This is a genomic window from Pseudomonas sp. 18175 (assembly GCF_050432925.1).
Lineage (GTDB): Bacteria > Pseudomonadota > Gammaproteobacteria > Pseudomonadales > Pseudomonadaceae > Aquipseudomonas.
This window is the reverse complement of the sequence record NZ_JBKFTO010000003.1, coordinates 166792-280876: the sequence shown is the minus strand read 5'-3', so window position 1 is coordinate 280876 and position 114085 is coordinate 166792. Positions and strand designations below refer to the sequence as shown.

The 114085-nt window shown below is 59.2% G+C and carries 104 protein-coding genes and 1 pseudogene (2 of these 105 running past the window's edge); 56 read left to right on the top strand and 49 right to left on the bottom strand.

Features of this window, described 5'->3' with window-relative positions; all coding sequences use genetic code 11:
* From ACLD1Y_RS06300 to ACLD1Y_RS06285, 4 genes are all read left to right on the top strand, one after another.
* A protein-coding gene (locus tag ACLD1Y_RS06300) for an ATP-binding protein (protein ID WP_429476414.1) crosses the window boundary here: on the top strand, positions 1-763 show its final stretch. 2054 nt of this gene lie to the left of the window's left edge; the window shows 763 of its 2817 coding nt (coding positions 2055-2817); its start codon lies off the left edge, out of view; it ends in the stop codon at positions 761-763.
* Positions 760-1959: an EAL domain-containing response regulator gene (locus tag ACLD1Y_RS06295; protein ID WP_429476412.1), complete on the top strand. Its 1200-nt coding sequence runs from the start codon at positions 760-762 to the stop codon at positions 1957-1959. Before ACLD1Y_RS06300 ends, ACLD1Y_RS06295 begins: the two co-directional genes overlap by 4 nt.
* Positions 1960-2083: 124 nt before the next feature.
* Entirely contained in the window at positions 2084-4993 is a 2910-nt protein-coding gene (locus tag ACLD1Y_RS06290; protein ID WP_429476410.1) for an ATP-binding protein, read from the top strand.
* Positions 4993-5640: a response regulator gene (locus ACLD1Y_RS06285; protein WP_429476577.1), complete on the top strand. Its 648-nt coding sequence runs from the start codon at positions 4993-4995 to the stop codon at positions 5638-5640. Before ACLD1Y_RS06290 ends, ACLD1Y_RS06285 begins: the two co-directional genes overlap by 1 nt.
* Here the strand turns inward: ACLD1Y_RS06285 and ACLD1Y_RS06280 are convergent, their stop codons facing one another.
* Genes ACLD1Y_RS06280 through ACLD1Y_RS06255 form a run of 6 tightly spaced genes read right to left on the bottom strand, consistent with a single transcriptional unit; the run spans position 5641 to position 11450 of the window.
* Positions 5641-6129 carry a fimbrial protein gene (locus tag ACLD1Y_RS06280; protein ID WP_429476408.1) on the bottom strand — a complete coding sequence of 163 codons (489 nt, stop codon included), beginning with the start codon at positions 6127-6129 and terminating at the stop codon, positions 5641-5643.
* Positions 6126-6596, bottom strand: a complete 471-nt coding sequence (locus tag ACLD1Y_RS06275; RefSeq protein WP_429476406.1) for a fimbrial protein — start codon at positions 6594-6596, stop codon at positions 6126-6128. The genes ACLD1Y_RS06280 and ACLD1Y_RS06275 overlap by 4 nt, the downstream gene beginning before the upstream one ends.
* 10 nt (positions 6597-6606) lie before the next feature.
* A complete protein-coding gene (locus tag ACLD1Y_RS06270) occupies positions 6607-7515 on the bottom strand; it encodes a fimbrial protein (protein WP_429476404.1) in 909 nt (302 codons plus the stop codon).
* 2 nt (positions 7516-7517) lie between these two features.
* Complete coding sequence (locus ACLD1Y_RS06265) at positions 7518-10094, bottom strand: fimbria/pilus outer membrane usher protein (RefSeq protein ID WP_429476402.1); 2577 nt, start codon at positions 10092-10094, stop codon at positions 7518-7520.
* 29 nt (positions 10095-10123) lie between these two features.
* Positions 10124-10819 carry a fimbrial biogenesis chaperone gene (locus ACLD1Y_RS06260; protein WP_429476400.1) on the bottom strand — a complete coding sequence of 232 codons (696 nt, stop codon included), beginning with the start codon at positions 10817-10819 and terminating at the stop codon, positions 10124-10126.
* A gap of 55 nt (positions 10820-10874) precedes the next feature.
* Positions 10875-11450 carry a fimbrial protein gene (locus ACLD1Y_RS06255; protein WP_429476398.1) on the bottom strand — a complete coding sequence of 192 codons (576 nt, stop codon included), beginning with the start codon at positions 11448-11450 and terminating at the stop codon, positions 10875-10877.
* Positions 11451-11886: 436 nt separating this feature from the next.
* Here ACLD1Y_RS06255 and mqo point away from each other — a divergent pair, with 436 nt between their 5' ends.
* Positions 11887-13533: a malate dehydrogenase (quinone) gene (gene mqo / locus ACLD1Y_RS06250; RefSeq protein ID WP_429476396.1), complete on the top strand. Its 1647-nt coding sequence runs from the start codon at positions 11887-11889 to the stop codon at positions 13531-13533.
* A 160-nt stretch (positions 13534-13693) separates the two neighbouring features.
* On the opposite strand, the gene ACLD1Y_RS06245 is transcribed toward mqo, so the two are convergent.
* From ACLD1Y_RS06245 to ACLD1Y_RS06225, 5 genes are all read right to left on the bottom strand, one after another.
* Positions 13694-14038, bottom strand: a complete 345-nt coding sequence (locus tag ACLD1Y_RS06245; protein ID WP_429476394.1) for a hypothetical protein — start codon at positions 14036-14038, stop codon at positions 13694-13696.
* Positions 14039-14138: 100 nt separating this feature from the next.
* Positions 14139-14534: a PIN domain-containing protein gene (locus ACLD1Y_RS06240; protein WP_429476392.1), complete on the bottom strand. Its 396-nt coding sequence runs from the start codon at positions 14532-14534 to the stop codon at positions 14139-14141.
* Positions 14531-14788, bottom strand: a complete 258-nt coding sequence (locus tag ACLD1Y_RS06235) for an AbrB/MazE/SpoVT family DNA-binding domain-containing protein (protein WP_429476390.1) — start codon at positions 14786-14788, stop codon at positions 14531-14533. Before ACLD1Y_RS06235 ends, ACLD1Y_RS06240 begins: the two co-directional genes overlap by 4 nt.
* Positions 14789-14949: 161 nt before the next feature.
* Positions 14950-16323, bottom strand: coding sequence for a nucleotide 5'-monophosphate nucleosidase PpnN (gene ppnN, locus ACLD1Y_RS06230; RefSeq protein WP_429476388.1), 1374 nt, complete (start codon positions 16321-16323; stop codon positions 14950-14952).
* Positions 16324-16473: 150 nt separating this feature from the next.
* Entirely contained in the window at positions 16474-17298 is an 825-nt protein-coding gene (locus ACLD1Y_RS06225) for an aspartyl/asparaginyl beta-hydroxylase domain-containing protein (protein WP_429476387.1), read from the bottom strand.
* A 310-nt stretch (positions 17299-17608) separates the two neighbouring features.
* Between ACLD1Y_RS06225 and fabV the strand changes: the two genes are divergently transcribed.
* On the top strand, positions 17609-18802 hold the full coding sequence (gene fabV, locus ACLD1Y_RS06220; protein ID WP_429476385.1) for an enoyl-ACP reductase FabV: 1194 nt from the start codon (positions 17609-17611) through the stop codon (positions 18800-18802).
* 145 nt (positions 18803-18947) lie between these two features.
* Entirely contained in the window at positions 18948-19571 is a 624-nt protein-coding gene (locus ACLD1Y_RS06215) for an HAD family hydrolase (protein WP_429476383.1), read from the top strand.
* Here ACLD1Y_RS06215 and ACLD1Y_RS06210 read toward each other — a convergent pair.
* Positions 19568-20473 (bottom strand): LysR family transcriptional regulator, encoded by a 906-nt coding sequence (locus ACLD1Y_RS06210; RefSeq protein ID WP_429476381.1) that lies wholly within the window; start codon positions 20471-20473, stop codon positions 19568-19570. The genes ACLD1Y_RS06215 and ACLD1Y_RS06210 overlap by 4 nt on opposite strands.
* Before the next feature lie 103 nt (positions 20474-20576).
* Between ACLD1Y_RS06210 and ACLD1Y_RS06205 the strand changes: the two genes are divergently transcribed.
* Complete coding sequence (locus tag ACLD1Y_RS06205; protein ID WP_429476379.1) at positions 20577-21746, top strand: aspartate aminotransferase family protein; 1170 nt, start codon at positions 20577-20579, stop codon at positions 21744-21746.
* Positions 21747-21864: 118 nt separating this feature from the next.
* Here ACLD1Y_RS06205 and punR read toward each other — a convergent pair whose 3' ends face one another.
* The gene (gene punR / locus ACLD1Y_RS06200) at positions 21865-22779 is read right to left on the bottom strand and encodes a DNA-binding transcriptional activator PunR (protein ID WP_429476377.1); all 915 of its coding nucleotides are present in this window, start codon (positions 22777-22779) and stop codon (positions 21865-21867) included.
* Positions 22780-22901: 122 nt separating this feature from the next.
* Between punR and punC the strand changes: the two genes are divergently transcribed.
* Positions 22902-24086: a purine nucleoside transporter PunC gene (gene punC / locus ACLD1Y_RS06195; protein WP_429476375.1), complete on the top strand. Its 1185-nt coding sequence runs from the start codon at positions 22902-22904 to the stop codon at positions 24084-24086.
* Between the two features lie 146 nt (positions 24087-24232).
* On the opposite strand, the gene ACLD1Y_RS06190 is transcribed toward punC, so the two are convergent.
* Both ACLD1Y_RS06190 and ACLD1Y_RS06185 read right to left on the bottom strand, forming a co-directional pair.
* Complete coding sequence (locus tag ACLD1Y_RS06190) at positions 24233-25066, bottom strand: nucleoside-binding protein (protein ID WP_429476373.1); 834 nt, start codon at positions 25064-25066, stop codon at positions 24233-24235.
* A 143-nt stretch (positions 25067-25209) separates the two neighbouring features.
* Positions 25210-26157, bottom strand: coding sequence for a LysR family transcriptional regulator (locus ACLD1Y_RS06185; RefSeq protein ID WP_429476371.1), 948 nt, complete (start codon positions 26155-26157; stop codon positions 25210-25212).
* 174 nt (positions 26158-26331) lie between these two features.
* Between ACLD1Y_RS06185 and ACLD1Y_RS06180 the strand changes: the two genes are divergently transcribed.
* Complete coding sequence (locus ACLD1Y_RS06180) at positions 26332-27834, top strand: nucleobase:cation symporter-2 family protein (protein WP_429476369.1); 1503 nt, start codon at positions 26332-26334, stop codon at positions 27832-27834.
* A 45-nt stretch (positions 27835-27879) separates the two neighbouring features.
* On the opposite strand, the gene ACLD1Y_RS06175 is transcribed toward ACLD1Y_RS06180, so the two are convergent.
* Both ACLD1Y_RS06175 and ACLD1Y_RS06170 read right to left on the bottom strand, forming a co-directional pair.
* Positions 27880-28812 carry a proline iminopeptidase-family hydrolase gene (locus tag ACLD1Y_RS06175; RefSeq protein WP_429476367.1) on the bottom strand — a complete coding sequence of 311 codons (933 nt, stop codon included), beginning with the start codon at positions 28810-28812 and terminating at the stop codon, positions 27880-27882.
* Positions 28813-28905: 93 nt separating this feature from the next.
* Positions 28906-29670: a LuxR family transcriptional regulator gene (locus tag ACLD1Y_RS06170; RefSeq protein WP_429476365.1), complete on the bottom strand. Its 765-nt coding sequence runs from the start codon at positions 29668-29670 to the stop codon at positions 28906-28908.
* A 182-nt stretch (positions 29671-29852) separates the two neighbouring features.
* On the opposite strand from ACLD1Y_RS06170, the gene ACLD1Y_RS06165 reads away from it, so the two are divergent.
* Genes ACLD1Y_RS06165 through ACLD1Y_RS06140 form a run of 6 tightly spaced genes read left to right on the top strand, consistent with a single transcriptional unit; the run spans position 29853 to position 36010 of the window.
* Positions 29853-30740 carry a proline iminopeptidase-family hydrolase gene (locus ACLD1Y_RS06165; protein ID WP_429476363.1) on the top strand — a complete coding sequence of 296 codons (888 nt, stop codon included), beginning with the start codon at positions 29853-29855 and terminating at the stop codon, positions 30738-30740.
* A gap of 3 nt (positions 30741-30743) precedes the next feature.
* Positions 30744-31691, top strand: coding sequence for an ABC transporter permease (locus tag ACLD1Y_RS06160; protein WP_429476361.1), 948 nt, complete (start codon positions 30744-30746; stop codon positions 31689-31691).
* Positions 31688-32545 (top strand): ABC transporter permease, encoded by an 858-nt coding sequence (locus ACLD1Y_RS06155; protein ID WP_429476359.1) that lies wholly within the window; start codon positions 31688-31690, stop codon positions 32543-32545. The genes ACLD1Y_RS06160 and ACLD1Y_RS06155 overlap by 4 nt, the downstream gene beginning before the upstream one ends.
* Entirely contained in the window at positions 32542-33498 is a 957-nt protein-coding gene (locus tag ACLD1Y_RS06150) for an ABC transporter ATP-binding protein (protein ID WP_429476357.1), read from the top strand. Before ACLD1Y_RS06155 ends, ACLD1Y_RS06150 begins: the two co-directional genes overlap by 4 nt.
* Entirely contained in the window at positions 33495-34514 is a 1020-nt protein-coding gene (locus tag ACLD1Y_RS06145) for an ABC transporter ATP-binding protein (protein ID WP_429476355.1), read from the top strand. Before ACLD1Y_RS06150 ends, ACLD1Y_RS06145 begins: the two co-directional genes overlap by 4 nt.
* Positions 34496-36010, top strand: a complete 1515-nt coding sequence (locus tag ACLD1Y_RS06140; protein WP_429476353.1) for an ABC transporter substrate-binding protein — start codon at positions 34496-34498, stop codon at positions 36008-36010. The genes ACLD1Y_RS06145 and ACLD1Y_RS06140 overlap by 19 nt, the downstream gene beginning before the upstream one ends.
* A gap of 88 nt (positions 36011-36098) precedes the next feature.
* Here ACLD1Y_RS06140 and ACLD1Y_RS06135 read toward each other — a convergent pair whose 3' ends face one another.
* From ACLD1Y_RS06135 to ACLD1Y_RS06120, 4 genes are all read right to left on the bottom strand, one after another.
* Positions 36099-36839: a YciK family oxidoreductase gene (locus ACLD1Y_RS06135; protein ID WP_429476351.1), complete on the bottom strand. Its 741-nt coding sequence runs from the start codon at positions 36837-36839 to the stop codon at positions 36099-36101.
* Positions 36840-37016: 177 nt separating this feature from the next.
* Positions 37017-37688: an N-acetylmuramic acid 6-phosphate phosphatase MupP gene (gene mupP, locus ACLD1Y_RS06130; RefSeq protein ID WP_429476349.1), complete on the bottom strand. Its 672-nt coding sequence runs from the start codon at positions 37686-37688 to the stop codon at positions 37017-37019.
* Between the two features lie 4 nt (positions 37689-37692).
* The gene (gene ubiG, locus ACLD1Y_RS06125; protein ID WP_003189760.1) at positions 37693-38391 is read right to left on the bottom strand and encodes a bifunctional 2-polyprenyl-6-hydroxyphenol methylase/3-demethylubiquinol 3-O-methyltransferase UbiG; all 699 of its coding nucleotides are present in this window, start codon (positions 38389-38391) and stop codon (positions 37693-37695) included.
* Between the two features lie 64 nt (positions 38392-38455).
* Positions 38456-39787 carry a TRZ/ATZ family hydrolase gene (locus ACLD1Y_RS06120; protein WP_429476347.1) on the bottom strand — a complete coding sequence of 444 codons (1332 nt, stop codon included), beginning with the start codon at positions 39785-39787 and terminating at the stop codon, positions 38456-38458.
* Positions 39788-39896: 109 nt separating this feature from the next.
* Here ACLD1Y_RS06120 and mtnA point away from each other — a divergent pair, with 109 nt between their 5' ends.
* The 11 genes from mtnA to ACLD1Y_RS06065 all read left to right on the top strand — a co-directional run bounded on the left by mtnA (position 39897) and on the right by ACLD1Y_RS06065 (position 53418).
* Positions 39897-40967 carry an S-methyl-5-thioribose-1-phosphate isomerase gene (mtnA, locus tag ACLD1Y_RS06115; protein ID WP_429476345.1) on the top strand — a complete coding sequence of 357 codons (1071 nt, stop codon included), beginning with the start codon at positions 39897-39899 and terminating at the stop codon, positions 40965-40967.
* Between the two features lie 424 nt (positions 40968-41391).
* Complete coding sequence (gene gyrA, locus ACLD1Y_RS06110) at positions 41392-44046, top strand: DNA gyrase subunit A (RefSeq protein WP_429476343.1); 2655 nt, start codon at positions 41392-41394, stop codon at positions 44044-44046.
* Between the two features lie 201 nt (positions 44047-44247).
* Positions 44248-45333 carry a 3-phosphoserine/phosphohydroxythreonine transaminase gene (gene serC, locus ACLD1Y_RS06105; RefSeq protein WP_185708720.1) on the top strand — a complete coding sequence of 362 codons (1086 nt, stop codon included), beginning with the start codon at positions 44248-44250 and terminating at the stop codon, positions 45331-45333.
* The gene (pheA, locus tag ACLD1Y_RS06100) at positions 45333-46427 is read left to right on the top strand and encodes a prephenate dehydratase (protein ID WP_034096534.1); all 1095 of its coding nucleotides are present in this window, start codon (positions 45333-45335) and stop codon (positions 46425-46427) included. Before serC ends, pheA begins: the two co-directional genes overlap by 1 nt.
* Positions 46428-46436: 9 nt before the next feature.
* Positions 46437-47549 carry a histidinol-phosphate transaminase gene (gene hisC, locus ACLD1Y_RS06095; RefSeq protein ID WP_429476341.1) on the top strand — a complete coding sequence of 371 codons (1113 nt, stop codon included), beginning with the start codon at positions 46437-46439 and terminating at the stop codon, positions 47547-47549.
* A gap of 28 nt (positions 47550-47577) precedes the next feature.
* Positions 47578-49788, top strand: a complete 2211-nt coding sequence (locus ACLD1Y_RS06090; RefSeq protein WP_429476576.1) for a bifunctional prephenate dehydrogenase/3-phosphoshikimate 1-carboxyvinyltransferase — start codon at positions 47578-47580, stop codon at positions 49786-49788.
* Entirely contained in the window at positions 49785-50474 is a 690-nt protein-coding gene (gene cmk, locus ACLD1Y_RS06085) for a (d)CMP kinase (protein WP_003172653.1), read from the top strand. Before ACLD1Y_RS06090 ends, cmk begins: the two co-directional genes overlap by 4 nt.
* 120 nt (positions 50475-50594) lie before the next feature.
* Positions 50595-52286 (top strand): 30S ribosomal protein S1, encoded by a 1692-nt coding sequence (gene rpsA / locus ACLD1Y_RS06080; RefSeq protein ID WP_135287770.1) that lies wholly within the window; start codon positions 50595-50597, stop codon positions 52284-52286.
* Between the two features lie 161 nt (positions 52287-52447).
* On the top strand, positions 52448-52732 hold the full coding sequence (locus tag ACLD1Y_RS06075; protein ID WP_429476339.1) for a hypothetical protein: 285 nt from the start codon (positions 52448-52450) through the stop codon (positions 52730-52732).
* Positions 52733-52864: 132 nt separating this feature from the next.
* Complete coding sequence (ihfB, locus tag ACLD1Y_RS06070) at positions 52865-53161, top strand: integration host factor subunit beta (protein ID WP_429476338.1); 297 nt, start codon at positions 52865-52867, stop codon at positions 53159-53161.
* 23 nt (positions 53162-53184) lie between these two features.
* Positions 53185-53418: a lipopolysaccharide assembly protein LapA domain-containing protein gene (locus tag ACLD1Y_RS06065; protein ID WP_429476336.1), complete on the top strand. Its 234-nt coding sequence runs from the start codon at positions 53185-53187 to the stop codon at positions 53416-53418.
* Positions 53419-53536: 118 nt separating this feature from the next.
* Here the strand turns inward: ACLD1Y_RS06065 and ACLD1Y_RS06060 are convergent, their stop codons facing one another.
* The 10 genes from ACLD1Y_RS06060 to ACLD1Y_RS06015 all read right to left on the bottom strand — a co-directional run bounded on the left by ACLD1Y_RS06060 (position 53537) and on the right by ACLD1Y_RS06015 (position 63997).
* Positions 53537-54304, bottom strand: coding sequence for a glycosyltransferase family 2 protein (locus ACLD1Y_RS06060; protein ID WP_429476334.1), 768 nt, complete (start codon positions 54302-54304; stop codon positions 53537-53539).
* A gap of 9 nt (positions 54305-54313) precedes the next feature.
* Positions 54314-55723, bottom strand: coding sequence for a mannose-1-phosphate guanylyltransferase/mannose-6-phosphate isomerase (locus ACLD1Y_RS06055; protein WP_429476332.1), 1410 nt, complete (start codon positions 55721-55723; stop codon positions 54314-54316).
* Entirely contained in the window at positions 55724-56848 is a 1125-nt protein-coding gene (locus ACLD1Y_RS06050) for a glycosyltransferase (RefSeq protein ID WP_429476331.1), read from the bottom strand.
* The gene (locus ACLD1Y_RS06045) at positions 56845-57999 is read right to left on the bottom strand and encodes a glycosyltransferase family 4 protein (protein WP_429476329.1); all 1155 of its coding nucleotides are present in this window, start codon (positions 57997-57999) and stop codon (positions 56845-56847) included. Before ACLD1Y_RS06045 ends, ACLD1Y_RS06050 begins: the two co-directional genes overlap by 4 nt.
* Positions 57996-59180 (bottom strand): glycosyltransferase, encoded by a 1185-nt coding sequence (locus ACLD1Y_RS06040; protein ID WP_429476327.1) that lies wholly within the window; start codon positions 59178-59180, stop codon positions 57996-57998. The genes ACLD1Y_RS06045 and ACLD1Y_RS06040 overlap by 4 nt, the downstream gene beginning before the upstream one ends.
* On the bottom strand, positions 59177-59482 hold the full coding sequence (locus ACLD1Y_RS06035) for a DapH/DapD/GlmU-related protein (protein WP_429476326.1): 306 nt from the start codon (positions 59480-59482) through the stop codon (positions 59177-59179). The genes ACLD1Y_RS06040 and ACLD1Y_RS06035 overlap by 4 nt, the downstream gene beginning before the upstream one ends.
* Before the next feature lie 315 nt (positions 59483-59797).
* Positions 59798-60775, bottom strand: a complete 978-nt coding sequence (fcl, locus tag ACLD1Y_RS06030; RefSeq protein ID WP_429476325.1) for a GDP-L-fucose synthase — start codon at positions 60773-60775, stop codon at positions 59798-59800.
* A 1-nt stretch (position 60776) separates the two neighbouring features.
* Positions 60777-61901 (bottom strand): GDP-mannose 4,6-dehydratase, encoded by a 1125-nt coding sequence (gene gmd / locus ACLD1Y_RS06025; RefSeq protein ID WP_429476323.1) that lies wholly within the window; start codon positions 61899-61901, stop codon positions 60777-60779.
* A gap of 31 nt (positions 61902-61932) precedes the next feature.
* The gene (locus ACLD1Y_RS06020) at positions 61933-62892 is read right to left on the bottom strand and encodes a GDP-mannose 4,6-dehydratase (RefSeq protein ID WP_429476321.1); all 960 of its coding nucleotides are present in this window, start codon (positions 62890-62892) and stop codon (positions 61933-61935) included.
* A gap of 4 nt (positions 62893-62896) precedes the next feature.
* Complete coding sequence (locus ACLD1Y_RS06015) at positions 62897-63997, bottom strand: glycosyltransferase family 4 protein (RefSeq protein ID WP_429476319.1); 1101 nt, start codon at positions 63995-63997, stop codon at positions 62897-62899.
* Between the two features lie 734 nt (positions 63998-64731).
* On the opposite strand from ACLD1Y_RS06015, the gene ACLD1Y_RS06010 reads away from it, so the two are divergent.
* From ACLD1Y_RS06010 to ACLD1Y_RS05995, 4 genes are all read left to right on the top strand, one after another.
* Entirely contained in the window at positions 64732-65694 is a 963-nt protein-coding gene (locus ACLD1Y_RS06010) for a UDP-glucose 4-epimerase family protein (RefSeq protein ID WP_429476317.1), read from the top strand.
* Between the two features lie 44 nt (positions 65695-65738).
* Positions 65739-66755, top strand: a complete 1017-nt coding sequence (locus tag ACLD1Y_RS06005; protein ID WP_429476315.1) for an MraY family glycosyltransferase — start codon at positions 65739-65741, stop codon at positions 66753-66755.
* 99 nt (positions 66756-66854) lie between these two features.
* Positions 66855-68849, top strand: coding sequence for a polysaccharide biosynthesis protein (locus tag ACLD1Y_RS06000; RefSeq protein WP_429476574.1), 1995 nt, complete (start codon positions 66855-66857; stop codon positions 68847-68849).
* 110 nt (positions 68850-68959) lie between these two features.
* On the top strand, positions 68960-69292 hold the full coding sequence (locus ACLD1Y_RS05995) for a ComEA family DNA-binding protein (protein WP_429476313.1): 333 nt from the start codon (positions 68960-68962) through the stop codon (positions 69290-69292).
* Between the two features lie 18 nt (positions 69293-69310).
* Here ACLD1Y_RS05995 and ACLD1Y_RS05990 read toward each other — a convergent pair whose 3' ends face one another.
* Positions 69311-69889, bottom strand: coding sequence for a TetR/AcrR family transcriptional regulator (locus ACLD1Y_RS05990; protein WP_429476311.1), 579 nt, complete (start codon positions 69887-69889; stop codon positions 69311-69313).
* Between the two features lie 131 nt (positions 69890-70020).
* Between ACLD1Y_RS05990 and ACLD1Y_RS05985 the strand changes: the two genes are divergently transcribed.
* Both ACLD1Y_RS05985 and ACLD1Y_RS05980 read left to right on the top strand, forming a co-directional pair.
* Entirely contained in the window at positions 70021-70665 is a 645-nt protein-coding gene (locus ACLD1Y_RS05985) for a GntR family transcriptional regulator (RefSeq protein ID WP_429476309.1), read from the top strand.
* 15 nt (positions 70666-70680) lie between these two features.
* The gene (locus ACLD1Y_RS05980; protein WP_429476307.1) at positions 70681-71529 is read left to right on the top strand and encodes an urea carboxylase-associated family protein; all 849 of its coding nucleotides are present in this window, start codon (positions 70681-70683) and stop codon (positions 71527-71529) included.
* Positions 71530-71605: 76 nt separating this feature from the next.
* Here ACLD1Y_RS05980 and ACLD1Y_RS05975 read toward each other — a convergent pair whose 3' ends face one another.
* Entirely contained in the window at positions 71606-71773 is a 168-nt protein-coding gene (locus ACLD1Y_RS05975) for a DUF2897 family protein (protein WP_003172675.1), read from the bottom strand.
* A 111-nt stretch (positions 71774-71884) separates the two neighbouring features.
* Positions 71885-73249: an ethanolamine permease gene (eat, locus tag ACLD1Y_RS05970; RefSeq protein WP_429476304.1), complete on the bottom strand. Its 1365-nt coding sequence runs from the start codon at positions 73247-73249 to the stop codon at positions 71885-71887.
* A 397-nt stretch (positions 73250-73646) separates the two neighbouring features.
* Between eat and kdpF the strand changes: the two genes are divergently transcribed.
* From kdpF to ACLD1Y_RS05940, 6 genes are all read left to right on the top strand, one after another.
* Positions 73647-73736 carry a K(+)-transporting ATPase subunit F gene (gene kdpF, locus ACLD1Y_RS05965; RefSeq protein WP_003218754.1) on the top strand — a complete coding sequence of 30 codons (90 nt, stop codon included), beginning with the start codon at positions 73647-73649 and terminating at the stop codon, positions 73734-73736.
* A 9-nt stretch (positions 73737-73745) separates the two neighbouring features.
* Complete coding sequence (gene kdpA, locus ACLD1Y_RS05960; RefSeq protein WP_429476301.1) at positions 73746-75440, top strand: potassium-transporting ATPase subunit KdpA; 1695 nt, start codon at positions 73746-73748, stop codon at positions 75438-75440.
* A gap of 16 nt (positions 75441-75456) precedes the next feature.
* Positions 75457-77514 (top strand): potassium-transporting ATPase subunit KdpB, encoded by a 2058-nt coding sequence (gene kdpB, locus ACLD1Y_RS05955; RefSeq protein ID WP_429476299.1) that lies wholly within the window; start codon positions 75457-75459, stop codon positions 77512-77514.
* 138 nt (positions 77515-77652) lie between these two features.
* Positions 77653-78198 (top strand): potassium-transporting ATPase subunit KdpC, encoded by a 546-nt coding sequence (kdpC, locus tag ACLD1Y_RS05950; protein WP_429476297.1) that lies wholly within the window; start codon positions 77653-77655, stop codon positions 78196-78198.
* A gap of 135 nt (positions 78199-78333) precedes the next feature.
* Positions 78334-80973, top strand: a complete 2640-nt coding sequence (locus ACLD1Y_RS05945; protein WP_429476295.1) for a DUF4118 domain-containing protein — start codon at positions 78334-78336, stop codon at positions 80971-80973.
* Between the two features lie 118 nt (positions 80974-81091).
* Positions 81092-81781 carry a response regulator gene (locus tag ACLD1Y_RS05940; RefSeq protein WP_429476294.1) on the top strand — a complete coding sequence of 230 codons (690 nt, stop codon included), beginning with the start codon at positions 81092-81094 and terminating at the stop codon, positions 81779-81781.
* 120 nt (positions 81782-81901) lie between these two features.
* On the opposite strand, the gene ACLD1Y_RS05935 is transcribed toward ACLD1Y_RS05940, so the two are convergent.
* Positions 81902-82939 (bottom strand): patatin-like phospholipase family protein, encoded by a 1038-nt coding sequence (locus tag ACLD1Y_RS05935; RefSeq protein WP_429476292.1) that lies wholly within the window; start codon positions 82937-82939, stop codon positions 81902-81904.
* A 228-nt stretch (positions 82940-83167) separates the two neighbouring features.
* Here ACLD1Y_RS05935 and ACLD1Y_RS05930 point away from each other — a divergent pair, with 228 nt between their 5' ends.
* The 3 genes from ACLD1Y_RS05930 (at position 83168) to ACLD1Y_RS05920 (ending at position 85140) form a co-directional block, all read left to right on the top strand.
* Positions 83168-83446, top strand: coding sequence for a hypothetical protein (locus ACLD1Y_RS05930; RefSeq protein WP_010176194.1), 279 nt, complete (start codon positions 83168-83170; stop codon positions 83444-83446).
* A gap of 44 nt (positions 83447-83490) precedes the next feature.
* Complete coding sequence (locus ACLD1Y_RS05925; protein ID WP_429476289.1) at positions 83491-84252, top strand: CHAD domain-containing protein; 762 nt, start codon at positions 83491-83493, stop codon at positions 84250-84252.
* A gap of 90 nt (positions 84253-84342) precedes the next feature.
* Positions 84343-85140, top strand: a complete 798-nt coding sequence (locus ACLD1Y_RS05920; protein ID WP_429476287.1) for an acyl-CoA thioesterase — start codon at positions 84343-84345, stop codon at positions 85138-85140.
* 6 nt (positions 85141-85146) lie between these two features.
* On the opposite strand, the pseudogene ACLD1Y_RS05915 reads toward ACLD1Y_RS05920, so the two are convergent.
* From ACLD1Y_RS05915 to ACLD1Y_RS05895, 5 genes and pseudogenes are all read right to left on the bottom strand, one after another.
* Positions 85147-85395, bottom strand: a pseudogene (locus tag ACLD1Y_RS05915) (terminase); the annotation flags it as partial.
* Between the two features lie 118 nt (positions 85396-85513).
* Entirely contained in the window at positions 85514-85903 is a 390-nt protein-coding gene (locus ACLD1Y_RS05910) for a hypothetical protein (protein WP_429476285.1), read from the bottom strand.
* A complete protein-coding gene (locus ACLD1Y_RS05905; protein WP_429476283.1) occupies positions 85903-90594 on the bottom strand; it encodes an RHS repeat-associated core domain-containing protein in 4692 nt (1563 codons plus the stop codon). The genes ACLD1Y_RS05910 and ACLD1Y_RS05905 overlap by 1 nt, the downstream gene beginning before the upstream one ends.
* Before the next feature lie 198 nt (positions 90595-90792).
* Positions 90793-92274, bottom strand: a complete 1482-nt coding sequence (locus tag ACLD1Y_RS05900) for a methyl-accepting chemotaxis protein (protein WP_429476281.1) — start codon at positions 92272-92274, stop codon at positions 90793-90795.
* Between the two features lie 96 nt (positions 92275-92370).
* The gene (locus ACLD1Y_RS05895; protein WP_429476279.1) at positions 92371-93177 is read right to left on the bottom strand and encodes a TatD family hydrolase; all 807 of its coding nucleotides are present in this window, start codon (positions 93175-93177) and stop codon (positions 92371-92373) included.
* Positions 93178-93414: 237 nt separating this feature from the next.
* Here ACLD1Y_RS05895 and ACLD1Y_RS05890 point away from each other — a divergent pair, with 237 nt between their 5' ends.
* The 3 genes from ACLD1Y_RS05890 (at position 93415) to ACLD1Y_RS05880 (ending at position 95932) form a co-directional block, all read left to right on the top strand.
* Positions 93415-94836: a transglycosylase SLT domain-containing protein gene (locus tag ACLD1Y_RS05890; RefSeq protein WP_429476277.1), complete on the top strand. Its 1422-nt coding sequence runs from the start codon at positions 93415-93417 to the stop codon at positions 94834-94836.
* 103 nt (positions 94837-94939) lie between these two features.
* Positions 94940-95374, top strand: coding sequence for a DoxX family protein (locus tag ACLD1Y_RS05885; RefSeq protein WP_038848549.1), 435 nt, complete (start codon positions 94940-94942; stop codon positions 95372-95374).
* A 249-nt stretch (positions 95375-95623) separates the two neighbouring features.
* The gene (locus ACLD1Y_RS05880) at positions 95624-95932 is read left to right on the top strand and encodes a class I SAM-dependent methyltransferase (protein ID WP_429476275.1); all 309 of its coding nucleotides are present in this window, start codon (positions 95624-95626) and stop codon (positions 95930-95932) included.
* Between the two features lie 4 nt (positions 95933-95936).
* Here ACLD1Y_RS05880 and ACLD1Y_RS05875 read toward each other — a convergent pair whose 3' ends face one another.
* From ACLD1Y_RS05875 to ACLD1Y_RS05865, 3 genes are read right to left on the bottom strand one after another with little or no spacing between them, the layout of a single operon-like run.
* On the bottom strand, positions 95937-97616 hold the full coding sequence (locus ACLD1Y_RS05875) for a Gldg family protein (protein ID WP_429476273.1): 1680 nt from the start codon (positions 97614-97616) through the stop codon (positions 95937-95939).
* Between the two features lie 14 nt (positions 97617-97630).
* The gene (locus ACLD1Y_RS05870; protein WP_429476271.1) at positions 97631-98356 is read right to left on the bottom strand and encodes an ABC transporter permease; all 726 of its coding nucleotides are present in this window, start codon (positions 98354-98356) and stop codon (positions 97631-97633) included.
* Positions 98353-99276 carry an ATP-binding cassette domain-containing protein gene (locus ACLD1Y_RS05865; protein ID WP_429476269.1) on the bottom strand — a complete coding sequence of 308 codons (924 nt, stop codon included), beginning with the start codon at positions 99274-99276 and terminating at the stop codon, positions 98353-98355. The genes ACLD1Y_RS05870 and ACLD1Y_RS05865 overlap by 4 nt, the downstream gene beginning before the upstream one ends.
* A gap of 255 nt (positions 99277-99531) precedes the next feature.
* Here ACLD1Y_RS05865 and ACLD1Y_RS05860 point away from each other — a divergent pair, with 255 nt between their 5' ends.
* Complete coding sequence (locus ACLD1Y_RS05860; protein WP_429476267.1) at positions 99532-100692, top strand: hypothetical protein; 1161 nt, start codon at positions 99532-99534, stop codon at positions 100690-100692.
* Between the two features lie 123 nt (positions 100693-100815).
* Positions 100816-101289: a transcription elongation factor GreB gene (gene greB, locus ACLD1Y_RS05855; RefSeq protein WP_012722976.1), complete on the top strand. Its 474-nt coding sequence runs from the start codon at positions 100816-100818 to the stop codon at positions 101287-101289.
* Between the two features lie 44 nt (positions 101290-101333).
* On the opposite strand, the gene ACLD1Y_RS05850 is transcribed toward greB, so the two are convergent.
* Positions 101334-103844, bottom strand: a complete 2511-nt coding sequence (locus ACLD1Y_RS05850; RefSeq protein ID WP_429476265.1) for an ABC transporter permease — start codon at positions 103842-103844, stop codon at positions 101334-101336.
* Complete coding sequence (locus tag ACLD1Y_RS05845; RefSeq protein WP_429476263.1) at positions 103844-104527, bottom strand: ABC transporter ATP-binding protein; 684 nt, start codon at positions 104525-104527, stop codon at positions 103844-103846. The genes ACLD1Y_RS05850 and ACLD1Y_RS05845 overlap by 1 nt, the downstream gene beginning before the upstream one ends.
* 10 nt (positions 104528-104537) lie before the next feature.
* Between ACLD1Y_RS05845 and ACLD1Y_RS05840 the strand changes: the two genes are divergently transcribed.
* The 3 genes from ACLD1Y_RS05840 to ACLD1Y_RS05830 all read left to right on the top strand — a co-directional run bounded on the left by ACLD1Y_RS05840 (position 104538) and on the right by ACLD1Y_RS05830 (position 106534).
* Positions 104538-105143 (top strand): arylesterase, encoded by a 606-nt coding sequence (locus ACLD1Y_RS05840; RefSeq protein WP_429476261.1) that lies wholly within the window; start codon positions 104538-104540, stop codon positions 105141-105143.
* 58 nt (positions 105144-105201) lie between these two features.
* Entirely contained in the window at positions 105202-105495 is a 294-nt protein-coding gene (locus ACLD1Y_RS05835; RefSeq protein ID WP_010211879.1) for a hypothetical protein, read from the top strand.
* Positions 105496-105568: 73 nt separating this feature from the next.
* Complete coding sequence (locus tag ACLD1Y_RS05830; RefSeq protein ID WP_429476259.1) at positions 105569-106534, top strand: L,D-transpeptidase family protein; 966 nt, start codon at positions 105569-105571, stop codon at positions 106532-106534.
* Positions 106535-106731: 197 nt separating this feature from the next.
* Here the strand turns inward: ACLD1Y_RS05830 and oprI are convergent, their stop codons facing one another.
* Positions 106732-106983 (bottom strand): outer membrane lipoprotei OprI, encoded by a 252-nt coding sequence (gene oprI, locus ACLD1Y_RS05825; RefSeq protein WP_003172710.1) that lies wholly within the window; start codon positions 106981-106983, stop codon positions 106732-106734.
* Between the two features lie 610 nt (positions 106984-107593).
* On the opposite strand from oprI, the gene ACLD1Y_RS05820 reads away from it, so the two are divergent.
* Positions 107594-107875: a GNAT family N-acetyltransferase gene (locus ACLD1Y_RS05820; protein WP_003189869.1), complete on the top strand. Its 282-nt coding sequence runs from the start codon at positions 107594-107596 to the stop codon at positions 107873-107875.
* 65 nt (positions 107876-107940) lie between these two features.
* Here the strand turns inward: ACLD1Y_RS05820 and ACLD1Y_RS05815 are convergent, their stop codons facing one another.
* Together ACLD1Y_RS05815 and ACLD1Y_RS05810 are read right to left on the bottom strand one after the other, a co-directional pair.
* Positions 107941-109017: a 3-deoxy-7-phosphoheptulonate synthase gene (locus ACLD1Y_RS05815; RefSeq protein ID WP_429476256.1), complete on the bottom strand. Its 1077-nt coding sequence runs from the start codon at positions 109015-109017 to the stop codon at positions 107941-107943.
* A 131-nt stretch (positions 109018-109148) separates the two neighbouring features.
* A complete protein-coding gene (locus ACLD1Y_RS05810) occupies positions 109149-109583 on the bottom strand; it encodes a PilZ domain-containing protein (protein ID WP_429476254.1) in 435 nt (144 codons plus the stop codon).
* Here ACLD1Y_RS05810 and ACLD1Y_RS05805 point away from each other — a divergent pair.
* From ACLD1Y_RS05805 to cysB, 5 genes are all read left to right on the top strand, one after another.
* The gene (locus ACLD1Y_RS05805; protein WP_429476252.1) at positions 109582-109968 is read left to right on the top strand and encodes a thioredoxin; all 387 of its coding nucleotides are present in this window, start codon (positions 109582-109584) and stop codon (positions 109966-109968) included. The two genes, ACLD1Y_RS05810 and ACLD1Y_RS05805, sit on opposite strands and share 2 nt — an antisense overlap.
* A complete protein-coding gene (locus ACLD1Y_RS05800) occupies positions 109965-110918 on the top strand; it encodes a putative 2-dehydropantoate 2-reductase (RefSeq protein ID WP_429476250.1) in 954 nt (317 codons plus the stop codon). The genes ACLD1Y_RS05805 and ACLD1Y_RS05800 overlap by 4 nt, the downstream gene beginning before the upstream one ends.
* Positions 110919-110933: 15 nt before the next feature.
* Complete coding sequence (locus ACLD1Y_RS05795) at positions 110934-111851, top strand: 5'-nucleotidase (RefSeq protein ID WP_429476248.1); 918 nt, start codon at positions 110934-110936, stop codon at positions 111849-111851.
* Between the two features lie 71 nt (positions 111852-111922).
* Entirely contained in the window at positions 111923-112423 is a 501-nt protein-coding gene (locus ACLD1Y_RS05790; RefSeq protein ID WP_429476246.1) for a universal stress protein, read from the top strand.
* 104 nt (positions 112424-112527) lie between these two features.
* Positions 112528-113502 (top strand): HTH-type transcriptional regulator CysB, encoded by a 975-nt coding sequence (gene cysB, locus ACLD1Y_RS05785; protein ID WP_017734418.1) that lies wholly within the window; start codon positions 112528-112530, stop codon positions 113500-113502.
* A gap of 129 nt (positions 113503-113631) precedes the next feature.
* Here the strand turns inward: cysB and ACLD1Y_RS05780 are convergent, their stop codons facing one another.
* Positions 113632-114085: the 3' portion of a GreA/GreB family elongation factor gene (locus ACLD1Y_RS05780; protein WP_429476570.1), read on the bottom strand. It continues 29 nt past the right edge of the window; the window shows 454 of its 483 coding nt (coding positions 30-483); the start codon falls outside the window, past its right edge; its stop codon occupies positions 113632-113634.

Below are 114085 nucleotides of genomic sequence, written 5' to 3'. Positions count from 1 at the left end.
GCAGGTCAGCGCCGGCGTACCCTGGGCGCTGCCACTGTTGGGCGAGCGGATTTATGTGGTGTCGCCGGTGCGTGAACTGGCCGAGAGCATCGGCGGCTGGCTGCGCCGTTGGGGCGCGCGGGTGCAGTTGGGCGTGCCGGAGTCGGCCGAGACGGACCCCGGCGCGGTGTTGGTGGAGCTCTACCCCGGTGCGGCCGATATTGGCGAACGCCTGCGCTGGTCCGGCCCGCGGGTGATGGCCGCCGCCGATGAGCACGGTTTTTGCCAGGGGCCTGGCGCGTGCTGGCAAATCGGCCTGAACAACCTGCACGCCCTTAATCGTGCGGTCAGCCGCGCCCAGGGCATTGAGGAACACCTGTCGCCGGCCATCAGCGAGGTGCCGGCGGATTTCAACCTGAACCTGCGCCTGCTGGTGGCCGAAGACAACCTGATCAACCAGTTGATCCTGCGCGATCAACTCGAAGAACTCGGCTGCACCGTGGTGCTGGCCGGCGACGGGGTGGAAGCACTGTCACTGTGGGGCGAAACTGCGTTCGACATGATCCTCACCGACGTCAACATGCCGCGTATGAACGGCTATGAACTCACCGAGCAACTGCGCCGTTTGGGCTGCGCGCTGCCGATCATCGGCGCCACCGCCAACGCCATGCTCGACGAAGCCGAGCGCTGCCTGAATGCGGGCATGGATCATTGTCTGGTCAAACCCTTCACCCTGCGTGCCCTCTACCAATGCCTGCATCGCTATCAGGGGAGTGTGCTTTGAGTGCCTACCGCGTGCTCATTGTGGAAGACCACCCCTTTCAGCACGAGTACCTGATCAACCTCTTCCAGGCCATCGGTGGCTTTGAAGTCGATGCGGTGTGGGACGGCGCGACCGCGATGCAGCGCATGGCCCGCCAGCGTTACGACCTATTGCTCAGCGATTTGATGATGCCGGGCATGGACGGCGTGCAACTGATCCAGCAACTGGCCACCCTCCCGGCGCCACCGGCCCTGGCACTGATGAGCGTGTCGTCGCGGCGCATGCTGGTGGGGGCCGGGCAAGTGGCGGACAACCTGGGGCTGACGGTGGCCGGGCTGCTCTCCAAACCTGTGCGCGAGCCCCAGGTGCGCTCCCTGCGTGACTGCCTCGACAAACTGATGGAGCAGGCCCGCACGCCTTGCTGTCGGCGCGGCATCAGCCTGGCGCGGGACAACTTGGTCCGCGCCTTGGGCAATGGCGAGATCCAGGCCTGGTTCCAGCCCAAGAAGTCTTTGCATGATGGGCGCATCGTCGGTGCCGAAGCCCTGGCCCGTTGGATACATCCGGTCGAAGGCTTGCTGCTGCCAGGTCAATTCCTCGGAGAAATCGAGCGCCTGGGCCTGGAAACCCAACTGCTGACCTGCATCCTCAAGCAAACCCTCACCGCCCAGGCCCAATGGGCACAGCTGGGTTATCGCCTGCCGGTGTCGATCAACCTGCCGACCCACTTGCTCGACCAGTGCGACCTGGTGGACCAGCTCTTGGCCCAGGTGCAGTCAAGTGACGCCGAGCCCCGGCAAATTACGTTCGAGTTGATGGAAAGCTCCACCACGCTGCTGCCCAGTAACTACTACGCTGGAGCATGCCGCTTGCGCATGATGGGTTTCGGGCTGGCGCAGGATGATTTCGGCAAAGGCTTCAGCTCCTACTTCAATTTGGTGTCCACGCCGTTCAATGAGGTCAAGATCGATCGCTCCCTGGTGCACGGCTGTGCCGACAACGACAGCCTGGCCCAGGCCCTGCAAAGCATCGTCGAACTGGGCCGCAAACTTGGGCTGACCACCATTGCCGAAGGCGCCGAAACCCAGGCGGAGTTGGCGGTATTGCGGCGGATTCGCTGCGATCAGGTACAAGGTTTCCTGATTTCCCAAGGCGTCGCTGCGGATAAATTCAGCGCGTTGTTGATCGAAGATGGCCCTGCGCCAGCACTTATCTGAACGCGCAAGGTCACACAGTCAAGAAGCCCGAAGGAAGGGTCGCCCGCTACGCCGGGCGTTATTGGCCAATGCCGGGATCAAGCATAGGCCCCACGTCCTGATTCAGGCTTTCGCGGTATTGACGATGAAACATGCAAGTCTGCGCCTGGACAAACTGGCGCAAAGTTCCCAGCGCCTGAACAAAGCCCTGTTGCTGCTCACCGGGCTCGCCTTGTTGCTGTCCAGCAGTTGCTACTGGGCCGTGTCGCGCCTGCTCGATGCCGAGCAGGAAAAGGTCGAGTTTCACTTTGCCCGTGTGGTGGAAATCATCCATGAGCACGAGGCTTTCCTGCGCAACGTGGCCCAGGGCTACAGCCGCAGCAATGCACCGCCATTGCCGGCCGTGCAGTCCACCTCGGTGGTGGAGTTGCAGCGCGATGCCGGGCAGGTACTGCTGCAGGCCAAGGGGTTTGCCTTGTCGCTGCCGTTTACCTTGTCCCACGATGCCGGGTTTTCAGCGGATGACACGCGCCGGGCGTTGGCTTTTGGCGTGCAATTGACCGACTACTACGGGGGGTATTGGGCCAGCTCTTTTTATGCCTCGCCCCAACTGTTCGTGTTCGCCCCGAACAACCTCGCAAGCCTCGCCGTGCCAGGTGTTGGCGGCCTGCGCCAGCATCAGCCGTTACTACGCGAGCACTACCGCGAAGTGGTCAGCCGCCTGCAGCAATTGCAACAGAGCCAGCGCACCTTGCTCACCGACAGTCGCGTGCGCTGGTTGCGTGCGCCGCCGCAGCTGTATCGCAACAGCCGCAACGTGGTCGCCATGATCGGCCTGGACGCCCCGGCAGCGATCTTGCCCGCCAACCAACCCCAAGGCTTGCTGACGCTGGCGGCGGTGGTGGACACCTCCCAAGTCGATGAAATCGAGCGTGTGCTCAGGCTGTCGGTCTACAACCAGTTCACCTTGATCGCCCCCGAGGGCGACGTGTTGCTCGGTAGCCTCGGGGATGAGCACATGGCGCCCCTGGGCCTGAGCTTCAGCCGCCTGGGTTTGCGTTTCAAGATGGTCAGCGAGGGCGGTGAACACTGGACCGGTTTGTACGCCATCAGCTACCAGGACTTTTTGCGCTACGCCAAGTGGCCGTTGCTGGGGCTGGGCCTGACCTTTCTCGCCGCCATCCTGCTGGGCTGGTGGATCAACCACTGGTACAAAACCCGCATCGTCAGCCCGGCCCAGCGTGCCCAGGAGCGCCTGTTCGAGAGCGAAGCCTTCAACCGCATCATGCTGCACAACGCCCCGGCCGGCCTGTGCGTAGTGCGGCGCAACGACTGTCAGTTGCTGCTGGAGAACCAGCGCGCCTTGCACCTGCGCGGCACCGCGCCGCTGTTGGAAGTGCTCAAGGCCAACCACGGCACCGACACCCCCGGCGAGATGTGCCTGGCGGTAGAAGGGCGCTTCTTGCAGGTTGTGGTGGTGGCCGCGCGTTATGAGGGCGAGGACGTGTTTCTCTGCGGCTGCAACGACATCACCCGGCATGTGGACGAAGCCCAATTGCTCAACCAGGCGCGTCAGGAAGCCACCGCCGCCAACGAGGCCAAGACGGTGTTCCTGGCCACCATGAGCCATGAAATCCGCACACCGCTGTACGGCGTGCTCGGCAACCTGGAGCTGATGGCCCTCACCGACATGAGCGAGCGCCAGCGCCAGTACCTGGAGATCATCCAGGGCTCATCCACCGTACTGTTCCAGTTGATCAGCAACGTGCTGGACGTGTCGAAAATCGAGTCCGGGCAAATGGCGGTGGAGGCCACGCCGTTCAATCCGCGCCAATTGGTCGAGGAGGCGGTGCTGGCGTTTAGCGCCACCGCCCGCAACAAGGGTTTGCAAATCGATGCCGAGATCGACCCACAGTTGCCCATGCAATTGCGCGGCGATGCGGGGCGCATCCGGCAGATCCTGCACAACTTGCTGGGCAACGCCATCAAGTTCACCGACTCCGGCCGAGTGCGCCTGCGCTTGACCGTGCAAGCGATGCTGGAGCACGAAGTGGCCTTGCAATGGCAAGTCACCGACACCGGCGTGGGCATTCCCGAGAAAGCCTTGGAACAATTGTTCAAACCCTTTTACCAAGTGGCCGGCGGTCAGGACGGCAATGGCGCGGGCCTGGGCCTGTCGATCTGTTCGCGCCTGAGTGAATTGATGGGCGGCAGCATGCGCGTGGTCAGTGAGCCGGGACTGGGCAGCAGTTTTTCCCTGCTGATCACCTTGCCGGTGCTCGACAGCGTGCCGTCGGTGGCCACCCCGGAGCTGGCGTTGCCGTGCCTGGATGCGCCGTGCCTGAACGTGCGGGTGCTGGTGGCCGAAGACAACCCAGTCAGCCAGGCCGTGCTGCGCGAACAACTCGAAGCCCTCGGCGCCCAGCCCACCGTGGCGCGGGACGGCGAACACGCCCTGCAAATCTGGGGCTCGCAACCCTTCGACCTGGTCATCACCGACATCAACATGCCTCGCCTCAACGGCTACGACCTGGCCCGCGCCCTGCGCGAACAAGGCGTGCAGGTGCCGATTATCGGCGTCACCGCCAATGCCCTGCGCGAAGAGGGCGAGCGCTGCCTGGCCGTGGGCATGAACGCCTGGGTGGTCAAGCCGCTGAGCCTGAGCATGTTGCGCCAGGCGTTGATGGCCCACTGTTGCCGGGCATCCACCGCCAGCGCGCCACCGGGGGACCGCGATGGCTGGATCGACTTATCGCCTGCCATGCGTCGGCTGATGGGCGATACCTTGCTGGCGGATGTGCGGCAGATTGAGCAAGGGTTGGCCAGCGCCGACAGCACCTTTGTGCGCGAGCGCCTGCACAGCCTCAACGGTGCGTTGGCCAGTGTGCGTGCCAGCGTGCTGTCCGGTGTCTGCCAGGCCTGGGAAAACACCCTTTACGAAGGCCCGCTGGATGCCCGCGCCACGGCACAGATCCGCGTGCTGTGCGCGCGGCTGACGGCGGTAGCGCAGTGCTTGCTGGCCGAGTCCACAGCCCATGACAAGGAAGAAAAATGATGCGAGAAATGAACGTCGTCATCGCCGATGACCATCCGATCGTGCTGGTGGGCGTACGCGAAATTGTGCAACGCGATGCACGCTACACCCTGGTGGGCGAGGCGGTCAGTTCCAGTCAGTTGATCGAACACCTGCGCACCCACCAGCCCCAGGTATTGATCACCGATTTCAACATGCCCGGTGACGACACCTACGGCGACGGTCTGAAGCTGATCGAATACATCCTGCGGCACTTTCCGCAGACTCAGGTGCTGGTGCTGACCATGATCTCCAACAGCCTGATCCTCACCCGCTTGCAGGAATTGGGGGTGGCGGGAGTGATCCAGAAAAGCCATTTGCACGGCGAAATCGAAAAAGCCCTGAACGCCATCAGCGCCCAGCGCAGCTACCAGCCGCCAGAGCAGGCGGCGACTTCAGTGGTGGGCAACCCCAATCAGGTGCAGCAGCGCTTTCAGAGCCTGTCGCCTCGGGAGATGGAAGTGCTGCGCCTGTTTGTGACGGGCATGAGCGTGAGCGATATCGCCCGGCAATTGAGCCGCAGCAACAAGACCGTCAGCGCGCAGAAGATCTCGGCGATGCGCAAGCTGGAAGTGGACAGTGACCAGGCGCTGCTGACCTATTGCATCGAGGCCCGGCAGTTCCAGTAGTCAGCGATAGGTGATTTGCATCAGCAGCATGGCGTTGTAGCTGCCCGCTTCGGGCAGCGTCCCCACCGACACCGGCGTGACCTGCAAGGTCAGTTCCAGCGGCTGGTCGGTCACCGGCCACGTGCCGATGTCGCCCAGGCCCAAATCGGCCTTGGCGTTTTTATTCAGCAGTGCAAAACGCAGGCCCAGGGCTGGACGGCTGGTGAGCAGGGTGTGGGTGTCGACACTGCCCAGGCCTGCCGAGAGGGTCAGGCTGACCTCGCTGCCGGCCTGGCAATCGAACACCAGTGGCACTTCGGTGGCGACCGCGCTGTTATCGGCCAATTGGCTGATGTTCACCGCGCCCAGGTCAACCTGTTGGGTGCTGGGAAAGCGTGGCGCACACGGTGGAGCAATGAGCTTGCCGCTTACATCGATACGGGTTTCGTCCGCTGGCTGCGCGGCCACTGCGCTGCTCAGTGCCAGCAGCGTCCATAACAAGGCTTTCATAGGTAGTTAATCGTCATGACCATGGACGAGCTGAACGCCCCCGGCGTTTGCACGCCCAGGGGGATCAGCTTGGCGTTGAGGCTGATATCCACGTTGCCGCTCAAGTTGCTGTAGGCCTTGGTTGAACCGTCGAGCGTCGCGGGCAGGTTGGTGTCGGCCCACAGCAGCGACACGCCGAGGGTGTCCATGCTGGTCTTGGCCACCGTGGCTGTGTGCGTGCCGCTATTGGCGCTGAAGCTCACGGTGAGGGACGAATTCGCCGGGCACACCATGCGCACCGGTACCGGGCGGGTCGACGCACTGGCCACCTGGTCTGTGCGCACCTCGCCGAATTCGGCGATCAAGGTGGTGCTGGTGCTCAGCACGCAGGGTGGGCGGGTGAGGGTGCCGCGTACGGTGATGTTCACTGTGTCTGCGGCCTGGGCGGTAGTACCTAGAAGGGCCAGGGCGAGCAACGAGATTTTCATGGTCGGGGCCTCACAGGTAGTCGATGGTCAAGGTGTATTGGCTTTGGAAAGCACCGGACGGCGATTGCCCTGGCTCCAGCACCGGCACGAAATTCAGATCCAGCGTGTTGGGGCCTGTGGTCAGGGGCTTGTTGATGGCCGAGTTGAAGTTGACCGGGTCCTGGCCCCATTTGGCCTGCATATTCAGGCCGGGTAGGGTGGTGCGCGACAGGCCGCTGCTGCCATTGACCACTGCCTGGCTCGGGGTCAGGGTCAGGCTGGCGCGCATAGCTGAGGGGCAGTTGATTGAAATGGAGGTGCGTTGAGTGTTGTCGCTGACGTTGGCGCTGCTGAGCGTGCCGAAGTTCAAGTCGACACTGCCGGGTGAACTCAAGCTGCAACTGGTCGCGGAGACGTTGTAGATGAACATGAGGGAATGAATCCATTCCGCATACGCCGGATAGTTAACGGCGGTCACGCCCAGATCGATTCTGGCCATGCGTCGCCCCGGCGTACTCGGTGCCGTGCCCACCACGTAGTAGGTGTAGGACACCGAGCTTCCGGCCGCGATCCCCGCGCATCTTCCACCCAGGCAGGACGACGCGTAGGTGCCCAGGGGGATCTGGAGCATATAGGTGTAGCTATAGGGGTCCAGAACCTGAAGCCGAGCGGGATTCGTACCGGAAACCGGGGTGATTTGCAGGTTGTTGCCAGCGCCATAAGGAAACACCCGCACGGCCCGGCAGGTGCCAGAGAAAGGGATTTTTATCTCGGCGCCAGCCTGAAAGGTATAGCCGTCGGCGGGATAGCCCGTCACCGAGCAACTCATGCTGCCGCTGATAAAGGCCTGTGCGTGAAGTGGCAGCAGCCCTGCGATCATCAGCATGAGCAGCGTCGTCAAACCGATACCGCGCATGCCCTCTCTACTTTTCAGGTCCATCGCTACAAATCCTCGGCGCCCGGCCTTTTGGCCGTGCGCTCACATTGAATAGTCAGTTGAGTGATCCCGCTGTCGGCAGAGTTGGCGTTTTCAAGCGTCAGCTCGCGGCTGCACCATGGCTGGCCATCAACGCTGATCAGTAAGCGCGCCTGCGATGGCACGCCCGTCAGGTAGGCACGCCCCCTGTCTGCTACGAGGGTGCTGCCCAGGGAGCCGCCATCCACTGCGAACAGTTCGGCCTTGGCCGCGAAGGGGGCGGGTTCGCCCTGTGCATCGGCGATGTGAAACAGAATCCGCTTGCCGCGCCGGGTTTCGAAGTCCGCCAGTACGAAGGCACCACGGTTGGGCACGACTTCCTGCACCAGTTCGGCAATGTCGACGTCTTCGGGCATTGACTGGGTGTCCAGCGACACACGGTTCTTGCGGTACGGCAAGGCCTGGGGCACCACGGTGTAGCCGTTGGCATTGGTACGCACCCCGCGTTTGTTGGCGATGCCCACATCGGCGGCGCCGGGGGTGGCGACGATCACGTTGGTTTCGCCAAGGGGCTGGCTGAATATCAGGTTGCTGTCGTAGGCCACCACCGAACCTTCGATGCCCATGTCCAGTTGGCGGCTGCCGCTGGATTCGCTGTAGGCACCATGCACGATGGCGTTGGAGGCCTCATACCGCGCCGCAAAGGTGCCACCGGCGCTGCGCTGGTTGGCGCTGACTTGCTGCGAAACGCCGGCGCTGTAGGCCAGGGTGTCGTCCTCGAACGCATTGCCACTGAGGGTGGCGGTATGCGACGCCGAACCGTTGGAATTCTGGCTGGTGCTGGCGGTGACGCGCTGGCTGCGCGTGCCGCCCAGGGGCATGCTGATGTTCAACGACAGTGTGCGGTTTTGCGTATCGGCGCCGCGGTTCACGCCAAGCCCCAGGGAGTAAGTGATGCTGCCGGAACTCAAGGTGTAGCCCACCTGCACCGAGGTGTCGGCGCGGGTTTTGTTCCAATACGCGGTCTTGGACACGTTGGCATACAGGCCGCCATACTCGCCCAATTGCTGGGACACGTTGGCGGTGAAGTTGCTTTTCATATGGCCGCTGCGGTAGTTGGCCAGGCCCGTGTCGTTGGTGCGGCTGCTCAAGGCTTCGTTGAACGAGTAGTAGCCCCCGGTGGAGTAGCGATAGCCGATCAGGCTGAAGTTGGTGTCGGTGGCCGTCAGGGATTTGGAGTAACGAAAGCGGAACGACTGGCCGCTGGCGTTGCGTTTGTCCGCGCCCATCGCCTGGCTGTTGGCGTGGGTCACGTCCAGGGAAATCGCGCCAAAACCGGCGAAGTCCTGGGCGAAACCCAACAGGCCGGCGTTGTAGCGATCACTCATCAGGGCACCGCCGAACAGCGTGGTGCTGCCGGTCAAGCCACGGCGCAGGGACGCCTGGATGAAGGTTGGGGTTTCCTGCTCCGAGGTTGATTGCGCCGGGCGGTAGCGGCCAGCGAACACCGAGTAGCTCTGCTGGCCCTCGCGCAACATATACGGCACCGACGAGAACGACTGGGTGTACACCTGGCGCTGGCCATCAGGGCCTTCGACGGTCACTTCGATATCGCCGTTGCCGGCGGTGGGGTACAGGTCGGTCAGGGCGAATGGGCCCGAGGGCACCCATTGCTCGTGGATCACATAGCCACGCTGGCGAATGGTCACCCGCGAACGGCCGTTGGCGATACCGCGCACCACCGGGGCAAAATCCCGCGCCTGGTCGGGCAGCATGTCCAGGTCTGAAGCAATGCCCAGGCCGCGATAGGGGATGGCGTCGAACAGATCGCCTTCGGTGGTGGAGTCGCCCACGGTGGCGATCGCCATCATGTTGCCCATGTCGCGCTGGGCGTAGGTTTCCAGGGACTCCCACTGGCCGGTATCGCCGCTGCCTTTTTTCCAGGTAGAAAAGTTGCGCAGGCGCCAGGCCCCGGCATTGACGCCGCTGCGCAGGCTGCCGAACTGGTCCTCGCGGCGCATGCCGTCAGACTCCGCTTGGCTACCGGAAAAGCTGTAGTTGGTGAATGCCACATGCTCGCCCTGGCTCCACTGGCGGCGGCGCACCTCAAAGGGAATGCTGCCCATGTAGGCCTGGGGGATTTCAATCGCCAGGGTCTGGCGGTTGAAGTCGTAGTCATAGCTGACCCCGGCCAGGCCCTGGTCGAACGCCACGCAGGTGGGGTCGGCATCGCTGCGGTTTTGCAGGGCGCTTTCGGCCACGCCTTGTTCGCGAAAGAACTCGGCATCCAGGCACGGAAACAGCCCGGTGGCCGACTGTTGCGCCGCACCGCTGGCGCGGATGAAGCGCAGGTCGCGCTTGTCGACAAAGCGCTGGTTGATTGACACGTCCACCCGGTAGATCCCCGGCAACTGGCCTTCGCTCATGGCGGCGACCTGCTGCTGCACTGCGGCCGAGCTCTGCCCGCCACCGATCTCCAGGAACGACGCATCGAACTGGTAACCGGCTTGGGCAGGCGCCAAGTGCAGGGCTGCGGCGGCCAACAGCGGGCAGCCGAACGCCTTCACGGCGCGCAGGCGCATGAGTGGGGCTGAACGGGACATGGGCGTTCCTGGAAGGTGGCGCGGGCGAATCAGTTGAGGTGGATGAGCGGCGCAGCCACGGTGCTGCCGTAGTCATCGATGTAACTGAGGGCCAGTTCATCGCCGGCCTTGGCCTGGATCGGCAATTCCTTGTGTTCGCCGGGGTACAGCACATCCGGTGCCTGGGTGATCGGCTGGCCATTGAGCTTGAGTTCGCTGACCACCACATGCAGCTTGGAGGCGTTGGTGAAGGTCAGTGCGCCAGCGCTGGCTTTCCAGCTCACTTGGGCGACTGCGTCCTTGAGGGAAGCCTTCAGGCCGGCCGGGCGATAGAACAGTTTGATGGTGGTCTTGAGGGCGATCTGCAACACGTTCTTGCCTTTCTGATCGTCGCTCATGGCCGGGATCGCCTTGACGTTCATCAGGAACAGGCTTTCGCGGTCCTGGGGTACCTGGGCGCCGCCGGTGAAGATGATGCGCAGGATGTTTTCCTTGTTGGCATCCAGGCGGAACAGCGGCGGGGTGACGATAAAGCTGTCGACGCTTGCTTCGCTGCCACTTCCAAACCGGCTGACCCAGGACTGCACCAGGTACGGTGAGTCGTCTTCACGATTGCTGATGGTGAGGTTGGCTTCGTTGGCCGCGCCATCGTAGATCAGCCGCGTGGCGCCGACGGTGACGGCGGCGTTCGCTGCGCTGTGCCAGAGCGGCAACAGGGCGAGTAACAAACACAGTTTCAAACGCATGGTGAGGAACCTTTGAAGTCCGTGGGCCGCGAAGGCCCACGGTGGTGACAAGTGCTTACTTGTAGGTGACGTCGAAGCTGGCCAGGGCGTAAACCTGACCCGTACCGATGCCGGAGGTGGTGACCATGTTGTCGCCAGTGCCGGTGGTGGTGTCGGCCAGTGTGCGCACGTAGGCGGCGGTAAAGTCGAAGGTGTTCGACTGGGTGCGCAGGTCGTAGTCGGCCGTCGGCGTGTTCAGTGGCAGCTTCTTGCCGGTGCGGCTGTCGGCGATCTGGATGGCCACGCCGCGCACCTGGTTCTGCCCGGTCTGGCCCAGCAGGGTGGAGTCGATGCCGTCTTGCTGGCCGCTGAAGGTGATCGCCACGTTTTTCTTGGTGGCGATGCTGCAGTTGTCCAGGCTGATGGAGAAGGATTTCTCTTTGGCAATGGCGCCTACGGCTGCACCGAAGTCGGCGATGCGCACCGGGTCCAGGGTCACGGATTTGTTGGCGTCACCGGTCTTGATGGTGCAGGCGTTATCGGTCACGGAGCCGGTGAATTCGATCTGGCCGTCGGCAGCTTGTGCGCAAGTGGCGGTCATGACCCAGCAAGCACCGAAAGCGAGAGTGAGTTTGCTCAGTTTGTTCAGCATTGCAATGCCCTTTAGAGATGGAAGGTTGTGCGCTTACCCCTCTTGAGTAAGCCAATCCATGGTGCATTGCCGCGTTTGTCAGGCCCATGAGACGGATCTTAAAAGCTGGCCAAGTGCTTCCGTCCGACCGGCGAGTCCATATCTGACGTCGGGCGTGATATTCTGCGCGCCGTCTTGGTCTAGTCTCTTTCTGGTACGTACATTCGTATACGTTCCGGTCGGTCGCTGTCGCCCAGGTAGCTGAAGCCAATAATGATAAAAAGTCAGCGCAGAAGGGACATAAAAAGTGAGGTCGACACGTCGGCCTTGTGTGCCCACCCTGCGGCCCTCAAGTGAATGTGCAAACCCCGCGATGTGCTGCCTGGCATAGCGCGATGGCGGCTTGCCCATGAGCTGGGGTGGTAGGGCGGATGGCGTTTTATCATAGGTGCTACTGATGTTTAAGAAAGTAAACACTGCCTTGCTAGGGTTGGCTTTGTCGCTGGGGATCAGCTCCGTTCAGGCGCAAGAGGCAAAGAAAGTCGATGTGCTGCTGATCGGCGGCGGCATCATGAGTGCAACCTTGGGCGTTTGGCTCAATGAGTTGCAACCGGACTGGTCGATGGAGATGGTCGAGCGCCTTGATGGCGTGGCCGAAGAAAGCTCCAACGGCTGGAACAACGCGGGTACCGGTCACTCGGCATTGGCTGAGCTGAACTACACCCCGGAAGACAAGAACGGCAACGTTGAGATCCCGAAAGCGGTCGAGATCAACGAAGCGTTCCAGATCTCCCGTCAGTTCTGGTCCTGGCAGGTTCGCCAGGGCGTGCTGAAGAACCCACGTTCGTTCATCAACTCCACGCCGCACATGAGCTTTGTGTGGGGCGATGACAACATCAAGTTCCTGAAAAAACGCTACGAAGCCCTGCAAGCCAGCCCGCTGTTCGCCGGCATGCAGTACTCCGAAGACCCGGCGCAGATCGCCAAGTGGGTTCCGCTGATGATGGAAGGGCGTGACCCGAACCAGAAAATCGCCGCCACCTGGTCGCCAATCGGCACCGACATGAACTTCGGCGAGATCACCCGCCAGTTCGTCGCGCACCTGCAAACCACACCTAAGTTCGACCTGAAACTGTCGAGCGAAGTGCAGGACATCACCAAGAATGCCGACGGTTCGTGGCGCGTAAGCTACAAAAACCTCAAAGACGGCACCAAGACTGAAACCGACGCCAAGTTCGTGTTCATCGGCGCGGGCGGCGGTGCACTGCACCTGCTGCAAAAGTCTGGCATTCCTGAAGCCAAGGAATACGCTGGCTTCCCGGTAGGTGGTTCGTTCCTGGTCACCGATAACCCGGCGATTGCCGAGCAGCACCTGGCCAAGGCCTATGGTAAGGCTTCGGTCGGCGCACCACCGATGTCGGTTCCTCACCTGGACACCCGCGTGCTGGATGGCAAGCGCGTGATTCTGTTTGGCCCATTCGCGACCTTCTCCACCAAGTTCCTCAAAGAAGGCTCGTACCTGGACCTGCTGACCAGCACCACCACCCACAACATCTGGCCAATGACCAAAGTCGGTATTCGTGAATACCCACTGGTCGAGTACCTTGCTGGCCAACTGATGCTGTCGGATGACGACCGCTACAACGCCCTGAAAGAGTACTTCCCGAACGCCAAGAAAGAAGACTGGCGCCTGTGGCAAGCCGGTCAGCGCGTGCAGATCATCAAGCGTGACGAAGAGCAGGGCGGCGTCCTGAAACTCGGCACCGAAGTGGTCAGCTCCGCCGACAACTCCATTGCAGGCCTGTTGGGTGCATCGCCAGGCGCGTCCACCGCGGCTCCGATCATGCTGACCGTGCTGCAGAAAGTGTTCAAGGACAAGGTGGCGACCCCTGAGTGGCAGGCCAAACTGCACCAGATCGTACCGAGCTACGGCACCAAGCTGAACGACAGCCCGGAAGCGGTAGCCAAGGAATGGGCCTACACCGCCGAAGTCCTGCAACTGACGCCACCGCCTGCGATCCCGCAGATGGCTGCGCCAAAGGCGAGCGAGGCTGCCAAGCCTGCGGCAGAGCCGAGCAAGCCGGCGTCTGACCTGGCGCTGTAAGCCAAGTCGAGATGCAATAAAGCCCGCTGAACCGGTAACGGTCAGCGGGCTTTTTGTTGGTTGTATGTTTGTGGTGAGCGCGGTTTTCAGGTTTTGATGTGGGGGCGTTCAGGGTGGGGCCGTTCAGAACGCCAGCGGTGGTTGGGTTCGCTGAACCTGGCTAGCCGGGCTTTTTGGTGCCCAGCAGGCGAACCTCTCGCAACAGTGCGGCACCGAGCTGATCGGTGCCCAGTTCTCGGTAGCCCACGGCCTTGATTTCGCCGTTTTCTTCCGCCTGGATGATGATCACCGGTGTTTCCTTGCCGCTGGCTTCATCCACATGCAGTGCGTACTGCGGGATGGCCAACGGGATTGGCGTACCTGCTGCCTGACCTTTTACATTGATCAAGAATGCCGCACAGCCCGTATCGACATCCGCACTGGTGGCAGAACGGCCGCTGACAAAGCAGGTTTTAGGCAGGTCGGGCCAGGCGATGGCGTCGGCATTGGCCAGTGTGGAGGCCATGAGCAAAGTTGCGAGAACAAACGTGCGCACGTCGGTCTTTCTCTCGGGCAAGGTTGAACGGGTTTTTACCAAAGCCTGCGTGTGGCCGCAATGCAATGGCTCAGATCAGTCGCTTCATGCCGGCTGCCTTGGCAGCGTTCAGGTCAAAGGTGGCCGTGTACTCGCAGCCTGCCCCATTGGCGCAACGTTCGATGAGGCAGTCGGCAAAATCGGCTTTGCTCCCCGTGAACCGTCGCAGTGCCTGCCAGATGATCTCTGCATGCTCGATGGTCAGTTCGCGGGTGCGCAGCAATGTTTCCAGGACGGTCACGATGTCTGCCTTGGCGGATTGGTAGCAGCTTTGTAGAACCCATACCAACTCCACCACGGATACCAGGCTGACAAAGCCCGGTGAAAACGTTGTGAGCGACTCTATCAGCTCGGATGCCTTGGGCGATTGCACGGGGTCATCCTGGGTGACATAACGCACCAGCACGTTGGTATCCAGGCCGATCATCCCGCGGTCGCTCCTTGCGTTGCGATGGCGCGGTTCATGTCCTCCACAGAAACGGCCTTGGCAGGTTTTTGGATCAGGCCCTTGAGGTCATGCACGGTTTTGCTGGCTGCAATGATGGAAAACTTGCCGTCTTCCATTTCGACAAACTCAACGCGGTCCCCGGTTTCCAGGCCCAGTGCGGTTCTGACCTGGACGGGAATGGTGATTTGCCCTTTTGACGTAAGTGTGGCGGTGGCCATGCTGAAGATCTCCATCGTGATGCTCCTTACCTTAGGGTAAGGAATTATGGAGGACAAGATCCGTTGGTCCATAGGGTGCTCGCTGGCGGGTGAGTGAATTGGAATACGTAAAACCTAGTCCAATTCACATCAACGGCACGCCGCAAAGCACTACAACTTATGACCAAATGATGGCGTTACTGCACCACGCGATAGCACGGCACATAGGCCGCACCACCGGGCAATTTCATGCGGTGCTGGGCAACGAACGCCTGTAGCAACTCATCCAGCGGCTTCATGATGGCCGGGTCGCCGTGGATCTCATATGGCCCGTTCTGTTCGATCAAGCGGATGCCTTTGTCCTTCACGTTGCCCGCCACGATCCCGGAGAACGCACGGCGCAGGTTGGCGGCCAGTTCATGGGGTGGCAGCGCGTGGCTCAATTGCAGGCTGGCCATATTGGCATGCGTCGGGTCGAACGGGCGCTGGAAGCCTTCGTCGATCTTCAGCAGCCAGTTGAAGTGAAAGGCGTCGTTGCGCTCGCGTCGGAACTGCTTCACCGCCTTGAGCCCGGCGGTCATCTGGCGCGCGACTTCGGCCGGGTCGTCGATGATGATCTGGTAGTGCGCCTGCGCGGCTTCGCCCAACGTGGCGCCGACGAACGCATGCAATTGTTGCAGGTAGGGCGCGGCGTGTTTCGGCCCGGTGAGGATGACCGGGAAGGGCAGGTCGCGGTTGTCTGGGTGCATCAGGATGCCCAGCAGGTACAGGAACTCTTCGGCCGTACCGGCGCCGCCAGGGAAGATGATGATGCCGTGGCCGACACGCACGAACGCTTCCAGGCGTTTTTCGATGTCCGGCAGGATCACCAGCTCGTTGACGATCGGGTTTGGCGCCTCGGCCGCGATGATGCCCGGCTCGGTCAGGCCCAGGTAGCGCCCGCCGGTGATGCGTTGTTTGGCGTGGGAAATGGTCGCGCCCTTCATCGGGCCTTTCATCACACCGGGGCCGCAGCCGGTGCACACATCCAAGCTGCGCAAGCCCAGCTCGTGACCGACCTTCTTGGTGTATTTGTACTCTTCGGTATTGATCGAGTGCCCACCCCAGCACACTACGATTTTCGGCTCGACACCCGGGCGCAGCGTGCGGGCGTTGCGCAGCAGGTGGAACACGTAGTCGGTGATGCCCTGGGAGTTGCTCAGGTCGATGCGCTGGCTGTCCAGTTCGTTCTCGGTATAGACGATGTCACGGAGGGCGCTGAACAGCATTTCGCGGGTGCTGGCGATCATTTCGCCGTCAACGAACGCGTCGGCCGGGGCATTCAGCAGTTCGAGGCGCACGCCACGGTCTTGTTGGTGAATGCGCACTTCAAAGTCTTTGTACGCGTCGAGGATGGTCTTGGCGTTGTCGATATGCGCGCCGGTATTGAGGATTGCCAGGGCGCACTGGCGAAACAGGGTGTAAGTGCTGCCGGTGCCGGCTTCGCTCAGTTGCTGCACTTCACGTTGGGACAGAGTTTCGAGGCTGCCCTTGGGGCTGACGGAGGCATTGATGACTTGACGTTGGGGCATTCTGATTCCTTGAAAGCGCAGCCACCGCAGCCCAAGGGCGTCGCGATGGCTTGAGAATGGTGGGCGACGATGACCGTCGCACGAGCCGAATATTTACCCCAGTTTCAAGGCCGGGTGCAAACACCGTCCACCCCCATCATGCCGCAGAACCTACTGAATCAGCTTCCAATTTTTGTAGAAAACCCGACGCAGGGTAAAGACCAACCCGGCAAACCCCGCGATTATCGCATTGAGCACCGACGGCAACGGTGTTGGCCGTACGATGTCGATAAACAAGCAGTAACGCTTGGCATCGTTCTTGTTGAAGGACGCATGCATCAGCGTGTCATCAAAAATAAACAGCGGGTCGTCGTGCCAGTAATGCTTGTGCTTGCCCACTTGGATGTACACGCCCTCGTGATGGGGCGCCGGCGCCATGTTGTAGAGCACGCGGAACATCATGCGCAGCGGGCCGAAGTGAAAGGAGGTCGAGCGGTTTTCGTTGAACACCGACACGCCAATGGTTTTCACGAACGGCAGTTTTTCCCGCAGTACCGGGATGTCGAGGGTGGTTTCGATGGGCCGTCCATACCACTGGAAAAACAACATGCCGCGCTTCTTCTCGGCCATGCGCTCATCCAGGTAACCGATGATTTCATCCTTGTGGGCCATGGCGTCGTTGATCACCTGTTGCAGGTCTTCGCGCCAGGCGGGTGGCAGGTCGCGCATCGCGTATACGTGGCGGTTGCGCGAGCTCAGCAGGTCGAACACGGTGTTGAACGGCGCCAGCAGCCAGGTGTTGCGACCGCTGCCGATAAAATATTTCTTGAGCGTGGGCGTGTCATACAGGCCATTGCGCAGGAAGTCGTAAATGCCGCACACGAGCACCAGGCCAAGAAACACCAGGGTGGTTTCGGGGAACACATCAATAATCAGCAACACGCCAAGTACCCAGGCGACGGATATCGCTTTTTTACGCAAAGCAGGCTTGTTCATGCAACTCAGCTCCAGCAGGACGCCATTCGACAGGTCCGGATCCCTGGCTGCGAGTGGTGGGGGTTTTGAAACATATTGAAACAACTACGCCATGATAAGGCGTCCTGCGCCGTTTGAGCGTTATAAATATTGCGAATTTGTGAAGGCTTTACACCGTTTTCAACCCGGCACGCGTTTTACCGATTGGATTTTGTAAACAGAAGATTTGCGACTATCGTGACGCTTCGGTTTTTCGGACGTCATAGACCGGTACGAATAAAGTTGAATGGCCACCATTGGCCGTCGACCCCTTGGAAGAGGCAGAAATTTTATGATCATCAAACCGCGGGTTCGTGGCTTTATCTGTGTGACCGCTCACCCTGTTGGCTGTGAAGCGAACGTCAAGGAACAGATCGACTACGTGACCCAACACGGCGCCATCGAAGGCGGCCCCAAGAAGGTGCTGGTCCTTGGCGCCTCCACCGGCTACGGCCTGGCCGCGCGCATCAGTGCCGCGTTTGGCTGCGGCGCCGACACCCTGGGCGTGTTTTTTGAGAAAGAAGGCGAAGAGGGCAAACTGAGCTCGGCCGGCTGGTACAACAGCGCCGCGTTCGAGAAATTTGCTGTCGAAAAAGGCCTGTACGCCAAGAGCATCAACGGCGACGCGTTCTCTGACGAGATCAAGCGCCTGACCATCGAAACCATCAAGAAAGACCTGGGCAAGATTGACCTGGTGGTCTACAGCCTGGCCGCGCCACGCCGTACCGATCCGCAAGGCGTGGTGCACAACTCCACCCTCAAGCCGATCGGCAAGGCCGTGACCCTGCGCGGTATCAACACCGACAAAGGCGTTGTGGTTGAAACCACCCTGGAGCCTGCAACCCAGGAAGAAATCGACGGTACCGTCAAAGTGATGGGCGGCGAAGACTGGCAGCTGTGGATCGACGCCCTGCGTGAAGCCGGCGTACTGGCCGAAGGCGCCAAGACCACCGCCTTCACCTACCTCGGTGAGAAGCTGACCCAGGACATCTACTGGAACGGCTCCATCGGCGAAGCCAAGAAAGACCTGGACAAAAAAGTCCTGACCCTGCGCGACAACCTCGCAGCCCTCAAGGGCGACGCCCGTGTGTCGGTGCTCAAGGCTGTGGTCACCCAGGCGAGCTCGGCGATCCCGATCATGCCGCTGTACCTGTCGCTGCTGTTCAAAGTGATGAAAGAGCAGGGCACCCACGAAGGTTGCATCGAGCAGGTCTACGGCCTGTTCAAGGACAGCCTGTACGGCAGCGAGCCTAAACTCGACGCCGACGGCCGCCTGCGCGCCGACCTGGCCGAGCTGGAACCTAAGGTCCAGGACGCCGTGGCGGCACTGTGGGACCAGGTGACCGACGAGAACGTCAACGAGATCAGCGATTTCGCCGGTTACAAGGCTGAGTTCCTGCGCTTGTTCGGCTTTGAGATCGACGGCGTGGATTACGATGCTGATGTGAATCCAACCGTGAAGATCAATGGTTTAGTCCAAGCCTAAACACGGTCAAAAGTGTGGGAGGGGGCTTGCTCGCTCCCACATTGAATGCGTGTTTTTTCAGAATCGTCTTACTCGCAATCGCGCCTTCGCGCCTTCCAGATCTGCCAGACTCCTGCAGCTATCACTCACGCTAACGGAGGATCTGATGACGATTCGTGCAGTAGTTTTTGATTTCGGCGGTGTCCTGTTCGATTGGAACCCGCATCACCTGTACCGCAAGCTGATTGCCGACGACCAAGAGCGGCAATGGTTTCTCGATAACATCTGCACCCAGGCCTGGAATACCGAGCAGGACGCCGGCCGCTCCCTGGCCGAAGGCACTCGCAGCCTGATCGAACACTATCCCCATCATGAACGCCTGATCCGAGCCTACTACGACCGTTGGCACGAGATGCTGCGTGGCCCGTTGCCCGAGGGTGTAGCAATTCTCAAAGCGTTGCACCAGGCGAATATGCCGTTATTCGGGCTCACCAATTGGTCGGCCGAGACTTTTCCTTATGCCTTGGCCAATTACCCATTTCTGCAGTGTTTTCGCGACATCGTGGTATCGGGCGAGCTGAAGCTGATCAAGCCCGATGCGGCGATCTATCGTGCGAGCCTTAGCCAGGTGCGTGCCCACTTGCCGGATATCCAGCCCGCAGAAGTGGTGTTTATCGATGACGTTGTTGGCAACATCGACGCCGCGGTCGCCCTTGGCTGGCAAGGTATCCATCATGTATCGGCCGAGCGCACCGCTGCACGGTTGCGCGAGCTGGGCGTGGGCTTCTAGCGCGCCCACTTCTCCATAACGAAGTCGACGAAGGCGCGCAATTTCGGTAGCCGATAGCGGTCCTGGCCATACAGCAAGTGCATGGGGCGGCTCGGCAGTTGGTAGGCGCTCAACAAGGCCACCAGCTTGCCGTTCTCCAGGTCCGGCTGTACCAGGGCATCGGGCAGCATGACGATGCCCATGCCCTGTACGGCCGCTTGGCGCAGGGCTTGGGAGCTGTTGATGGTCATTGAGCCAGACACCGGGACTTCCACTTCGCCTTCTGCGCCGGTCATGCGCCACAGCTTGTCGGCGTTGCGCCAGTCGTCGGTGGAGGGGTAGGCGAAGGCAAGGCAGTCATGCTGTTGCAGGTCGTCGGGCGTTTGCGGCGTGCCGTGCCTGGCCAGGTAGTCCGGGGAGGCGCACAGGGTAATGGTGTAGTCCTGCATCGGCCGGGCGATCAGGCTGGAAGGCTCCAGCTCGCCAAGGCGAATGGCCACGTCAAAGCCGCTGTCGACCATGTCGACGCGCTGGTTGCTCAGCACGACGTACAGCTTGATCAGCGGGTAGCGTTGGGAAAATTCACTCAAGGCCGGCGCCAGGCGTTCGGTGCCGAACGCCGGTGGTGCGGTGATGCGCAGGGTGCCCCGGGGAACATCACTGTGGGCCTGTTCGGCCAGTTGCTCAGAGTCAGCCACCAGTCCCAGCACTTCCAGGCAGCGCTGATAATATTGTCCGCCAAATTCGGTGAGGCTTTGTTTGCGGGTGGTGCGCTTGAGCAGGCTGACACCCAAGCGTTGTTCCAAGGCTCGCAAGTGATTGCCGACCATGGTGGTCGACAGGCCGCACGCCTGGGCGGCGGCGGTCATGCTGCCGGTCTCCACCACTTTCACGTACACCGACATCGCCTGGAACAGGTCCATTATCAATCCCTGATTTAAAGTCATTGCAGGATTGCGCAGTTTATCCAGTTGGGGTGGCTAACGATACTGCTGCCATCACCCTGATTCACTGGAGCTTGCCACCATGACCGCCGCCTGCCTGATGACCACTTATCAACCCTTGGCCTTGAGTTTTACCCGTGGCCTGGGCACGCGCCTGTGGGATCAGCAGGGGCGCGAATACCTGGATGCGGTGGCGGGCGTAGCGGTGACCAACGTCGGACACTCTCACCCCAGGTTGGTGACGGCCATCAGCGAGCAGGCCGGTTTGCTGTTGCACACCTCCAACCTCTACAGCATCGATTGGCAACAACAGCTGGCGGGGCGGCTGACGCAACTGTCTGGCCTGGACCGCGCGTTTTTCAACAACTCCGGCGCCGAAGCCAACGAGACGGCGCTGAAACTGGCGCGGTTGCACGGCTGGAAAAAGGGCATCGAAGAGCCGTTGGTCGTGGTGATGGAAAACGCCTTTCATGGCCGCACCCTGGGCACCATGGCGGCCAGCGACGGGCCGTCAGTACGTTTGGGGTTCCAGCGGTTACCGGGGGATTTTCTCAAAGTAGCCTTTGGTGATATCGCAGCGATAGAAGCGCTCACCAAGGCGTTTGGTGCGCGTATCGCTGCGGTGCTCTTGGAACCCATACAGGGCGAAAGTGGCGTGCTGCCAGCGCCGCCGGGTTACCTGCGCGCCTTGCGTGATCATTGCACCCGCCACGGCTGGCTGTTGATGCTCGACGAGATCCAGACCGGCATCGGCCGCACCGGCGCCTGGTTTGCCTTCCAGCATGAAGGCATCGTGCCCGACGTGATGACCCTGGCCAAAGGCCTGGGTAACGGTGTACCCATCGGCGCCTGCCTGGCCCGGTCGGCGGTGGCGCAGTTGTTTACACCGGGCAGTCACGGCAGCACCTTTGGCGGCAACCCGTTGGCCTGTCGGGTCGGTTGTACTGTGCTGGATATCATCCAAGAACAAGGTTTGCTGCAGAACGCCGCACAACAAGGTGAACGCCTGCTGGCGCGGTTGCGGGTAGAACTGGCTGAACACCCGCAGGTAGTGGCCATTCGCGGGCAAGGCCTGATGATCGGTATCGAGTTGGCCAGCCCTTATCGCGACCTGGCCCAGCGCGCGGCCCAGGAGCATGGTTTGTTGATCAACGTCACACGGGGCAAGATCATTCGCCTGCTGCCGCCATTGACGCTGGATGGCAAGGAAGTGGAGATGATTGTGCGGGCTATCTCCCGTTTGCTGGCTTGAAATGCGATCAACATGTGGGAGCGGGCTTGCTCGCGAAAGCGGCGGTTCAGATAACACAACTGTGACTGACACACCGTATTCGCGAGCAAGCCCGCTCCCACAGGGATCTCCATTGTTTTCAGAGATCATTTCCATTGAGCCACTCCTGGTTCATCGTCTCCTTGTCCCCCAGGTAATCCAACAACCAAGCCATCGCCGGTGACAGCTTGTCCTGCGCCCACGCCACGCACGAAGGGCTGGCCGGAAACGGTCGGCTCAACTGCAACGCCACCAGTTCACCCTGATCGATCCACGGCAGCACCTGATGCGCAGGCGCCATGCCGATGCACAGGCCATCACGCAGGCAGTCGATGGCCGACGGCCAATTTGGCACCACCAACCGCCGTTGGTTATCCAGGGTCCAGGTGTCGCGCTTGGGCAGGTTGCGTGAGGTGTCGGTCATGCACAGCGAGGCGAACGGGCGCAGTTGATCATCACTGAGCAAACCATTCACAGCGGCCAGTGGATGTGTTGCGCTGACCACGCACAGCCAGTTCAGCAGGCCCATGTCACGGAACGTAAAGCGGCTGGCCACTGGCACCGCGCTGGTTGCACCGATGACAATATCGGTGCGCTCATCCGCCAGGGCGTCCCACACGCCGTTGTACACCTCGTACTCCAGTAGCAATTCCACCTCGGGAAACTGCCGGTAGAAATCCAGTACCAATTGTCGGCAGCGTTGAGGTTTGACGATGGAGTCCACCGCCACCTTCAACTGGCCACTCCAACCATTGGCCACTTGCTGGCAGAGACGTCGAGTGCCGAGCATTTTTTTCATCACGCCCCGGGCTTCCTCTATAAAGAGGCGGCCGGCGGGGGTCAGTTCGACGTCGCGATGGCGCCGCACAAACAATGGCACCGCCAACCACTCTTCAATCTGACGCACCGTATAGCTGATGGCTGACGGTACGCGGTGCAGTTCCTGGGCCGCAGCGCTGAAGCTGCCATGGCGCGCCACCGCATCCACGACATCCAGGGAATATTCGGACCACATGGCAGTTGCCTTCAAAATTATTGATAGAGATGTTCAATTATTATCGCTTCACACAAAAACTGTCAGCTTCATAATGGGCGGCAGTCAGCAAATTGTTTGATGGCAGTATCAACAAGGTTTCGATGAAAAATTCTTTTGGTTTCACCTGGTATCTGGCGGGGCTGAGCATGCTCGGTTATCTCGCCATGGACATGTACTTGCCGGCGTTCGGCGCCATGGGCGAGCAGTTGCAGATTGGCGCGGGTGCGGTGGGTGCCAGCTTGAGTATTTTCCTCGCGGGCTTCGCGGTGGGGCAGTTGTTGTGGGGGCCGTTGTCCGACCGCTTGGGGCGCAAGCCGATCCTGCTGGCGGGCCTGAGCCTGTTCGTACTGGGCTGTGCAGGCATGTTCTGGGTCGAAACCGCGCCGCAATTGCTGGCGCTGCGCTTTATGCAGGCGATTGGCGTGTGTTCTGCCGCTGTGAGCTGGCAGGCGTTGGTGATCGACCGCTACCCGGCGGACAAGGCCCACCGCGTGTTCGCCAGCATCATGCCGTTGATGTCGCTGTCACCGGCCCTGGCGCCGCTGTTGGGGGCGATGGTGCTCAATCACTTTGGCTGGCAGGCGATCTTTGGCGTGTTGCTGGGGGTTTCGCTGCTGTTGTTGCTGCCGACATTGTTCCTGCGTACCGCGCCGAAACGTCAGGTGGCTGAAGGCCAACCTTCGCGCCTGGGCTATGGCCAGTTGCTGACCTCCCGCGTGTTCACCGGCAATGTGATGATCTTTGCCGCGTGCTCGGCCAGTTTCTTCGCTTGGTTGACGGCATCACCCTTCATTCTCGGGGACATGGGCTACAGCCCGAATGACATCGGTCTGAGCTATGTGCTGCCGACGTTGGCCTTTCTGGTGGGCGGCTACAGTTGCCGCAGTGCCCTGCAACATTTCCAGGGTAAGACGTTATTGCCGTGGTTGCTGCTGGCGTATTGCATCAGCATGGTGGCGTTGTACCTGGTTGCGACGATGACCGTGCCCACCTTGACGACCTTGTTGATTCCGTTCTGCTTGATGGCGCTGGTCAACGGTGCCAGTTACCCCATCGTTGTTGCGAATGCGCTGATGCCTTTTGCGGAAAATTCTGGCAAGGCGGCCGCGCTGCAAAACACCCTGCAACTGGGGTTGTGCTTTCTCAGCAGTTTGTTGGTGTCGTCGATGATCGAGCAGCCGTTGCTGATTACCGTGATCGTGATGTTGGCGACAGCGCCGTTGGCGGTGTTGGGCTACTGGTTGGCGCGGCCGAAGACCGACAGTTCGGAGTTGGCAAAGGCCTGATATGGCAATGCGGTCAAAAATGTGGGAGCGGGCTTGCTCGCGAATACGGTGTGTCAGCCAGCATATTCTGTACTGAACCACCGCATTCGCGAGCAAGCCCGCTCCCACATTTTGATTGGGTTTCTTCAATGGCTAAGCTGCATGCGTTAGAAGGTGATTTCCATATTCACCGTCGGCGTCGACGTACGGCTACCCCGGCCACCGTCCACGCCGAACTTGTTGTGCCAGTACTCATACCCCACCCCCAAGTACAGGTTCGGCTTCACACTTTTACCCGGCAGTACCGCCACCATTAACGCCGTACGCATCAGCGCTTCTGGTGCGGTGTCACGCCCATGGTAGTCCTCGCCTTTTTCCCCGACATAATTGATGAAGCCCTGGAATTTCGCCCCGTGGTTGGCAATTTCGAACGGGCGCATCCAGGTCAGGTTGAGCATGTAGGTGGCGTCGAAGGTGTGGTTTGACTCCTGCGCACCGGGGATGCCGGTGTGGTTCTTTTCCTTGTAGTACAACAGGCTCAGGTCCAGCACGCCCACCGTGTTGAACTTCAAGGTCGGGCCGATCACCCCTGCGCGCTTTTTCGCCGAGGCGAAGTTGTTGTTACGGTTGGCATCAAAGCCCAGGGTCAGCGCGTAGTCCTTGATCACACCGGTACCCAGTGGCACATCGAACACCCGCGACGCGTACAACTGGTGCCGGTACACCGCATACACCTCGCTGCCGCCGTGGTCGGTGCCTTTGCGTGGGTCGCTGGTGTCGGAAAGGAACACATCCAGGTTCAGGAAGTTGCTGCCGTATTGGTAGCCGCTGGCGTGGGTGAAGCTGTAAATGCGCTTGCTGAAATCGTCGGGGTTATTTGGATTGGTGAAGTGTTGGCCGTAGCGAAATCCTACGCTGTTGTTCATCCATTCCACCGCGACAGCCTCCCCGCCGCCAAGGAGGGTGAGCAATACGGTTGCGCCGTGCAGTGCCTTTTTCATTGTTTTAATTCCTTTGGCGTTTGGCTCATGACGGCCTTGCAGGGGCCGCCGGGCGCAGTATCAGCACATGGGCGGTGTGTGCCAAAGAACAGAATCTCGCCTGGGCCGATGCCGAAACGGCAGCAGCGAAATTGCCGTGAAAGTCAGGAAATACAAGGTCCCCAGGATGTTTCTTCACGTTCGCGCAGGGCGATTTCTTCCCTCAGCAAGTGAGTCAGGGCCTGCACCGCTACCGGCAGGTCACGGTCTTTGCGGGCGTATACGCCGAGGTCGCTGAAGATGCCGCCCTGGTCACTCAAGGGGATATGCAACAGTTCGCCGCGTGCCAGGTCGGCCTCGATGCCGATACGGGTCTGAAAGGCGATGCCCAATTGCTGGCGCGCCAACTGCCGCGCCAACTCCATGGAGTTGCTCTGCAGCAAGGATTTATTCGCCGCCGCACGCTTATGCAATGGGGCGATCAGGTGATGCACCGACAACTCGCTCTTGGCCTGGATCACCCCATGTTCGCAACATTGCCCGTAGCTAACCCTGGCTTCCCCTGCCAACGGATGGGCGGGTGCCATCAGTGCCCCCAGGCGGAAATGCCCGACGCACAGCTGCGTGATTTCGCTGTTGCGGGGTAGGGCAAACGCCAGTCCCAAGTCAGCTTGGCCATTGATCACTGCGCCGGGAATCGACTGCGAGCCCTGCACCGTGACGCCAATGGTCACTTGCGGGTAGCGCTCGCGCATGCGCTTGAGGGCGGCGGGTAGCAGTTCGACGGCGGCACCTTCCACCGTGGCAATCTCCACATGGCCAGTCTGCACGCCGTGCAAACCGTCCAACTCACTGCGCATCCGTTCCACATCCTGCAGCAGCAGCGTTACGTGGCGAGTGAAGATCTCCCCGGCGGCGGTCACGCGCAGCCCACCGGGCAAGCGTTCAAACAGGGCTGCGCCCATCTCGTCTTCGAGCTTGAGGATCTGTCGGTTCACGGCCGATGACGCCACGTTCAGCCGGCGTGCGGCCTCGCGGATAGAGCGGCAGCGTCGCACCATGTCGAAGTAGTAAATCGCCGGGGCGTGAATTCGCAACTTGCGGTTGAGCATTTTTTTTTCCGGTCTTTTTGCGCACGGCTTCAAGCCACGGGGCAGGGCGGCTGAATGGATTTTTGTAACGGTCGTGCCAAGTCTATTGTGAAATTGATTGTATACAACTCTATGGACATCTCTCGTTTCCTTTGCATACAGTGAATGCACAACAAAAACAGAGACCCCCCCACCATGACTATCCCGAAGGCGTCACCGCAGCGGCCGGAAGATGAAAATCTGGGCGTCGCCGCCAACATGGCTTACGGCCTGCAACATGTGCTCACCATGTACGGCGGCATCGTTGCCGTCCCCCTGATCATCGGCCAGGCAGCCGGGTTGTCGCCGGCCGATATCGGCCTGTTGATCGCCGCGTCGCTGTTTGCCGGTGGCTTGGCCACGTTGCTGCAAACCCTTGGCCTGCCGTTCTTTGGTTGCCAATTGCCGCTGGTACAGGGCGTGTCGTTTGCTGGCGTGGCAACCATGGTGGCGATTGTCGGCAGCGACGGTGCTGGTGGTGTGCCGGTGATACTCGGAGCGGTGATGGCCGCGTCGTTGATCGGGCTACTGATCACGCCGGTGTTTTCGCGCATCACCAAGTTCTTCCCGCCGTTGGTCACCGGTATTGTGATCACCACCATCGGCCTTACCCTGATGCCCGTTGCGGCGCGGTGGGCCATGGGGGGTAACAGCCGGGCGGCGGATTTTGGCAGCATGTCGAACATTGGTTTGGCAGCGCTGACCCTGGTGTTGGTGTTGCTGCTGAGCAAGATCGGCAGCGCGACGATCTCGCGACTGTCGATTCTGTTGGCCATGGTGATCGGCACCGTGATCGCGGTGTTCCTGGGCATGGCGGACTTCTCCGGTGTTACCCAAGGGCCGATGTTCGGTTTCCCCACACCATTCCATTTCGGCATGCCAACCTTCCATGTGGCGGCGATCATTTCCATGTGCATCGTGGTGATGGTGACGCTGGTCGAGACCTCGGCGGACATCCTCGCGGTAGGCGAGATCATCGACACCAAGGTTGACTCCAAGCGCCTGGGCAACGGCCTGCGTGCCGATATGTTGTCGAGCATGTTCGCGCCTATCTTCGGCTCATTCACCCAAAGTGCCTTCGCCCAGAACGTCGGCTTGGTGGCGGTTACCGGGGTGAAGAGTCGTTTTGTAGTGGCCACTGGCGGATTGTTCCTGGTGATCCTCGGGCTGTTGCCCTTCATGGGGCGGGTGATCGCGGCCGTGCCGACATCGGTGCTGGGTGGGGCAGGCATCGTACTGTTCGGCACCGTGGCGGCCAGCGGTATTCGTACGCTGTCGAAGGTGGATTATCGCAACAACATGAACCTGATTATCGTGGCCACTTCCATCGGTTTTGGCATGATCCCCATCGCGGCGCCCAGCTTCTACGATCATTTCCCGAGCTGGTTCGCGACCATTTTCCACTCGGGCATCAGCTCATCAGCGATCATGGCAATCCTGCTGAACCTGGCCTTCAACCACTTCACGGCCGGTAACTCGGACCAGCAGTCGGTGTTTGTGGCGGGGACTGAGCGCAGCTTGTGCTTCCGGGATGTGTCGGAACTGCGTGACGGGGATTATTTCAAAGGCGGCAAGCTGTTTGATGCCGAGGGTCGGGAGATTCCGTTGGTAGCGGATACTCTGAGGAAAACCGCTAAGCCTGAGACCACTGAGGTTTAGAAATGTGGGAGCGATGATTCGACTTGCTCGCTCCCACATTTGATCTCAACTGGCTTTGAGGATTGTGCTAGGCACCGAACACACCTCATCCAAAAACTTCACCACAGTCCCCATGCATGCCTGGCGTTCTTCCACATGGGGCATGTGGCTGGAGTCTTCAAACAGCGCCCAGCGCACATCGGCGATTTCATCCAGGAACGGCTTGACCACCAGCGGCGTGGCCTCGTCGTGGCGCCCGGAAATCACCAGGGTCGGCACATTGATGGCTGACAGACGACCGATGGACTTCCAGTCCTTCAAGCTCCCGATCACGTGGAATTCGGTGGGGCCGCTCATGGCGTGATACACCGTAGGGTCTGAGTCCACCTGGGCAAAGGTGCGCGCCACTTCTTCCGGCCATGGGTTGACCCGGCACACGTGATGGTCATAAAACACCCGCGACGCCGCCAGGTATTCCGGGTCTTGGTAAGTGCCGGCGGCTTCGTGTTTGAGCAGGGTTTCGTGCACGCCTTCAGGCAACAGCTTGCGCAGGCGGTTGGCCTCGCTGACCCAGGTGCGCATGCAGGTCGGCGAGTTGGCCGGGATAAACGCGCGCAGGCCCTTGGGCTGCAACATCGCGTGTTCACTGCCGAGCATGCCACCCCAGGACTGGCCGAGGATCGCGTAGTTATCGCTGATCTGCAGGTGGTCCAGCAGGTTGTTGAGTTCTGCGAGAAACAGCTCGACGGTCCAGAAGGAGGGGGCTTCGCCGGGCAGGTGGGTGGAGCGTCCGTTGCCCAGTTGGTCGTAGTGGATCACGGCATGGCCGCTGGCGGCGACGTCCTTGAACGCATCGACATAGTCGTGGGTGCAACCGGGGCCACCGTGGATGACCACCAGCGGTGTACGGCCGCTGGACAGGTCGCCGGTGACGCGATACCAAGTCTGGTAGGCGCCGAACGCCGCATACCCTTCGCGGATTTTTTCGATGAATTCCATTTCGTACCCTGCTCTGTGAATAAGGATCAGGGACACGATAATCTGCGCGGGAAACTTAAGTAACTAGCAAAACAGCTAGGTTTTGCCGTCGAGTCAGTCTTCGAGGAGGCGGTAATGGGTGGCGCGCACCACCGCTTGCACGCGGTTCTTGGCCCCCAATTTATGCATTGCCGACGCCAGGTGCAGGGTGACCACCGCCAGGGATCGGCTCAATTGCGTGGCTATTTCAGCGGCGGTCAGGCCATCGGCGGCCCATTTGAGGCACTCGCGCTCCCGTTTGGTCAGGTGAATATGTGGGTAAGTGCGCAGCTCCTTGCCGAACAACGGGTAGGCCGCTTCCTGTAAGGCATGGGAAATCAGGCTGAAATCCGACAAGGTCTGCTGGGCATCCTGCAACACGGTCTGGGCCTTGCCGGTGCGCAGGCCCGTCAGCGAGGCAAAGCCGCCACGGGGCAGGTGGATCGGTACGCTCACGCCACAGGTCAGTTGCTGGTCGTGCAGGTAAGACGACACCGGGGCATGGCAGGGGTCGATAATTTTTTGCAGGGCCGTGTCGGCCTTGGCTTCGTAGGACCACACAAACGGTGACACGCAGCTCAAGGCCAGGTGCTGCACAGGATCGATCTGGTAAAAACCTTCGCTGCACCACAGGGTGTGCCAGCCGGGCGGGGTATTGCGCAGCTCCAGTACCGATGGGGTGATGAGTGCACCATCCTGGTCAATGGGCACTGGGGTGTAGTCATACACCAAGGCATCGAAACCCAACTGTTGGGCGAGGATAAAGGTGTTGTCCATCTGCTCGTCCAGGCTCCTGCCCGGCATCAGACGGTGATTGAAGGCAGTCAGCTTGCTCAGCATCCGTTCTGCTCCCGAATTCATTTGAATCTCGACTTGCTGCAAGTAGAATGCCACGCCCCGGCGAAGGACTGCCAGGCCAAACCTATAAGAACTGCTAGGTTATGGACGCGTGGCAACCTCGGTAGTGTTGGCCCGTTAAGCGGCCGCACCTGCCAGGCCGATACAACACAAGGAATGTATGCATGTGGCGTGAAATTGCCCCCGACCAGCGGTTCAACGTGCAAGTCGACGGTCATAACCTCGTGGTCTATAGCTTTGGCGAAGGCGATGAGGTGCTGTTGTGCCTCAACGGCGGGCCAGGCCTGCCGTGTGACTACTTGCGCGACGCCCATGGCTGGCTCAAGGAGCATAACCTGCGAGTGGTTGCATTCGACCAGCTTGGCACGGGCGCATCAGCCAGACCGACCGATGTTTCCCTGTGGGAAATCCGCCGTTATGTCGAAGAAGTCGAAACCGTGCGCCAAGCCCTGGGGCTGGGCCGCGTGCATTTGCTCGGGCATTCCTGGGGCGGCTGGCTCGGTATTGAATACGCCATTCATTACCCCGACGCCCTGAAAAGCCTGATCCTCGAAAACACCGTCGGCGACATTCCGCACCTGTCCCAGGAACTGGAGCGCCTGCGCGGCGCCCTTGGCAGCGAAACCGTGGCCATGATGCAGCGTCACGAAGCCATGGGTACGCTGGACCATCCGCAATACCAAGCCGCCATCACCTTGCTCAACTACCGCCACGTGTGCCGCCTCGACGAATGGCCCGAGCCGGTCAAGCGCTCCCTCGGCGACTGGAACATGGGGCCCTACGAAACCATGCAAGGCCCCAACGAATTCCTCTACATCGGCAACCTCAAGGACTGGAACCGCATCCCTGAGATGGCCGAGTTCAAAATGCCGATCCTGATCACCACCGGTCAGCACGACGAACTCACCCCAGCCTGCGCCATGCGCATGAAAATCGCCGCCCGCCACGCCGAGTTGCATGTGTTCCCCAACAGCAGCCATATGCCGTTCTACGAAGAACCCCAGGCGTATTTCCCGGTGTTGCTGGACTTCCTTGCACGTCACCGAGGCTGACGGATGAATTTGGCGCGCTACCGTTTTGTATTGTCCCGGCCGTTGCAATTGCTGCCGGTGCTGTTTGGCATCAGCCTCATTACCTTTGTGCTGGTGCGCTCGATTCCCGGCGACCCGGCGCGGGCCCTGCTGGGGTCGCGCAGTACGCCGGACGCCTTGCTGAAAATCCGCGCCCAGTACGGTCTCGACCAGCCGTTGTGGCTGCAATATTTCTACTTCCTCAAGAACCTGCTCAAGGGCGACCTCGGCCAGTCGCTGTTGTACAAGGTCGATGCGCTGAAACTGATCGTCACCCGCATCGAGCCGACCCTGGTGCTGGTGCTCGGTAGCGTGGTGCTGGCGCTGCTGATCGCGGTGCCGCTGGCCACCGTGGCCGCACGCAATAAGGGCGGTTGGGCCGACAACCTGATCCGCGTGTTCACCACCGTGGGCCTGGGCATGCCGGCGTTCTGGCTGGGCTTGATGCTGATCCTGTTGCTCAGCGTGCAGTGGGGCTTGTTCCCGGTGTCCGGCTACGGGCGCACCTGGCTGGACAAGGCCCATCACATGGTGCTGCCGTGCCTGACCATCGCCCTGGCGCTGTCAGCGGTGTTGGTGCGCAACCTGCGGGCCAGCATGTTGATGGAGTTGCAGGCCGACCACGTGACCGCCGCCCGTGCCCGAGGGTTGCCTGAAGCGGCGGTGTTTCGTCGTCACGTGCTGCCCAATTCCCTGGTGCCGGCGGTGAACCTGCTGGCAGTCAATATCGGCTGGCTGATCAGCGGCACGGTGGTGATCGAAAGCCTGTTCGCCATCCCCGGCATCGGCCAATTGCTGGTGCGCGGCATTTTTACCCGCGATTACATGGTGGTGCAGGGCGTGGCGATGGTGCTGGCCTGTGCGACGGTGGTGGTCAACTTCATCGCCGATGTGGTCACCGTGGCCCTCGACCCACGGGTGAAGATGCAATGAGCAGCCGTCCGTTGATTGCCCCATGGCGCCTGCGTTTGCGTTTCGGTTTTCGCAATGGCCGCCTGACCGCTGCGTGGGGGATGTTGATTCTGCTGGTGTGGTTGGGGCTTGCGCTGTTTGCGCCGTGGGTCGCACCTTATGACCCGATTGCGCAGAACACCGACATCAGCTTGCTCGGGCCCAGCCTGGCCCATCCCTTTGGTACCGATAATTACGGTCGTGACATTCTGTCGCGAGTGATCTGGGGCGCGCGTATCGACCTGCAACTGGCCATTATCGGCGTGATCTTCCCGTTCATGATCGGCACTTTTATTGGCGCAGTCTCGGGATACATCGGCGGGCGTTTCGACAGTTTTTGCATGCGCGTGATCGATGTGATCCTGGCGTTTCCCTTCTTGGTGCTGATGCTGGCAATCATGGCCATCCTCGGGCCGGGCTTGAAGAGTTTTTATATCGCCATGGCGCTGGTGGGCTGGGTGTCGTATGCGCGGTTGATCCGCTCGCAGATCCTGGTGCTCAAGGAAAGCGACTTTGCCCTGGCGGCCGAAAGCCTCGGCTTTGGCCATGGGCGCATTTTGTTTCGCCATCTGCTGCCTAACGCGATGTTCGGCTCGATCGTGTTTTCCATGTCCGACGCCGTGCTGGTGTTGCTCAATGGCGCCGCCGTGAGCTACCTGGGCCTTGGCGTGCAACCGCCGACTGCCGAGTGGGGCACGATGGTCGCCGAAGGCCAGGCCTTTATCACCACCGCCTGGTGGATCTGCACGTTTCCAGGGCTGGCCATTGTGACCCTGGCCATGGGCTTCAGCCTGCTGGCGGACGGCGTGGCGCAAGTGCTGGGGGATCGCTCATGAGTCTGTTACAGGTGCAGGATTTAAGCGTGATCGCCAATAACAACGGACGCGATGTCACCCTGGTGGACCGCGTATCTTTCGACCTGGCCGAGGGTGAAATCCTTGGCCTGGTGGGCGAGAGCGGCTCGGGCAAGACCATGGCCTGTCGTGGCCTGATGCGTCTGTTGCCGTCGCCCAACCTGCGGGTGCAGGGCGGCGCGGTGCGCTTGGCCGGCAAGGATCTGTTGCAACTGGACGCTGCCGGGATGCGTGCCGTGCGCGGCGGGCAACTGGGTATGATCTTCCAGAACCCCAGCAGCCATCTGGACCCGCTGATGCGTATCGGTGAGCAGATCGCCGAGGGCGTGCGCCTGCATCAAGGCGCGTCGAAAAAAGACGCGCGACGCCAGGCTATCGAGGTGTTGCGTCAGGTGGGCATCCCCGATCCCCAGGCGCGGGTCGATAATTTCCCTCACGAGTTTTCCGGCGGCATGCGCCAGCGCGCGATGATCGCCGTGGCCTTGGGCTGCAACCCGAAGGTATTGATTGCCGACGAGCCCACTACCGCCCTCGACGTCACCGTGCAGGCGCAGATCCTGCGGCTGTTGCTGGACCTGCGGGACCAGCGCGGCCTGTCGATCATCATGATCACCCACGACCTTGGCGTGGTGGCGCAGACCTGCGACTCCATCGCCGTGATGTACGCCGGACGCCTGTGCGAACACGGCAGCAAGTATGACCTGCTGGCCAATCCCCGGCACCCGTACACCGCCGGGCTTATCGACTGTCAACCGGCCCATAGCAGCGGCCATGCCTTGCTGCGTACCATCCCGGGCCAGCCGCCGTTGCTGGATGCCTTGCCCGTTGGTTGTCGCTTTAACCCGCGCTGTCCGCAGGTGGGGGCGTTGTGCACTGAACGGTTGCCCGAAGGTACGCGGGTTGCTTGCCACTACCCGTTGGAGGCACGCCTATGAGCCTGTTGCAGATCAAGGACCTGGAGGTGAAGTTTGCCGCGTCCGGCACCGGGCTGTTCGGGTTGAACAAGCAGTGGGTAATGGCAGTCAACGGCGTTTCCCTGAGCCTGGCGGCGGGCGAAACCCTGGGGTTGGTGGGCGAGTCCGGCAGCGGCAAGAGCACCTTGGGCCGGGCAATTTTGCACCTCAACCCGATCAGCGGCGGCCAGGTGTTATTCGACGGCATCGACATGGCCCACGGCAGCGCCGTCGACATTGCGCGTTTGCGACATGAAACCGCGATGATCTTCCAGGACCCGTACGCCGCGCTGAACCCACGCCATACCATCGGCGAAACCCTCGCCGAGGTGTTGCGCGTACAGCGCAAGGTCCCGGCCGAGCGGATCCCTGCGCGTGTCAACGAACTGCTCGACCTGGTGGGCCTGCGCCCTGAACTCGCCAGCCGCAAGCCCGCTTCCCTCAGCGGCGGCCAGTGTCAGCGCGTCGGCATTGCCCGGGCGCTGGCGGTAGAGCCGCGCCTGATCATCGCCGATGAATGCGTGGCGGCGCTGGATGTGTCGATCCAGGGTCAGATCATCAACCTGTTGCTGGAGCTGCAACAGCGCATGAACCTGGCGATCCTGTTTATCGCCCACGACCTGGCCATCGTGCGCCGCCTGTGCGACCGCGTGGCGGTGATGTACCTGGGCAAGATCGTCGAAGAGGGGCCGGTGGAGGCGGTGTTTACCGCGCCGCGCCATCCCTATACGGCGGCGTTGATTGAGGCGATTCCCGAGATTGATCCCCATCGGCCATTGCCTACAGAGCCCCTGCCAGGTGAGCCGCCAAGCCCACTGAATTTGCCTACAGGCTGCGCCTTTCACCCGCGTTGCCGGCATGCGCAGCCCATGTGTTCCGTGGTGTTGCCGCCGACTCACTTCCTGCACGAGCATCGGTACAGTTGCGTGCTTGAACAACCGTTGACCCTTTCTGCCGTCCATAAACAAGGAGTTATGACATGCAATCGCGCCACTTGAAGTTGCTTGCAGCCGCTACGCTGACCGCCTGGTCCCTTACTGCGGGGCTGGCGCACGCCGCCGGTGTATTGACCATTGGCTGCCGTGAAGACAGCACCACGTTCGACCCGATCAAAAGCGCGCAAAACCGCGACACCTGGGTATTCGCCAACGTCTACGACACCCTGGTCCGCGTCGACAATCTGGGCACCAAGATGGAGCCGGGGTTGGCAGAAAGCTGGGAGATTTCCAAGGACGGCCTGACCTACACCTTCAAGCTGCGTGACGCGAAGTTCTCCGACGGCTCGCCGATTACCGCCGAAGACGGTGTGTTCAGCCTGCTGCGTATTCGCGACAACAAGGCGTCGCTGTGGAGCGACCCGTTCAAGCTGATCGACACCGCCAAGGCCACCGACGCCAAGACCCTGGTGGTGACCCTCAAAACCCCGGCAGTGGCCTTCCTCTCCCAACTGGCTTCGCCGACCGTGTCGATCCTGTCGGAAAAAGCCATGACTAAACTGGGCGAAGACGCCTACTCGGAAAACCCGGTGACCTCCGGTGCGTTTACCGTGGACGAGTGGCGCAAGGGCGATCGGGTGATCCTGAAAAAGAACCCGAACTTCTGGCAGGCCAAGAACGTGAGCCTCGATGGCGTGGAGTGGGTCTCGGTGACCGACGACAACACCCGCATGCGCATGGTGCAGAACAACGAACTGGACACGGCGATCTTCGTACCGTTTTCCCGGGTTGAAGAGCTGAAGAAAGACAAAAACGTGGTGGTGCATTCCGACCCATCCACCCGTGAAGATCACCTGTTGATCAACCACGAGCATGGCCTGTTGGCCAAGCCGCAAGTGCGGCAAGCGCTGGACATGGCCATCGATAAACAATCGCTGGTGAAGACCGCCACCTTCGGTCAAGGCACCGTGGCCTATTCCTACATTCCCAAGGGCTCGCTGTTCCACTACGCCAACAACCTTCAGCGCCCGTACGACCCGACCGAAGCCAAGAAACTGCTGGCCGCCGCGGGGGCCAAAGACTTGAAGCTCAACTATGTGGTCAACGCCGGCAACGAAGCCGATGAGCAGATCGCGGTGATCATCAAGGATCAACTGGCCAAGGTCGGCGTGACCGCCAACTTGCAAAAGGTCGACCCGACCCAGAGCTGGCAGATGCTGGTGGACGGCGAATACGACATCTCGGTGATGTACTGGACCAACGACATTCTTGACCCGGACCAGAAGACCACCTTCGTACTAGGCCACGACACCAACCAGAACTACATGACCCGCTACAAGAACGACAAGGTCAAGGACCTGGTGGCCCAGGCACGCATCGAAGCCGATCCGGTCAAGCGTGAGCAGATGTACGTGGAGTTGCAGAAGTTGGCGAAGCAGGACGTGAACTGGATTGACCTGTACTACAGCCCGTACATCAACATTTCACGCAGCAACATCAGCAACTTCCTGCAGAACCCTTTGGGCCGCTTCACCCTTGAGGAAGTGGTGAAAAACTAAACCCTAGAGAACACCGCAATATAAATGTGGGAGCAGGGTTGTGTGGGAGCGGGCCTCTCCCACATTGGGTTTTGTGGTGTGCCAGGTGTTACTGCGCGTCGAACGCCTGGCCATTAATGCCGGTACTGTCCGGCCCCATCAGGTACAGGTACACCGGCATGATCTCTTCCGGGGTTGGGTTGTCCGTCGGGTTCTCCCCCGGATACGCCTGGGCCCGCATGCTGGTGCGCGTGGCACCTGGGTTGATGCTATTGGCGCGCACCGGTGCGACGGTGTCGAGCTCATCGGCCAGGGTTTGCATCAGGCCTTCAGTGGCGAATTTCGACACCCCGTAAGCCCCCCAATACGCCCGGCCCTTGCGCCCGACGCTGCTGGAGGTGAACACCACCGATGCGTCCTGGGACAGCTTGAGCAGCGGCAACAACGTGCTGGTCAGCATGAACATCGCATTGACGTTCACGTGCATCACCCGCATGAAGTTCTCGCCGGACAACTGTTCGATTGGCGTGCGTGGGCCGATGATTGAGGCGTTGTGCAGCAGGCCGTCGAGGTGGCCGAACTCCTTTTCGATCATCGCCGCCAGCTCATCGTATTGATGGGGCAGGGCGGTCTCCAGATTGAACGGGATCACCACCGGCTGAGGCTGGCCCAAGGCTTCGATTTCGTCATACACCTGGGCCAGGTTGGCTTCGGTCTTGCCCAGCAGCAGCACGGTGGCGCCATGGGCGGCATAGGTTTTCGCCGCTGCCGCACCGATCCCGCGACCGGCGCCGGTCACCAGGATGACCCGGCCTTTGAGCAGTTCTGGACGTGCAGAGTAATCAAACATAAATAGCCTCGACAAAATTCACAGTGATACAGCTCTCAATTTGGAATCCAATTCCTGTGGGAGCTGGCTTGCCTGCGATAGCGGTCTCTAAGCTGGCATGTGTGCTGGCTGACACTGCGCCATCGCAGGCAAGCCAGCTCCCACATTGACCTCAGTGTTTGCAGGATCTTCGAGCCATCAGCAACTGCACAACGCGTTATCCAGCACCTTACGCAGTTCCAGCGGGTGATCCACCACCACATCCGCACCCCAGTGACGCGGGTTGTCATCCGGGTGGATATAGCCGTAGGTCACCGCTGCGGTGCGGGTACCGGCATCGCGACCGGACTCGATGTCCCGCAGGTCGTCACCCACGAACAACACGCTGGCCGGGTCGAGGCCGAGCATCTTGCACGCCAGGATCATCGGCTCCGGGTCCGGCTTGCTGTTTTTTACATGGTCCGGGCAGATCAGCAGCGCCGAACGCTCTGCCAGGCCCAGTTGCTGCATGATCGGTTCGGCAAAACGCAGGGGCTTGTTGGTGACCACGCCCCAGATCAGCTTGGCTTTCTCGATGTCTTCCAGCAGCTCGGCCATGCCCTCGAACAGTTTGCTGTGCACCGCGCAGCCTTTGACGTAGCGCTCCAGGAACTCCAGGCGCAACTCTTCAAAACCTGGCGATTCCGGGTCCATCGAGAAGGTGACTGCGACCATCGCCCGCGCACCGCCGGAGATTTCATCGCGGATATGCTGGTCGTTGATCGGCGCCAGGCCGCGCTCGGTGCGCATGGCCTGGCAGATGGCGATAAAGTCTGGCGCGGTGTCCAGCAAGGTGCCGTCCATGTCGAAGAGAACTGCTCGCAACTTCACAGGCTTACTCCTCGCGCAGGGTCTGGATCATGTAGTTGACGTCCACGTCGTTGGCCAGCTTGTAGTGCTTGGTCAGCGGGTTGTAGGTCAGGCCGATGATGTCCTTGACGGTCAGCCCGGCCTGGCGGCTCCACGCGCCCAATTCGGAAGGGCGGATGAATTTCTTGAAGTCATGGGTGCCGCGCGGCAGCAGCTTCATGATGTATTCGGCGCCGATGATCGCGAACAGGTAGGCCTTGGGGTTACGGTTGATGGTGGAGAAGAACACCTGGCCGCCGGGCTTGACCATGCGGAAGCAAGCGCGGATCACCGAGGATGGGTCGGGCACGTGTTCCAGCATCTCAAGGCAGGTCACCACGTCGAATTGCTCGGGCATCTCTTCGGCGAGGGCTTCGGCGGTGATCTGGCGGTATTCCACGCTCACGCCGGATTCCAGCTGGTGCAATTGGGCCACGGCCAGTGGCGCTTCGCCCATGTCGATACCCATCACGGTGGCGCCGCGTTGGGCCATGGCTTCGCTGAGGATGCCGCCGCCACAACCCACGTCCAGCACCTTTTTGCCAGCCAGGTTGACGCGCTCGTCAATCCAGTTGACCCGCAGCGGGTTGATGTCGTGCAGCGGCTTGAACTCGCTTTCGCGGTCCCACCAGCGGTGAGCCAGGGCTTCGAATTTGGCGATTTCGGCGTGGTCGACGTTGCTCATGGTGAATCCTCTAAATCTGATAAATCGGTTTGTCGGTCCTGAATAGGTGCATTCAAGGCCGGCGTTATTCGTGGTGCCCGCTGATGCGTTTGCCCCAGGCAATGGCCGTGGCGGTCAACTGTTGTTCATCCATGCGGGTCAATTGCCGGTCGTCGAGCAACTGCTTGCCGGCGACCCAAAGGTGTTTCACGCAATCACGTCCAGTGGCATATATAAGCTGTGAGACCGGATCGTAGATCGGTTGTTGCGCCAGCCCCGACAAGTCGAAGGCGACGATATCCGCAGCCTTGCCCACTTCCAGCGAGCCAATCTCGCTTTCCAGGCCCATGGCGCGCGCACCGTTGAGCGTAGCCATGCGCAAGGCGCGGTGGGCGTCCAGGGCGGTGGCGGAGCCGGCGACGGCCTTGGCCAGCATCGCCGCTGTGCGGGTTTCGCCTAGCAGGTCGAGGTCGTTATTGCTGGCCGCGCCATCGGTGCCGATGGCCACGTTGACGCCTGCTTGCCATAAGCGCTCAACCGGGCAGAAGCCGCTGGCCAGTTTCAGGTTCGATTCCGGGCAATGAACGATGCTGGTGTTGCTTTCTACCAGCAAAGCCAGGTCGTCCTCGCTGATTTGGGTCATATGAACGGCCTGGAAGCGCGGGCCCAATAGTCCAAGACGCCCCAGTCGCGCTAATGGCCGTTCGCCAGTTTTCTCGACAGCTTGCTGCACTTCGAAGGCGGTTTCGTGAACGTGCATCTGGATCGCGGCGTCCAGCTCTTCGGCAATGACGCGGATTTTCTCCAGGTTTTCGTCGCACACGGTGTACGGCGCGTGGGGGCCGAAGGTGATCTTGATGCGTGGGTGGTGCTTGAGGTCGCCGAACAATTCGATGCCCTGGCGGATCGCCTCATCGGCGCTGCTGGCGCCGGGGATCGGGAAGTCGAGCACCGGAATCGCGATTTGCGCGCGCATGCCGCTGTTGTGTACGCAGTCGCTGGCGACCTTGGGGTAGAAGTACATATCGGAGAAGCACGTGATGCCGCCCTTGAGTTGCTCGGCAATGGCCAGGTCGGTGCCATCACGTACAAAGGCTTCATCGACCCACTTGGCTTCGGCGGGCCAGATGTGTTTTTCCAGCCAGGTCATCAGCGGCAGGTCGTCGGCCAGGCCGCGAAACAGGCTCATTGCCGCATGCCCGTGGGCGTTGATCAGGCCGGGGCTGAGCAGCATGCCCGGCAATTCACGTGTTTCAGTTGCTTTGAGTTTAAGCGCCGCTGCCCGAGGGCCGATAAACGCAATGCGTCCGTCGCGGATGCCCAGGCCGTGTTCCTTGAGCACCACGCCGGCGGGTTCGACGGGTACCAGCCAGGTTGGCAGTAACAATAAGTCGAGTGGAGCGGCAGTGGCGATCATCGAAGGCTTCTTCCCAGGCAGCTATAAAAGAAGGCCGAAGTATACCCGAGCGTCCTGGCTGGCGGATCGCTATAATCGGCGGCTTTTGTTCATGAGTGCGGAGTAGGGAATGCGCGATCGACTGTTGGCTGCGGAGAAAGTAAAGGCCATCGATTGGCGCGATGGCGTGCTGCACCTGCTCGATCAGCGTGCCTTGCCGGCCCGGGAAACCTGGGTGGCCTGCTCCACGGTGGATGAAGTGGCAGCGGCCATCCGCTCAATGACGGTGCGTGGCGCACCGGCCATCGGTATCAGCGCGGCCTATGGCCTGGTGCTTGCGGCGCGTGAACGGATAGCCGAAGGCGGTGACTGGCAAGCTGCGTGGGAAGAAGACTACGCACTATTAGCTGATACCCGTCCGACCGCCTCGAACCTGTTTTGGGCCCTCAAGCGCATGCGCGACCGCCTGGACCGGGTCAAGAAGCACGCCGATCCGCTGGCGGTGCTGGAGGCGGAAGCCATTGCCATCCATGAAAGTGATCGCGAAGCCAATCTCACCATGGCCCAGTTGGGCGTGGAGTTGATTCGCAAGCACCAGGGTAATGCCCAGGCGATTCTGACCCACGGCAATGCTGGCGCTTTGGCTACCGGTGGAGTGGGTACAGCGCTTGGTGTCATTAGGGCGGCGTTTCTGGAAGGCATGGTCGAGCAGGTCTACGCCAACGAAACCCGGCCCTGGCTGCAAGGCTCGCGGCTGACCGCCTGGGAGTTGGCGGGCGAGGGCATCCCGGTGACGGTGAATGCCGACTCGGCCGGGGCCCACATCCTCAAGACCAAAGGCGTGACCTGGGTGATCGTCGGCGCCGACTGCATTACCGCCAATGGCGATGTGATCAGCAAGATCGGCACTTACCAACTGGCGGTGTGCTCCATGCACCATGGCGTGCGCTTTATGGTAGTGGCGCCGAGTTCGACCATCGATTTGATGATGGCGACTGGCGATGACGTGGCGTTGGAAGAGCGTGATCCGGGTGAGTTGCTGGAGATCGTTGGGCAGCGCTTGGGGGTGGATGCGTTCAACCCCGTGTTCGACGTAACGCCTGCTGATTTGATCGATGTGATCGTGACTGAGAAGGGCATTGTAGAGCGCCCGGATACAGCCAAATTGGCCAAGTTGATGTGCCGCAAGCGTCTGCATTGAGGGCGTTGGTGTCTGCTGGATTGCCTTCGCGAGCAAGCCCGCTCCCACATTTTGAATGTATTCACAAATCAAATGTGGGAGCGGGCTTGCTCGCGAAGGGGCCTTTAAGTCAATAAATTCTTCGGATCTACCCTCAAAAAACAAGCTGGATCCTTCTCTAAGCCCCTCTCGTCCCCCTCAAGCCTGTCACCCGTCAACTAACTATGCTCCATGCGCATCAGGGGGATAGGTGCGTGGCGGCGATTGTGATAACATCCGGCGGTTTCCAGGGTTGCCCCGAGGGGCTGCCCATAACGCGCAGATCCGTGTCATAACTCGTTGATTTGTCGTAAGTCGTTGTCAGGCACCGTGCCGGCAGCGGCGAGCTTCGTTCGTCCCATATGGATGTGACGAGGTTTCACCCGAAAAAGGAATCAGGCTTCTCATGGGCGAACTGGCCAAAGAAATCCTCCCGGTCAATATCGAAGACGAGCTGAAACAGTCCTACCTCGACTACGCGATGAGCGTAATTGTCGGTCGGGCACTGCCTGATGCGCGCGATGGCTTGAAGCCCGTGCACCGGCGTGTGCTGTTCGCGATGAGCGAGCTGGGTAACGACTGGAACAAGCCGTACAAGAAATCTGCCCGTGTTGTCGGTGACGTGATCGGTAAGTATCACCCTCACGGCGACACTGCGGTGTACGACACCATCGTTCGGATGGCCCAGCCGTTTTCCCTGCGCTACCTGCTGGTAGACGGCCAGGGCAACTTCGGTTCGGTCGACGGCGACAACGCCGCGGCCATGCGATACACCGAAGTGCGCATGACCAAGCTGGCGCACGAGCTGCTGGCCGACCTGCATAAAGAAACCGTGGACTGGGTGCCGAACTACGACGGCACCGAAATGATCCCGGCTGTGATGCCAACCCGTATTCCCAACCTGCTGGTCAACGGTTCCAGCGGTATCGCCGTGGGCATGGCGACCAACATCCCGCCGCACAACCTCGGTGAAGTCATCGACGGTTGCCTGGCCCTCATCGACAACCCTGAGCTGACCGTCGATGAGCTGATGCAATACATCCCAGGTCCAGACTTCCCGACTGCCGCGATCATCAACGGTCGTGCTGGCATCATCGAAGCCTATCGCACCGGCCGTGGCCGCATTTACATGCGCGCCCGCTCGATGATCGAAGACATCGACAAGGTCGGTGGCCGCCAGCAGATCGTCATCACCGAACTTCCTTACCAGTTGAACAAGGCGCGTCTGATCGAGAAGATCGCCGAGCTGGTTAAAGAGAAGAAGCTTGAAGGCATCACCGAGCTGCGCGACGAGTCCGACAAAGACGGTATGCGCGTGGTGATCGAACTGCGTCGTGGCGAAGTGCCTGAGGTGATCCTCAACAACCTCTACGCCCAGACCCAGTTGCAAAGCGTGTTTGGTATCAACGTGGTTGCACTGATCGACGGCCGCCCGCGCATCCTGAACCTCAAGGATCTGCTGGAAGCCTTCGTGCGTCACCGCCGTGAAGTGGTCACCCGCCGTACCGTGTTCGAACTGCGCAAGGCCCGCGAGCGCGGCCACATCCTGGAAGGCCAGGCAGTTGCGCTGTCGAATATCGACCCGGTGATCGCCCTGATCAAGGCCTCGCCAACCCCGTCGGAAGCCAAGGAAGCGCTGATCAGCACGCCTTGGGAATCCAGCGCTGTGGTCGCGATGGTTGAACGTGCCGGCGCCGACTCGTGCCGTCCGGAGACCCTGGACCCGCAATACGGCCTGCGCGAAGGCAAGTACTTCCTGTCGCCGGAACAGGCCCAGGCCATCCTGGAGCTGCGCCTGCACCGCCTCACCGGTCTGGAGCACGAGAAGCTGCTGGCCGAGTACCAGGAGATCCTCAACCAGATCGGCGAGTTGATCCGCATCCTCAGCAGCGCCGTGCGCCTGATGGAAGTGATCCGCGAAGAACTGGAAGTGATCCGCGCCGAATACGGCGATGTGCGCCGCACCGAGATCCTCGATGCGCGCCTCGACCTGACCCTGGGTGACATGATCCCGGAAGAAGAGCGCGTGGTAACCATCTCCCACGGTGGCTATGCCAAGACCCAGCCGCTGGCTGCGTACCAGGCCCAACGTCGTGGCGGTAAGGGTAAATCGGCTACTGGCGTGAAGGATGAGGACTACATCGCTCACCTGCTGGTCGCCAATAGCCACACCACGCTTCTGCTGTTCTCCAGTAAAGGCAAGGTGTACTGGCTCAAGACCTACGAGATCCCGGAAGCCTCCCGTGCCGCCCGTGGTCGTCCGTTGGTCAACCTGCTGCCGCTGGACAGTGATGAATACATCACCACCATGCTGCCGGTTGAGGAGTACACCGAAGGTCACTTCATCTTCATGGCGACTGCCAAAGGCACCGTGAAGAAGACGCCGCTGGAATCCTTCAGCCGTCAACGCAGCGTGGGCCTGATCGCCTTGGAGCTGGACGAAGGTGACGTATTGATCAGCGCGGCTATCACCGATGGCGAGCGTGAGGTCATGCTGTTCTCCGACGGTGGCAAGGTCACGCGCTTCAAGGAATCCGACGTTCGCGCCATGGGCCGTACCGCCCGTGGTGTGCGCGGCATGCGTCTGCCAGAAGGGCAGAAGCTGATTTCGATGCTGATCCCTGAAGAAGGCAGCCAGATCCTTACCGCTTCCGAGCGTGGTTATGGCAAGCGCACTGCTATCAGCGAGTTCCCGGAGTACAAACGTGGCGGCCAGGGCGTGATCGCCATGGTCAGCAACGACCGCAACGGCCGTCTGGTTGGCGCGGTGCAGGTGCTGGATGGTGAGGAGATCATGCTGATTTCCGACCAGGGCACTTTGGTTCGTACCCGTGTGGATGAAGTGTCGAGCCTGGGTCGTAACACCCAGGGCGTGACCTTGATCAAGCTGGCCAGCGACGAGACGTTGGTAGGCCTGGAGCGCGTTCAGGAACCATCGGAAGTCGAAGGCGAGGAGCTCGAAGGTGAAGCGTTTGAAGGCGAGGTGATCGCAGCAGGCGATGACAACGTCGACGAGCCAACCCTCGACGCTGCCGCAGACGAAGAAGAACCGCAGGAATAAGCGGACACACAGGGGGCGGATGAAGATTCGCCCCCTTGTTGTTTGTCCGGATGGAAATATCGATACCCATGGAGATCTGGTGTGGGAGAGGGTTTGTGTGGGAGCGAGCAAGCCCGCTCCCACACAAGCCCGCTCCCACATTGGATCGGGTGTCGCCTGATATGTTTGCGTGACTACCACCAGATCAGAGTGAGATTGGATGTGAGCAAGAGAGCCTATAACTTCTGTGCCGGTCCCGCGGCGCTTCCTGAAGCAGTCCTGCAGCGTGCGCAGGGTGAACTCCTCGACTGGCATGGAAAAGGCCTCTCCGTGATGGAAATGAGCCATCGCAGCGATGAGTTCGTGTCCATTGCCACCAAGGCCGAGCAGGATCTGCGCGACTTGCTGGACATCCCCTCCAACTACAAAGTGCTGTTCCTGCAAGGCGGCGCTAGCCAGCAGTTCGCCCAGATCCCGCTGAACCTGCTGCCGGAAGACGGCACTGCCGACTACATCGACACCGGCATCTGGGGCCAGAAGGCCATTGAGGAAGCTTCCCGTTACGGCAACGTCAACGTGGCAGGCACTGCCAAGCCTTACGACTATTTCGCCATTCCCGGTCAGAACGAGTGGAAACTCTCGAAGGACGCGGCCTACGTCCACTATGTGCAGAACGAGACCATCGGCGGCCTGGAATTCGACTGGGTGCCAGAAGTGGGTGACGTTCCGCTGGTGTGCGACATGTCTTCGGACATCCTCTCGCGCCCAATTGACGTGTCCAAGTACGGCATGATCTACGCTGGCGCCCAGAAGAACATCGGCCCGAGCGGCATCCTGGTCAACATCATCCGCGAAGACCTGCTGGGTCGCGCCCGTTCGCTGTGCCCGACCATGCTCAACTACAAGGTCGCGGCTGACAACGGCTCGATGTACAACACCCCGCCGGCATTCGCCTGGTACCTGTCCGGCCTGGTGTTCGAGTGGCTCAAAGAACAGGGCGGTGTGGCGGCCATGGGCAAGCTGAACGAAGAGAAGAAGCGCACCCTGTACGACTTTATCGACGCCAGCGGCCTGTACAGCAACCCGATCAACCTCACCGACCGCTCGTGGATGAACGTGCCGTTCCGCCTGGCTGACGATCGCCTGGACAAGCCGTTCCTGGCCGGCGCCGACGCCCGCGGCCTGCTGAACCTCAAGGGCCACCGTTCGGTCGGTGGCATGCGCGCCTCCATCTACAACGCTGTCGACATCCACGCGATCAACGCGTTGGTGGCCTACATGGCAGAGTTCGAAAAGGAACACGGCTAATGTCTGAGCAAGAACTCAAGGCCCTGCGGGTACGCATCGACAGCCTGGACGAGAAAGTCCTTGAGCTGATCAGTGAGCGCGCACGCTGCGCCCAAGAAGTGGCACGGGTGAAGATGGCATCCCTGGCGGAAGGCGAAGTGCCGGTGTTTTACCGGCCTGAGCGTGAAGCCCAGGTGCTCAAACGCGTGATGGAGCGCAACAAAGGGCCGCTGGGTAACGAAGAGATGGCGCGGTTGTTCCGTGAAATCATGTCCTCGTGCCTGGCCCTGGAGCAGCCGCTGAAAGTGGCGTACCTCGGCCCGGAAGGCACCTTCACCCAAGCGGCCGCCATGAAGCACTTCGGTCATGCCGTGATCAGCAAGCCGATGGCTGCGATTGATGAGGTGTTCCGCGAAGTAGCGGCCGGTGCGGTGAACTTTGGCGTGGTGCCGGTGGAAAACTCCACCGAAGGCGCGGTCAACCACACGCTGGACAGCTTCCTTGAGCACGACATGGTGATCTGCGGCGAAGTCGAGCTGCGCATCCACCATCACCTGTTGGTGGGCGAGAACACCAAGACCGACAGCATCAGCCGTATCTACTCCCACGCCCAGTCCCTGGCCCAGTGCCGCAAATGGCTGGACGCCCATTACCCGAATGTCGAGCGCGTGGCGGTGTCCAGCAACGCCGAAGCGGCCAAGCGGGTCAAGGGTGAGTGGAACTCGGCGGCCATCGCCGGTGATATGGCTGCGGGCCTGTATGGCTTGACGCGCCTGGCCGAGAAAATCGAGGACCGCCCGGACAACTCCACGCGCTTCCTGATGATCGGTAACCAGGAAGTGCCGCCGACCGGCGACGACAAGACCTCGATCATCGTCTCCATGAGCAACAAGCCCGGCGCGCTGCATGAGTTGCTGGTGCCGTTCCATGACAACGGGATTGACCTGACACGCATCGAGACGCGTCCTTCGCGCAGCGGTAAATGGACCTACGTGTTCTTTATCGATTTTGTTGGCCATCATCGCGACCCGCTGGTCAAAGGTGTGCTCGAAAAGATCAGTCAGGAAGCCGTGGCACTCAAGGTGCTGGGCTCTTACCCGAAAGCGGTTTTGTGAGGCGTTAACATGAGTGGCAACTTCCTCGCCCTGGCACAGCCGGGCGTGCAACAACTGTCGCCTTACGTTCCGGGCAAGCCTGTGGACGAGTTGGCGCGTGAGTTGAATCTGGATCCGTCCAAGATCGTCAAGTTGGCGAGCAACGAAAACCCGCTGGGTCCTAGCCCTAAAGTGCTGGCGGCGATTCGTGAAGAGTTGGCCGAGCTGACCCGTTACCCCGATGGCAACGGCTTTGCCCTCAAGTCGCTGCTGGCGGAGAAGTGCCGGGTCGAGCTGAGCCAGGTCACCCTGGGTAATGGCTCCAACGACATTCTTGAGTTGGTCGGCCGCGCTTACCTGGCGCCTGGCTTGAACGCCGTATTCAGCGAGCACGCGTTTGCCGTGTACCCTATCGTCACCCAGGCAGTGGGTGCGGATGCGCGGGTTATTCCTGCCAAGGACTGGGGCCACGACCTGCCGGCCATGCTGGCGGCCATCGACGCCCAGACCCGTGTGGTCTTCATCGCCAACCCGAATAACCCGACCGGCACCTGGTTCGACTCACAAGCGTTGGACGACTTCCTGCAGGATGTGCCTGAGCATGTGCTGGTGGTGCTGGACGAGGCCTACATCGAGTATGCCGAAGGCAGCGACCTGCCCGACGGCCTGGATTTCCTGGCGGCTTACCCGAACCTGCTGGTGTCGCGCACCTTCTCCAAGGCTTACGGCCTGGCGTCGCTGCGGGTCGGCTATGGCCTGTCCACAGCCGTCGTCGCCGACGTGCTGAACCGCGTGCGCCAACCGTTCAACGTCAACAGCCTCGCCTTGGCGGCGGCTTGTGCGGCGGTGAAGGATGCCGACTACCTGGAAGAAGGTCGTCGCCTCAACGAAACCGGCATGCTGCAGTTGCAGGAAGGCTTCCGTGAGTTGGGCCTGGGCTGGATTCCATCCAAGGGCAACTTCATTTGTGTCGATCTCGGCCAAGTGGCGGCCCCTGTGTTCCAGGGCCTGCTACGCGAAGGCGTGATCGTGCGTCCGGTGGCCAATTACGGCATGCCGAATCACCTGCGTATCACCATCGGCTTGCCGGCAGAAAACACCCGCTTCCTGGAGGCGCTGGCCAAGGTTCTGGCCCGTGGTTGATGTCACTGCATTGCAACCTGCTGTGCCTATGATCGGTCGCCTGGTGGTGGTCGGTCTGGGGTTGATCGGCGGCTCCTTCGCCAAAGGCCTGCGTGAAAGCGGGTTGTGTGGCGAAGTGGTCGGTGTGGACCTGGACCCGCAATCGCGCAAATTGGCGGTTGAGCTGGGAGTGGTGGATCGCTGTGAAGCAGACCTGGCGCTTGCGTGCCAGGGCGCGGACGTGATCCAGCTCGCCGTGCCGATCCTGGCCATGGAAAAGTTGCTGGCGCTGTTGGCTGGCATGGATCTGGGTGATGCGATCCTCACGGACGTCGGCAGTGCCAAAGGTAATGTGGTGCGTGCAGCGCAGCAGGCCTTTGGCGGCATGCCTGCGCGGTTTGTGCCGGGGCATCCAATTGCCGGTTCCGAGCAGAGCGGGGTGGAGGCTTCCAATGCGCAGCTGTTCCGTCGTCACAAGGTGATCCTGACCCCTCTGGAACAGACCGATCCGGCCGCGCTGGCCGTTGTGGATCGTCTCTGGCGCGAGCTGGGGGCGGATGTGGAACATATGCAGGTCGAGCGCCACGATGAAGTGCTGGCGGCGACCAGTCATCTGCCGCACCTGCTGGCTTTTGGCTTGGTGGATTCGCTGGCCAAACGCAACGAGAACCTCGAGATTTTCCGTTACGCCGCCGGTGGCTTCCGTGATTTCACGCGAATTGCCGGCAGCGACCCGGTGATGTGGCACGACATCTTCCTCGCCAACCGCGAAGCGGTGTTGCGCACCCTGGATACCTTCCGCAGTGACCTCGATGCCTTGCGCGACGCGGTCGATGCCGGCGATGGCCACCAATTGTTGGGCGTGTTCACCCGTGCGCGGATGGCGCGGGAGCATTTCAGCAAGATCTTGGCGCGCCGGGCCTATGTGGAAACCGCAGTGAACACCGATGAGCTGACCTTTATCGCCAATCCGGGTGGCCGCTTGAGCGGACGTATTCGGGTGCCGGGCGACAAGTCCATCTCCCATCGGTCGATCATGCTGGGTTCGCTGGCCGATGGTGTGACTGAGGTCGAAGGGTTCCTTGAAGGTGAAGATGCCTTGGCGACCTTGCAGGCGTTTCGCGACATGGGCGTGGTGATTGAGGGGCCGCACCATGGGCGTGTGACCATTCATGGGGTGGGCTTGCATGGTTTGAAGTCTGCGCCGGGGCCGATTTACCTGGGTAATTCCGGTACGTCGATGCGATTGTTGTCCGGGTTGCTGGCGGCGCAGAGCTTTGACAGCGTGCTGACCGGTGATGCATCGCTGTCCAAACGTCCGATGAGTCGCGTCGCCAAGCCTTTGCGGGAAATGGGCGCGGTGATCGAGACGGGGCCGGAAGGGCGTCCGCCACTGACCATTCGCGGGGGTCAGGCGCTCAAAGGCCTGACTTATTTGATGCCAATGGCCAGCGCCCAGGTCAAATCCTGTCTGTTGCTGGCTGGGCTGTATGCCGAGGGCAAGACGGCGGTGACCGAGCCTGCGCCGACCCGTGACCATACTGAGCGCATGTTGCGTGGGTTTGGGTATCCGGTGGCGGTAGAAGGGGCGACGGCGTCGGTTGAGTCTGGCCACGCGCTGACGGCGACCCATATTGAAGTGCCGGGGGATATTTCCTCCTCGGCGTTTTTCCTGGTGGCTGCGTCGATTGCCGAGGGCTCCGAGTTGTTGCTGGAGCACGTCGGCATCAACCCGACGCGCACTGGTGTGATCGATATCCTGCGGCTGATGGGCGCGGATATCACCCTGGAAAACCTTCGCGAAGTCGGCGGCGAACCTGTGGCTGACCTGCGCGTGCGTGCGGCGTCATTGAAGGGGATTGAGATTCCCGAGGCGTTGGTGCCGTTGGCGATCGATGAGTTCCCGGTGTTGTTCGTTGCGGCGGCCTGCGCTGAGGGGCGCACGGTATTGCGCGGTGCCCAAGAGCTGCGCGTGAAGGAGTCTGATCGTATCCAGGTCATGGCCGATGGTCTGCTGGCGCTGGGGGTGAAGTGTGAACCGACCCCTGATGGGATTATCATTGACGGTGGCCTGATCGGCGGTGGTGAAGTCCATGCCCGTGGTGATCATCGGATTGCCATGGCGTTCAGCGTGGCTTCCTTGCGGGCGGCCGCGCCAATTCGTATCCGTGACTGCGCCAATGTAGCTACGTCTTTTCCGAACTTTCTTACACTGTGTGCCCAAGTCGGCATTCGTGTAGCCCAAGAGGCTCAATTGTGAATATCAAAGCACCGGTGATTACCATCGACGGGCCAAGCGGCTCGGGCAAAGGCACGATCGCCGGCATCCTGGCCAAGCGCCTGGGCTGGTGCCTGCTGGATTCCGGCGCGCTGTACCGCCTGCTGGCCTTTGCCGCACGCAACCATGGCGTCGATCTCACCAACGAAGAATCCCTGAAGCTGCTGGCGGCGCACCTTGATGTGCAGTTCGTCGGCGCGACGGAAGGTCATCCCCAGCGCATTATCCTTGAAGGGGATGATGTGACCGATGACCTGCGTAACGAGCAAGTCGGTTCCTGGGCTTCCCAGGTTGCTGCGCTGCCGGCCGTGCGTGATGCCCTGCTGCAACGTCAGCGGGCGTTTCAGGAGCCGCCGGGCCTGGTGGCCGATGGTCGCGACATGGGCACAGTGGTGTTTCCCGAGGCACCATTGAAGATTTTCCTGACCGCCAGCGCCGAGGAGCGTGCTCGTCGCCGCTACTTGCAGTTGAAGGGCAAAGTCGATGGTGTTAGTCTGTCGAGTCTGCTAGATGAGATCCGTGCACGTGATGAACGTGACACCCAGCGTGCGGTAGCCCCGCTCAAGCCGGCGGCTGACGCCATACAGCTGGATTCCACGGAGTTGTCCATCGAGCAGGTGCTGGAACGCATCTTGAGTGAAATCGCCATTCGCGATATCGCCGGGTGATCAAGAAGGCCGTAGGGGACCAGTCATAGTCCTGCGGTGGCTTCTTTTAACTGAAACTGACCCACACCGTCTGGGGTGTGGAGATGGGCGTATTCTTCGCCCTTATCAACAGGAATTAAAATGAGCGAAAGCTTTGCGGAACTCTTTGAAGAAAGCCTAAAAACCCTGAACCTTCAGGCAGGCTCCATCATCACCGGTGTTATCGTTGATATCGATTACCAAGCTCGCTGGGTAACCGTTCACGCTGGTCTGAAGTCTGAAGCTCTGATCCCGCTGGAACAGTTCTACAACGATGCTGGTGACCTGACTATCAATGTCGGTGACGAAGTTCACGTTGCTCTGGACTCGGTTGAAGACGGTTTCGGTGAAACCAAGCTGTCCCGTGAAAAAGCCAAGCGCGCTGAATGCTGGATTGTTCTCGAAGCAGCCTTCGCAGCTGAAGAAGTGGTCAAGGGCGTTATCAACGGTAAGGTTAAAGGCGGCTTCACTGTCGACGTTAACGGCATCCGTGCGTTCCTGCCAGGTTCTTTGGTCGACGTTCGTCCTGTGCGCGACACCACGCACCTGGAAGGCAAAGAACTCGAATTCAAGGTCATCAAACTCGACCAGAAACGCAACAACGTTGTCGTTTCCCGTCGCAGCGTCCTGGAAGCAGAGAACTCCGCCGAGCGTGAAGCTCTGCTGGAATCCCTGCAGGAAGGCCAACAAGTCAAAGGTATCGTCAAAAACCTCACCGACTACGGCGCATTCGTCGACCTGGGTGGCGTGGATGGCCTGCTGCACATTACCGACATGGCTTGGAAGCGTATCAAGCATCCATCGGAAATCGTCAACGTTGGCGACGAGATCGATGTCAAGGTTCTGAAATACGATCGCGAACGCAACCGTGTTTCCCTGGGCCTGAAGCAACTGGGTGAAGATCCATGGGTTGCTATCAAAGCCCGTTACCCAGAAAGCACTCGCGTAACCGCGCGTGTTACCAACCTGACTGACTACGGCTGCTTCGCTGAGCTGGAAGAAGGCGTTGAAGGCCTGGTACACGTTTCTGAAATGGACTGGACCAACAAAAACATCCACCCTTCGAAAGTCGTACAAGTCGGCGACGAAGTGGAAGTTATGGTTCTGGACATCGACGAAGAGCGTCGTCGTATCTCCCTGGGCATCAAGCAGTGCAAATCTAACCCATGGGAAGATTTCTCTGGCCAGTTCAACAAGGGCGATAAAATCTCCGGCACCATCAAGTCGATCACCGATTTCGGTATCTTCATTGGTCTGGACGGCGGCATCGACGGCCTGGTTCACCTGTCCGACATCTCCTGGAACGAAGTTGGCGAAGAAGCTGTTCGTCGTTTCAAGAAGGGCGACGAGCTGGACACCGTTATCCTGTCGGTTGACCCAGAGCGCGAGCGTATCTCCCTGGGTATCAAGCAACTGGAAAGCGACCCGTTCTCTGAATACGTTCAGGACAACGACAAAGGCGCAATCGTTAAAGGCATCGTGAAAGAAGTTGACGCCAAAGGCGCCATCATCGTTCTGGCCGACGATATCGAAGCGACTCTGAAAGCCTCCGAAATCAGCCGTGACCGCGTTGAAGACGCACGTAACGTTCTGAAAGAAGGCCAGGAAGTAGAAGCCAAGATCATCAGCGTTGACCGCAAGAGCCGTGTAATCCAACTCTCCATCAAGTCGAAAGACGATGCTGAAGAGAAAGAAGCCATCCAAAGCTTGAAAGACAAGCCTTCGGATAGCATCGCTGCTGGTCCTACCACTCTGGGCGACCTGTTGCGTGCACAAATGGAAAAACAGAACTAAGTTCTGCTAGACCATAAAAAAAGGGCGACTTCGGTCGCCCTTTTTTGTGCTTGAAATTCCTTGATCCAACAACCGAGAACCAAGACGTACAGCACAGTGTCAGAACTGACTATAGTCTTAACAAAAGCGGCTCCCGTGTTGTGGCCTCAGTAAGGATCTGAATGAACAGGCTTATCGTAGTATTCGTAGTGTTAACGCTTGCAGGCTGCTCTGTTACCAGTGCAAAGACCCATGCCAGGCGCGGCGTCAGCGGCATTGAGGTCGATTGCTCAGGCCTGGGCAACAACTGGGGTAAGTGCGAAAGCCGTGCCGCCAGAGAGTGCAAGCAGCAGGGCTACAAGGTGATCACAAGGTCCAGCGACGCCAAGGACGAAGAGGGCGACTACCTCTTCGGCTGGAACCCCGCCGGCGCCGTAACCCGCACCATGCTGGTGATCTGCAATTGAGCTTGTAACGCGGGTATTGCAGGTATCTATCTAACCTGTATATAAGTTGCTGTATGGGCTGTTCAAATTCATCAAGTCATGCTAAAACCTTCGAAGCGCTTTTCCTAGCTGCTTGAAAAAGAAGGGAAAATTATGACGAAGTCGGAGTTGATCGAACGAATTGTCACCCATCAAGGGCTGCTCTCATCCAAGGATGTGGAGCTGGCTATCAAGACCATGCTTGAGCAAATGTCCCAGTGCCTGGCGACCGGCGATCGGATTGAAATTCGCGGGTTTGGGAGTTTTTCGCTGCACTACCGTGCGCCACGGGTTGGACGGAATCCTAAGACTGGGCAGTCGGTGAGTCTGGACGGAAAGTTCGTACCTCACTTCAAGCCGGGCAAGGAGTTGCGTGATCGGGTGAACGAAGACGAAGAAACAGTCGTCTGAGTCATATGAAGTAGGAGTTAGGTATGCGGAGTGTGAAACGTATTTTGCTGGTATTGGCTGTCCTGCTGGTGGTCCTGGCGGTGCTCGCGTTTGTCTTGGAGAACCAGCACAGTGTGTCCTTGTCGTTTCTGGGCTGGAGTTCAGCACAGTTCCCGGTAGCTGTGTTCATCACGGTGGCGTTGATCGTGGGAATGCTGATTGGTCCGTTGCTAGGAGCGCTGGTTGGGCGCTTGGGGCATCGTAAGCAGGGCGCATAGGGCTCAATGAAGATGAGCCCATACTGTTAGGGTGAGCACGCTGGAGTCGATATACCTTTGGCGTAGCAGGCGCTTCACTGAGTCCTCTGCCATCCTTCTCCGTTTGCCGTGATGAAAATCAGGCAGCCTCTGCCGGCCGCTTGCGCAATTCGTAGAGTTTGAACGGCAGTTTCAACAAAAGCATGAATATGTTGGTGTAGACACCATTCGAGCGGCATGCTTCAACGATTTCCAAGTTAAGCTTCAAGCTGCTTTTGAGTCCCGCGGTACTTGCGCCACCCGAGCGCATACGTACCAGCACTTGATCAAGGTATGAATACCGGAGCTTGTGCACCGTGAACAGCCTGACAAAAAACTCATAGTCAGCTGAAATCCTATACTTCAATGAATACAAACCCACCGTCTCGTACGCTGTTTTGCGGATGAACGTCGCTGGATGAGGTGGCATCCAGCCGAAACGTAACTTCCATGGTGCGAATCGATTACCACGGTAAAAACGTGTGACTTTATGCAAGTCGGCTGGATTTACAAATATCACGTCACCGAACACCACATCACTCTCGGGGCGATCTTCAAAAGCTTTCATTACAGAAGAAACGCAGGTGGAGTTTTCATAGAAGTCATCGGAGTTCAGGATCCCGACCACTGCTCCGGTTGCTAAAGACACTCCTTTGTTCATGGCATCGTAAATCCCCTTGTCCGGCTCGCTGACAAAGTGGTTGATGCACTTCCCATAAGATTCAACAATCGCCTGCGTGTCATCTTTCGAGCCACCGTCCACCACGATGTACTCAATGTCAGCATAGTCTTGTGAAAGAACTGACTCGATTGTGTCTCGGATGGTGCTCGCACTGTTAAAGCTGACTGTGATAATTGATAACTTCAAGACAACCTCTCATGTACGACCATACAAGTCTTCAAAGCGCACTATGTCATCTTCACCCAAGTAGGATCCGGACTGCACTTCAATCAGCTCTAGTGGAATTACTCCAGGGTTTTCCAAGGTGTGGACTTGGCCAATAGGGATGTAAGTTGATTGGTTTTCCGTAACCAGGTACGTTTTTTCGCCATTGGTTACCTTGGCGGTACCGCTTACTACAATCCAATGTTCGGCCCGGTGATGATGCATTTGTAATGACAGCTTTGCACCCGGATTGACGGTAATACGCTTCACCTGATATCGGGTGCCATTATCGATTGAATCATACATGCCCCACGGTCGATAGACTTCGCGATGGTCCAACGACTCAGTTCGGCCCTCAGTTTTCAGGCGATCAACAATTTTCTTTACGTTTTGCACTTGGCTTTTATGGGCAACCAGAACCGCATCCTTTGTTTCCACAATGACGAGGTCGTCAACGCCGACGGTACTCACCAGGCGGCTATGGGAGTGCACAAAGGTATTGTTGGTCTGCTCGGCTAACACATCACCATGGCAGACATTGCCTTGGGCATCTTTAGTCCCGACCTCCCATAGCGCAGCCCAAGAGCCGATATCGCTCCAACCTGCATCGAGCGGTACAACGACTGCATCAGTCGTTTTTTCCATGACCGCGTAGTCAATTGACTCTGCTGGACAATTCGCAAAGGCCTCTTTACCCACTCGGGTAAAGTCCATGTCCTGAACGCCCAGTGCGATTGCCTGGCGGCAAGCCTCAAGGATGTCGGGGCGGAATTTCCCCAGCTCCTCCAGATAACGGCTCGCGCGAAACATGAACATGCCGCTGTTCCAAAGATAATCTCCGCTGGAAAGATAAGCCTTGGCTGTTTCCTCGTCAGGCTTTTCTACAAAGCGAGCTACCCGAAAGCCGTTGGTTTCGATGCTCTCACCCTTTTCTATATAGCCATAGCCCGTTTCTGGTTGAGTCGCGACAATGCCAAAGGTGACTAGCTTTCCAGCAACTGCCAAGGGGAGTGCGCGTTGAACGCAGTCCTGGAATGCGGCTACATCTTTAATCAGGTGATCCGCTGCCAGTACCAGCAGAAGTGGGTCCTGATCGTCCGCGCAGGCTTGGAGGGCGGCCAGTGCCACCGCTGGAGCTGTATTGCGCCCCATTGGTTCCAGCAGGATGTTGGTGTTTTCCAGGCCTATACGCCGAAGCTGCTCGGCAGCCAAAAAACGATGCTCTTCGTTGCAAATCAAACGGGGCGCGCAGATATCCAGGCCTTCCAAACGTTTGATGGTGGCCTGCAGCATGGACAGTTCACTGTCCGCCAGACAGAGAAACTGTTTTGGGTTGAGCTGGCGCGAAAGCGGCCAGAGGCGAGAGCCGGAGCCGCCGGCCATAATTACCGGAATCAACATTCAATCTTTCCTTGCATTCAATTCGTTAGTCGCGCCAGCAGAGGGTTGGGCAGCGATATCCAGCATGGTCCTCGCGACGGTCTCCCAGTCCTTGGGGATCACTCGTAACTGCTCGCTCCAATCAGGCCAGTATCCGGTTGAGAGCTTTCTATGCAACTCGTTTACGGCATCCTTGAGCGAGTCCGCGTTATCAACGTCAAAGTAGGTGGCTTCATCACCACACAGCACTCGTGCATAAGGTAGGTCTGGACAGATAATGGGAAGCCCTACAAACATCGCCTCTACAAGTGGAAATCCATAACTTTCATCTGTCGACAGAAACAGTAGTGCATCCACTGTGCTATAGGCATTAACCATCTGTGATGCCGAGAGTGTGCCCAAGCAGCGTAATTGCGCAAGGTTGGGAGCGGGGTTGCTTTTTTCGTCGAGGGTGATGTCCAGATGCACAATGGGCCAATTGGCCGGGTTGTTTCCATGAAGGGTGGCTAGCAGCTTGTGGTTTTTATGCGGGTATCCGGCTGCGGGATAGATCAAATGCAGGGGGGCGTCAGGGGCTTTAGTGCGTCCTGTTCGTTGGAGTCCGGCGGTTAGCAGCCAGGCGGGAACAGGTTGCGCTACAACGTATACGCGCGAGTGCAACGAAGGATACGATTTTATGAGGGCGTCGCGCATCGATGATGTTTGCACTATAAACGCTTGCGCATATTCAAGGTTTGACCGGAATACCCACCTGAGCAGTGACAGTTTCAATTTTGCCAGGCGCCAGGAGAACTTTTCCGGGCGCACAAGATGAGGCGTTTGAACAAAAACCGTCTGACGTGCGTTGCAGCGAATTGGCAAGTCGCCCATGACCAGTAAAGGCAGTTCTCCGCTAAATCGTCGGCCCAGAACGGTGCACTCAGCTAGGCGTGATAACGCATTGGGAAGGTAGCGCCGGTACTGGGTCGTTTTCAGCGACGTGTCTGCACTCTGGTAGGACGACAGGTCCCCTCTGTTGGGAAGGTAAACCTCGACAACGCGCACTGGCTTATTCTGCTCCAGTGCCGGCAGCAGTGACTTGATCAATTGCACTGCGCCAAGCCCGGCAATGTTGGTTAGGTGAAGGCGAACGAGATCTTGGCTCATGGCAATGATTGTTCCGGATACCAAGGAGAGGCAATAGTCGCCTTGCTTTGGGGGGGGGCATGAAGAACTGCCAGCATGTAAGCGGCCGCAACATCGGGCTGAATAGCCGCTGCTGCGTGAAGGGTTGCGGCGCGCATGGCTGGTAGTCGCGCGGGGTCGGCGTACAGCGCGTTTATAATCGATTCCAGTGCGTTTGGATTATTGGCGTCGAACACTACTCCTGCGCCATATCGCTCGACCAGAGCCCGAGCACCCACCTGATCGCTACAGATAACGGGGACGCCTGCGCACAGCGCCTCATTCACCACGACGCCCCAGCCGTCGTATCGGCTGGGTAGGACGAGTACATCATAGGTGGCTATTATCTTTTGCGTCATCCCAAACGGAATCGTTCCTCGGAAAAACACCCTGTCGCTATCGGATGCAAACAGGGACGCATCGCCGGGGCCATAGATATCCAGGGTGACCGGTGCTTTCGAACGGGCGACTGCCTCAATTATCAGGTCAACCCCTTTGCGAGCAATCAATGCGCCCACAAAGACAACCTTCAACGCCTCGGTGCGCTTGTGGTTTGGAATACGAGCTTCAATGGAGGGGACGAAATAGCCGAAAGGGAACAGCTTATTTCTTGTCACGCCCGAACTTGAGTATTGCTCGACTGCTTTAGAAGAAATTGAAAATATGCCAGACATCCGCCGCTTGAGCAGGGTCATGTAAACCTTGTAAAGAAAAGGGCGCAATGCTGCCTTGAGCCTTTCACGGACGCCTAATTTATTGCTGAAGTAACCTTGGGCGATCGGCGAATAGGGTTCCGAAATGATGTAGAACTCTACGCGAAACAGAACCGCCAATAGCAGGCAATACAGCATTTTCAGGTTCTGAAATGCACTGGCGAACAAGTGGACGTCCTGTCGGTGCTCGCGCATTTTGCGATAGCAATACAGCAGTCCGCCGCGCTCAGGGACGAGTCGACGTTCTATCGACTCTACCTGGGTATCTTGCCAGCCCTGTGCGCGACGGGTTGCATCCTCCATCGTTAATACGTAGGCCAGCAGCGGTGTTTTGGCTTGTAGAGACAGGGCTTCATAGGTGAAGGCCTGATGATCCGTGAGCACAGGTTGCCAGGTAATAAACGTTGGCTGCTGTGTCATGGCTGCCCTCCGAATATGAAGCTGAATACAGCCTGGCCCGCCCTTTGCGGAGCGCATTGAGCAATGACGGCTTGTTGGCCGCGTAGAGCGCATGCCAGTGTTTCTTCGGGCTGCTCGACGATAGTTTGGAGCAGGCGTGCCAGCGCCAGGGGGTCATTGCGAGTCAGGTACAGTGCCCCATCGCCGAGTACCGAGCGTACGTCGCTGATATCCGTACTCAGGACCAGCAGGCCCGACTCGGCGAACTCGATAACCTTGGACGGAAACGTAGTGTCAGCCAGCGGCCCGCCCACCGGCTTGAGTGCTAGGCCTGTGCTGCACCGATTCAACACATCGGCATATTGAGCGTCAGTTGTACGCCCATGCACTATCACGTTTGGCGTTCCGTCTTCATTCGCGAGTGTCTGCAGGGCGTCAAGCGAGTCGCCTTTACCAGTCACTTCAAATTGCAAATGGCGTGCCCAGTCACTGGGCTCCTGGCGGAGCAGGCGAATGGTTTCAATCAGAAGATCTGCGCCAGTATCCGCATTCAATGTGCCGGCCATTAGGACTGTTCGGGGGAGGGTGCTCGGTTTTACCTCGAATGCCTTTGTTGAGGTTGATCCGTAGTAGCAATGGACTGGACGAATGCTTGTCATGTTCGCCAAGGCGCTGCACGCCAGTAAAGCGCCGTCTGGACACAAGCGATCATACAACCAGGTGGTTGTGCGCCCCAGCAGTGCTTTCAATTTGCCGCTTTCCTGGCCTGCCACTTCTCCATCTTCAAGATCAAGGAAGCGCTTGTAACCACTGACTGAGGCGGTGATTAGTAACGGTAAGTAGGCGCTCATGCGATTATAAAAAATCACCGCCTTCTTTTGGCTGGATGAAAGTCGAAGCAGTGCGCCGATTAAAAAAAACAACGAAAGGAACTGAGAAAAGAACCGGACGTGTGAAAAGGGGGCGTATATCACGGGTACGCCCGCGACTCGCTTGACTACGCGTGGGAAGTAGTTGAAGGAGCCGTTGGCGCGTCCTCGCCCCAGGCTGAGGATGCAAGGTCGTGCGCCGGCTTCGCGGAGCGCCTGGCATAGCATGAGGACCTTGCGAGACGCCGCGGGGCTGTCGCTGACAATTCCTCTTTCAAGGCGTGTCTTGTCATCCAATGCGTTGCACACGACCAAGACCAAAGGCCGCTTCATGGCAGTTCCTTTTTAATGACAGCGGGTACGCCAGCAACCAGCGTATTGGTGGGAACGTCGCGAGTAACTACGGCGCCGGCGGCGACTATGGCGCCGTCGCCAATTGTTACTCCTCCCAGGATGATGCTTCTGGCGCCAATCCAGCAGCCATTGCCCACGACGATAGGTCGCGCTGTTCCTTTGCCAGCTCGCCGTTCTTGCGAGCCAAGTTCGTGACTGCCGACAATAAATTCAATCCCATGGCCCAGATCGCAGCAAGTGCCGATTGTTATATCAGCCTCTTCATGGGTGTGAAAAACCACGCCTGGGCTCAACCAGCTTCCACTGCCGATAATCAGCCGACCCCGTCCGTAGATCCAGCCGCGACCGCAAAACCTGACAGAGGGGTGCATCTCGATGCCGGCCCAGCGCAAAAGCGTCGATCGGATTGCAAACATTCGAGATGGGGGGAGGAGGGATAGTATGATGTTTATTAAGTGTCTGATCATAAGTACCGACTAGGCCTCAGCCGGGAATGTCCCGGTGGGATGAGGTTGCTTCCTGCAATAGAGGAAATCTCTATGAGATGAGCACATGGCGATGGGCTCTTGGGGGCGTCATCGCCATGTGCCTTGCCGCTAGCGCGAACGAGTGTGCAAGGCGTTCTCGGAAAACCATGAATAAGCGTCGCGCAGCCCGTCTTCGAGGCTGATTGTGGCGCGCCATCCCAACTGTTCCAGGCGAGAAACATCCATTAGCTTTCTCGGTGCGCCGTCCGGTTTGCTCGCATCAAAACTCAGTCGGCCTCTAAATCCAGTGACCTTGGCGATGGTTTCGGCGAGTTCCCGGATAGTGCAATCTTCACCGGTACCGACGTTGATGTGAGAGAGCATGGGCTGGGTATGGGCTCCATACTGCTCTGACCCCAACTCCATGATATGGACCGAGGCGCTGGCCATATCATCGACGTGCAGAAACTCACGCATCGGCGAGCCGCTGCCCCAGATCACTACTTCGTCCACATTCTGTTCGACGGCAGTGTGGAAGCGGCGCAGAAGAGCGGGAATGACGTGTGAGTTTTCCGGATGAAAGTTGTCATTCGGGCCATACAGATTGGTTGGCATGGCACTGCGATAGTCACGACCGTATTGGCGGTTGTAACTCTCGCATAGCTTGATACCGGCGATCTTGGCAATCGCATAGGGCTCGTTGGTTGGCTCAAGCACACCTGTCAGCAGAGCCTCTTCAGCCATGGGCTGCTGGACCTTGATTGGGTAGATGCAAGATGACCCTAGAAACAGCATCTTCTGTACATCATTCTGGTGTGCCGCGTTGACGATGTTTGTTTGCATCGTCAGGTTTTCATAGATGAACTCTGCCGGGTAAGTGTTGTTGGCATGAATACCCCCTACCTTCGCGGCCGCCATGTAGACTTGGTCAATCTCATTCTCTGCAAAAAATGCTGTCACTGAATGTTGATCCAGCAGGTTTAATTGAGCCCTGTCCCGGGTCACAATATTTGCGTAACCCAATGCTTGCAGGCGACGAACAATGGCCGACCCGACCATCCCGTTGTGGCCGGCAACAAACACACACTCGCTCAATTGGCGTGACATCCTAGTTCTCCAGCGACACCGGCAGGTCGTATCCGTGACTCTTCAGCAGCGCATGACGCTGGGCGACTTTAAGGTCTTCGCGAACCATTTCGGCGCACATTTCCTGAGCGGTGATTTCCGGGACCCAGCCCAGCTTTGTTTTTGCCTTGGTTGGGTCGCCAAGGAGGGTTTCAACTTCAGCTGGACGGAAGTAGCGAGGGTCGACACGAACCACGACGTCCCCGACGTTCAATGCAGGAGCGTTGTCGCCAACGATGGACTCAATGATGCCGAGTTCCTCTACGCCGGTCCCCTCAAAGCGTAGGGTGAGACCGAGTTCGGCAGCTGACCACCGAATGAAGTCGCGAACCGAATACTGCACCCCCGTTGCGATCACGAAATCTTCAGGGACGTCTTGCTGCAACATCATCCACTGCATGCGAACGTAGTCTTTGGCGTGGCCCCAGTCGCGCAGCGCATCCATGTTGCCCATGTACAGGCACTGTTCCAGGCCTTGGGCGATATTTGCCAGGCCGCGGGTAATCTTGCGGGTCACGAATGTCTCACCACGTCGTGGCGATTCGTGGTTGAACAGAATGCCGTTACAGGCATGCATTCCGTAAGCTTCGCGGTAGTTGACCACGATCCAGTAGGCGTAGAGTTTTGCCACTGCATAAGGGGAGCGTGGATAGAATGGCGTCGTTTCTTTTTGCGGGGTTTCTTGTACCAGGCCGTAGAGCTCAGAGGTCGAGGCTTGGTAGAACCGGGTCTTTTTCTCGAGCCCGAGAAGGCGGATGGCTTCAAGAATGCGCAAAGTGCCCATTGCATCGACGTCGGCAGTGTATTCAGGCGATTCGAAGCTGACGGCGACGTGGGACTGCGCGCCCAGGTTGTAAACTTCGTCAGGCTGTACTTCCTGAATGATACGGGTCAGGTTCGACGAATCGGACAAGTCACCGTAATGAAGAATGAAGCGCTGATTGTCGACATGCGGATCCTGGTAAATGTGATCGACACGCTGGGTGTTGAAGGACGAAGCGCGTCGCTTGATCCCGTGGACCTCATAGCCTTTTTCCAGCAATAACTCAGCCAAATACGAGCCGTCCTGGCCGGTGATCCCGGTAATCAGCGCTTTTTTCAGGGTCATGTCTACGTCCTAGAATTCTTTGAATATGTAGTTAAACGGCATTCAGCATGCTGCTAATGACATCCGGCATCGATGATTGGGCTTTCCATCCCAGGACACGTTCGGCCTTGCTCGGATCGGCACGGCTGATCAGCAGGTCTGTCGGTCGGAAGAACTCCGTTGACTGATCGACGTATTTCGTCCAGTCGAGACCTAGCTGCGTGAACGTTTCACTGACGAATGTTTCGAGCGTGTGAGTCTGCCCGGTAGCGATCACGAAATCACTTGGCTCCTCGCACTGCAGCATCCTCCACATGGCGTCAACGTACTCGGGGGCGGCGCCCCAATCACGCGCAATATCCAAGCGGCCAAGTGTCAAGCGCTCGCTCGAACCAGCAGCGATACGCTTGGCTGTAGTCACAATTTTTTGCGTTACAAACCTGGGGGGGCGCAGCGCGGATTCGTGATTGAACAGGATGCCGGTACAAGCGAAAAGATTATAGGCTTCGCGATAATTATCGACCAGCCAGAAAGCAGAAGATTTAGCCACGGCATAAGGGCTGCGTGGATGGAAATTAGTATCCTCGCAGGCGGGCTCTCCATTGGTATCACCGAAGCACTCGCTGGACCCGGCTTGATAAAAGCGGATCGGTCGTTCGGTCATCCTGCATGCTTCAAGCATATTCAGAGTGCCCAGTGTAATGCTCTGGATCGTTTCGGCAGGTTGTTCGAATGACAACCCGACAGAGGACTGTCCAGCCAGAAAATAGACTTCGTCAGGCTGGCTGCGTTTAAGCGCCATGAACACACTGCGAAAATCCTCGGGCACCATCGACAGTAGCTTTACCTTTGAGGAAATATCCAGACGCTTAAGGTTGGCGAATGATGAGCCTTGCGCATCTCGAGATGTTCCCCAGACGGAGTAACCCTTATCCAGCAGAAGTTTTGCAAGAAAGGCGCCGTCCTGACCACTTACACCGCAAATCAGGGCTGTTTTTTCTGAGTATTCCAAAGCGTTACCTTTGCAAGGTCTGGTAGATCGAAAGTGTTTCCTGTGTACAACGCTGCCACGAGAAATGATTCAGGCGCTCACGGCCCAGCGCAATCAATCTTGCAGTTTCACTGTCAGAGTAAACCACTCTTTCTATCGCCCCCGCCATTTCGTCGTTTTGGGTGGGGTCAAAAAGGACTCCGGCATCACCGATAACCTCAGGCATCGAGCTGGTATCGCTGCTGATGACGGCGCATGCGTGCGCCATGGCTTCCAGTGGAGGAAGACCAAAGCCCTCATAGAGAGAGGGATAGACGAAGGCTTTGGCACCGTCATAGAGGGAGGCCAGTACCGTATCGTCACCACCGACCTGGCGCACCCGATCAATGCCGAAGCCCAGCCGATTGATCAATTCCAGTTCGCTGCCAGAAAAGGCGCCCCCTCCAAAGGCAATGATATCGAAATCCGCTTTCAAGCGAGTTGATGTTGAGACGGCATTCAATAGGCCGGAAAAGTTTTTATAGCCGTGGCGACTTCCGACATACAACAGATAGGGCCTGGGTTGGGGCGCATCAGTCTTTCCAGTTGCCGGTTTGAACTGTTCGAATCCAAGATGCACAACGGAAAGTTTTTTCTCGGGAACATCAAACAACCTAATAAGATCCTGGCGGGTACTTTCCGAAATGCAGATGACGTGGTCGGCACGTTCGACGGCACATTGTTTCAATAGGGTGGTTTGATCTTTCGCAGAAAAGCTCTGGGGGAACAATTCGTGGATCATGTCGTAGATCGTCAGAACCACCGGGCAGCCCTTGGGGGCGATGCCGAAGCGCGAAAAATAGGTTTCGTGAACGACCTGGGGCTTCCAGCCGCGCATGGATTGTTGACCGAGCAGGTGGTTGTAGGTCAATGCCAGCCTTGTCGTACGCGGTAGGTAATGATCGGCTCTGCGACCATGAACAATGCCCTCAGGCAAGTCCTTCAGATAGAAGTTACGATGCAGTGGCGAAAAAATACCGACGTCGTTTTTCTCGGCGAACATATGCTCTGCAATGCGAGAGAAATAACGAGAGATTCCACCGTATTGTTGAAGGCAGAATATCTGATGATCAAAAGCAATGCGCATTTTCTTATCCGATGTGTAAAAGGGGTGATTTAAATCAATTCGGGTTTTGGGGTCATGGCTTGATTCAATGCAAACTCAAAGGGGCATTTGAAGCGAATGGCAATGTTTTAAATGTTCAACTATTGAGTGTTTCGCGAGCCCCGAAATCGATCTAGTGAGCGCGGAAATAGTGCCTGCTATATACGTGAAACAGGCGCTGCGCGCTGCGCGAAGCCTAGCATGGTCGTGATGTTTTAAACAGTCTCCGGGCGCGGGAGGTCTGCTCGGGTTGGCCTGAAAAGATATCGGATTCGATAGCCTGGAAATTGAAAAGCGGATTTTGATTCCTATGAAAATATGTCTTTCCTGGGATCGCTTCACTCGACATCGCTTCCGGTCGCGATGAGCGAAGAGAGCCTCCCTATCTGTAAGGCATTCACCGGGCATTCAAATCAGCAGCGGCGCGTGTCCCTTGGGTCAAAACCTTCTGGCGTGCGGGGAGTCAATTGGCGTGTTTAACTCCAGCGTTTCGGGAGCAGTAATGCAGGGGACGAGGTAGAGGTCTTAAGGATTGAATAGCGGCGATCCGGGCATGGGCGCGGGCATGTACCTAGTGGGCAGGTACTAAAAAAATGTCAAAAACAACTGGACCAGTTCACAATAGTTTTACGAGCGCTTCTTTATTAGAGCGTGTTTCGTAGAGCAAGGATTGCTGAGTAGAGTTTTGGTGTGCAAGGGTCTTTGGAGCGTACGGGTTGAGGCATAAGAAAAAAATTTTCGTGACGGGAGCCAGTGGTTTCGTAGGGGCTGCGCTAGTCGAACATCTGGATAACGTTGAGGATTGTCAGGTGCTGGCGCTGGTGCGTCGTAGTGGTGTGGCACTGCCCGAGGCTGCTACTACGGTGCTGGTCGCAGAAAACTACCTTGCCGGATGCGAGCTTCCCCTGAAGGGTGTGGATGTTGTTGTCCACTGCGCTGCGCGTGTTCATGTGATGTCCGATGCCACCAGCGATCCATTGGCGGAATATCGAAAGGTCAATGTCCAAGGTACGTTGATGCTGGCTGCTCAAGCGGCGCAGGCAGGTGTCAAACGCTTCATCTTCATTAGTACTGTAAAAGTTAATGGTGAAAGTACTCGTCCGGGGCAAGCGTACAAGGCCGATGATGTTCCCGCCCCTTGCGATCCTTATGGCATCTCCAAGATGGAGGCTGAACAGCAACTGCGCGAGCTTGCCGAAAAAACGGGCATGGAGGTCGTCATTATTCGTCCTGTTCTCGTTTATGGTCCGGGTGTCAGGGCAAACTTCCACAGCATGATGGTGTGGCTGAACAGGGGCGTTGTCTTGCCGTTAGGAGGCATTCACAATCAGCGTAGCTTGGTATCGCTGGATAACCTGGTTGATCTGATTGCTACGTGTCTGCACCACCCCGCAGCTGCCAACCAGATTTTTTTGGTCAGCGATGATGAAGACCTATCGACTACAGAATTATTACGTCGCATCGGTGTGGCACTCGCCAAGCCTGCGCGGCTGGTTCCTGTACCTGCTGCATTGTTGAAGTGGGGGTTGGCACTGATCGGACGAAAAAGTATTGGCCTGCGTTTGTGTGGGTCTTTGCAGGTGGATATCAAGAAGACTCGCGATCTTCTGGGGTGGACGCCTCCTTCCACGATTGCGGTTGCTTTGCGCAAAACCGCTGAGCATTTTCAGAGACATTAGAAGTAGCTGGTTCGTTTGACCATGAGCCGAAATTGGAGCCGTTGATGAACCACTTGGTGTGGCTTGCGCCTGTTGTCGCAGCCCTTGCATTTTTGTTGACTTGGTTATTGCGACGCTATGCGCTGTCGCGAAGTTTGATCGATGTCCCTAACTCACGCAGTTCTCATTCGGTGCCCACTCCGAGAGGCGGAGGGGTAGCGATTGTTGTGAGTTTTTTATTGATACTGCCGATACTGCTTGCCAGTGGCATGATATCCCCTTCGGTCACATGGGCACTTATGGGGGGCGGCGCAGCAATCGCGGTGCTCGGCTTCCTTGACGATCATGGCCATATCGCCGCCAGGTGGCGCCTATTGGGGCACTTTAGCGCAGCGTTGTGGGCACTCTTCTGGATCGGTGGCTTGCCTGTTATCAGCTTGCCCGGAATGACCGTCGATCTCGGTTGGTTGGGCCATGTTGCGGCCATGTTTTACTTGGTATGGGTACTCAATCTTTACAATTTCATGGATGGCATCGATGGGTTGGCTAGTATCGAGGCGATGTGCGTGTGCCTGGGGGCCAGTGCGATCTATTGGATGGGCGGCTATTCGACACTTATCGGTGTACCGTTGTTGTTAAGTATGGCCGTGCTCGGTTTTCTCTACTGGAATTTTCCAAGGGCGAGAATATTCATGGGCGATGCAGGTAGTGGTTTCCTTGGGTTCGTCCTTGGCGTACTTTCCTTGATTGCGGCCTGGCAAAACGCAAGTTTGCTTTGGGTATGGTTAATTCTTCTAGGGGTTTTCATCGTTGATGCAACATTTACGTTGATCCGCCGTTTGTTGCGTGGCGACAAAGTCTACGAGGCGCATCGCAGTCACGCCTACCAATTTGCGTCTCGCCAGGTGGGTGGGCATGTACCTGTCACGCTTTCGGTCTTGGCTATCAACCTGTTGTGGCTGACTCCCATCGCCATAGGTGTGGGGGTTTTAGGTCTCAACGGCCTGTTGGGCGTGATCATTGCGTATGTGCCCTTGGTCGTCCTTGCTGCCAAATACAGGGCCGGCGAGGTCGAGGCATGAAGCACTGCGAGTGATAGAAACGGTCGGCCTGTTTATGGCTTTCAAGTTGAGCAATACCGAACGGCAGGCATAGGAGCGGCAGAGGTGTTTGAAGGGTTTTTGGGTAGCATTCGGTCGTATCTGGTAGGTCTTCCTCGGCGAAGGAAGCGCTTCCTGCAAGTCATCACAGACGTTTTTCTAGTCTGGCTGGCTTTGTGGATGGCGTTCGTCGTTCGCTTGGGCGTGGAGGATATGGTCAATCCCGTGGTGCAACACCTCTGGCTGTTTTTGAGCGCTCCAGTAGTGGCTATCCCGCTCTTTGTCCGCTTTGGAATGTACCGGGCTGTTATGCGTTACTTCGGTAACGATGCCTTGATCGTGATTATAAAAGCAGTCAGCCTTTCTTCGCTGATACTCGGTGTCGTGGTTTATTTGTACAGCAACCACCAGGCCGTCGTACCTCGGTCCATCATTTTTAACTACTGGTGGTTGAGCCTGATCATGGTGGGGGGCTTGCGTTTGGCTATGCGCCAGTACTTCCTCGGCGACTGGTTTACCGCTGCACAGCATGTGCCGTTCACCAATCGCGAAGATGGTTTGCCTCGTGTTGCCATCTATGGAGCGGGTTCCGCTGGAAATCAGTTGGTTGCAGCCTTGCGTATGGGAAGGGTCATGCGACCGGTAGCATTTATCGATGACGACGAGGGTATTTCTGACCGCGTCATTTCAGGTTTGCAGGTTTACAAGCCTAAACATATTCAGCGGATGATCGACGAAACAGGCGCACAAGAAATTCTGTTGGCCATACCCTCGTCCAACAGGGGGCGGCGGCGAGAGATTCTGGGTTTTCTCGAAGGCTTTCCGTTGCATGTCCGTAGTGTTCCCGGTTTCATGGACCTTGCCAGTGGGCGGGTAAAGGTCGATGACATTCAGGAGGTCGACATTGCGGACTTGCTGGGGCGAGATGCAGTACCGGCACAAGCAGAACTGCTGGAACATTGCATCACGCGCCAGTGCGTTCTAGTGACAGGTGCGGGCGGTTCCATCGGTTCCGAACTCTGCCGCCAGATCCTGGCATTGAATCCGACGACATTGCTCCTGTTGGAGCATAGTGAGTTCAACCTCTACAGCATTATGTCCGAGCTCGAACAGCGAGTAGTGCGTGAGTCGCTTTCCGTTCGACTGTTACCGATCCTGGGATCGGTACGTAACCCAAATAAGCTCTTGGATGTGATGAAAACCTGGCATGTAGACACGGTTTATCACGCCGCAGCCTACAAACATGTGCCCATGGTCGAACACAACATCGCCGAAGGTGTAATTAACAATGTGATCGGCACGCTCAACACCGCCCAGGCTGCTCTTACGGCAGGTGTTTCCAACTTCGTCCTTATCTCGACAGACAAGGCTGTACGTCCTACAAACGTCATGGGCAGCACCAAGCGTCTTGCCGAACTGGTCCTTCAAGCCCTTAGTCGGGAGCTGGCGCCTATACTGTTCGGCGAAAAATCGAATGTCTCCCGAGTCAACAAAACGCGCTTCACCATGGTTCGATTCGGCAATGTGCTGGGCTCTTCCGGCTCAGTGATTCCCTTGTTTCACAAACAGATCAAGGCGGGTGGCCCCATTACGGTGACTCATCCAAATATCACCCGCTATTTCATGACGATTCCTGAAGCTGCACAGTTGGTTATCCAGGCAGGTTCCATGGGGCAGGGCGGTGATGTGTTCGTGCTGGACATGGGCGAGCCTGTGCGAATCGTCGAGTTGGCAGAGAGGATGATCCACCTTTCCGGCCTGAGTGTGCGCACCGACAAGAACTCCCACGGCGACATCGCCATCGAGTTCACCGGCTTGCGCCCCGGCGAAAAGCTTTACGAAGAGTTACTGATTGGCGACAACGTCGTCGCCACGCAGCACCCAATGATCATGAGCGCCAATGAAGATCATCTCTCTTGGGAGGTCCTCAAGGGCAAGCTGACGGAGCTACTGGCCGCAGTGGACCAAGACGATTACACCCGGGTTCGCCAACTCCTTCGCGACACTGTCAGCGGCTACTCCCCCGACGGTGAAATCGTCGACTGGATCTACCAACAGCGACGCCTGGAACCCTGACTTAACACTCTGTTACTCAACCACTTTTGACGAATCCCCAACATCACCTAAGTTTGAAAAGCAGCTTCGGAAAGCTGCTTTTCTCTCATAGATGTCAAGGAGCGTCACCCATGCAAAGTACCTACATTTCTTCCCTGATCTTCGCCTTCCTTACCTCCCTCTCTCTCACCACCACCGCAGCCCCATCTCTCAAACCCGAACCCCCAACCCCCATCTCCGCCCAAATGTCCCAAGCCGACCAATCCGCCAAGGTCAATCTCAACGCCGCCGACGCCGAAACCCTACGCCGCGACCTTTTCGGCATCGGCGCCGCCAAAGCCAAAGCGATTGTTGCCTACCGCGAGAGCAACGGCCCGTTCACTGCGGTGGATGAGTTGTTGGAGGTGAAGGGTATCGGCAAGGCGTTGCTGGAGAAGAATCGCGACAGGTTGGCAATCAACTAAATAAACGGAGGAGGCCGGTCATTGATCGGCCTTTTCATTGTCTGCGATCTTCGTCTTCAAACTGTCTCGCACCACTTCCATGATCTGCGCCGCCAAGGCTGGGTTCTCTACACTTCTGGCCAGCACCAATGCTCCCACGAGCGTTGACATGATCACCAGGCTCTCGGCGTTGCCCCGTCCATCTGCCAGCGCCGTTTCGATCTGTTCGAGTCTGGCGCCGAGTACCGCATCCGTCGTCGCACTGTGCTGGCCTCTAAGTCCCATCTCGGATGACATGGTCGGGAGTGGGCAGCCCTCGTCAGGGGAGGTCAAGTGCCATTCCGAAAGGTAGCTATCAATAAACGCTTCCAGGGGCTGTTCTTGGCTAAAGAGCATGTCGCAATGGGCGTCTAGTTCGGCGGCAGCAGCTTGCAGCGCCTTTTCTACCAACTCGTCCTTGGACTTGAAGTGCGCATAAAACCCGCCGTGGGTGAGGTTCAGCGCTTTCATCAATGGCTGCAGGCCGGTGGCGCCAATGCCGTCGCGACGGAAGCGCACGGAGGCTTCCTTGATGATGCGCTGGTGGGTCTGCGCTTTATGGTCTGATGAGTAACGCATGGGACTGCCTCGGTGACATGCTGGCATTTTAACCAACCTGAACCGTTTTACACAGTTGTCTGAAGATTATCGCTTGGCATGAAAAGTGATTACGTTTACGTCATGGATTGTTCAACAATCGAGAGATGGCCATGACGCTCAGCTTATCCCTAGCAGACCAGATCGCGCTGGAACTTCGTGCGGATATTATCGGTGGCCGGCTTTTACCGGGGATGGCCTTGGTCGAGGTGGAGTTGGTGAAAGCCTATAACGCCTCGCGCAATACCATCCGTGAGGCCTTGCACCGTTTGGGGCAGGAAGGGCTGACCCGCTATGCGCGCAATAAGGGGGTGATGGTCCGCCGTCTTGAGCGAGAGGAGGTGCGCGACTTGTTCGTAGTCCGTCGTACGCTCGAATTGCAGGCCATCGCCCAAAGCAACACGCTCACTGAGGATCAATCTCTACGCATGCAAAACGCTATCGATGCCACCACCCTGGCTCGCGAGCGCGAGGATTGGCGCGCGGTGGCCACCCACAGCCTGGTGTTTCACCAGCAGATTGTCGGCTTGATGTGCAGCCCGTTGTTCGATGAGTTCTTCGCTCAGGTGATTGCCCAGTTGCGCCTGGTTTTTTGCGCTGCGCCCGATGAGCAGCGTTTCCAGTTGCCTTGGCTGGAGCGGGATCGTGAGATTTACCAACTGTTGGTCCAGCAGGACAAGCCGGCGGCAGGGGAGGCGATGAGCCTGTACCTGGATGATTCGCAACGCCTGTCGTTGGCCCTGTTTTCCCACCCCTGATGGAGGATCTAAATCATGTACAAAGACTATCCGGCGGCCTATCAGGTCAGTAAAGGTTCGGCGTTGCAGGTCGACACGGCGTTTTATGAGCGCATCCGGGACCAAAAACAACAACGCACCTTGATCGATCAGTTCGAGGTGCCCATTCGTACAGGCAGGGCGTGGAAAGTGCCAGCAGGCCATGTGTTTCGTGTCACTACACCGGTTGGTCCGCAGGTGGGGGATTTCAACGTGTGGAACGCCAACGACCCTCGCGAACGCCTGTGGGCGGCACGTACGCGGCAGTTACAGGGCGCACATGTGAGCACCCATGACCGCTTGTGGTCGAACCTGCCATTCCTACGGCCGCTGGTGACGATCACCGACGATAGCCTGGCGAGCTATGGCATCGATGAGCACGGTGGTCGCTTGCACGACTTGCTGGGCACTCGCTGCGATCCTTATGTGAACCGCATGCTCACGGGCGAGGACTTTCATCACCACTGCCACTCGAACCTGACGCGTGCGGTGCTCCCACATGGTCTGACGGAATTCGACGTGCATGACGTGTTGAATATTTTCCAGTGCACGGGCCTCAATCATGACGACATGTACTTTATGAAGGCATGTCCGGCGCAGAAGGGCGATTACCTGGAGTTTTTTGCCGAGATTGATTTGCTGTGCGCATTGTCGACGTGCCCAGGTGGGGATTTGTCGCTACCGATGTGGGGGCCGGATGCACAGGACCCGCTGACGGTGTGTCGTCCGTTGGGAGTCGAGATCTATAGGTTGGAAGAGCAATTGCTGAGCGGTTGGAGTTCGCCTGAGCGTGCGGCCTACAAAGGGCAGCATGGGTTGCATATTGCCAAGGCGGATTGGGAGTGAGTTGCGCAAGGGGCTGCTTCGCAGCCCAGCGGGAGCAAGCTCCCTCGCCACAGGTGTTGGTCTCGGGGTCGTCGGGTTAACGATCCTGTGCATCCTTGGCGTCCGCCTGAGCATTGCGTTCGGCCACGCGCTTGCGTTGTTCGTCGGTGAGTTCGACTTTGTTGGCGCTGTCACGCAGCATCATCAGCCCACCGACGATCGACCCGATCGCAACTACCATAATCAACCACGCATACCACGGCATAAGGCTCTCCTTGAGGCAGATTGCCGTGGGAGAATTTTCCCACGGGAATAACTGCTTTGAGTAACGGGCTTTCTGACTAGTTCAGTGTAGGCCCGTTCTGCCTCCAGTAGATCAGAGCCCGGTCAACATCGCATCTGCCGGCGCATCGGCGCGGGCTTGGGCGGTCAGTTGGAAGTAGGCAAAGCCCACCGCCATAAAGCCCAGGAAGATCAACCCGATCAGTGCGTTGAACCACGCCATCGCCACCAGGCACACCACGGCCAACACCAAGGCGATGCCCGGTACGATCGGGTAACCCGGTGCGCGGAAGGTACGTTCCAGCAGCGGTTCGGTCTTACGCAGTTTGAACAGGCTGAGCATGCTCATGATGTACATCACAATGGCGCCGAATACCGCCATGGTGATCATCGCGGCAGTGAGGGTCATGCCGCCCAGGTTGATCAGGCCATCGCTGTAGATGGCGGCGATGCCGACCACGCCACCGGCGATGATTGCCCGGTGAGGTGTCTGAAAACGCGACAGTTTGGCGAGGAAGGAGGGCAGGTAACCGGCGCGGGCCAGGGCGAAGAACTGGCGCGAGTAGCCGAGGATGATGCCGTGGAAGCTGGCCACCAGACCGAACAGGCCGATCCACACCAGCATGTGCAACCAGCCGGAGCTGTCGCCCACCACGGTTTTCATGGCTTGGGGCAGTGGGTCGTTGATGTTCGACAGGGTGCGCCAGTCGCCCACGCCGCCGGCGAAGAACATCACGCCCATGGCCAGGATCACCAGGGTGAGGATGCCGCTGATGTAGGCTTTAGGAATGGTGCGCTTGGGATCTTTCGCTTCTTCGGCGGCCATGGCCGCGCCTTCAATGGCGAGGAAGAACCAAATGGCGAACGGAATCGCGGCAAACATACCGGCAATCGCCGGGGCGCCAAAGGTATCGGAACCGGCCCAACCGTTCAGGGCGAAGTTGCTGAAGCTGAACGCCGGAGCGACTACACCCATGAACACCAGCAACTCGGCCACGGCCAGTACGCAGACCACCAGTTCAAAGGTGGCGGCGAGTTTGACGCCAAGGATATTCAGGCCCATGAACACAATGTAGGCGCCGACGGCCGCGTGTTTGGGGTCCAGCGCCGGGAACTGCACATTCAAGTAGGCACCGATGGCCAAGGCAATCGCTGGCGGGGCGAAGACAAATTCGATCAGGGTCGCGAGGCCGGCGATCAAGCCGCCTTTCTCGCCAAAGGCTCGACGGCTGTAGGCAAACGGGCCGCCTGCGTGGGGAATCGCGGTAGTCAGTTCGGTGAAACTGAAGATAAAGCAGGTGTACATCGCGGCGACCATCAACGAAGTCACCAGAAAGCCCAAGGTCCCGGCGACGCCCCAGCCGTAGCTCCAGCCAAAGTATTCCCCGGAGATCACCAGGCCAACGGCGATGCCCCATAAATGCAGGGTGCCGAGGGTGGGTTTGAGTTGTGTGTTCATTGTGTTGCTCTCCCTGAACCGGTTGGAATGATTCAAGGTGTTGCAGCGGGCATGCCAGCTTGAGAATCATTGTCGTAAAGCCGCGCATCTGTCGTCTGGGAGATGGTTTAGCGTTTGAATTTTGCTGGTATTGCACCAGATAAGTGCGGTGGTGTTTGAGCTGCCGCCATCGCGGGCAAGCCCGGCTCCCACATTTGGAATGCATTTTCCTGTGGGAGCCGGGCTTGCCCGCGATGAGGCCCTTCCAACCACTCGAAATCCCTCTGTAAACCCCGCACCAACCCACTCTTTACGCCGTCTTTACGCCCCGCCCACGCCCTCGGTCTCGTTCCTTTACACCACTCCTGCCGACAATTGCCCTACACGCGGCAACACGCCGCTAAACGGAGAAACTCCCATGAGCGTTCTGGACGGGGTGTCACTGCTATTGGCCGTGGCGCTGTTCATTTATCTGCTGGTTGCGCTGCTACGCGCGGACCGGAACTAGGAGCGGGCCATGCACAGTTATGACTATTGGCTGATCATTGCCTTCTTTGCCGTGGTGCTGGTGCCGGCACCGTTCCTGGGTCGGTTTTATTACAAGGTGATGGAAGGCCAGCGCACCTGGCTCAGCCCGGTAATGGGACCGGTGGAAAAAGCCTGCTACCAACTGTCGGGCGTAGACGAGCATCAGGAGCAAAGCTGGCAGAAGTACATGCTGGCCTTGCTGGCGTTCAACCTCGCCGGCTTCTTGCTGTTGTTTGCGATCCTGTTGTTCCAGGACTATCTCCCACTCAACCCGCAGAAATTGCCGGGTCAAGAATGGACGCTGGCCTTCAACACTGCGGTCAGTTTCATGACCAACACCAACTGGCAGTCCTACAGCGGTGAGGCCTCCCTCAGCTACCTCAGCCAGATGGCCGGCCTGACCGTGCAGAACTTCGTCAGTGCCGCCACCGGTCTGGCAGTCCTGGTCGCTCTTTGCCGTGGGATCGGTCGTAAATCCACCAGGACATTGGGCAATTTCTGGGTCGATATGACCCGCGCTACCCTCTACGGCCTGCTGCCGTTGTGTCTGGTACTGGCGCTGTTCCTGGTATGGCAAGGCGTGCCGCAAACCTTCGCCCACTATGTCGATGCCGTGACCCTGCAGGGCGTGGATCAAGTCATCCCCCTGGGCCCTGCGGCCAGCCAGATTGCGATCAAGCAATTGGGCACCAACGGCGGTGGCTTCTTCGGTGTCAACTCGGCGCACCCGTTCGAAGACCCGACCGCTTGGGCCAACCTGTTCGAAGTGGCGTCAATCATCCTGATCCCGGTAGCGCTGGTATTCACCTTCGGCCACTACGTCAAAGACCTGCGTCAAAGCCGCGCCATCCTCGGTTGCATGCTCGCGCTCTTCCTGATCGGCGGCGCCACCTCGCTGTGGGCCGAGTGTCAGCCCAACCCGACTTTGAGTAATGCGGCCGTCGAGCAAACTGCGCCGCTGGAAGGCAAGGAAACACGCTTCGGCACCACCGGCACGGTGTTGTGGTCGGTGACCACCACGGCGGCGTCCAACGGCTCGGTCAACGGCATGCAGGACAGCCTCAGCCCGCTCAGCGGCATGGTGGCGCTGGTCAACATGATGGTCGGCGAAGTGATCTTCGGCGGCGTGGGCGCCGGTATGTACGGCATGTTGCTCAACGTGCTGATCGCTGTGTTCCTCGCTGGCTTGATGATTGGCCGCACCCCGGAATACCTGGGCAAGAAACTCCAGGCCAAGGAAGTGCAATTGCTGGTGGTGACCCTGCTGGTGATGCCGGTTGGCGTACTGGTACTCGGCGCCATCGCTGCGAGCCTGCCTGGCCCGGCCAGTGCCATCAGCAACCCTGGCCCCCATGGTTTCAGCCAGTTGCTCTATGCCTACACCTCGGCCAGTGCCAACAACGGTTCGGCGTTTGGCGGTTTCAGTGCCAACACTCCGTTCCATAACCTGATGCTGGGCCTGGGCATGTTGATCGGTCGCTTCGGCTACATCCTTCCGGTACTGGCCTTGGCCGGCAGCCTGGCGATGAAGAAGACCGCACCGATTGGCCAGAACAGCTTCCCTACCCATGGCGCGCTGTTCGTGACCCTGTTGACCGTGACCATTTTGCTGGTCGGCGGCCTGACTTTTCTGCCAACGCTAGCGTTGGGTCCGATTGCTGAGCACTTGAGCATGGGCTTCTAAACGAGGGGATATGAACATGAATATGCCTGCAAAAAACGCAGCTCCCGTGCACACCCAGGAGCCCGCCAAAACTGCTATTTCCGCCCTATGGCGCCCGGCGCTGGTCCAGGCGTTCGTCAAGCTGGACCCGCGCCAGTTGCAACGCTCGCCGGTGATGCTGGTGGTCGAACTGACTGCCATCCTCACCACCGTGCTGTGCTTTGTGCCCGACACCGCCGTGCCGACCTTTGTCGCGGTGCAGATCGCTGTGTGGCTGTGGTTCACCGTGCTGTTCGCCAACTTCGCCGAAGCCTTGGCCGAAGGGCGTGGCAAGGCCCGTGCCGACAGCCTCAAGGCCGGCAGCGAAGGCCTGAGTGCGCGACGTAAAGAAGCCGATGGCAGCTTAAAGGTGGTGCCTGCTGCCAGCTTGCGCAAAGGCGATGTGGTGCGCGTCGCCGCCGGGGAAATGATCCCCGGTGACGGCGAGGTCATCGAAGGTATTGCGGCGGTCAACGAGGCGGCGATCACCGGTGAGTCCGCACCGGTCATCCGTGAGTCCGGCGGCGACCGTTCGGCCGTCACCGGCAATACGCGGCTGGTGTCGGACTGGCTGTTGATCCGCATCACTGCCAACCCAGGCGAGTCCACCCTGGACCGCATGATCGCCCTGGTGGAAGGCGCCAAACGCCAGAAAACCCCCAACGAAGTCGCGCTGGATATCCTGCTGATCGGCCTGACCCTGATCTTCCTGCTGGTGGTGGTGACCCTGCAGCCCTTTGCTCACTTCGCCAATGGCAGCTTGCCGTTGGTGTTTTTGGTCGCACTGCTGGTGACGTTGATTCCTACAACCATTGGCGGCTTGTTGTCAGCCATCGGTATCGCCGGCATGGACCGCCTGGTGCGCCTCAACGTCATCGCCAAATCTGGCCGTGCCGTGGAAGCGGCGGGGGATGTGCATGTGCTGCTGCTGGACAAGACCGGCACCATCACCTTCGGCAACCGTCGTTGCTCGGCGGTGGTGGCAGCGCCTGGCGTCAGCGGCAAGGAAGTGGCCGAAGGTGCACTGTTTGCCTCCCTGGCGGATGACACGGCAGAAGGTAAATCCATCGTCGAATACCTGCGTGCCCTGCACCCACAGGCCGAGCCGTCCCTGGATGAGCTGACGGCAGTGCCGTTTAGCGCCGAGACGCGTTTGTCCGGTGTTGATTACCAAGGTCGTGTGTTCCGCAAAGGCGCGGTGGATTCGCTGCTGGCTTTTATCGGCCAACAGCGCCGTGACCTTGCACCCGCGCTGTCGCGCGAAATCGACAAGATCGCCCAAAGCGGCGGCACGCCGTTGCTGGTGTGTGCCGATGGCAAGTTGCTCGGTGCGATCCACCTCAAAGACGTGGTCAAGCCTGGCATCCGCGAACGTTTCGCCGAGCTGCGCAAGTTGGGCATCCGCACCGTGATGGTCACTGGCGACAACCCACTGACCGCCGCCGCGATTGCCGCCGAAGCGGGGGTGGATGATGTGTTGGCCGAAGCCACCCCGGAGAAAAAACTCGCACGCATTCGTCACGAACAGAACGACGGCCGCCTGGTGGCCATGTGCGGTGACGGCGCCAACGACGCCCCGGCCTTGGCCCAGGCTGACGTCGGCATGGCAATGAACGATGGCACCCAAGCCGCCCGCGAAGCCGCCAACATGGTCGACCTCGACAGCGACCCCACCAAGCTGCTGGATGTGGTGCAGATCGGCAAGGAATTGCTGGTGACCCGTGGCGCGCTCACCACGTTCTCCATCGCCAACGACGTGGCCAAGTACTTCGCGATCCTGCCGGCGTTGTTCGCCTCGATCTACCCGCAACTGGGCGTACTCAACGTGATGCACCTCAACAGCCCGCAGAGCGCGATCCTCTCGGCCATCGTGTTCAACGCCTTGATCATCGTGGTGCTGATTCCCCTGGCGCTGCGTGGTGTGCGGGTGCAGGCGGCGAGTGCGGCGGCGTTGTTGCGGCGCAACCTGCTGATTTATGGGCTGGGTGGTCTGCTGGTGCCCTTCGTAGGTATCAAGGCGATCGACATGCTGCTCACCGCACTGCACCTGGTGTAACTGACACACGCTTTTTGTGGCGAGGGAGCTTGCTCCCGCTGGACCGCGCAGCGGTCCCAAGTTCTACGACTGCTACGCAGCCGAACGGGAGCAAGCTCCCTCGCCACAAGGTTTCTCGACTGACTAGAGGAAATGAACATGACAACGATCATCCGCCCAGCCCTGACCCTACTGGTCCTCATGACCCTGATCACCGGCGTCGCCTACCCTCTGGTGGTGACCGGCGTCGCCCAACTCGCCTTTCCCAACCAGGCCAACGGCAGCCTGGTGCACGATGACAGTGGCAAGGTGCGCGGTTCCAGCCTGATCGCCCAGGATTTCACCGGTGACAACTGGTTCCACCCGCGCCCCTCGGCCGGCGCGTTTGCAACCGTTTCCAGCAGCGCCAGTAACCTGGGGCCAAGCAACCCGGCGTTGGCGACGCGGGTGTTTGAGGATGCCAATAAACAGCTCGTGCCCAGCCAGGGACCTGTGCCATTGGCGATGCTGACTACCTCCGGCAGCGGTCTTGATCCACACTTGCCACCACTGGCAATTGCCTATCAACTGGCGCGGGTGGCGGCGGCGCGGAATGTGCCGGTGTCGACTTTGCAGCGGTTGGTGGATGAGCACATCGAAAGCCCGCTGGTGGGGCCGCCGGTGGTGAACGTGCTGGCGCTGAACATGGCCCTGGAAAAACTCTGAACCCCTGTGGGAGCGGGCTTGCTCGCGAACGCGGTGTATCTGCCAGCACATCTGTCACTGACAGACCGCTTTCGCGAGCAAGCCCGCTCCCACATTGGATCTTCAGTGAACTTTAATACCTGAAGGAACCCCCGCATGAGCGACTCCGGCCGCGCCGATGCCCTGCTAGCCGACTTGCCCCGCAACGGCCGTGGCCGGCTCAAAGTCTTCCTCGGCGCCGCGCCGGGCGTGGGCAAGACCTACGCCATGCTCCAGGCAGCCCATACCCAACTGCGCCAAGGCGTCAAGTTGATCGCTGGCGTGGTCGAAACCCACGGTCGCGCCGAGACCGAAGCCCTGCTCAGCGGCCTGCCACAACAGCCTCTGCTGCGCAGCGAATACCGTGGCGTGATGCTCGAAGAAATGGACCTCGACGGCCTGCTCGCCGCCAAGCCCAAGCTGGTGCTGGTGGACGAACTGGCCCACAGCAACGCCCCCGGCAGCCGCCATGAAAAGCGCTGGCAAGACATCCAGGAACTGCTCGCCGCTGGCATCAATGTGTTCACCACGGTCAACGTCCAACACCTGGAAAGCCTCAATGACCAAGTGCGCGGGATCACTGGTGTGCAGGTGCGCGAAACGCTGCCGGACTGGGTGCTGCAAGAAGCCGACGAGTTGCTGCTGATCGACCTGCCGTCCCGCGAGCTACTGGAGCGCCTGCGCGACGGCAAGGTCTATGTGCCCGAACAGGCCCGCGCCGCCATCGATGCATTTTTCACCCAGACCAACCTGATGGCCCTGCGCGAGCTGGCCATGCAAACCGCCGCCGCCCATGTGGATGACGATTTGGCCCAAGGCTATCGCCAACTCGGCCAGGCCGCGCCGGCGGTGCGCGGGCGCCTGCTGGTGGGCGTGGACGGCGATGCCCAGGCCGAACGCCTGGTGCGCCATGCCAGCCGCGTCGCCCGGCGTCGGCATTTGCCGTGGAGCCTGGTGCATATCGATAACGGCCGAGCGCGGGATGAGCAATCGCGGCTGCGCCTGCAAAATGCCCAGCAACTGGCTGAGCGTCTGGGCGGGGAAGTGGTGCTGCTACGGGCGGGGGAGGTGGCCAAGACGCTGATCCAGCACGCGGCTGAGCGCCGCGCCAGCTTGCTGCTGGTGGGGCAGTCGCAGATGCGCTGGCGCAGGCGCCTGTTCGGTGGCGGCTTGGCGGCGCGGCTGTTGCGCAACGCTCGTGGCTTGGAAATCAACGTCCTCGACAGCGACGATATCCCGGCGCCGCCGCGCTTGCCGGATGTGCGCGGCCTGGTGTGGTTCGACTACGGCTTGGCGGTGGTGGCGACAGTCGTCGCGGCAGCTGTGGCCTGGGCGGTGTCCAGCGTATTGCCACTGCCGAACATCTCCCTGGTGTTCCTCGCTGCGGTGTTGCTGGTGGCGGTGCGCAGCAGCCTGGGGCCGTCCTTGGTGTGTGCGGCGTTATCGTTCATGACCTACGACTTCCTGTTTATCCCGCCGAATTTCTCCTTTGCCATCCAGCGTGAAGAAGACGTGCTGACGCTGCTGTTCTTCCTGCTGATGGCCGCGCTCACCGGCAACCTGGCCGCCCGGCAACGCCGGCAGTTGCAGGCGCTGCGCGATACCCAGGAAGAAACCAGCGAACTGCTCGACCTGTCGCGCAAACTCACCGCCGCCACCGACCGCCAGGCGGTGATCAGTGCGGCGGCCCATCATTTGGAAGGCTGGAGCGACTTGGACCTGTGCCTGGTCAATCGCGATGGCCAAGGCGGTTGGAAAGTCGAAACCGGCGCGCCACTGACCCTGACTGAAGCTGAGCGCGCCGCCGCCGATTGGGCCTGGCAACACGACCAGCCGGCCGGCATGGGCACCGGCACGCTGCCGTTCGGGCGCTGGTGGTGGTGGCCGTTATCGGGCGAAGAAGGGCCGTTGGGTTTGCTGGGTGTCAGTCCCAAACCCGGGCTGGAATTGAGCGGTCAACGTCGGCGTTTGCTTACGGCCTTGAGCCAACCCCTGGCCCAGGCGCTGGCGCGGGCGCAACTGGCGCAGGAGTTGGAATCTGCCCGCCTGCACGGTGAAACCGAGCAACTGCGCAGCGCTTTGCTGGCCTCGGTGTCCCATGACTTGCGCACTCCGCTGACTGCCATGCGCGGCAGTATCGACAGCTTGCTGGCCCTCGGCGAGGCCATTCCCCTGGAGGACCGCCGCGATTTGCTCGAAGGCACCCGCGATGAAGCCGAGCGGCTCGACCGTTATATCCAGAACCTGCTGGACATGACCCGCCTGGGCCACGGCGCCTTGAAGCTGGCGCGGGACTGGGTGTCGCCCGGCGATATCGTCGGCAGTGCCCTCGGCCGTCTGCGCGCGGTGCTGGCGCCGTTGCAGGTGCGCACCGAGGTGCCGCCAGCGCTGCCATTGCTTTACGTACACGCAGCGTTGATCGAGCAGGCGTTGGTCAATGTGCTGGAAAACGCCGCGCGTTTTTCACCGGCCCATGGGCGTTTGCAGGTGAGCGCTGGGGTGTTTGACAACCAGCTGTTTTTCGCGGTGGCCGATGAAGGGCCGGGCATTCCCGAGGATGAGCGTGCGAAGATCTTCGACATGTTCTACACCGCCGCCCGTGGTGATCGAGGCGGGCAGGGCACCGGCCTGGGCCTGGCGATCTGCCAGGGCATGGTGGGCGCCCACGGTGGGCATATCAGCGTGGCCGAAGGCATTGAAGGGCGCGGCACCTGTATCACCCTGTTCCTGCCACTGCCGACCCAACCGACCCTGTAGGAGCGAGCTTGCTCGCGAAGGTCGTTAACGATAATGATGGCGCCCTGATTGAACGCGGCGCCCTTTGAGTTTTCGCGAGCAAGCTCGCTCCTACATTGAATGGTTTTGACGAGACACCATGAGCCAGACCGCAACGATTTTGGTCATTGATGACGAACCGCAGATCCGCAAATTCTTGCGCATCAGCCTGGCCTCACAGGGCTACAAGGTGATCGAGGCCGGCACCGGCAACGAAGGCCTGGCCCAGGCGGCACTGAGCAAGCCGGACCTGCTGGTGCTGGACCTTGGCCTGCCGGACATGGACGGCCAGCAGGTGCTACGCGAGTTTCGCGAGTGGTCCAGCGTGCCGGTGCTGGTGTTGTCGGTGCGGGCCAGCGAAGGGCAGAAAGTTGAAGCCCTCGACGGTGGCGCCAATGACTACGTGACCAAGCCCTTTGGCATCCAGGAATTTCTCGCCCGCGTGCGTGCTTTGTTGCGCCAGGCGCCCACCGGTGAAGCCCAGGAAGCCGCCTTGCATTTCGGCCCGCTGACGGTGGACCTTGCCTATCGCCGTGTATTGCTGGACGGCGCCGAAGTGGCGCTGACCCGTAAGGAATACGCGGTGCTGGCGCAATTGGCACGGCACCCAGGGCGGGTGATTACCCAGCAGCAATTGCTCAAGGACATCTGGGGGCCGACCCATACCGAGGACAGTCACTACCTGCGGATTGTGGTGGGGCATTTGCGGCAGAAGCTGGCGGATGATCCGGCCCAGCCGCGGTTTATCGTGACCGAGGCGGGGGTGGGGTATAGGTTGCTGGGCGCTTAGATTTTTGTTGGCTGGGCCGGCCTCTTCGCGAGCAAGCCCGCTCCCACATTTGATTTGTGAACACATTCAAGTGTGGGAGGGGGCTTGCCCCCGATGAGGCCATCAGCACCACCAAAGATCTCAGCGCTGCTCACTCTCATACCTATCCAACGTATCACTGGCAATCTCCCGCCCCAGCGCGATCAACTCCGGCGCCTTGTAAAACTCGAAGAACCGGCACACTCGCTTCGGCACGTTGATCAACACATCTGGCGGGTACCCGGCGATCTTGTACTGCGCCAACGACGTCTGCATCACCTCGAAGCTCTGGTTGATCAAATCCAGCAGCGACGCCGGTCCCACGTTGTCGATGATAAATGACCCGGTGGCCGACTTCGGCGCGCCTTCTTTTTCCGGCGCGGCGGCCGGTTGCTGGGATTCGGGTTCGGCCGAGTCCAACCATGGGTTGATCTCCGCCGCTTCGGCCTGCAAGGCTTCCTGTTCCAGCATCATCAACTGTTCGGCCTGCTTGCGCCGAAACGGCAGGTGCGAGCCCAGTGACTTGGCCAGGTTGTTGAAGCGGCTCTTGAACGCGGGCGGGCGCTGGATTACCGGCAACTGATAGTGCTTCTGGTTGGTGGCGTTGAGGTTGACCGCGATGATCAAGTCGCAATGGCTCGACACCACCGGCACGATGGGCAATGGGTTGAGCAAGCCGCCGTCGACCAACATGCGGTTGCCCTGCATCACCGGGGTGAACAGGCTGGGGATCGCCGCCGAGGCGCGCATGGCTTGGTGCAGGCAACCTTCCTGGAACCAGATTTCCTGTTGGTTGGTAAGGTCGGTGGCGACGGCGGTGTAGGGAATGCGCAATTCTTCGATGTTGAGTTCGCCGACGATCTTGCGGATTTGTCCGAAGACCTTCTCGCCACGAATCGCCCCCAGACGAAAGCTCACGTCCACCAAGCGCAACACGTCGAGGTAGTCGAGGCTTTCGATCCAGTTCCGATACTCGTCCAGTTTGCCGGCGGCATAGATCCCGCCCACCACGGCCCCCATGGAACAACCGGCGACACAGGCAATGTCGTAGCCGCGTCGTTCGATCTCCTCGATCACCCCGATATGGGCGTAGCCCCGAGCCCCGCCGGAGCCCAGCACCAAGGCAACGCGTTTTTTCATGGTCCATGTCCTCCCCAAGGCTCCCCAAGGCAGGTGCCCACAATGCGCCTATTGAGGGGCCGGGTTCAATCGCCGGTGGCGCCTATACTATTTTCCCAGGGTAACCACGGTTGTCGGGTATGCTTTGGCGATAGGTACTATCGATTTCAGGCTAAGGACAAGGCACTTTTCACTGTAGGCAACGTCTACAACGTACGACTGTTTTTTCTTTATTTTGAGGTGTCATCGATGAAAGCCTGGATGTGTGTGCCTGTGATCGTGTTGGCCCTGGCCGGTTGTGCCGGGAAAACCGCGTACCGCGACAGCTGCGGCACCCAACTGGATGCTGCGTGGCATGAGCTGGACCTGGCCAAAGCCGAAGGGTTTGCCGGTACGGTGAGCTACTCCAAGGCCCTGTCGCTGTTGACCGGTGCCAAGACCCAGCAACAATTCGAAGCGTTTGAAGGCTGTTCCAACAAAGCCGAGAAAGCGCGGTTCTACATTCGTGAGTCTCGCGCCGGGCGTTGACCTGTAGCAGCGGGTAGGATTTTTCATCAGCAGGTGAGGGCAGGATGTCAGCTTTGGTCGATCAGTTAGTCGCTCAGGTCATTGGCCTGGAAGTAGGGTTACTGAGCTGCCAGGCTCGCCTCGCCGCCGTCACCGATGACGAAGCCTTGCACGACCTGCGCACCACAGTGCGCCGTCTGCGCAGCCTGTTGCGCCCTCTGCGCGGCTTGCCAGGGGTGGAACAGCTTGAATTGGCCGCCAGCACCGTCGGCCAGTTGACCACGCCGCTACGTGATCGCGAGGTGCTGGCGGCGTATTTGCACCAGCACGGCTATCACGACGCGGCGGAACGGCGCCTGCGCTTGCAACCCGAGGCCTATCGTCAGGTGGCGCAAAGCCCGGAGCTGGCGCATTTGCTGCTGATCCTCGATGCCTTCCCACGCTTTATTCGCGCTTCCCAGCATCAAAAATTGCTCAAGGGCCTGCGCCCGCGCATTGAGAAACGCCTGGCCAAGCAATGGCAGGCCCTCGATAACGCGCTCAAGGACCCCGGCCATGATCGTCACCGCCTACGGTTGTTGATCAAGCGCGTTCGTTACGCCGCCGAAGCCTATCCCGAGCTGGACAAACTCCCCGCCAATGCCATGTCCCGCCTCAAAAAAGCCCAAGGCGCATTGGGTGACTGGCACGACTGTTGGCAGTGGTTAGCCCAGGCCGAACACCAGCCGGACCTGCAACCCTACGTTGCGGTATGGCAGCGCACCATGGCCAAGGCCGAAGGGCAAGCTGACCGCGTGCTGGATAAGCTCAGCGCCGATTGTTTCTAGATCTGTCCGGTTTTTGGCCGGAATAAGCGCTGTGCCGGGCGGTTACGATGGTTAAGATCCCCCATCTGTTCTTTGTGATGTGAGGTCGCCATGCGCTTTAGTGATTTGCTCGACGCCGCCCGTAGCAACCCGCTGGCTGTCACCATTCCGGCCGAATGGGCCCAGGGCCGTGCGTCCTTTGGTGGCCTGGTCGCGGCCTTGCAATATGAAGCCCTGCGCGCCCAAGTCCCGGCGGACCGTGGCCTGCGCTCACTGGCAATCACCTTTGTCGGTCCGGTCGCGCCGGATGTGCCAGCCAGTTATCAAGTCGAAGTCCTGCGCGAAGGCAAGGCCGTCAGCCAATTGCTCGGCCGAGTGGTGCAAAACGGGGAAGTCGCGACCCTGGTGCAGGCCAGCTTTGGTGCGCCCCGCGAGTCCGAGATCGACGTCGCCGCAGAACCTGCACCGGTGTTCAAACATTGGGATGACTGCCAGGAACTGCCCTACATCCAGGGCGTTACCCCGGAATTCATGCGACACATGGCGATGCGCTGGAGTGTTGGCGGCTTGCCGTTCACCGGTAACAAATCCCGCGACATGGGCGGCTGGGTCCGCCTGCGTGGCGATGTGAAGGAGGAGCCACTGACCGAAGCGCATCTCCTCGCCCTGGTCGATGCCTGGCCGCCGTCGGTGCTACCACACCTGAAAAAACCGGCACCCGGCAGCACCCTGACCTGGACTATCGAATTTATCCAACCGCTGCAAAACCTCACCACGCTTGACTGGTGCCAGTACCAAGTCAGCATCGAACATGCTCGTGACGGTTATGGTCATGCTGCTGCAGCATTGTGGAGCCCGAGTGGTGACTTGATCGCCATCAGCCGCCAGACCGTGGTGGTGTTCGGCTGAGCCTCAGAACGAATGACTGTCTTTGGCTTCCAGATTACGGCCGTGGCGTTGCAGCGCCACGCCAGCCAGCACACCCACAACCCCTACCGCGACGCTTGCCAGGCTGAGGCTGAATACCCCGGAAACAATCAACAGAAAGCCGATGATCAACAGCGGCATCGCAATCAACTGCAACGCCAGGTTGGTCGGGTGCTGGTGATTGTGAGGCTGGTTGCGCCATTGCCAGGCTGGGAGATTGGGGTGACGTTTGCCCATGATGAAAAATCCTCTGTCCGTTGAAACAACTTGAACAGAGTTTAGGTGGGGGGTAGTAGGGTGGCGAATTGGGGCTCGCTATGGGGGGCATAGTAGGCCATTCGTGGAAAATCCTTTTTCAAGCCCAAATGACGCAATCATGATCATCCATGTGCACCAAAAACGTGAGTTCGCTATCCGTTACCCAAAATGGGTATCCAGTCGTTTCACGTAAAATACATGCGACATCTTGTGCATCGTCGACTTTCCACGCTCTGTACTTTGAGTCATAGACCAGAAAAAACAGGTGTTTTTGGTGAATTCGCTGGTGTATTTCCTGCCAGAATTTTGGATTGTGTTCTGTGCTTTTCTCGTTCAACTCGACCGGGTCGAGTACGTTGCTCTCAGACTTGAAAAACTTCTTTGTGAGCAAGCCTATTAGGCTAACGAGTTCTCCCGAATCAAGCTTTTCAGACCTGATTGTTAAAGAACTGATTGCTTGATCTATTTCGTCCTCAAGGTAGTTCATCACGGAGTTCCTATTTTTGATCGGCTAACGGGAACCAAATCGATAAATATATGGCCTCTTGTCGCCCCGCCGCCGCCTCTTTTTCCGGGAGTTTGATAACCGATATGGGGGGAACTTGGGCCTTCTTTGCTCGGAACGAGCGTAGGGTCATCAATATTTACTTCGGCCCCTCTATTTGGGCCTTTTTCTACACGCCACTCGGTGGGGAATGTTTTTCCATACTGGTCTTTTCCCCACTTGGTGACACCGTACTCTTCCTTTGGGATGCCTGTCCTACGAAAGGCTTCCTCTAAACCTATATGCATTTGCTCGTAACTGTTACCGCCATGTTTACGCCAGTCCAGATCTACATCTGAGTTGAACCCCCACGTGCTTCCCGGGTTTGGTTTAGGACATTGCCCCGGTACACAAGCTAGCCCTAGAGGGTCGACACCTCCCGTTGGGTTGGGCACGTACTGGTACGCATTGATCCCACCCGCCAGCTTCACCGGGTCCGGCGTCAGGTAGCGACCAATATCCGGATTGTAGTAGCGATGGCGGTTGTAGTGCAGCCCACTTTCCTGGTCGAAGTACTGGCCTTGGAAACGCAGCGGGTTGTCGATTTTGGCTACGTCGAGGCGGGAGATTTCGCCGTAGGCGCGGTAATGGGCGGACCAGACGATTTCGCCGTCAGGGGTGGTGAGTTCTTGGGGCGTACCAAGATGGTCGAGTTGGTAGTAGTAGGGCTTGGTCGCTTTTGGGCCGAAGCCTTCCAGCGTGACTAGTGGGCAAAAGCTATCCGGTTCGTAGAGGTAGCTGCAGTGTTGATCCTTGTGGTGTTCAGCAATCAGCTTGTCGCCTTGCCAGAAAAATTCCGTGGTTTCCCCGCCCACGGTTTTGCTGATACGCCGTCCAAACGGGTCATAGCGATAGCTGGCAGTTTGGCCGTTGGGTTTGGTGACCCCGATCAACCGATGCTGGCAGTCGTAGCGATATTCAGTGACAAGTTGATGGCCTTTGCCACGCCGCTCACGGATGAGGTTGCCGAAGGCGTCGTAGTCGTAGTGGTTGTCGCCCTGCATCATCAGGCGATTACCCGCCACGATGTCGGGGCCGGGGCGGTCTTGCATCAGCAGGTTGCCCGCCGGGTCGTGGGCGAAACGTTCTTGCAGGTCCTGGGAGTGGTCGGCGCGGGTCAGGCGGTTGAGTGGGTCGTACTGGTAAAGGTGTTCGCCTTTGCGGGTGTCGAGCAGGCGGGTGAGGTTTCCGGTTTTGTCGTAGTCGTATTGGCGTTGGTAGAGGTAATGGTCCTGGTGGGTGAGGGCGTGGGCGTGCAGGCGCTGTTGGTCGTCGTAGTGGTAGTGGCTGAGGAGTTGGCCTTGTTGGCGTTGGTGTTCCTGGCCGGATTTGAAGAGGTGGGAGGTGAGGATTTCGCCGTTTAGCTCGACGGTGGCGAGATGGCCGCCTTTGGCATGATTAAAAACAACGCGGTTGTTATCTGGTAGGCGCAACTTTTGAAGATGGCCGCAGGCGTCGTAGCCGTAACGCAGAGTGCCCCAGCCTTGGTGTTCAGCTGTGAGGCGGTTTTGGTGGTCGTATTCGTAGGAAAGTGCCCAATGGCCATCTTCGACGCTAAGGAGGTTGCCTTGGCGGTCGTAGGCGTAATCGATAGCCTTTCCATCAGGCAGGGTTTTTCGTACAAGGCGTCCGGCGAAGTCGCGTTCGTAGCGGGTAACTAACTGACTACCGTCATCCCCGTGTTCGGTCTTTTCTTGCAGATTGCCGTTGAGGTCGTAGACGTAGGCAGTGCGTTGGCCGTCAAAACCCGTTTCCTGCTGGATGAGCCCGTTGGGGTGGTACTCGAGCCGGTAGCTTTCGCCAACCTCGTTTTCGATTTCCGTCAGCAACAACCGCACATTGTCGTAGCGGTATTTAACCTGGGAGCCATCAGCATTGATGCGACGGCTGATCAGGTGCAAACCATCCGCGTATTCGTAGCGGGTCACGCGCCCGAGTTCATCGCGCTCGGCGGTGATTTTTCCGTAGGGGTTGTAGCTGTATTCCCGCGTCAAACCGCCCGGTAGCACCACACGCACCAAGCGTCCAACACTGTCCCATTGGTACTGAGTCAGCGCGCCCTGTTCGTCTTCGCGAGCAATCTGCCGCCCAATATCGTCATAGCGATACCGCTTGATGCCGCCATTGGGTAATTGTTCTTCAATGAGCTGGCCACGCTCATTCCAGACCAGTCGTTGAGAGCTGTTATCCGGGTACCAAACCCCAATCAACTGCCCATATTTGTTGTAGGTGTAATCGGTGATATGCCCATCAGGATCGATCTTGCGCGTGATATCGCCCTGATCATTACGCTCATACTTCCAAACCGCTTCACCGCGCCGCACCACCCGTACGAAGCCGTTGTCATGCTCGTAGGAAGTGGGCTCATCCTCCCCCGGAAACACCGCCACCAATCGCCCAGCTTCATCGTACTGATACGCCGTCACCGCCCCCAGCGGGTCTTGCTCAGCTGTCAGACGGCCTTGGTCATCGTAGGATTTGAAGTGCTGGGCGCCATCCGGATCAATGCGCTGCACCAACCGCGCGCGCTGGTCATGCACATAGACTTCTTGGCTGCCATCGGCGTTAAACACGGTGACGCGGCCGTTGTCATCCCAGGCATACCGCGTGTCCATCTGCGAAAAACTGGCCCAGTGCCGGATACATCGCGCCGCCTTGCCAGAGCGTTCCCACGCCCAGAAGAAACTCGCTCCACCGGCCAAGCCGCGCTCGAGAATGACGTGCTGGTCGTCGTAGCGATAAGTCTCGGTTTCGCCTACGGCATTGGTCGCCGACACCAGCCTGCCGAGTTCGTCATAGGCGTAGGAAACGACGCTTTGCTCGGTGACCCAGACGTAGGGCTCATAGTCCTTGGCCCGCTGAATCTGGTACTCCACCGCCCCAATGCGGCCCGATTCATACCGCAAGAACAGCGAGCGGCCCACACCGTTATCCACCCGTTCAATCCGGCCCAGAAAGTCGCGAGAAATACGCAGCCGATTGCCATACGCATCACTGATCGCCGTCAGCGCACCGTTAACAAAATGGTAGAAACGCGACGCCTGAGCCAGCACCAACTCATCCGGCACCGAGCCCAAGTAGATCGCAGCTTCGGCCAAACTATTGGTAATTGCTGGCCGAGTAGTTGTCGGCAAGGGCAGGGCAATCGAGCGATTCTCATGATCGGTCCACACCACCGAATCACCCGCAACCTCAACCCGATGCGCCAGCGAATGACTCCAGCCAAACCCCAACCCGCAGTCCACTTCCACCGCACTGGTGCGATACAACCGGGTCCACTCAAACGGCAAAATCCCGTCTAACGAACCATCGGTCAGAGCGAGCAACTCCTCCCCAGTGACCATCGATACTGGGCAGCCATTGGTCGCGGTTTTATCCGCACTTGAAGCCGCATCCCCGTTCTGGTTTTTTCCCGAAACCGGCACATCATCCACGTGCTCCTGCCGAACCAACGCAGTCCTCTGCACGGCCTTATCCCGAGCCATCGCCATCGGGTTTGAAACCAGCTCATCCCCAACCTTCATCGGCACTGAGGGAATCGCCTTGGTCGGCGTCGCCGGCCCTCCAAGCAACAAGGGTTTAGCCACGTCCACATGGGGTTTCAAAGGCGCTCCGCCCAACTGATCCGCCAGCTTCTCCAGCCACTTGCGTGCCTGTCCGGACTTGATATGGCCCAGCACTTGCGCGCCCAGGCGAATCTGCACGCCCATGGCCCGTGTCGCCCAGATCAGAAACAGGTTGATCAGCACTTCGCCGGTGATCTCACCGACCACTTCAAACATCTGCGGGGGTGGCAGCATGCGCAGCCAGGCGACCATGGCGGACAGGTAAATGAACAACAGCGGCTCATCACTGAGCACCAACAAACCGTTGGCGATGGCGTCTTTGCCCAGTTTCAGCAGTTCATCCAGTTCGGCCTGGGAGATGTAGTGCAGCAACTTCTCACTGTTAGCCTTGAGGTCTGCCAACAGGTCATACAGCTGCGTGAGGTTATCCCAGAGGTTGTAGAGCGCCTTGGCGATCCCGCTTGAAAATGCCAGGCCCTGCATCGCGCTGCGCTCCAGCGGCGTGGCGTGGGCAAAGTCATTCCACAGCGGCTTAAACGTTTTGAGCCATTCATCGCGCAGATCAACGTCCAGGCCCTTGATCACCGACTGATAAGACGCATACAGCGCCTTGACGTGCTCCTTGGAAACGTTGGGGTAGAAGGTGATTTGGTAGCGCTGGTCGCGGGTGCAGTCCTTGACTTCAAGAATGCCGCTGGGACCGATGACGTGATGCATCGGCGCGCCAATCGGGCTGCCGTCCGACGCGATGCCTTGCAGCATCACCGGGGTGTTGCCGATGGGTACGAACCGCGTACTCTCGAACAGATGCACCAGGGTCAATGAGCCCTGGGCTTTGCAGAGGGCGACTGTGCGATGGGGCTTTTGGGACGAGGCTGGGGCTACAAGTGCAACTTCATCGCCGACCTTGAATACCTGCTCCACCTCAAGCGCGGAGAAACTCCAGAAACTTTCGGCCCACGCATCAAAGTCGTTCAGGCAGGCGCGAAAATCGCGCAAGACGTTTTCAACGTCCGGCGTCTTGGCATCCATGGGGGCCAGTACCAGACTGGCAATCACCGGGATCAAGACGTGGCCCTATTGAGTCGGGCATCGAAAGAGAAGTGCATCGGCGGTCCCTCGCGCTGATTGTTCAGGCGAGAGACTTTGGAGAGGTTGGTAGGGAAAAGAAGTCGGCGTTATTCGCCAGGAAAGCTAGGAAGTTTCGTCAAAACCTCGGGCAAACCGAGGTTCGGATGTAGGGGCAGGATTACAGACCGAACAGTCCTACAACTTCAACTGCCCAATCGCCTTGCTCAGCTCCCCAGCCAGGGTCGCCAGTTGGTTGCTGGTGGTTGCCGAATCCACCGTTTGCTGCACGGTGTTTTCGGTCACGTCCCGAATGCTTACCACGGCGCGGTTCATCTCTTCGGCCACGTGGCTTTGCTGTTCGGCGGCGACGGCGATCTGGGTGTTGCTCTCGCGCATCTGCGCCACGGCGCCGGTGATTTCGGCGAGGGCTATACCGGCTTCCTGGGCTTGTTGTACGCAGTCATCGGCCTTGAACGAGCTTTCCTGCATGAAGTCCACGGCGTCACGGGTGCCGGCTTGCAGCGCCGAAACCATACGGGTGATTTCGTCGGTGGAGTTTTGCACGCGCTTGGCGAGGTTGCGCACCTCGTCGGCGACCACAGCGAAACCACGGCCCATTTCCCCGGCGCGGGCGGCTTCGATGGCGGCGTTGAGGGCGAGCAGGTTGGTCTGTTCGGCGATGCTGTGGATCACACTGACCACACCGTTGATTTTCTGGCTGTCTTCGGCAAGTTTCTGGATCATTTCGGCGGTCTGCTGCACACCGGTGGAGAGCCCGGCAATGGAGCGTTGCACGCGGGTGACGACCTCCTGGCCGCTGCCGGCGAGGGTGTCGGCGGTCTGGGACAGGTCGCGGGTGGCGCCGGCATGTTGGGCGATATGGTAGACGGTGGCGGTCATTTCGTTGATGGCGGTGGCGGCCTGGTCGGTTTCGCTTTGTTGGCCGAGCATGCCGTGCTGAACATCGTTCATGCTGCTGGCCAGCCGAGCGGCGCCGTCATCCAATTGCTGGGCGGTGCGCGCCACGGTGCTGACCACGCGTTGGTAGCCGGCCTGCATGGCGTTGAAGGCGCTGGCCATCTGTCCGACTTCGTCTTTGCACGCCAAGGGTACGCGGGCCGAGAGGTCTCCGGTTTTCTCCACGTGCAGCATCACGTCCTTGAGGGTGTTGAGCTGGCTGAGCAGGAAGCGGATCAGCAATTGCGACGCGCCGAGCATCGCCAGCATCAGGATCGCCACGGCCACCGCGTAATTACCGAAACGCTCGCCGAACACCTGGCTCAGGCTGGGCGCGTAGGCCAGCACGGCCACGTGTTGGCCGTCAGGGCGGGCAATGACTTCGGCGCCCATCAACGGGTTTTCGCCAAATAATGGCATGTGATTGAGTTCAACCCAGCCGCTGGCGGTGCTCAGCGCTGACAGATCCTGGTCGGCCAGTTGTGGGATTTGGCCACTGGTGAATGCCAGCCAGTGCTCGCCTGCGGGCAAGGCCTTGTCCGCAGGCCAAGCACTGAGCAGGCGCCCCTGGGCCTGCGCAGAGGCCATGGATGCATCGCTGCGCGCCTGCTGTTCGAGTTGCACGGCGTACAGCACCAGCAACAGGGTAGTGATAAAGGCGACCGCGTTCACGGCCCAGAATTTGTATTTAAGCGAGATGTTGCTAAGCCAGGCACCCATGGAAGGTTTTCTCTGATAGCGGAAACAGCATTGGCAAGGTGCCATTATTGTGCCGCTACTCAGGAAAACCGTTTTGACATGGGTCAATGCGCCACATCAATCCACGCTTGGCAGCCCGAAAAATGCGCGTGCGCTGGCGGTACTGTGCTGCGCCAGGTCTTCCACGCTTTCGTTGCGATGCAAAGCCACCTCACGCAGAACTTCGGGCAAGTACGCCGGTTCGTTACGCCCGTTTTTTGGCTTGGGCCGCAGGGTGCGCGGCAGCAGGTAGGGCGCGTCGCTCTCCAGCATCAGGCGGCCCCGGGGAATTTCCCTTACCAGTGGGTGCAAGTGTGTCCCACGACGCTCGTCGCAGATCCAGCCGGTGATGCCGATGTGCAAGTCGAGGTCGAGGTAGCTGAACAGCGCTTGTTGCTCGCCAGTGAAACAGTGCACTACGGCGGCGGTGAGGTGGTCGCGGTAGTCCTTTAGGATCTCCAGTAGCCGCACGTTGGCATCGCGCTCGTGCAGGAACACCGGCAGTTTCAGCTCCACGGCCAGGGCCAGGTGTTCTTCGAGGACTTTTTCCTGCTGCGGGCGTGGCGAGAAATCCCGATTGAAATCCAGCCCGCATTCGCCCACCGCACGCACGCGACTTTCATTGAGCAAACCGCGCAAACGTTGGGCACTGTCGCCATTCCAGTCGCTGGCAGAGTGGGGGTGGATGCCGGCCGTGCTGAACAGGCGCTGGCCACTTTCATCGAGTTTTACACACAGCTCCAGGGCCTGTTCACTGCCGTCGACGCTGGTGCCGGTGAGCACCAATTGCTGCACGCCAGCGGCGTAGGCCCGGTCGAGAACGGCCTGGTGCTTCTCGTCGAAACTGGAGTTGGTCAGGTTGACGCCGATATCAATGAGTTGCATGGTGCTACCTCCGCCTGCGGCCGGAAAGCATATCAGAGCTGTAGATTTATAAGAAAATCGAAGAACTACAACGAGTTATCGCTGTCTTTGAACGTCGCAAGTGACATTGGGGTTGGCCGAGTGCCGCTCCCTATGCCACCGTTGCGCGCCTTGCCAGCGCTGAAAGCGCTCTGTTTCTGACCCCCATCGCCTCATTTTTCGTGAGGACGTTGGCCAGTATTCTTTTCCGGAGAGCGGATGATCCGACCCTCGGCGTTGCTTATGTTGTGCCTGACGTTACTGCTGCCCATGGCGGCGGTGGCGCGCCTGGACGGGCCGTTGGAAGTGACCAAGCCTGGCAAGGTCCGCGACCTGGCGGACATCCGCTCCAGCCGCACCCTGCGAGTCTTGGTCAACCAGAGCCGTAACAGTTCAGGCGAAGTGCAGGGCCAGGCCATCGGTGTCGAATACCATCGCCTGCGCGCCTTCGAGCAATACCTCAATGGCCACGCCCGGGATGGCCAGGAAATCAACCTCAAGATCATTCCCAAGGCCAAGGACCAGTTGCTCGGCGCGTTGGCCCGTGGCGAAGGCGACCTGGTGGCCCCAGGTGAATTGCTGGATGTGAAGGCGGCCCACAAGGTCAGCACCAGCGATCCGATTGCCAGCGATGTGCCGCTGTGGCTGGTGGGGGTGAAGGGGGAGCGGCGGTTTACCAAGCTGGAGCAACTGTCCGGTCGCACCCTGGCGCTGACTACCGGCAGCGCGGCGGCGGATGCTATCAACCAGGTCAACCAGAAGCTGGCGTTGCACAAGCAGCCGCCAGTGAAGGTGGAATGGGTGGACCCGACACTGGCCGTGGAAGATGTGCTGGAGATGGTCCAGGCCGGTATTTTCCACCTCACCATCGTCGAGAAGCCGATTGCCGAGCGCTGGTCGAAGATATTGCCCAAGTTGCGCTTCGACAAGCAGGTGGTGATCAATGAGCCAGGTGACGAATACTGGTTTGTACGCCAGGACGCCTCAATGCTGCGGGCGAGCATTGATCGATTTCTCAAGACCTATCGAACCCCTTCCGATCAGGATGTGGCCTTCCAGCGCATCTACCGCCGCCTTTATCAAGTGCGCAATCCGCTGGCCCGTGTCGACCGCCAACGCCTGGAAAAACTGCGACCTGTCTTGCAAAAGCACGCCCGCGAGCAGGGTATGGACTGGCTGAACCTGGCCGCACTGGCGTTCAAGGAGTCGGCGCTCGACCCCGGTGCACGCAACAGCGGCGGCCCCACCGGCTTGATGCAGATCACACCGTCGGCGGCGCAGCGGGTAGGCGTCAATAACATCGAAAGCCTCGATAACAATGTGCAGGCCGGCGCGCGTTACCTGGCGATGATCCGTCGCAAATTCTTTGCCAGCCCCAAGCTTAACGAGCGCGAGCGCATGGCCTTTGTGCTGGCGGCTTACAACATGGGGCCGGAGCGCGTGCAGGGTATGCGTACCGAGGCCAAGCGCCGGGGGCTCAACCCCAACCAGTGGTTCTTCCAGGTTGAGCGCATTGCCATGGAGCAGGTGGGGATGGGCGCCGTCAGCTATGTTAATAGCGTCAACAAGTACTATTTGGCGTTTGATCGGGAGCGGGAGTCCCTGGAGCCGCCAATGCCGAAAATGGCCTCACGAAAATAATCGATTTTATCGATGTTAATTAGGCATTTTTTCGGCTTTTATCATTCTTTAATCTGATTAATATAGCGGCCAACCAACCCCTACTTTGAAAAGGATTATCACCATGAGCCCACTGATCAAAAGCATCCTGTCCACCCGTGCCGGTTACGGCCTGACCATCCTGCGCATTGTGGTCGGCATCATCTTCGCCGCCCACGGTTCGCAAAAACTGTTTGGCTGGTTTGGCGGCTACGGCCTGGCGGGCACTGCCCAGTGGATGGAAAGCATCGGCCTGGCGCCGGGTACCCTGATGGCGCTGTTGTCGGGTGGTACCGAGTTCTTTGCTGGCCTGGCACTGATCATCGGCCTGCTGGTTCGCCCTGCAGCGTTGGGCCTGACCATCTTGTCGCTGGTGGCAATTTTCTCGGTGCATATCCATAACGGTTTGTTCATGGCCAACAATGGTTATGAGTTCGCACTGGCCTTGCTGGGTGGCTCGCTGGCGGTGCTGCTCGAAGGCGCTGGCAAACTGTCTGCCGACCGCGCCATCGCCAACTGATCTCCCTGTAAAACCCCCAAGAGGCCCGCCATGTGCGGGCCTTTTGCTGCTCGGGATTCTTGACACCGCACTATCGGCTTCTCTAGGATGCCGCTCATGCGCCGATTTAAACAGCTAATTGCGGGGCGCCATGGGTGACCGATCTCGGTCCCGACAGAAGCGATCACACTGCTTCGAAATTCCGCTAAAGCGCTGGTTCGGTGTTGCCTCTCACCTGCCCGCAGACTTTTGAGGCAGAGACTCGACACAATGAATGCACTACGCCCCCTGATTCGCCTGGCCCCGATCACCGCGGACCTCACCCAACGCAATCCTAAAATTCTCCTGGGCGGCAAGCACCAGCCGACGCTGTTGCGTTACCTGGATGGCTGGCCTCGTCGTAGCGGGCGACCGTCTGCGTTCCTGATCCAGTTTGTTGAAGACGGCGATTCCCTTGCCCGTTTTGCCAGTAACAGTTTTGACCTCGCCGTTATCCAGGCCCCCAACGCCAGCAACGTAAATGAAGTGATCCGCCAGTTGACGCGCATCGCCCGTCAAGGGTTGATCGCGCGCCGTTGACGCTTCAGTAGAGCGTAGAGGGCGGGGCGGGGCGGCGGCGATTGCGCCACAGGTGCACACCCAAGGCAATCAGGCACAGCAGTGCCGGTACTGGCACGATAAGCAACACCTTCACATTACGCTCCAGCCGATGTACGGGCGCATACGCCTGGGTCTTCAGTGCATGCAACTCCATCGGCAAACGCAGCCGCTCCTTGTTGAGCGCCTGCAAATGGGTGCTGGTGTCCACGGCCTCGGTACCCAGTGAGGTGGCAGGAGGGTTCACGCGTTGCCATTCTTTTTCGGTTTGTGCCAGCCGTCGCATCAGGTCGCCGGCCTGGGTTTGATAGGTGTGTTCAGCGGTTTCACGCAGGCTTTCCAGCACGTGCAATGACGAGCGTGTGCCAGCGCGAGGACGGATGTTGGCCAGCTCATCGGGCGCGGCCAGGTTGTCCAGGGTATTGAGCACAAATAGGCTATTGCTGTTTTGGGCTGGGATGTCCAGGTGCTCGCCAAGCAAATCGGTATCAGCGACGACTACCACATGGATCTGCGCTGATTTTTGCAGGCCCGCTGACCGTTCGCCGACACCGTCGGGAAACGCCGAATAGGCTGGCCCCTCAATGCGTGCGGCGATGACATGCCTTTCACCCCACGTGGTTATTTCACTGTCCAGTGCATCTGGCTCCACGAGCGCCGAGTGCCTTGAGCTACTCAGCAGTGGCGTGAACTGAGTCTGGCTCTTGTCTGTGGGGCTAAGGGCTCCACTGCTGGATACCGTCACTGAGTCGAGCTTCCAGGTGCTGACATCGTTCGTCATCATTGCCTGGCGCGGCAGGGTCAATGTCGTTGGGAGTTGGTCCGGTAGAGCGTAGGAGGTATCGATGAGTACCTTGTCGCTCTGCAGGGCGACGCCCCAGCTGGCAAGCAGTCCGTCCAGAGGAGAGGCCGGGTGTGTTTCTTTTAATTGTCGCTCGCTCAGCGGGTCGACAAACATCAATACTTTGCCGCCGCCGAGTACAAATTGATCAACTGCATACAGGGTTTGCTCTGGCAGCCTGCGAGGATGCACGAGCATGAGGGTTTGAATGCGTGGGGGCACGTACTCGGCATTGGGTTCCAGCTCCAAAACATCAAAGTGTCGGTGTAGCTCTTGTCGCAAAACCTCGATTGATTCCTCCGGCGACAACCCTGATAGCAGCCCGATAACCGGTGGTTCCGGGCGTAGCAGTTGGGTGATCAAGTGGCTGATTTCATATTCCAGAAGGGGTTCCCTGTCCGGGCTGAACGATTCGATGCGTTGTGCGGCATGGCCATCGCGGGTCACGATTAGCCCCAGGAAACCCTGCTGATCGTCAAGGCCGTACAGCCTGGCCTTGTAGGCATCTTCTGAAAAAGGAGTGGGGTTGATGATGTGTAAATTGATCATGCCCTTCGCGGCTTGTTCGAATGCCTTGAGCGTTTCTTCAACCCGTCTGCTGTAGTGTTTACGTTCGCCGAGTTTGCTTGAATGAAAGTAGTAGAAGTCCAGTGGGGCATCCAGTGAGGAAAGCAATTGCATGACGGCGGGCGATAAGGAGTTGGTTTTTTGTTGGGATAGGTCCCAGCGTACGTCGGGAAGCCTGGGGGCCCAGACCAAATTGAAGGCCAGGAAAATCAACAATATGACGTTGAGCGTTATGCCCGTGCGCAAAGCGGATCGCATCAAGAACGACCTTCTTAGCGGCTTTTGTAGTTGAGCAGCACGATGGTCGCCGCCAGAAACGCAACGATCATGCTAATGAAGTACAAGCCGTCACGAAGAATCAATGCGCCATGGTCGATCACGGTAAAGCGTAAAAATGGACTAAGAGACATCAAGCTGTCGATGAGCCAGATTGGGGTTTGATGTTCCAATGCGTCCAGAACAGAAGACACACCGCCGACGGTCAACAACAAACACAGTGTCAGAAGGAAAATGACCAGGCGTTGGTGAGTGATCGCGCAAATAAAAAAGCCGACTGAAAGATAGCTGCCCGCCAATAACCAACTGACGATTAACTGCGAGGCGATGACGAGATGGTCTGCGGCGCCCAGTAAGTTAATAACGATGACGATTGGAAAGCTCAGTAACAGCGCGAGGCCCGTTATAACCCAAGCGGCGAGGTATTTGCCGATGACCAGTTGCACCGGTGAGAGAGGTAGCGTGGCGAGAAAGTCGATAAAGCCGGCCTCGTGTTCGCGGGCCAAAAGTTGAGTTGATAGCGCGGGAATCAGCAATAAATACAGCCACGGATGCACGTGGATGAACGCCTGCCAGTGGTTGTTGCTGTGCTCCAACCACTGGCGCATAAACAAACCCAGTGCGGCGGATAACACCAAGAACATGGCAATGCTCAAATACGTAGACGGCGTGGATAAGTAACTGGCCAGTTGGCGTTTGAATACAACAAGCAATGACTTCAAAGGGACGCCTCTTGGCTCAGGTGATGAACAACATCATTCAGGCGGCCGGGTTCCATTGTCAGCGAGCGCACTTTCCAGTGCCGGTTGGCGATCAGCGTGCTGATCGATGGGAGAATGCTGTGGCCCGGCATGGGCAGCACCGTCACCATGCCGGGGCTGTGGCGATCTTCTTCGATGCCGGCAACGCCAGGCAGTACGGCAAGGGCTAGCAGATCCAGCGCAGACTCTGATGCCAGGGTGACGGCATGGAAGTGGCGTGAGGTGCGCAGCAGTTCCTGCATTGGCATATCCGCCAATAGCCGGCCATTCTCGACGATGAGGCCGCGGGTGCATGTTTTGGCCAGCGCTTCGCAGTCGCGTGACGCAATGACCACTGCCATCTCTTCGGTCAATGATTGGATAAGTGTCCTGGTCTCGATGTGTTGGTGAGACGCCAGACCCTCGAAGGGTTCATCCAGCAGCAGTAGGGCCGGATCATGCAGGATGGCTTGGGCTAACGCGACTTTGCGTTTCAGACCCGGTGCAAGTGTATGGATCGGGTAGCTGAGTAATGGCGACAGCTCGAGTCGCGCTGCCGCCCGATCGACGCGCCTGCGTTTTTCCGCGCCATGGAACCCGCGTAGAGCAGCAATAAAACCGAGCAGACTGCTGACGGACAGGGTGGGGTGGCTGAATTCGGCAGGCTGATAGCCCACGGCCTGGCAAGCTTGGCGTGGGTGTGTGCGGGTGTCGAAACCGAGGATGATCACTTGGCCGGAAGACGGGCTTATCGAGCCCGCCAGCATCTTTAAGAGTGTTGTTTTAGCGGCACCCTCCAACCCCATTAATCCTAGGCATTCCTGCCGCTGGGCAATGAATGAAATATTGCGGATTATGGTTTTTTTGCCCTGCTGTTTTGTCAGGTTGCGTAACTCGATCATTATGCTGTTCTGCTGGATTAGTTTGGCAGGGTGTTTGAAAAGACACGCGCCTTAATGGGCGAATGCAGGGCTTGGAGTTTGAAAAGGGTACGTTCAATAGGGTGGCTTGGATATGCTGGGATGCTTTATTAAGACAAGTCCTACGCCTGGGTTTATAGCGCAGAAAGGCAATCGCTATATGATGGGGATGTATTAAGAGGTGGGATGTTTACCTTTTGTTTAACTGATGTTTAATCGTCGTGAGGCCTGAATATCGTGATGCTTCTACGTACCCTTGTTCTGGAACGCTCGGATGGGGATGCGCCACTCAATGGTGCATTACTCTGTGGTTTTGCTGTTCCTCAAATAAACTCGAACTTTCTTGTGTACAGCCTTGATGAAGAGACAGAGCCCGGAAGTGCCAGGGTGTATGTGGCGGCGTTACGCAAGAAGCTTGAACGTTACTTCTTGAGTAGTGTTGACGTTCAAGAGGACCTGCACATTGCGATGCAAGTGTTCAAGCAGATACTGACGTTGGCCGCTTCCGGCGCTAAGACCCTTAGCGTTACCGATACCCAGATCCCCTATCATTTTGTCGATTTGAAGGGTTGTAAATTGCCGCCGGCCAGGCCAGAAGATCACCATTCGGTAATCATCAAGAAAGCCCTGGTGATGAAGGTGATTACCCTGGGAGCATCTGTACCCGCGTGCGCGGCGATTGAAAGCGCCTCGTTGATCGTCCCGTCCATTCGTTTTTCTTCTCAAATGATCTCACCACCCAAGGTGGCAAGCATGCCTGAAAGAGAGCCGCCGCCATTGCTGGAGGAACTGGATGAGCCGCAAGCGTTGTCTTGCGTAGCGGAGGAACCGTTGCCTGTGGCCCCTATCGTCTGTGCGCCGCCCACCCCGGTCGCGCCGGTGGCGCATGATGATTCACTGTTTGAAGTGGACAGTACCTTGACCAGCCTTGCACGTGTTGCCCAGGAGCTGACGGTAAAAAAGACAGCGGTACTTAAGCAGGAGGAGGCACTTGAGCAGTGGCAAAGGCAACTGCAGCAACAGCAAGCAGAGCTTGATCGGGATCGCCAGGAGTTGACCAATCGAACGTTGGAAAAAGAGTCTACCCTGCGGTTGCGGACCCAGGCGCTAGAGAGTCGCGAAGCCCAGTTGGCGGAGGCGCTCACCGCGCAGCAACGCGAACAGCACCAAATAGAGGAGCGCACCGCAGCTCTTGAGCAACGGAGCGCCCAGGCCTATACCCAAGAATTGCTGGTCCGCCAGAAAAGTGAGAAGTTGAACACCGCCCAGGCCCAGATATCCGCAGGGCGACATCATCTGCATGCCATCTTGCTTGACCTTGAACGTACGTTGGGCAGTCCCGGCAGCGCTGTCGAGCCGGCTCAATCCGGCAGTGACCTGTTTAACGTGTCGATGTAGGCAATCTGCCCGCCGGCCTGGCTACTTTCTCGCGTTCATTTATCATCCCTCTCTGTTCGAAGGCGCCAGGCCTGAGGTCATGGCGTAGTGGAGTCAATGGACATTTCCAGGGGATGCATGCGTTTGAGTACCAAGCTGATTACCAAAGAGGGTCATGAGGCGCTGAAAAAAGAGCTGGATTACCTGTGGCGGGAAAAGCGCCCAGACACCACGCGCAAGGTGACGTGGGCAGCCTCCCTGGGTGATCGAAGCGAGAACGCAGACTACCAGTACAACAAGAAACTGCTGCGCGAGATCGACCGCCGCGTGCGTTACCTACGCAAGCGCCTGGAAGACATGCGCGTGGTGGAGTACATGCCCGAGCAGGAAGGCAAAGTGTTTTTTGGCGCCTGGGTCGATATCGAAAACGAGCAGGGCGAGACCAAGCGTTTTCGAATCGTAGGGTATGACGAGATTTATGAGCGGATGGACTACATCTCCATCGACTCACCCATGGCCCGTGCGTTGCTGCGCAAGGAAGTGGACGACGAGGCCATCGTGCAAACCCCGAGTGGGGACGTGTGCTGGTGGATCACCGGTATTGAATACGTGAAGTAAATCAAGCGCGCCCGCACCCAAAAGGCGTGCGGGCTCGAGCCGTTTTAGCCTTCGCGCAATACCGTCAGTGGGCTGGAATTGAGTGCGCGGCGAGTACCAAACACCCCGGCCCCCCCAATCAGTACGGCACCGATTACCGGTAGCAGCAACAACCATGGGTGAGGATGCCAGGCCAGGTCAAATGCATAGCGGTACAACGCAAACGTCACCAGCTCTGTTCCCAGCGCTGCCAGCAGACCACTGACGGCACCGAGCAAGCCAAACTCGATCCGCCTGGCCTTGACCAGCAGTTTGCGCTCAGCACCCAGTGCGCGCAGCAGCGCACCTTGGCGGATACGCTCATCCAGCGTGGCCTGTAGCCCTGAAAACAGTACTGCCATCCCCGCAGCCAGTACAAACAACAGCACGTATTCCACCGCCAGCGTCACTTGGGCGAGGATGCTGCGCAGTTGTTCCAGCAATGCCTCGACTTGCAGGATGGTTACGGCCGGGAACGCACGGGACAGGTCTACGATTTGCTGGTCATGCCCTGGCGCCAGATAGAAACTGGTCAAGTAGGTTGCCGGCAAATCCTTCAACGTGCCCGGTTGGAAAATCATGAAGAAATTGGGCTGGAAGTTATCCCAGTTGATCGTCCGCAGGCTGGTGACCCGCGCTTCGCGATTTTCCCCGCCTACCGTGAACACCAGGTGATCGTCGAGTTTGAGCTTGAGGCTTTCTGCGACCTTGGCTTCAACCGAGACGCCAGGGATTTCGTCTGTGGGTTGCTGCGACCACCAGGAGCCCGCCGTCAAGGCATTGCCCGGCGGCAGGTCGGCGGCCCACGTGAGGCTCAGGTCGCGCTGTACGGCGCGGTCGCCGCTGGAGTCCTTGCTGACAATTTCCTGCACAGGCTCGCCATTGATGCTGATCAGGCGGCCCGGCACCACCGGGTATAGCGGCGCAGACTGGGCCTGAAGCGCCAGCAGGCGCGCGCCAAAGGCGTCCTTGTCGGCTGGCAGGATGTTCAGGGCGAAATAGTTCGGCGCATCCTTGGGCAGTTGGTTTTGCCAGGTGTCGAGCAATTCGCCACGCAGCAGCGCGATCAAGCCCATGGACAGCAGAATCAGGCCAAATGCCAGGGATTGGCCCGCCGCTGCCAGCGGGTGGCGCAGCAGTTGGCCCAAACCCAGGCGCCAAGGCAGGGATGCACGGGCCAGCAAGCGTCGCAGACTTTGCAACAGCAGCAGGAGCAGGCCGCCAAGTACTAAAGCTGCCACCACGCCACCGCCCAGTAGCGCGAAGGTAAGCACCAAGTCGAGGCTCAGGCGCCACATGATCAGGCCCAGCGCAAACAGCGCCGCGCCGTAGACCATCCAGGTACTGGACGCAATGGGCAGCAGGTCGCGCCTGAGCACCCGCAGTGGCGGCACACGGCCCAGTGCGGCCAGGGGCGGCAGAGCGAAGCCGGCGAGGGCGACAAGGCCAGTGCCGATCCCCGCGACTGCCGGTAACAGCCCGCCGGGCGGAACGTCCGCCGGTAGCAAGTCATGCAGGAAGTAGAACAGTCCGAACTGCGCGAGCCAGCCGAGCAGGGCGCCCGCCAGGCTTGCCAACAGGCCCAGTACGCTCAGTTGCAGACTGAACAGCAACATGGCTTCACGTCGTGATAACCCAAGGCAACGCAACAGTGCACTGGCGTCAAAGCGGCGAGTGGCGAAGCGGTTGGCCGACAGCGCCACGGCCACGCCTGCCAACAGCACCGCCACCAGGCTGGCCATGTTCAGGTAGCGTTCGGCCTTGCCCAGGGCGCCGCCGATCTGTTGGTTACCGTCCCGTGAATCCTGCAGACGCTGGTTGGCGGCGAGCCCTGGCTTGACCAGGTCGCGATAGGTTTGCAGCACCGTGCTGCCCTGGGGGCCGCGCCACAATTCGCGATAACTGACGCGGCTGCCGGGTTGCACCACGCCGGTGGCGTCCAGGTCTGCCAGGTTGATCATCACCCTGGGCGTAAGGCTATAGAAGTTGCCGGCGCGGTCCGGTTCATAGGTGAGTACGCGGGCCAGGCGCAGGGTCTTCATGCCCACGTCGATGCTGTCGCCGACCTTGAGCTCGAGCGCGGTCAGCAGCCGTGCCTCCACCCAGGCTTCACCCGGTTTCGGCCCGCCGCCTGGTGTCTCGTCACCAAAGGGCGCGGCGGCGCTTTTCAACTCGCCACGCAGGGGATACTGCTCGTTGACCGCCTTGATACTGGAGAGCTGGATGCCGTTATCGGTGGCAATGACGCTGGAGAACTCCACCACGCGAGCATGATCCAGGCCCAGCTCGGTGCCGGATTTGATTTGTTCGGGTCGCGCTGGCGAACTGCCTTCGAGCACCAGGTCGGCACCCAGGAACTCGGTAGCGCGCAACAGCATGGCGCCATTGAGACGCGCCCCGAAGTAACCGATGGCCGTGCTGGCAGCCACGGCCACCAGCAGGGCAAAGAACAGCACGCGCAACTCGCCGGCGCGGGCATCGCGTAGCAATTGGCGCATGGCAAGGCTGAACAGGCGCAACAGCGGCAAACGTGCCATCAAGGCTCCAGGGGCGCGACCATCAGGCCGGCTTCAAGGCGGATCAGGCGTCGGCAACGATGGGCCAGGCGCTCGTCGTGGGTGACCAGCACCAGGGTCGTGCCGCTCTCTTTATTGAGTTCAAACAACAGGTCGCTGATGCGCTCGCCGGTATGGCTGTCGAGGTTGCCGGTGGGCTCATCGGCAAACAGCACATCGGGTTCGGCAGCGAAAGCGCGGGCAATCGCCACGCGTTGCTGCTCGCCACCCGACAGCTGGCGCGGCGAGTGGGTCAGGCGTTGGCCCAGGCCCACGCGCTCCAGCAGGTGCCGGGCACGCTCGCGGGCATCTTTGCGGCCGTCCAGTTCCAGCGGCAGCATGACGTTTTCCAGCGCGTTGAGGCTGTCGAGCAGTTGGAACGATTGGAAGACGAAGCCCACGTGCTCGGCACGGATGCGGGCGCGCTGGTCTTCGTCGAGGATGCTCAGGGCTTGCCCGGCGAGGGTGACTTCGCCGCTGCTGGGCAGGTCGAGGCCGGCCAGCAGGCCCAGGAGGGTGGATTTGCCGGAGCCGGAGCTGCCGACGATAGCCAGGCTATCGCCCTTGTTCAGTTCCAGGCTCAGTTCGTGCAGGATAGTCAGTTCACCTTCCGCGCTGGGAACCACTTTGCTAAGGTTCCGCGCGGTGAGAATGCTTGCGCCCATGGAGAGTCCGATGCGAATGTGGTTTTTGAGTGCTGGCCTGGCCTTGATGTGCATGGCCCAGAACGCAGCGGCGGGTACAGTCCTGATCGTTGGCGATAGTATCAGTGCCGGTTTCGGCCTGGATACCCGCAAAGGGTGGGTCGCACTGCTGGAGCAACGGCTCAAGAGCGAAGGTTTCGACGATAAAGTGGTCAACGCGTCCATCAGCGGTGACACCAGTGCCGGAGGCCTGGCGCGGCTGCCGGCGGCGCTTGCAGAGCATAAGCCAGACGTGGTGGTGATCGAGCTGGGGGGCAATGACGGCTTGCGCGGCCAACCACCTGCTCAATTGCAACAAAATCTTGCCTCGATGATCGACCGCTCCAAGGCCATTGGCGCCAAGGTGCTGTTGCTCGGCATGCAGTTGCCACCCAATTACGGTCCGCGCTACACCAATGCGTTTGCCGCGGTCTATGACACCCTGGCCAAGGAGAAAAAGGTGCCGTTGGTGCCGTTTTTCCTGGAGGGCATCGGTGGGCATCCGGAGCTGATGCAGGCGGATGGCTTGCACCCGGCAGTCGGCGCCCAGGGCAAATTGCTGGAAAATGTCTGGCCGACGCTAAAACCGCTGCTATGACGCTTTTCTACCGGCAGGCTTTCGGCTAAGGTGGCGCCCCCCCGATTTGGAGCCCCTGATGTCGCGTCCTGCCTGGTCCTTGTTTAACTACCAACTGATCGAGCCGGACGAGCAGCTGGATCTGTTCGCCTGCCAGGAAGTGCGGGTGCATTTGGTGGCGCGTCAATTGGAGTTGGGCGGCTCTATCGATCGCACCTTGTGCGGCACTTTACTGCCCGCGCAGCCGCGGTGGTCGCGGGTAGATCGCTCGATTTTCCAGGACCAGCGCTTGTGCCCTCTGTGTCGGGCGATTCTCGAATCCCAGAAGCGTGGCACGCCGCCGATCTGGCCGGAGTTGCGTTTCGAGTTGTAAGGGGCAGCTAGAAGCCCGCATCACGTATACAATCGATTTTTACCTACCCGTCGTTCTGCGAAGGATTTTCCGGATGTTGTCGCGCCTCTCCGTCGTCACCTGCTGCCTGTCTCTCGCTGCACTCTGTGCGGCCGGTACTGCGTCAGCCTTGCAGTTGCCCTTGCCGCCACCGGGTGAAGACATCGTTGGCCAGGTCCAGGTGATCAAGGCCAAGTACGAAGACACCTTTGCCGACTTGGGCACCACCTATGACTTGGGGTATTCGGAAATGGTCGCGGCCAACCCGGGCGTGGATGCCTGGCTGCCGGGTGCGGGCACCGAGATCGTGTTGCCGACGCGCTTCATTCTGCCGCCCGGCCCGCGCGAAGGTATCGTGATCAACCTCGCGGAATACCGGCTCTACTACTACCCCAAGGGCCAGAACGTGGTCTACACCTTCCCGCTGGGGATCGGTCGTGAAGGTTGGGGTTCGCCCATCGCCCACACCAGCATCATCGCCAAGACCCCAAACCCGACCTGGACCCCGCCAGCCTCGATCAAGGCTGAGCACGCCGCCAACGGTGACCCGCTACCCAACGTGGTACCGGCTGGCCCGAACAATCCCCTGGGCCCGTTCAAGTTCACCTTGGGTACGCCGGGTTACCTGATCCACGGTTCCAATATGAAGTTCGGTATTGGCACCCGTACCAGCCACGGCTGCTTCCGTATGTTCAACAACAACGTATTGGAAATGGCCGGCATGGTGCCGGTGGGCACGTCGGTGCGCATCATCAACGATGCCTACAAGTTCGGCAGCAGCGGCGGCAAGGTCTACCTTGAGGCGCACACGCCATTGAATGACGACGGTACGCCGTCGGTGGTCGATAAGCACACGGCGGTGATCAATGCCTTGCTCAAACGCGAAGACCTGGCCAATAACCTGCGGGTGAACTGGGATCAGGTACGCGACGTAGTGGCAGCGGAAGACGGCTTGCCGACGGAAATCGGCGTGCCTGGCGCAGCCTCGGTGGCCGCCAGTGAGCCGATCGATCTGCAATAGGGAGATCACTGTGGCGAGCAAGCTTGCTTGCGCTGGGGTGCGACGCGCCCCTTAAAGCCGGGACTGCTGCGCAGTCAACGGGGGCAAGCTCCCTCGCCACAAAAATCAGTCCGCTACAGGAGCTTGGTGATCAAATCCCAGGCAATAAAAAAGCCGACCCATAAATGGATCGGCTTGATAACAATCCCGAGGGATTATTACTTGCGGCTAGCTTTTTCAAGCATACGCAGAGCACGCTCGTTAGCTTCGTCAGCAGTCTGTTGTGCTTTTTGAGCAGCAGCCAGAGCTTCATCAGCTTTACGGTAAGCTTCGTCTGCACGAGCCTGGGAGCGAGCTGCAGCGTCTTCAGTTGCAGTCAGACGTGCTTCGGTTTCTTTGGAGACGCTGCTGCAACCGGTAGCCAGAACTGCGGCCAGAGCCAGTGCAGAGAATTTCAGAACGTTGTTCATCGTGTTCCCCTTCAAGGACTTTCTATTAAATGGCTAGTTTCTCAGAGTGAGCTAATAGCCGGCGTACATACTACCCATTACTTGTAGTAAGTAAACTGACGTAGCGCAAGAAGCAAAAAAAATTCTCGCGCCGAATCTATTTTGGCTAATCTTCTGAAGGTTTGTATAAAAACCGTTCAATTTTTTTCAATCAAGCGAAAGTCAGACCCTGGCTGAAAGGTCCGGCCCGCATGTGTTGGACGTTGTGAGCGGAACAAAATTTATATATCCATGCTGACACTTACGCTCAGCTTGGGTTTGTCGCCCCGGGCATCTTTCGCACATCTAGAGGTGACTTTAAGAGCGCCTGTTCGTCTCAAGGTTCAACTGCCGGCAATGTTCAGGCTTTCGGTCCCAGGTTGATCGAGGCCCTTTCTATATCCACCAGCGGCAGCGGATGACGAGTGCGCCTTGAGCAATCGCAGGATTGGTGCCTACTATTCCCATGTGCTGGTTGTGAGCGCTAGAGGTTTCTCGTTGTCGAAACCGGCACGGGGTGGCGTAGATGTTCCTTCGCCGGAAAAACATCGGTAAGGTAGGGGTCAGAAACCAAGACCCGCGAGGAGTAGTGATGAGCGAGGCGTTGTCCATCCACCATGACCAGGCTGGTCATCAGTTCGAGACCAATGTGGACGGTCATCGTGCCTATCTGACCTACATGGACCTCGGTAAACAGACCCTGGATATCTATCGGACCTTCGTGCCCAACGCACTGCGGGGACGTGGTATTGCGGCAGCCTTGACCGAGGAAGCCTTGAAGTTTGCCGAGGAGGCGGGCTACACGGTGATCCCGTCCTGCTCTTATGTAGAACGCTACATGGAGCGTCATCAGCGCCATGCTGCGAAGCTGTAAAGCATAAAACCGCAGCATGAAAAACGCCGGGCTCAGCCCGGCGTTTTTGTGTGCGCAATACGGTGTCAGGTGCGTTTGCGTTTAGGCAATACGTCCTTGAGCTTGGCGTGCATGCTGCGCAGGGTGTTTTCGGTGGCAGACCAGTCGATGCAGGCATCGGTGATCGACACGCCGTACTGCAAGTCGGCCAGGTCTTTTGGAATCGCCTGGCAGCCCCAGTTCAAGTGACTTTCGACCATCAGGCCGATAATCGACTGGTTACCTTCCAGGATCTGATTGGCGACGTTTTCCATCACCAGCGGCTGCAGGGCCGGGTCCTTGTTGGAGTTGGCGTGGCTGCAGTCGACCATGATGTTCGGTTTGATCTTGGCCTTGCTCAGCGCCTGTTCGCACAGGGCAACGCTGACCGAATCGTAGTTGGGCTTGCCGTTGCCGCCGCGCAGTACCACGTGACCGTAGGCATTGCCCTTGGTGGTCACGATAGACACGCCACCTTCCTGGTTGATGCCCAGGAAGCGGTGCGGGCTGGAGACCGATTGCAGCGCGTTGATCGCCACGGTCAGACCGCCGTCGGTACCGTTCTTGAAGCCCACAGCCGAGGATAAGCCGGACGCCATTTCACGGTGGGTCTGGGATTCGGTGGTGCGCGCGCCGATGGCCGACCAGCTGATCAGGTCCTGCAGGTACTGCGGGGAGATCGGGTCGAGGGCTTCGGTGGCAGTGGGCAGGCCCATTTCAGCCAGATCCAGCAGCAGTTGACGACCGATGTGCAAGCCGTCCTGGATCTTGAACGAGTCGTCCAGGTACGGGTCGTTGATCAAGCCTTTCCAGCCGACGGTGGTGCGCGGCTTCTCGAAATAGACGCGCATTACCAGGTACAGGGTGTCCGACACTTCCGCCGCCAGCACCTTGAGGCGCTCGGCGTATTCGTGGGCAGCCTTGAGGTCGTGGATCGAGCAAGGCCCGATGACGACAAAGAGGCGGTGGTCGGTGCCGTCGAGAATATCGCGGATAACCTCGCGGCCCTTGGTGACGGTCTGCAGGGCAGCGTCGCTCAGGGGGATCTCGCGCTTGAGCTGATCGGGCGTGATCAGGGTCTCGTTGGATTCGACGTTTAGGTCATTGATCGGTAAATCAGCCATCGTGTTACTCGTCAGGGTCACGGGTGCCGGCCGCCAGCCATCCCCGTGCGGCGGAGCACAGCATGATTTGAATGCAGGGGGGAGGAACCTTAGCGCGTAACACGGGCCCGCGACAATGGGCAAAGCCCGCTTTAATCCAGCGCTGGCGCCACAAAGGCCTCGTGGGAGAACTCGACGGCGTGGCGCGACACCCACTCGCGGGCCAGGGCTTCAAACTGCTCAGGTGTTGGTTCAGCGTCTTCGTGCTGGCGGCAATAGCGCTCTATCCGGCATGCTTGCTCACCCATTCGTGCGCCGAACAGGGCATGTTCATCGGTAAACGAGATACCGATGCGGTAGCCGTTTTCCACCTTGCGACACCAGGCCACATAGCCAGGATAGCGGGCGCTGGGCCCCAGGGAGGGGATGTGCAGATCAACGGCCGTCCCTTGGCGCCAGGCGCGCGGCCACTGGCAGGCGATGCCGCCCAGGCCGATCGTGAGCAGGCGTTGACGGGGAATGGCGGGGGAGGGACGTTGTGTTAATTCGACAGCGACATCATCAGGGTGAGGTAAAAAACGACCCATGTACACGGACTCCGAGCACCGTCCTGTGGACGGCAGTGGCAGCAGTATAGTGAAGGAACTGGAATTGACCGACCTGGATATTGACCAGCAATTGCTGGGATTGCCAGGTATTTCGCTGCTGATATTCACAAGCCAAGGCTGTTCCAGCTGCCGTTGGGCACGCCAGCAAGTGCCGGGCTGGCCCTTGCCGGTTGACCGCGTGTGCTGGGTGGACGCCGGGCGCAACGGCGGTGCGGTCGAACGCTACCAGATCTTTCATTTGCCCGCGTTGTTCGTGGTGTGCGAGGGTCAGTTCCTTGGGCAATTGCAGACGCGCCTTACATCATCTGACCTTGCCGACAGCATCAATCAAGCCCTTACCCGCATCCCAGGGGATCTGCCATGACCGCACCATCGCCACGCATTGGCATCATCGGCACCGGCGCCATCGGTGGTTTCTACGGCTTGATGCTGGCGCGCGCCGGCTTCGATGTGCACTTCCTGTTGCGCAGCGAGTACGCAGCGGTCAGCGAACACGGGTTGCGGGTGAACAGCACGGTGCATGGCCCGCTACATTTGCACCCGGTGCAAGCCTATGCCCACGCCGCGGACATGCCACCCTGCGATTGGTTGTTGGTGGGCACCAAGTCCACCGGCAATGTTGACCTGGCCCCGACCATCGCCCAGGTGGCTGCGCCAGACGCCAAGGTAGTGTTGCTGCAAAACGGCCTGGATGTGGAAGACAGCTTGCGTGAGCACTTGCCAGCGTCGCTGCATCTGCTGGGCGGGCTGTGTTATATCGGCGTGCATCGCTCTGCGCCCGGCGTGGTCGAGCACCAGGCGTTGGGTCGGATCAACCTGGGCTACCACAGCGGCACGGCGGCCAACGACGAAGTGCGCCAGAAGGCGATTGTCGAAGCTGGCGCCGCGTTGTTTCACAAGGCCGGCATCGAGTCCCAGGCCATGGCCAATGTGCATCAGGCCCGCTGGCACAAGCTGGTGTGGAACGTGCCCTACAACGGCCTCTCCGTGGTGTTGGGCACCGGCACCACGGCGATGATGGCAGACGAATCCAGCCGCGAACTGATCCAGGCGCTGATGGCCGAAGTGGTGCAGGGCGCCCATGCCTGCGGCCATGAAATCCCTGCCAGCTACGCCGAGCAGATGTTTGCCATGACCGAAACCATGGCCGGCTACCTGCCCAGCATGTACCACGATTACATTCATAAACGCCCGCTGGAACTGGCGGCGATCTACGCGCGACCGCTGGCCGCTGCGAAGGCTGCCGGTTGCGAACTGCCGCGCATGCAGGCGCTGTACCAGACCTTGAGTTTTATTGATCGACATAACCGCTGAGCCGGAGGGCACACCATGGCAAAGGGATTGGGTGACAAACTGGTGCTGGCGATTTCTTCGCGGGCCTTGTTCGACTTGAGCGACAGCCACAAGGTGTATCTGGCCCAGGGCGTCGAGGCCTATCGCAAGTATCAGATCGAACACGAGGAAGAAATCCTCGAGACCGGCGACGCCTTCCCGCTGGTCAAGAAGCTCTTGAGCCTCAATGCCAGCCTGGGCCGGGCCCGGGTCGAAGTGGTGCTGGTGTCGCGCAACAGCGCCGATACCGGTCTGCGCGTATTTAATTCGATCCAGCATTACGGCCTGGATATCTCCCGCGCTGCTTTCGTCGGCGGGCGTAGTCCTTATCCTTATTTGGCGGCCTTTGGTTGCCATTTGTTTCTCTCGACCCATGCTGAGGATGTGCGCAGCGCCCTGGATGCAGGCTTTGCGGCGGCGACTATTTTGTCGGGCGGCCCACGCCGAGCGTCCAGCGAGGAACTGCGCATCGCCTTCGACGGTGACGCCGTGCTGTTTTCCGATGAGTCCGAGCGTGTGTACCAGGCCGGTGGCCTGGAAGCGTTCCAGGCCAGTGAGCGCGAGTCGGCGCGTCAGCCGTTGCCTGGCGGCCCCTTCAAGGGTTTTTTGGCGGCGCTCAATTTGCTGCAGCGTGAGTTCCCAGACGAGCAATGCCCGATTCGCACTGCGCTGGTCACCGCCCGTTCGGCGCCATCCCATGAACGGGTGATTCGCACCCTGCGCGAGTGGGATATCCGCCTGGACGAATCGTTGTTCTTGGGTGGCCTGGAAAAATCCGCATTCCTGGAGGCCTTTGCCGCCGATGTGTTTTTTGATGACCAGGCCGGGCATTGCGAGAAAGCCAGGGAGGTCGTGGCCACCGGGCATGTGCCCCATGGCATCAGTAATGAGGTAAGGGTTGCGTCACAGAGCTAAGTCAGTCGAAGTCATCGAGGCGCTGCTAAGCTCATTTGATCTCCGCCATCCTGGCAGTTTCAGGGGGTTCTATGATTCGCTCGATGCTGTACGCCACGGACCTGGGTCTGTATGCGCCTTATGTGATGCAACATGCGCTGGCGCTGGCGCGAACGTTCAAGGCGGACCTGTATGTGATTCATGTGGTCGAGCCCATTGGGCTGTTCGCCGAATCGGTGTTACAGAGCTACCTTGATGAGAAGGCCCTGAGTGAGTGGCAGCGCCAAGGGTTGACCACGGTGATGGCAACCATCGAGCAGCGGGTGCTGGACAGTTTTCGTGAGGAGTTGGGGGACGGGGAGCAGGACTTGCAGTTGATTCGCTCGGTACGGGTGATTCAGGGGGACCCGTGCGAGGTGATTCTCGAACAACTGCGCAAACTGTCCGTAGACCTGTTGATCGTAGGCAGTCATAGCCATGCAACTGCAGCGGCGACCCCGCTGGGGCGTACTGCTGCACGGGTGCTGCAGTTGTCTACGGTGCCGGTTTACCTGGTGCCTTCGTTACAACGTCGACGCAGTGATGACGTGTGATGGGTACAAAACGATAAAAAGTTCTAGATTTATCCATCAAACCTTTAATATAGTTATATACCGTCGCTGATACCCGTGGCGTCTATCTGCTTTGAGGGACACATATGAAGCTTCAACAACTGCGCTACATCTGGGAAGTGGCGCACCACGACCTCAACGTTTCCGCTACCGCTCAAAGCCTTTACACCTCGCAACCCGGTATCAGCAAGCAGATCCGCCTGCTCGAAGACGAGCTGGGCGTCGAAGTGTTCGCGCGCAGCGGCAAGCACCTGACCCGTGTCACCCCGGCCGGTGAGCGCATCATCACCACCGCTGGCGAGATCCTGCGCAAAGTCGAAAGCATCAAGCAGATCGCCCAGGAATTCTCCAACGAGAAGAAAGGCACCCTGTCCATTGCCACCACGCACACCCAGGCACGTTATGCGTTGCCGCCGGTAATCCGCGATTTCATCAAGCAGTACCCGGATGTTGCGCTGCACATGCACCAGGGTTCGCCGATGCAAATCGCCGAGATGGCCGCCGATGGCACTGTGGATTTCGCGATTGCCACCGAAGCCCTTGAGCTGTTCGGCGACTTGGTGATGATGCCGTGCTACCGCTGGAACCGTTGCGTCGTTGTGCCTCAGGGCCATCCATTGGCCAAGCTGCCGAAGCTGACACTGGAAGCCCTGGCTGAATACCCGATCGTGACCTACGTATTCGGTTTCACCGGCCGTTCCAAGCTCGACGAAGCCTTCAGCCATCGCGGCCTTACGCCTAAAGTGGTGTTCACCGCGGCCGACGCCGACGTGATCAAGACCTACGTGCGCCTGGGCCTGGGCGTGGGGATCGTCGCCAAGATGGCGGTGGACACCAACCTCGACAAAGACCTGGTGGTGCTCGATGCCAGCGAGCTGTTCGAGTCCAGCGTGACCAAGATCGGTTTCCGTCGTGGCACCTTCCTGCGCGGTTTCATGTGCGACTTTATCGAGAAGTTTGCGCCGCACCTGACTCGCGAAGTCATGGCCAAGGCGATCCAGTGCCACAACAAGCAGGAACTGGAAGAGCTGTTCGAAGGCGTTGAATTGCCCGTTCACTGATACCGCATAATGGAAGGTGCTTGTGTGGCGAGGGAGCTTGCTCCCGCTCGGGTGCGTAGCGCCCGCAGGTTTTTTGGGGCCGCTTCGCAGCCCAGCGCAAGCAAGCTCCCTCGCCACATTCAAAGTGCTTTATTTGGCCTCGGTAACCACAAACAGTTGCCGAGCGCCTGCCACCAGAATTTCCACCTCATCCCCCTCGAACTTGCCCAGCAGGCCTTTGCCCAAGGGTGAGCGCGGGGTGATGACGGTCACCGGTTGCCCCACCACATCCACCTTCAAACCCGCCGCGTCCGGCGCCAGGAACAGCCACTGTTGGCGGCCGTTCTCGTCTTCCAGGCCCAATAGCGCGCCGACTTCTATCCCACGCTGATCATCGTACGCACGCAACGCCATGTTCTGGCACAGCGTCAACGCCTGCTTGATTTCCTCAACCCGCTTGGCCTGGCCGGCAGCCAGGTACGAAGCCTCCAGCCCAAGCGTGTCGTATTTGTTTTCTGCGATATTTTCTTCGTGGGTCGCCGTTTCGTAGGCGGTTTGCGCAGCGCGTTGGGCGATGTCGAGATCGACGGTGAGTTTTTCCAGG

Bases quoted from the DNA above. Each gene is read 5' to 3' on its own strand.
- ACLD1Y_RS06290 (WP_429476410.1), top strand. From the start codon at position 2,084: ATGAAACATGCAAGTCTGCGCCTGGACAAACTGGCGCAAAGTTCCCAG.
- ACLD1Y_RS06285 (WP_429476577.1), top strand. From the start codon at position 4,993: ATGCGAGAAATGAACGTCGTCATCGCCGATGACCATCCGATCGTGCTG.
- ACLD1Y_RS06280 (WP_429476408.1), bottom strand. From the start codon at position 6,129: ATGAAAGCCTTGTTATGGACGCTGCTGGCACTGAGCAGCGCAGTGGCC.
- ACLD1Y_RS06275 (WP_429476406.1), bottom strand. From the start codon at position 6,596: ATGAAAATCTCGTTGCTCGCCCTGGCCCTTCTAGGTACTACCGCCCAG.
- ACLD1Y_RS06270 (WP_429476404.1), bottom strand. From the start codon at position 7,515: ATGGACCTGAAAAGTAGAGAGGGCATGCGCGGTATCGGTTTGACGACG.
- ACLD1Y_RS06265 (WP_429476402.1), bottom strand. From the start codon at position 10,094: ATGTCCCGTTCAGCCCCACTCATGCGCCTGCGCGCCGTGAAGGCGTTC.
- ACLD1Y_RS06260 (WP_429476400.1), bottom strand. From the start codon at position 10,819: ATGCGTTTGAAACTGTGTTTGTTACTCGCCCTGTTGCCGCTCTGGCAC.
- ACLD1Y_RS06255 (WP_429476398.1), bottom strand. From the start codon at position 11,450: ATGCTGAACAAACTGAGCAAACTCACTCTCGCTTTCGGTGCTTGCTGG.
- mqo (WP_429476396.1), top strand. From the start codon at position 11,887: ATGTTTAAGAAAGTAAACACTGCCTTGCTAGGGTTGGCTTTGTCGCTG.
- ACLD1Y_RS06245 (WP_429476394.1), bottom strand. From the start codon at position 14,038: ATGGCCTCCACACTGGCCAATGCCGACGCCATCGCCTGGCCCGACCTG.
- ACLD1Y_RS06240 (WP_429476392.1), bottom strand. From the start codon at position 14,534: ATGATCGGCCTGGATACCAACGTGCTGGTGCGTTATGTCACCCAGGAT.
- ACLD1Y_RS06235 (WP_429476390.1), bottom strand. From the start codon at position 14,788: ATGGAGATCTTCAGCATGGCCACCGCCACACTTACGTCAAAAGGGCAA.
- ppnN (WP_429476388.1), bottom strand. From the start codon at position 16,323: ATGCCCCAACGTCAAGTCATCAATGCCTCCGTCAGCCCCAAGGGCAGC.
- ACLD1Y_RS06225 (WP_429476387.1), bottom strand. From the start codon at position 17,298: ATGAACAAGCCTGCTTTGCGTAAAAAAGCGATATCCGTCGCCTGGGTA.
- fabV (WP_429476385.1), top strand. From the start codon at position 17,609: ATGATCATCAAACCGCGGGTTCGTGGCTTTATCTGTGTGACCGCTCAC.
- ACLD1Y_RS06215 (WP_429476383.1), top strand. From the start codon at position 18,948: ATGACGATTCGTGCAGTAGTTTTTGATTTCGGCGGTGTCCTGTTCGAT.
- ACLD1Y_RS06210 (WP_429476381.1), bottom strand. From the start codon at position 20,473: ATGGACCTGTTCCAGGCGATGTCGGTGTACGTGAAAGTGGTGGAGACC.
- ACLD1Y_RS06205 (WP_429476379.1), top strand. From the start codon at position 20,577: ATGACCGCCGCCTGCCTGATGACCACTTATCAACCCTTGGCCTTGAGT.
- punR (WP_429476377.1), bottom strand. From the start codon at position 22,779: ATGTGGTCCGAATATTCCCTGGATGTCGTGGATGCGGTGGCGCGCCAT.
- punC (WP_429476375.1), top strand. From the start codon at position 22,902: ATGAAAAATTCTTTTGGTTTCACCTGGTATCTGGCGGGGCTGAGCATG.
- ACLD1Y_RS06190 (WP_429476373.1), bottom strand. From the start codon at position 25,066: ATGAAAAAGGCACTGCACGGCGCAACCGTATTGCTCACCCTCCTTGGC.
- ACLD1Y_RS06185 (WP_429476371.1), bottom strand. From the start codon at position 26,157: ATGCTCAACCGCAAGTTGCGAATTCACGCCCCGGCGATTTACTACTTC.
- ACLD1Y_RS06180 (WP_429476369.1), top strand. From the start codon at position 26,332: ATGACTATCCCGAAGGCGTCACCGCAGCGGCCGGAAGATGAAAATCTG.
- ACLD1Y_RS06175 (WP_429476367.1), bottom strand. From the start codon at position 28,812: ATGGAATTCATCGAAAAAATCCGCGAAGGGTATGCGGCGTTCGGCGCC.
- ACLD1Y_RS06170 (WP_429476365.1), bottom strand. From the start codon at position 29,670: ATGCTGAGCAAGCTGACTGCCTTCAATCACCGTCTGATGCCGGGCAGG.
- ACLD1Y_RS06165 (WP_429476363.1), top strand. From the start codon at position 29,853: ATGTGGCGTGAAATTGCCCCCGACCAGCGGTTCAACGTGCAAGTCGAC.
- ACLD1Y_RS06160 (WP_429476361.1), top strand. From the start codon at position 30,744: ATGAATTTGGCGCGCTACCGTTTTGTATTGTCCCGGCCGTTGCAATTG.
- ACLD1Y_RS06155 (WP_429476359.1), top strand. From the start codon at position 31,688: ATGAGCAGCCGTCCGTTGATTGCCCCATGGCGCCTGCGTTTGCGTTTC.
- ACLD1Y_RS06150 (WP_429476357.1), top strand. From the start codon at position 32,542: ATGAGTCTGTTACAGGTGCAGGATTTAAGCGTGATCGCCAATAACAAC.
- ACLD1Y_RS06145 (WP_429476355.1), top strand. From the start codon at position 33,495: ATGAGCCTGTTGCAGATCAAGGACCTGGAGGTGAAGTTTGCCGCGTCC.
- ACLD1Y_RS06140 (WP_429476353.1), top strand. From the start codon at position 34,496: ATGCAATCGCGCCACTTGAAGTTGCTTGCAGCCGCTACGCTGACCGCC.
- ACLD1Y_RS06135 (WP_429476351.1), bottom strand. From the start codon at position 36,839: ATGTTTGATTACTCTGCACGTCCAGAACTGCTCAAAGGCCGGGTCATC.
- ubiG (WP_003189760.1), bottom strand. From the start codon at position 38,391: ATGAGCAACGTCGACCACGCCGAAATCGCCAAATTCGAAGCCCTGGCT.
- ACLD1Y_RS06120 (WP_429476347.1), bottom strand. From the start codon at position 39,787: ATGATCGCCACTGCCGCTCCACTCGACTTATTGTTACTGCCAACCTGG.
- mtnA (WP_429476345.1), top strand. From the start codon at position 39,897: ATGCGCGATCGACTGTTGGCTGCGGAGAAAGTAAAGGCCATCGATTGG.
- gyrA (WP_429476343.1), top strand. From the start codon at position 41,392: ATGGGCGAACTGGCCAAAGAAATCCTCCCGGTCAATATCGAAGACGAG.
- pheA (WP_034096534.1), top strand. From the start codon at position 45,333: ATGTCTGAGCAAGAACTCAAGGCCCTGCGGGTACGCATCGACAGCCTG.
- hisC (WP_429476341.1), top strand. From the start codon at position 46,437: ATGAGTGGCAACTTCCTCGCCCTGGCACAGCCGGGCGTGCAACAACTG.
- ACLD1Y_RS06090 (WP_429476576.1), top strand. From the start codon at position 47,578: ATGATCGGTCGCCTGGTGGTGGTCGGTCTGGGGTTGATCGGCGGCTCC.
- rpsA (WP_135287770.1), top strand. From the start codon at position 50,595: ATGAGCGAAAGCTTTGCGGAACTCTTTGAAGAAAGCCTAAAAACCCTG.
- ACLD1Y_RS06075 (WP_429476339.1), top strand. From the start codon at position 52,448: ATGAACAGGCTTATCGTAGTATTCGTAGTGTTAACGCTTGCAGGCTGC.
- ihfB (WP_429476338.1), top strand. From the start codon at position 52,865: ATGACGAAGTCGGAGTTGATCGAACGAATTGTCACCCATCAAGGGCTG.
- ACLD1Y_RS06065 (WP_429476336.1), top strand. From the start codon at position 53,185: ATGCGGAGTGTGAAACGTATTTTGCTGGTATTGGCTGTCCTGCTGGTG.
- ACLD1Y_RS06055 (WP_429476332.1), bottom strand. From the start codon at position 55,723: ATGTTGATTCCGGTAATTATGGCCGGCGGCTCCGGCTCTCGCCTCTGG.
- ACLD1Y_RS06050 (WP_429476331.1), bottom strand. From the start codon at position 56,848: ATGAGCCAAGATCTCGTTCGCCTTCACCTAACCAACATTGCCGGGCTT.
- ACLD1Y_RS06045 (WP_429476329.1), bottom strand. From the start codon at position 57,999: ATGACACAGCAGCCAACGTTTATTACCTGGCAACCTGTGCTCACGGAT.
- ACLD1Y_RS06040 (WP_429476327.1), bottom strand. From the start codon at position 59,180: ATGAAGCGGCCTTTGGTCTTGGTCGTGTGCAACGCATTGGATGACAAG.
- fcl (WP_429476325.1), bottom strand. From the start codon at position 60,775: ATGTCACGCCAATTGAGCGAGTGTGTGTTTGTTGCCGGCCACAACGGG.
- gmd (WP_429476323.1), bottom strand. From the start codon at position 61,901: ATGACCCTGAAAAAAGCGCTGATTACCGGGATCACCGGCCAGGACGGC.
- ACLD1Y_RS06015 (WP_429476319.1), bottom strand. From the start codon at position 63,997: ATGCGCATTGCTTTTGATCATCAGATATTCTGCCTTCAACAATACGGT.
- ACLD1Y_RS06005 (WP_429476315.1), top strand. From the start codon at position 65,739: ATGAACCACTTGGTGTGGCTTGCGCCTGTTGTCGCAGCCCTTGCATTT.
- ACLD1Y_RS05995 (WP_429476313.1), top strand. From the start codon at position 68,960: ATGCAAAGTACCTACATTTCTTCCCTGATCTTCGCCTTCCTTACCTCC.
- ACLD1Y_RS05990 (WP_429476311.1), bottom strand. From the start codon at position 69,889: ATGCGTTACTCATCAGACCATAAAGCGCAGACCCACCAGCGCATCATC.
- ACLD1Y_RS05985 (WP_429476309.1), top strand. From the start codon at position 70,021: ATGACGCTCAGCTTATCCCTAGCAGACCAGATCGCGCTGGAACTTCGT.
- ACLD1Y_RS05980 (WP_429476307.1), top strand. From the start codon at position 70,681: ATGTACAAAGACTATCCGGCGGCCTATCAGGTCAGTAAAGGTTCGGCG.
- ACLD1Y_RS05975 (WP_003172675.1), bottom strand. From the start codon at position 71,773: ATGCCGTGGTATGCGTGGTTGATTATGGTAGTTGCGATCGGGTCGATC.
- eat (WP_429476304.1), bottom strand. From the start codon at position 73,249: ATGAACACACAACTCAAACCCACCCTCGGCACCCTGCATTTATGGGGC.
- kdpF (WP_003218754.1), top strand. From the start codon at position 73,647: ATGAGCGTTCTGGACGGGGTGTCACTGCTATTGGCCGTGGCGCTGTTC.
- kdpA (WP_429476301.1), top strand. From the start codon at position 73,746: ATGCACAGTTATGACTATTGGCTGATCATTGCCTTCTTTGCCGTGGTG.
- kdpB (WP_429476299.1), top strand. From the start codon at position 75,457: ATGAATATGCCTGCAAAAAACGCAGCTCCCGTGCACACCCAGGAGCCC.
- kdpC (WP_429476297.1), top strand. From the start codon at position 77,653: ATGACAACGATCATCCGCCCAGCCCTGACCCTACTGGTCCTCATGACC.
- ACLD1Y_RS05945 (WP_429476295.1), top strand. From the start codon at position 78,334: ATGAGCGACTCCGGCCGCGCCGATGCCCTGCTAGCCGACTTGCCCCGC.
- ACLD1Y_RS05940 (WP_429476294.1), top strand. From the start codon at position 81,092: ATGAGCCAGACCGCAACGATTTTGGTCATTGATGACGAACCGCAGATC.
- ACLD1Y_RS05935 (WP_429476292.1), bottom strand. From the start codon at position 82,939: ATGAAAAAACGCGTTGCCTTGGTGCTGGGCTCCGGCGGGGCTCGGGGC.
- ACLD1Y_RS05930 (WP_010176194.1), top strand. From the start codon at position 83,168: ATGAAAGCCTGGATGTGTGTGCCTGTGATCGTGTTGGCCCTGGCCGGT.
- ACLD1Y_RS05925 (WP_429476289.1), top strand. From the start codon at position 83,491: ATGTCAGCTTTGGTCGATCAGTTAGTCGCTCAGGTCATTGGCCTGGAA.
- ACLD1Y_RS05920 (WP_429476287.1), top strand. From the start codon at position 84,343: ATGCGCTTTAGTGATTTGCTCGACGCCGCCCGTAGCAACCCGCTGGCT.
- ACLD1Y_RS05910 (WP_429476285.1), bottom strand. From the start codon at position 85,903: ATGAACTACCTTGAGGACGAAATAGATCAAGCAATCAGTTCTTTAACA.
- ACLD1Y_RS05900 (WP_429476281.1), bottom strand. From the start codon at position 92,274: ATGGGTGCCTGGCTTAGCAACATCTCGCTTAAATACAAATTCTGGGCC.
- ACLD1Y_RS05895 (WP_429476279.1), bottom strand. From the start codon at position 93,177: ATGCAACTCATTGATATCGGCGTCAACCTGACCAACTCCAGTTTCGAC.
- ACLD1Y_RS05890 (WP_429476277.1), top strand. From the start codon at position 93,415: ATGATCCGACCCTCGGCGTTGCTTATGTTGTGCCTGACGTTACTGCTG.
- ACLD1Y_RS05885 (WP_038848549.1), top strand. From the start codon at position 94,940: ATGAGCCCACTGATCAAAAGCATCCTGTCCACCCGTGCCGGTTACGGC.
- ACLD1Y_RS05880 (WP_429476275.1), top strand. From the start codon at position 95,624: ATGAATGCACTACGCCCCCTGATTCGCCTGGCCCCGATCACCGCGGAC.
- ACLD1Y_RS05875 (WP_429476273.1), bottom strand. From the start codon at position 97,616: ATGCGATCCGCTTTGCGCACGGGCATAACGCTCAACGTCATATTGTTG.
- ACLD1Y_RS05865 (WP_429476269.1), bottom strand. From the start codon at position 99,276: ATGATCGAGTTACGCAACCTGACAAAACAGCAGGGCAAAAAAACCATA.
- ACLD1Y_RS05850 (WP_429476265.1), bottom strand. From the start codon at position 103,844: ATGGCACGTTTGCCGCTGTTGCGCCTGTTCAGCCTTGCCATGCGCCAA.
- ACLD1Y_RS05845 (WP_429476263.1), bottom strand. From the start codon at position 104,527: ATGGGCGCAAGCATTCTCACCGCGCGGAACCTTAGCAAAGTGGTTCCC.
- ACLD1Y_RS05840 (WP_429476261.1), top strand. From the start codon at position 104,538: ATGCGAATGTGGTTTTTGAGTGCTGGCCTGGCCTTGATGTGCATGGCC.
- ACLD1Y_RS05835 (WP_010211879.1), top strand. From the start codon at position 105,202: ATGTCGCGTCCTGCCTGGTCCTTGTTTAACTACCAACTGATCGAGCCG.
- ACLD1Y_RS05830 (WP_429476259.1), top strand. From the start codon at position 105,569: ATGTTGTCGCGCCTCTCCGTCGTCACCTGCTGCCTGTCTCTCGCTGCA.
- oprI (WP_003172710.1), bottom strand. From the start codon at position 106,983: ATGAACAACGTTCTGAAATTCTCTGCACTGGCTCTGGCCGCAGTTCTG.
- ACLD1Y_RS05820 (WP_003189869.1), top strand. From the start codon at position 107,594: ATGAGCGAGGCGTTGTCCATCCACCATGACCAGGCTGGTCATCAGTTC.
- ACLD1Y_RS05815 (WP_429476256.1), bottom strand. From the start codon at position 109,017: ATGGCTGATTTACCGATCAATGACCTAAACGTCGAATCCAACGAGACC.
- ACLD1Y_RS05805 (WP_429476252.1), top strand. From the start codon at position 109,582: ATGTACACGGACTCCGAGCACCGTCCTGTGGACGGCAGTGGCAGCAGT.
- ACLD1Y_RS05810 (WP_429476254.1), bottom strand. From the start codon at position 109,583: ATGGGTCGTTTTTTACCTCACCCTGATGATGTCGCTGTCGAATTAACA.
- ACLD1Y_RS05800 (WP_429476250.1), top strand. From the start codon at position 109,965: ATGACCGCACCATCGCCACGCATTGGCATCATCGGCACCGGCGCCATC.
- ACLD1Y_RS05795 (WP_429476248.1), top strand. From the start codon at position 110,934: ATGGCAAAGGGATTGGGTGACAAACTGGTGCTGGCGATTTCTTCGCGG.
- ACLD1Y_RS05790 (WP_429476246.1), top strand. From the start codon at position 111,923: ATGATTCGCTCGATGCTGTACGCCACGGACCTGGGTCTGTATGCGCCT.
- cysB (WP_017734418.1), top strand. From the start codon at position 112,528: ATGAAGCTTCAACAACTGCGCTACATCTGGGAAGTGGCGCACCACGAC.